Genomic DNA, 111,012 nt, shown 5'->3' on the forward strand with positions numbered 1-111,012 from the left:
TCGACTTTATCTCCACCAGCGGATTCAACTGAGTAGCACAGGAGCCAGACATGAACGATACGAATTCCGAAGCCAAATACGAATCCATCCTCCTGCGTGTGCTGTGGATGCTGGTGTTCGTGATGGTGTGGCAGGTGGCGCAGTTTCTCCTGGGCGCCCTGGTCCTGGTGCAGTTGATCTACCGCTTGATCTACGGTGCACCGAATGCCGGGCTGATGAACTTTGGCGACAGCCTGAGCCAGTTCCTGGCGCAGATCGGTCGGTTCGGCAGCTTCCACTCCGAGCAGAAACCCTGGCCGTTCGCCGATTGGCCAACGCCTCGGGCTCCTGAAGGGGAGGCCCCTCACAGCGTGCCGCCGGCGCCGCACCCGGTGCGTGATGAGGAGCCCAAGCTGTGAAGCTGTGGGTGTTGCGTCATGGCCAGGCCGAGTCCCATGCGGCCAGCGATGACCAGCGCAACCTTACGGCCCACGGTCGCCAGGAAGTGCTGGGCAGCGCCGCGCAGCTGATTGGCCAGCCCATCAGCGCGATCATCGCCAGCCCTTATGTACGGGCCCAGCAAACGGCGCAACTGGTGCGTCAGGCCCTGGGTTTTGAAGGCGAGATCCGCACCGTGCCCTGGTTGACGCCGGAGGCCAACCCGTTGCAGGTGCTGGAGCACCTGAACAGTGCGGACAACCTGCTGCTGGTCAGCCACCAACCTTTGGTCGGCAACCTGATCGGCCTGCTGCAGCACGGTCATCTGCGTGATCCCCAGCCCATGAATACCGCCAGCCTGGCGGAGCTGGAAGGCGACTGGCCGCTGGCGGGGCTGATGACCCTAAAGAGCCTCAAGCACCCCTAGAGCGCCTCGGCGGCCAGGCGGTTCCTGGCCGCCGCAGGTTCATCGGGGTGACCGACATCCGGTGGTGCGGCGCTACATTTCTTAACTTGCAGCCCTCCTTTGTGCGTGGAATAGTCGACCGAGCAAGTGCTTGGTTGGTGTCGCGAACAGAATAAAAACAAAGGAGCGAGTCATGGCTGCTGCTTTTCGTTTGCCGCTGCAAGTGTTCTACGAGCGTGAAGCTCGTCATCCCCAGCAACTTTTCCTGGTTCAGCCCAGCGCCGGAGGGCAGGTGCAGGAGCTGAGCTGGTTCGATGTCGGCCAGCAGGCCCGTCGCGCCGCCCAATGGCTGCGCGAGCGCCAGTTGCCTCCCGGCAGTCATATCGCAATCATCGGCAAGAATTCCGCGCACTGGATCATCAGCGACCTGGCGATCTGGATGGCCGGGCATGTGTCGGTGCCGCTGTATCCCAACCTCACAGCCGATTCGGTGGCCCAGGTACTGGAGCATTCCGAGTCGGCCCTGGTGTTCATCGGCAAGCTCGATGACTGGCCGGGCATGGCTCCGGGGATCAGGCCCGGCTTGCCCACCGTGCGCCTGCCGCTGGCCCCCGAAGGCACTTTCGACTGCACCTGGGACGATCTGCAAGGCTGTCAGCCGTTGGCTGATAGCCCGAGTCCGCCGGCCGATCAGTTGGCCACCATCATCTACACCTCCGGCACCACGGGCCTGCCCAAGGGGGTGATGCACAGCTTCGGCAATCTGGGTTTTGCCGCCACTCACGGGACACAACTCTTCGGCCTGGGCCCGGGGGATCGGCTGCTGTCCTATCTGCCGCTGTGTCATGTGGCCGAGCGCATGTTTGTCGAGATGGCGGCGATCTATACCGGGCAGACCGTGTTCTTCGCCGAGAGCCTGGATACCTTCCTGGCTGACCTGCGGCGGGCCCGGCCCACGGCGTTGTTTGGCGTGCCGCGAATCTGGACCAAGTTCCAGATGGGGGTCTACAGCAAGGTGCCGGCCAGGCGCCTGGACTTTCTCTTGAGCTTGCCGCTGATCGGCAAGCGCGTCGGTCACAAGGTGCTTGCCGGGCTTGGGCTGGACGCGTTGCGTGTGGCTTTGTCGGGGGCGGCGCCGGTGCCCCAGGCGCTGTTGCACTGGTATCGCCGGCTGGGCCTGGACGTACTGGAGGTCTACGGCATGACCGAGAGTTGCGGCTATTCCCATATCGGGCGCTCCGGGGAGCAGGTGCCGGGCTGGATCGGCCGGCCCTGTCCCGGGGTAGAAGTGCGTATCGATGAGACGGGGGAGGTCCAGGTGCGCAGCGGGGCGACCATGCAGGGCTACTACAAGGACCCGCAGAAAACCGCCGAGACCATCACCGAGGACGGTTTTCTGCGCACCGGCGACAAGGGCGAACAGGACGCGGCCGGCAACCTGCGCTTGACCGGCCGGCTCAAGGAAATCTTCAAGACCAGCAAGGGCAAGTACGTGGCCCCGGCACCCATCGAAAATCGCCTGGCGGTGCATGCCCATATCGAGCAGGTGTGTGTGGTGGGAGACGGCCTGAGCGCTCCTCTGGGGTTGTGCGTGCTGTCGGCGGCGGGCTGGCAGGCCGCCGCGGGCAGTGCCCGGGAAGGTTTGCACAGCAGCCTGGAAAGCCTGCTGGCTCAGGTCAATGGCAACCTGGACAAACACGAGCGCCTGCACCGGCTAGTGGTCGTCAAGGACAACTGGGCGGTGGAGAACGGCTTTCTGACCCCGACCCTGAAGATCAAGCGCAATGTGATCGAGGCCACCTATGGCGCCAGTTTTCAGAGCTGGAGCGAGCGCAGCGAAGCCGTGCTGTGGCAGGATTGATCGACAAAAAAACCACCCAGAAGGGAAGCAGCGATGAGCCTATGGCGTACCACTCCGAACATCGAGCAATTGAACGCGGCACAGAAGAACACCATCGGCGAAGTGCTGGATATTCGCTTCGAGTCATTTGATGAGCAGTCGCTGACCGCAAGCATGGTCATCGACCATCGCACTCACCAGCCCTACGGGTTGCTGCATGGCGGAGCCTCGGTGGTGCTGGCGGAAACCGTCGGCTCCATGGCCAGCTACCTGTGTATCGATGCCAGCAAGTTCTATTGCGTGGGCCTGGAGATCAACGCCAACCACCTGCGGGGCTTGCGCAGCGGCCGGGTGACGGCGGTGGCCAGGGCCATTCATATCGGGCGCACCACCCATGTCTGGGATATCCGCTTGAGCAGCGACGAAGGCAAGGCCAGCTGTATTTCGCGCCTGACCATGGCCGTGGTGCCTCTGGGGCAAACGCCGCCGGCACAATGAGTCAGCGCGCCATAGGCTGGGCCTGGGTGTCAGTATTCCTGTCCGTTACGGTCATTGCCCTGGTGCAAGGGCCTGCGGACAATCGGTGTTGGTTTGGTGGATGGATAGGTCGGTATGTCGCAACAGGTGTTTTTCGCTCACGCCAATGGGTTTCCCTCCGGCACCTACGGCAAGCTGTTTGCCGCCCTGGCGCCGGAGTTCGAGGTGGCTCATTTGCAGCAGCACGCCCATGACCCGCGCTTTCCGGTGGACGATAACTGGCGCAGCCTGGTGGACGAATTGATTCACCACCTGCAACAGCAGGCGCAGCCGGTGTGGGGCGTCGGGCATTCCCTGGGGGGCGTGCTGCACCTGCACGCCGCCCTGCGTTGTCCGCAGTTGTATCGGGGAGTGGTCATGCTCGATTCGCCGGTGCTGACCCGGGCCGACCAATGGGTGATCCGTGCGGCCAAGCGTTTTGGCTTCATCGATCGCCTGACTCCGGCCGGGCGGACCCTGGGCCGTCGCGAGGAGTTTACCGATCTCGAATCGGCGCGCAGCTACTTCGCCCGCAAGAGCCTGTTCCGCGCCTTCGACCCTGATTGCCTGGATGCCTACCTGCAGCACGGCCTGCAACCGGTGGGCGACAGGTTGCGCCTGCGCTTCGACCCGGCGACCGAAATCAGCATCTATCGCGGCGTACCGCACACCAGCCCCGGCAGTGCTCGCCAGCTCCAGGTGCCCCTGGCCGTGGTGCGCGGCCAGCAGAGCCGGGTGGTGATGCGGCATCACACCAGTGCCGTGGGGCGCATGCCTCTGGGCGAGTCCCTGACCATGCCCGGCGGCCACATGTTTCCCCTTGAGCGGCCTGAAGCCACCGCCACCCTGCTCAAGGAACTCTTCACCCGCTGGGAACAGCGCCGGAGCTGTGCATGAGCCAGGTTGTCGAGGAAGTTCGCCTGAACCTGCCCCACATCGAGCTGGCGGCCCATCTGTTCGGGCCCGAGGACGGCGTGCCGGTCATCGCCCTGCATGGCTGGCTGGACAACGCCAACAGCTTCGCCCGGCTGGCGCCCAAGCTCAAAGGCCTGCGCATCGTGGCCCTGGACATGGCCGGCCACGGGCATTCCGGGCACCGCCCGCCGGGCGCGGGTTATGCCCTGTGGGATTACGTCTACGACGTGCTGCAGGTGGCGGAACAGCTGGGCTGGAAGCGCTTTGCCCTGATGGGCCACTCGTTGGGGGCAATCGTGTCCCTGGTGCTGACGGCGGCGCTGCCGGAGCGTGTCAGCCATCTGGCCCTGATCGACGGCGTGATTCCGCCGACCGCCAGCGCCGCAGGTGCCGCCGAACGGCTGGGCATGGCCTTGCAGGCGCAGCTGGACTTGCAGGACAAGCGCAAGCCGGTCTACAGCACGCTGGAACGGGCCATCGAAGCTCGGATGAAGGGGCTGGTGGCGGTCAGTCGCGAGGCCGCCGAGCTGCTGGCTGTGCGTGGGCTGATGCCGGTGCCCGGTGGCTATACCTGGCGCAGCGACAGTCGCCTGACCCTGCCGTCGCCGCTGCGTCTGACCGAGGAGCAGGCCATGTCCTTCGTCGAGCGGGTCAGTTGCCCGACGCAGCTGGTGGTGGCTGCCGACGGCATGCTGGCCCGGCACGAGTCGCTGCTGCAGCGTCTACCCTTTAGCCGGGAACAGCTGCCGGGCGGCCACCATCTGCACCTCAACGACGAGGCCGGTGCAAGCTCTGTCGCAGACTGTTTCAATCGGTTTTTCGCCGTTCCTTGACTTGACGGGGTCAACTGTCGAGGCTGGGCGGGTTGAAATGGGAGACAACCATGATAGATCTGTACACCGCTGCGACCCCCAATGGCCACAAGGTTTCCATCCTGCTTGAAGAACTCGGATTGCCCTACACGGTGCATGCCTTGAGTTTCGACAAGCGCGAGCAAAAGGCGCCGGCGTTTCTGAAGATCAATCCCAATGGGCGTATTCCGGCCATCGTCGATCGAGACAATGGCGATTTTCCCGTATTCGAATCCGGCGCGATCCTGGTGTATCTGGCCGAGCGCAGTGGCCAACTGCTGCCCACCGATGCCAAGGGCCGCTCGATCGTCATGCAGTGGCTGATGTTCCAGATGGGCGGCATCGGGCCCATGCAGGGCCAGGCCAACGTGTTCTTCCGCTATTTTCCGGAAAAGCTCCAGGGCGCCATCGATCGCTATCAGCATGAAACTCGACGCCTGTATGAAGTCCTCGACACCCGCCTGCAACAGGTCGAGTACCTGGGCGGGGACTACAGCATTGCCGACATCGCCACCTTCCCCTGGGTGCGCGGTCATGAGTGGTCCGGTGTTTCGGTACAGGGCTTGCCGGCCCTGCAACGCTGGATGGCGGCCCTGGAGGCCCGGCCTGCGGTCCAGCGTGGCTTGCAGGTTCCGCAACGCAGTGACGACGCCAGCGTCGTCAAGGGTGCCCAGGCCATGCTTATCCGATGAGAGTTTCCATGCGTTCAATCAGTGTTCTGGGCTTGTCCTTGCTAAGCACCCTGGCCCTTGCCGCCGATCTGCCCGGCAGCCATGACCTGCCCCTGGTGCCCCGTCTGACCGATGCACAAATCGTCGACTACCGCCCGCAAGTGGAGCAGGAGCGTGTCTACCCGCTGGGCTCGATCCGCAGAATCAGCGGCCAACTGCGCTTTGACGGTCAGGTCAATGCCCGGGGCAAGCTCACGGCCATCACCTACCAATTGCCCGCCGAACGCACTTCCAACGAAGCCTTTACCCTGGCTCGCGAAGCCTTGCAGAAGCAGGGCGCAGAGCTGCTGTTCTGGTGCCAGGCCCGGGATTGTGGCGAGAGCAGCCTGTGGGCCAATGAAGTGTTCGGCAACGCCAAGCTGTTTGGCGCCGACGAGCAGCAGGCCTATCTGCTGTTGCGCCTGGCGGCGCCCCAGGACAACTCCCTGGTAGCCCTGTACAGCATTACCCGGGGTAACCGCCGGGCCTACCTGCACGTGGAACAGTTCGACGCCAGCGCTGCCCTGGGTGACTTGTTGCCCACTTCGGCGACCCTGCTGCGGCAATTGAAGGACACGGGCAAGCTGGATCTGCCCAAGCTGACCGATCCCCAGCCCGTCTGGCTCAACCTGCTCTCCCGCGGGCTGAACCTGGACACCACGCTGCGGGTCAGCCTGTCCGGTCAGCAGGCCGAAGCCTGGCGCCAGGCCCTGATTGGCCAGGGCGTGCTGGCGACGCGCATGGAAACCGGCGACACCCAAGTGGCCGGGCTGCACTTCGAACTGCTGCGTTAAGCTGTTTCAGGCGGCCTGCACTCGCGGGTTCGCCTACTCTTCTCCGTTTACCCTTGTGCGAGACATTTCATGCCCAATAACGATCGCCTGCTGGTGCAGATTCTGCTCCTGGTGTTGTTTGGTGCCAGCTTCTGGGTGATGGCGCCTTTCTGGTCGGCGCTGTTCTGGGGCGCGGTGCTGGCCTTTGCCAGCTGGCCGCTGATGCGTTTGCTGACCCGCTGGCTCAATGGCCGCGAGTCCCTGGCAGCGGCCCTGCTGACCCTGGGCTGGATGCTCCTGGTGGCGGCGCCGCTGGTCTGGCTCGGGCTCAACCTGGCCGACCACGTGCGCGATGCCACGGCCTTTATCAAGGACGTGCAAGTCGACGGCCTGCCGGAGGCGCCGGCCTGGCTGGGCAGCCTGCCATTGGTGGGGGAGCGCCTGGTCGGACTGTGGAACAGCATCGATCAACAGGGCGCGGCGCTGATGCTGGCCGTCAAGCCCTATCTGGGGCAGGTGGGCAACTGGCTGCTGGCCCGCAGCGCACAGATCGGCGGCGGTATTCTCGAACTGACCCTGAGCATTGTCTTCGTGTTTTTCTTCTACCGTGACGGTCCGCGCCTGGCGTTGTTCGTGCACAAATTGCTGGAGCGGCTGATCGGCGATCGGGCCGGCTACTACATCGATCTGGTCGCCGGCACCGTGCAGCGGGTGGTCAACGGGGTGATCGGCACCGCTGCGGCCCAGGGCCTGCTGGCGCTGATCGGCTTTCTGATTGCCGGTGTGCCAGGAGCGCTGGTGCTGGGGATCGTCACCTTCCTGCTCAGCCTGATTCCCATGGGGCCGCCCCTGGTGTGGATTCCGGCCACGGCCTGGCTGGCCTGGAAGGGCGAATACGGCATGGCGGTGTTTCTGGGGATCTGGGGCACCTTCATCATCAGCGGCGTCGACAACGTGCTCAAACCCTACCTGATCAGTCGCGGCGGCAACCTACCCCTGGTGATTGTGCTGCTCGGGGTGTTCGGCGGTCTGATCGCCTTTGGCTTTATCGGTCTGTTTATCGGGCCGACCCTGCTGGCGGTGGCCTACAGCCTGCTGCTGGACTGGAGCGCCAGTCAGGCCCGGACCCAGGAGCCGCGCTAAGGCGCGGCTTGCCGCTCTACCAAGGAGCGGCAAGCGTCCATCAGGCGGCGACGTTGACGCTGTTGCCGACGCTGCTGGCAGGGTTCAGCTGATACTGCTTGTTGAGGTTGGCGATCATCTTGCCCAGGGCTTGGGCCAGGTTGGCCTGCGGGTTCTGAGTCGCGCTGTCCTGGTTGCGTCCGGCTTGCAGCGCGGCCTTGAGTTCATCGCTGCTGATGCCGCCGCTGCTGTCGCTGTCGAGTATTTTCAGCAATGCCGAACTGGTGTCGTTGCTGGCTGAGTTCTGGTCGCCGGACTGCAGGGCGCTGCTCAGCTCGTCGGCACTGATGCTGGCGTTGCCGTCGCTGTCGAGCTGGCCGAACAGTTGCTCGCCGGAGAGCTGTTGCGGGGGCGGAGGCGGCGTCAGGCTGGCGGCCAGTTCGTCTGCACTGATGTTGCCATCCTGGTTCTTGTCCAGGGCCGAGAAGAGTTGCTTGCTGTCTGCACTGCTACCGGTACTGCTCAAGCCGCTGCTCAGTTCGTCGCTGTTGATGACGCCGTCGCCGTCGCTGTCCAGAGCGCTGAGCAGGGCGTCCGCCAGTTCGGTGCCGGGCGCCTGGCCGTGATGCGCCGGTGGTGCCATGGCGGCCATTTCATCGCTGCTCAGTCTGCCGCTGCCATCGCTGTCCAGTTCGCTGAAGTTCTTGCTCAGGCTGACCAGGACACCCTTGTCGCCTTTTTGCGACAGAGCGTTGTTCAACTCGTCCTGGTTCACCGCGCCGTCGCCATTGCTATCGAGCTTGGCGAACAGTTCCTTCTGCAACTGTTGGCCGCGGCTGGTGCTGGAGGCGCTGCTGCTGGAGCTGTAATAGCTCGAATAGTTGCTGCTGACACTACCAATCATGGGATTTGCTCCTTGGGGATGAATGGATCCGGCGGGGAACCGGCTCATGCAGCCTCAAGGCTGGAGTTGTCCTGGGTATCGGCGCTTTGTACCTGTGGCTACACAAGGGGCTCAGGGGCGAGGCAGGCGCAGCACTGCGGTCAGGCCGCCGCCAGGGGTTTCCTCCAGCAGCAGTTGGCCGCCCATGCGCTCCGCCGCTTCACGGGCGATGGTCATGCCCAGGCCGACGCCGCCGGAGTTGCGGTTGCGTGAGCCTTCGAGGCGGAAGAAGGGTTCGAACACCGCCTCGCGCTTGTCGGCGGCGATACCGGGACCCTGGTCGATGACCCGGATCAGCAACTGATCCCGCTGGTCCTCCAGGGCCAGGGTGGCGTGGCCGGCGTAGCGCAGGGCGTTGTCCAGCAGGTTGTTGATGCACGATTGCAGGGCCATGGGCTGGACCAGCAGTGGCGCGCAATGGCCCTGGGCCTGGACCTGGGCGCCCTGGTCCTGGGCGTTCTCGCACAGCGATTCCACCAGTGCCTGCACGTCCATCCATTGCTCGGCCTCGCTGGTGCGCTGTTCATGCAGATAGCTGAGGGTGGCGTCGAGCATCTTGATCATGTCGTCCAGGTCCTGGCGCATCTGCCCCTGCAGCTTGCTGTCCTCGATCTGCTCCAGGCGCAGTTTCAAGCGTGACAGCGGGGTACGCAGATCGTGGGACACGGCGCCGAGCATGCGCCCCCGCTGCTGGACCTGTTCCCGTATGCGTTTCTGCATCTGGTTGAAGGCGCTGGCGGCCTGCCGTGCTTCCCGAGGGCCGTCCTCGTCCAGGGGCGGGCTGTCGAGGTTTTCGCTCAGGCGTTCGGCGGCGTCGCTCAGGCGCTGGATCGGCCGCGAGAGCAGCTTGGCGCCGTACCAGGCGGCAATGACCAAGGAGATCAGCTGGAAGGTCAGGGGCACCAGCGGTCCGCCAAACCAGGGGCGTGGCGGACGTTGTGGGAAGTACGGCGGCGGCCCGGGGGGTTGGCCATTGCCGAGGACCACCGGCGGTGGCGGTGGTGGAGGGGGCGGTGGGTGTCCGTAATGGTGGAACCAGAAGAACGCCAGCAGGTGGGCGAGCACGATCGCGATCAGCAAGACGCCAAACAGGCGGCCGAACAGCGTATCGAAGCGCCCGCGCATCAGCCGATGTCTCGTGCGTCGAACAGGTAGCCTTCGCCACGCACGGTCTTGATCAGTTGCGGCGATTTCGGGTCGTCGCCAAGCTTCTGCCGCAGGCGCGACACCAGCAGGTCGATGCTGCGATCGAAGGCCTCGATCGAGCGACCCCGGGCGGCGTCCAGCAGCTGTTCGCGGCTCAGCACCCGGCGCGGGCGTTCGATGAAGACCCAGAGCAGGCGGAACTCGGCGTTGGACAGCGGCACCACCAGGCCATCGGCGGAGATCAACTGGCGCAGCACGCTGTTCAGGCGCCAGTTGTCGAAGCGGATATTGGCCCGCTGTTCGCTGCGATCGTCGCGCACCCGGCGCAGGATGGTCTGGATCCGCGCCACCAGTTCCCGCGGTTCGAAGGGCTTGGCCATGTAGTCGTCGGCCCCCAGTTCGAGGCCGATGATGCGGTCGGTGGGCTCGCAGCGGGCGGTGAGCATGAGAATCGGAATGTCCGATTCACTGCGCAACCAGCGGCACAGGGACAGGCCGTCTTCGCCGGGCAGCATCAGGTCGAGCACCACTACGTCGAAGTGCTCGGTCTGCAAGGCCTGGCGCATCGCCGCGCCGTCGGTGACGCCGCTGGCGTGGATGTTGAAGCGCGCCAGGTAGTCGATCAGCAGTTCGCGGATCGGCACGTCGTCATCGACGATCAGGGCCCGGGTGTTCCAGCGCTTGTCGTCGCCATTGGCCACGGCTTTGGAGTCGTCGTTCAGAGGGGCTGGAGTGTTATGCATGGGTGCGTTCATCTGCCAGGTAGGCTGCCGGTCATCAGGAGACGACGGCGAGGTTGTGGCTTCAGCATAGGCGTCCGGCTTGGGGGCTGGAAGTGCTGTTCGAAGGTGTTGCGGCTGGCGAGGGTAGCGCCGGGGATTGTTGTCGGCGTGTCGTCAGTGTATCGAGGTTGATACAAATGCCGTTGCACCGCAGGGGATTGTCCGGGGTATTCAGGTGGCTTGCACACCGTTGAGGAGGATTTACCGTTGATCGGGTCCCGGAGCGGCGCGGCTTGCGCTACAATCCGCGCCGATTTCGACTTGCCTGAGAGCCCCTTCATGTCCGCCTGCCAGACTCCTATCATCGTCGCCCTGGATTTCCCCACCCGTGACGCCGCACTGAAACTGGCCGATCAACTGGACCCGAAACTGTGCCGGGTCAAGGTCGGCAAGGAGCTGTTCACCAGCTGCGCCGCCGAGATTGTCGGGACCCTGCGCGACAAGGGCTTCGAAGTGTTCCTGGACCTGAAGTTCCACGACATTCCCAACACCACCGCCATGGCGGTCAAGGCCGCCGCGGAAATGGGCGTGTGGATGGTCAATGTGCACTGCTCCGGCGGCTTGCGCATGATGGCTGCCTGCCGCGACGTGCTGGACCAGCGCAGCGGTCCCAAGCCGCTGCTGATCGGCGTTACCGTGCTCACCAGCATGGAACGTGAAGACCTGGCCGGCATCGGCCTGGACATCGAGCCCCAGGAGCAGGTGCTGCGCCTGGCCGCTCTGGCGCAGAAAGCCGGAATGGACGGCCTGGTGTGCTCGGCCCTGGAAGCCCAGGCCCTGAAGAGCGCCCATCCGAGCCTGCAACTGGTGACGCCGGGGATTCGTCCTGCGGGCAGCGCCCAGGATGACCAGCGGCGGATCCTCACCCCGCGCCAGGCCCTGGATGCCGGTTCCGACTACCTGGTGATCGGTCGTCCCATCAGCCAGGCGGCCGACCCGGCCAAGGCCCTGGCCGACGTGGTGGCCGAACTGGCCCTGTAACACGCCTGCTCTTGTAGGAGCCGGCTTGCCGGCGATAGCGGTTTTGCGGTTGGCGGCCCTTTCCGGCCGCCGTCGCGGATCGCCGGCCAGCCGACTCCTGCGGATTCAGACTTTCAGCACCAGCTTGCCGAAGTTCTCGCCGCTGAACAGCTTGCCCAGCGTCTCGGGGAAAGTCTCCAGGCCTTCGACAATGTCCTCCTTGCTCTTGAGCTGCCCCTTGGCCATCCAGCCGGCCATCTCTTGCCCGGCCGCCGCAAACTGGCTGGCGTAGTCCATCACCACAAAACCTTCCATGCGTGCCCGGTTGACCAGCAGCGACAGGTAGTTGGCCGGGCCCTTGACCGCTTCCTTGTTGTTGTACTGGCTGATGGCGCCACAGATCACCACCCGCGCCTTGAGGTTCAGGCGGCTGAGCACCGCATCGAGGATGTCGCCCCCGACGTTGTCGAAATACACATCGACGCCTTTCGGGCATTCGCGCTTGAGCCCGGCGTGGATGTCTTCGCTCTTGTAGTCGATGGCGCCGTCAAAACCCAGTTCGTCGATGAGGAACTTGCACTTGTCCTGGCCGCCGGCAATCCCCACCACGTGGCAGCCTTTGATCTTGGCGATCTGCCCGGCAATGCTGCCCACAGCGCCGGCGGCGCCGGACAGCACCACGGTGTCGCCGGCCTTGGGCGCGCCGACGTCGAGCAGGGCGAAGTAGGCGGTCATGCCGGTCATGCCCAGGGCCGACAGGTAGCGCGGTAGCGGTGCCAGCTTGGGGTCGACCTTGTAGAAGCCACGGGGTTCGCCAAGAAAATAGTCCTGCACGCCCAGCGCGCCATTGACGTGGTCACCCACCGCGAAGCCGGGGTGGTTGGAGGCGATCACCTGGCCCACGCCCAGGGCGCGCATGACTTCACCGATGGCCACCGGCGCGATATAGGACTTGCCCTCGTTCATCCAGCCGCGCATGGCCGGGTCCAGGGACAGGTATTCGTTCTTCACCAGAATCTGCCCGGCGGCGGGCTCGCCCACGGCTACCTGCTGGTAGGTGAAAGTGTCGCGGGTAGCCGGGCCGACGGGGCGTTTGGCGAGCAGAAACTGGCGATTGGTCAGGCGGGTCATGGCAGGCACTCAAGGGGTGGATGAAGCCCTAGTTGATAGACCCTCATGTGGGTTGCCGCAAGGTTTGCCGATTCAGCGAATGGGTGTCGATCCAGTGCGGTGATGAACGCCCCGGTATTTTCATCACCGGGATGCATAAGGCCTCAACCGGCCTTCTGATAATGCTGACGCCGACCGGGACGGCTATGGCTAGATGGGCCCCACAGCTGACCCGTATCTGATCGAGGATCTTTGCAATGAGCATGACGTTTTCCGGCCAGGTGGCCCTGGTAACCGGCGCGGCCAATGGCATCGGCCGGGCGACGGCCCTGGCGTTTGCCGCAGAAGGCTTGCAGGTGGTGGTGGCGGATCTGGATGTGGCCGGGGGCGAAGGCACCGTGGCGCTTATCCGCGCGGCGGGAGGCGAGGCCGTGTTCGTGCCCTGCAACGTCACCCAGGAAGCGGATGTGCAGCAACTGATGGCCCGGACCCTGGAGGCCTATGGCCGCCTGGACTATGCCTTCAACAACGCCGGGATCGAGATCGAGAAGGGCCGCCTGGCCGAGGGGAGCCTGGACGAGTTCGACGCCATCATGGGGGTCAACGTCAAGGGCGTCTGGCTGTGCATGAAGCACCAGTTGCCGTTGCTGCTGGCCCAGGGCGGCGGAGCCATCGTCAATACCGCCTCGGTGGCGGGCTTGGGCGCGGCGCCGAAAATGAGCATCTATGCGGCGTCCAAGCATGCGGTGATCGGGCTGACCAAATCGGCGGCCATCGAGTACGCCAAGAAAAAGATCCGCGTCAACGCGGTCTGCCCGGCGGTCATCGACACCGACATGTTCCGTCGGGCCTATGAAGCGGATCCGAAGAAGGCCGAGTTCGCTGCGGCGATGCACCCGGTAGGGCGTATCGGCACGGTCGAGGAAATCGCCAGCGCCGTGCTTTACCTGTGCAGCGATGGCGCGGCCTTCACCACCGGTCATGCGCTGGCGGTGGATGGTGGTGCCACCGCGATCTGAGCCTTCGGCCGGCCCCTTGGCGGCAGTCGCCGCGGGGGCTGGATGGAATCGACCTCCAATGTCCTGAAAACGACCTCCGCCTAGCTTTTTGCCATTATTGGCGCCTCGAAGACTTGTGCGCCGGTGCGCGCCGTTGCGACCCTTCGCTCACACGGATGGCCCTATGGCCATTGGGGATTGGAAGGGGACTGCGCACCATGACTTCGGCCGCGAGTGGACGTTTTGCCAACCTGGGCATGGCAAAGAAACTGGGTATCGGGTTTGCCCTGGTGTTGCTCTTGACGGCCCTGGTGGCCGGTATCGGCGTCTGGTCGCTGCAGACCATCAGCCAGCGTTTCGATGGCCTCAAGCAAATGTCCCAGCTCAACAGTGGCGTGCTCAAGGTGCGGCTGCTGGAGCAGGATTATGCCCTGCATGGCAACAGCCAGACCGTGGACAGCCTGCACGAAAGCCTGGAGGGTTTGCTGGGGCTGGCCCAGCAGCTCAAGGGGCAGTCGGCGGCCAACCAGACGGCGATGGCTGATGTCGAGTTGGCGCTGGCGGACTACCGCAAGGCCTTCGACGAGTTCGTCGAGCTGACCCAGGCCAAGGACCTGGCCCTGGAAATGGCCAGTTGGTCGGTGTCCAGCGTGGCCAACAACCTTGACGTACTGCAGGCCGGGCTGGCGGATGACGGCGCCTACACCCTCAAGGATTCCCAGGGCAAGGAGGGCGCGGAGTTCATCGAGCAGGCCAACCAGATCAGCCAGGTTTCACGCCTGATGCTGCAGGCCATGAACGAAGCGCGAGTGCGTCTGGATCAGAATCGCAAGGGCGATGAGCAGGCGAGCGCCGAGCAGAGCAAGATCGAGCAGGCCGAGCAGGCGCTGGCCCAGGCCGAACAGCTGAAGACTGCAGTCAAGGATGCGGGTTACCAGACGGTGCTCAACGAGGTGTCGGGGCATATCGGCAACTTCAGCGAAAAACTCAACGAATACACCGGCCTGCTGACTCAGGAAAAACAGGTCTATCAAAAGCTGCATGAGCGTGCGGCCCAGGTAATGGCGCGGGTCGACCAGGCCTATGTCGCCCAGGACCTGGCGATGCAGGGCGAGCTGGACAAGAACTCCTTGCTGATCATCGGCTCCTCGGCCCTGGCCCTGCTGGTGGGGCTGTTGGCGGCCCTGAGCATCACGCGCCTGATCGTGCGGCCGCTGCGCAGCGTGATGCATGTGGCCCAGCAGATCGCCGCCGGCGACCTGACGGCCAGCGTTACCGTGACCCGGCGGGACGAGATCGGCCAGTTGATGCAGGCGATGCAGCAGATGGGCAGTGGCCTGAGCGGCATCGTCAGCGGCTTGCAGGCCGGGATCGAGCAACTGGCCAGTTCGGCCCAGTCGCTGTCCTCGGTCACCGAGCAGACCAACCTGGAAGTCAGCAGCCAGAAAGAAGAAACCGAGCAAGTGGCCACCGCCATGAACCAGATGACCGCCACGGTGCACGACGTGGCGCGTAATGCCGAGCAAGCCGCCCAGGCGGCTCAGGCCGCGGATGACAAGGTCGAGAGTGGACAGCAGGTGGTGCGCCAGAGCATGCAGCGCATCGAGCAACTGGCGGACTCCGCGACCCGGGCCAGCAGCGGCATCGAAAGCCTGAGCGCCGAGATCGACAACATCGGCAGTGTGCTGGATGTGATCAAGAGCGTGGCCGAGCAGACCAACCTGTTGGCCCTCAACGCCGCGATCGAGGCGGCCAGGGCGGGGGAGCAGGGCAGGGGCTTTGCCGTGGTGGCCGACGAAGTGCGGGCCCTGGCCAAGCGGACCCAGCAGTCCACCGAGGAGATCGCACGTCTGGTGACCGCGTTGCATGCCGCCGCCGATGCTTCGGTGCAGCAGATCAAGGGCAGTGGCGAGTTGGTGAAGCTGGCGGTCAGTGATGCCCTGCAGACGGAGAGCGCCCTGGGCAGCATCGCCGCGGCGGTTTCGTTGATCCAGCAGATGAACCAGCAGATCGCGGCTGCCGCCGAGCAGCAGAGTTCGGTGGCGGAAGAGATCAACCGCAGCGTCACCAGCATTCGTGCCAGTGCCGATCAGTCGTCACTGGCCATGCAGGGCAATGCCGCGTCGAGCATCGAGCTGGCGCAGTTGGGGGGGGAATTGAAAGGGATGGTGGGGCATTTCCGCTTGTAGCGGCGGGGACGGCGTGGCGGTATCGAACCCTTGTCCGGCGTGGGGTGCGCCGGACAAGGGTTTTTTATTTCAGTCGTAGATGGCTTTCTTTTTCCAGTCGGCGTCGGCTTCCACGGTCTTCAGGCCCTGGGTCAGCTCGTTGACTTCATCTTCCGCCGGCTCCAGGGTCGACAGCACCATGGAGTTGGCGCGAACCAGGAGTTTATCCAGGTACTCCAGCTGTTCCTTGTAGACCGCCGGATCCGGTTGCTTGCGCAGGTATTGCACGCCGCGTTCGAAGGCCAGGCGGGCCTGGCCCGGCTGGTTCTGCTGCAGGGCGTATTGCCCCAGGTTGTTGAAGAACTCGATGTGCAGCAGCACCAGGATATGGCGGATTTCCTTGATCCAGCGCTTGGCTTCATTGGGTTGCAGGAACCCGTCATGGGCGGCACGGGTGACCTGGCCGTGCATCGCCTCCAGCAGGAAGCGCACGTCCTTGGCCTTGGCTTCGGTCTGGATCGGCGCCGGCGGGTTGTTCACCGGAATCGATTCGCCCTGGCCAATCAGGGTATTGAGTTCGGCCTGGCGCGCCTTGAGCGCGTTGTCGGTCTTGTCGAGACTGAGCATGCGCTGCACCACGTTGAGCTCCAGGCGGGTCAGCAGCAGTTTGAGGGCCGGGGTCATGAACTGGCCGGGAAAGGTTTCGGTGATCTCGCCGCAGCGGCGCAGGCGGTCATTGAGTTCGACCTTGGTGCGGGCCTTCTCCAGTTTGTTGTTTTCCACCACATGGTTCATGTAGCCAATGGCGATCAATAGTGCGATCCCGGCTATTACCAGCAGGGTGATCATGAGTGGTGTCACCGTTAAAACCTCGTTATAGGATTCGCGTGCGAGTGTAGTGGCTTGGCATTTAGACGCATAGCGCCGCTCGACGAGCCGGGTATGGCGGGTGCTGCTTATATAGGTGGCAATGGTCCGGGCAGAACCTCGGGTGCAAATTGCCATTACCGGCTGCGGAGGACTATAACGCCTTGTCGAGTGACAGAATATAGGCGTCAAAGCCTGGACCACAGAAAACCCCGCAGCGGGCCTTAAACTGCCCCGAAGTCATTGATTTAAATAAAATTATATCTGGGGGTTGACGGCCTCCCAAAGCATCCATAGAATGCGCGCCACTTTCAACGGAAAGCAAAGCGCGAAACGTTGAAGGCAGTGAATGTTGTAGTGTGTCCCCTTCGTCTAGTGGCCTAGGACACCGCCCTTTCACGGCGGTAACAGGGGTTCGAGTCCCCTAGGGGACGCCAATGCGGGAATAGCTCAGTTGGTAGAGCACGACCTTGCCAAGGTCGGGGTCGCGAGTTCGAGTCTCGTTTCCCGCTCCAATTTTAAACGGCACTGCTTTCGGGCGGGGTCGAGTGAAACCAGAACCGAATCCTCGGATACGGATCTGGAACACCGAAACACACACCATGTGTTCCGGGTAGCGTGTCCCCTTCGTCTAGTGGCCTAGGACACCGCCCTTTCACGGCGGTAACAGGGGTTCGAGTCCCCTAGGGGACGCCATTTGCGGGAATAGCTCAGTTGGTAGAGCACGACCTTGCCAAGGTCGGGGTCGCGAGTTCGAGTCTCGTTTCCCGCTCCAATTTTAAACGGCGTTGCTTTCGGGCAGGGTCGAGTGAAACCAGAACCGAATCCTCGGATACGGATCTGGAACACCGAAACACACACCATGTGTTCCGGGTAGCGTGTCCCCTTCGTCTAGTGGCCTAGGACACCGCCCTTTCACGGCGGTAACAGGGGTTCGAGTCCCCTAGGGGACGCCATTTGCGGGAATAGCTCAGTTGGTAGAGCACGACCTTGCCAAGGTCGGGGTCGCGAGTTCGAGTCTCGTTTCCCGCTCCAAATTCACGAAAACGCCGCTCATTGAGCGGCGTTTTTGTTTGTCTGCGATTCGGCCTTTCGCCCGTTTATGCATCAATTGGCCCGCCAGTCAGACTGCGCGGGCCTTTGGTACATAGCACTTAAAGCGACAGCAACAGGCGTCCGGCGAACAGCAGCAGGATCAACCCCATGCAGCGCTCGAACCAGTGCCCCAGGCGCATGAACAGCAGGCGGACCCGGGCGCTGGAAAAGAACAGCGCGACCATCACGAACCACAACGCATTGACCAGGCACATCCAGGCTCCATACAGGGCCTGAATGCTCAGCGGCGTGGTGGCGCTGACCAGGGTGGTGAAGATCGCCAGGAAAAACAGGGTCGCCTTGGGGTTGCTGGCGTTGGTCAGGAAGCCGGTGGTGAAGGCCCGCAGCAAGGTCTGCTCTGGTTCATCCTCTGCTGTTTCGCCAGGGATGCCGGTCTTGGCCTTGCTGCGCAACAGGCTGACGCCCAGGTACAGAATGTAGGCCGCGCCCAGCAGTTTGGCGGCGCTCAGCAGCCAGGGCGTCGCGTGCATCAGTGCGCCGACCCCCAGCAGGGTGTAGAGCACGTGCACCGAAATGCCGGCGCCGATCCCCAGGGCGGTGCAGACCCCGGTCATCCGCCCGAAGCGCACGCTCTGGCGGATAGTGACGGCAAAATCCGGCCCCGGGGCGACCACGGCGAGAAAGTGAACCAGGGCCAGGGCGAGAAACTCGCCAAGATAATTGGACAGCATGCTGACTCCGCAAAAGCAGTTGGGGGGTAAGGGCGTGGGCGTTTTCAGTCGAGGCTGTAGCTGACCGAGAGAACGCCTTTTTTCTGCGCGATCGAGTCGATGCTCACCCGTCCCAGTTGTTGCAGGTGCTGGACGTGGGTGCCACCGCAACCATAGGCGGGCAGCGGGCCAAAACTGACCTCGCGGGTTCCGGCGGCCAGGGAGATGTGCCGCGGCCAATCCTCGCCAATCCAGTGTTCCAGGGCGTTCTGCACCCGGACACAGTCGATTTCCTCGGGTTGTTCGCCCGGCTTGAACGACACTCGGCCCTCTCCGGGCCAGTGATGGGCCTTGATCGGCGTCCAACCCTGGCTTTGCACAAAGTGGCCGATCAGGTGCCCGGCGGAATGCATGCGGCTGTTGAACAGGCGCTGCGGCTCATCCACGCGAGCCTCATGGCTGCCCGGCGTCAGCGGCTGGTTCAGGTAATGCACGATCTGCTCATCTTCCTGGGCGACCCGCAGCACCTGAGCCGCGCCGATCCAGCCGCTGTCGCTGGGCTGGCCGCCGCCCTGGGGGTGAAAGGGCGTGGCGTGCAAGATCGCGGCAAACAGTCCGTCCCGAGGGAGGCAGCTCAGCAGTTCGACCTGGGCGGTCAGCAGGTCATGTTCGTAGTACAGGCGAAGCGTCATTTCTCAAACCCTGGAACCAAGTGTTTTTTTATTATGAGGCTTGGGTAATTGCGTGATAATCCGTTCAAAACTCAATGGACTATTGCGTCATGAGCATAAATCTCCCCCTGCCTTTACTGGCAGAAATGGCCATCTTCGTCAGGGTCGTTGAAACCGGCAGCTTTTCCGAAGCAGCGCGTCAGCTGGGTTCCTCGCCGTCGGCGGTGAGCCGCAGCATCTCGCGTCTGGAGAAGGCCCTGGCGACTCGCCTGCTGCAACGTACTACCCGCAAGTTGCGCTTGAGCGACGGTGGCGAAGAGGTGTTCAAGCGCTGCAGCGAGATGGTCAGCGCTGCCCGATCGGTCATGGAAATCAGCGGTCAGTTCACCCACGAGGCCGAAGGCGTGGTGCGGGTCAGCGTGCCCAAGGCAGTGGGGCGCTTCGTGGTGCATCCCCATATGCCGGAGTTTCTTCGGCGTTACCCCAAGGTGGATGTCGAACTGCTGCATGAAGACCGGGATATCGACCTGATCGAAGACAATGTCGACCTGGCGATCCGCATCACCGACCGCCCACCGCCGGGGTTGATCGGGCGTCAGTTGTTGCGCATCGATCACCTGCTGTGCGCCACCCCGCAGTATCTGGCGGAACAGGGCACGCCGTTGCACCCCCAGGATCTGCGCCAGCACAGTTGCATCTATCTCGGGGAAACCCCCAGCGACGCCCGCTGGAAGTTCACCCAGGGCGGCAAGGCGGTGACCGTCGGCGTGCGCGGGCGTTATGCCGCCAACCACACCGGGGTGCGCCTGGACGCGGTGTTGCAGCATCTGGGCATTGGCAGCCTGCCGTATTTCACCGCGCGTCATGCCCTGGAGCAGGGACTGATCGTCCAGGTGCTGCCGGAGTGGACCTTTCTTGCCTCCTACCACGGCGGTGCCTGGCTCCTGCATTCACCGACCCGCTACCTGCCGCCCAAACTGCGGGTGTTCATCGACTATCTGGTGGAATGCCTGGCCAGGGAGCCGACCCTGAACCGCCCGGGCAAAGGTGAACGCAGCTTGTAGGAGCTGGCTTGCCAGCGAAAATATCTCTAAGGGCGATGCAAGACCCAAGGGCCTCTTCGCCGGCAAGCCGGCTCCTACGGAGACGATGGGGGCGGGCACAAAAAAGGCCCGCCGGGCAAACCGGGCGGGCCTTGGTGGCGCCAGGGCTGCAATCAGTGCTTGCTGTCCTGGGCGGAGAGCGCCAGCAGCTGTTTTTCCTGGTTCCAGTCGAAGGGCTCGTCGTTCTGCTCGGCTTCGAAGCGGCGTTCTTCCAGGGCCTGGTACAGGTCGATTTCTTCATCGGGCATGTAGTGCAGGCAGTCGCCGGCGAAGAACCACAGCAGGTCGCGAGGCACCAGGTGAGCGATCTGCGGATAGCGCTGCATGATCTGGCACAGCAGGTCCTGGCCCAGGTACTGGCTTTCGATCGGGTCGATCGGCAGCGAGGCGCGCAGTTCATCGAAGCGCTCGAGGAACAGCGCGTGGCTTTCTTCGGGAACCTGTTCGGCTTCTCCCACCGCCACCAGGATGCTGCGCAGGTGGTCCAGGAGGACGAGATGATCGGCGACGACGTTGGACATGACAGGGTCCTCAAGAGCAAAACGGGCGCGGGAGTATATAGCCCCCGCGCCCGGTTTCATAATCGACCTGCCCCGAGGAGCCTGCTTAGCGGATCTTGCCTTCGCTCAAGGTCAGTTCCTCCTTGGCGAAGTCGTCCACGTCGATGACTTTGCGTCGCGCCGCTTCGGCCTCCCGCAGGCTCTGGGCTTCGGCCGCTTGCAGCACGCCGGCCTCCAGGGCCGCGTCGATGGCCGATTCGCCGGCCGCCGGTTTGACCTGGCCGCTTTTCAGCGCTTCGTGGAGTTTCTTCTGCAGTGGATGGGCTGTGCTCAGCAGGTTGCAGGCGTGCTGCAGGGCGCCTACCGGATCGTCCGTGGATTGCGGGCGATAGCAGCCGGCGAGCACCGCTTCCAGGGCCGGGTCGCCCTGGGCGCGGCCAATGATTTCCGCCACTTCGGCATCCAGGCGGTCCGACGGTCCGGTATGGCGCCGGCCGAAGGGGAACACCAATACCCGTAGCAGGCAGCCGAACACCCGGCTGGGGAAGTTGCTGAGCAATTCGTCCAGGGCGCGTTCGGAGTGGCCGAGGCTTTCCTCCATGGCCCAGGCCAGCAGGGGGCGCAGGTACTCCGGTGAGTCCAGATCGTGATAGCGCTTGAGCGCCGCCGAGGCCAGGTACAGGTGGCTGAGCACATCGCCCAGGCGCGCCGACAGCCTTTCGCGACGCTTGAGCTCGCCTCCCAGGAGCATCATGGAAAAGTCGGCCAGCAGGGCGAAGGCCGCGGCCTGGCGGTTCAGGGCGCGGAAGTAGCGCTGGCTGAGCTTGTCGCCCGGGGTGTGTTCGAAGTGGCCCAGGCCCAGGTTCAGCACCAGGGTGCTGGCGGCGTTGCTCACGGCAAAGCCAATGTGCTGCAGCAGCAGGGCATCGAACTCCTTCAGCGCCTGGTCATGGTCTTCGCGTGCGGCCAGGGCCATTTCCTTGAGCACGAACGGGTGGCAGCGGATCGCCCCCTGGCCAAAGATCATCAGGTTGCGCGAGAGGATGTTGGCGCCTTCCACGGTGATGAAGATCGGCGCGCCCTGCCAGCTGCGGCCCAGGTAGTTGTTGGGCCCCATGATGATGCCCTTGCCGCCGTGCACGTCCATGGCATGGCTGATGCACTCGCGTCCGCGCTCGGTGAGGTGGTACTTGAGGATCGCCGACAGCACCGAGGGCTTTTCCCCCAGGTCCACGGCATTGGCGGTGAGCATGCGTGCGCTGTCCATCAGCCAGGCGTTGCCGCCGAGGCGGGCCAGGGCTTCCTGGATGCCCTCGAAGGCTGCCAGTGGCACGTTGAACTGCTCGCGCACCTGGGCGTACTGGCCAGTCACCAGGCTGGTGAACTTGGCGGCGCCTGTGCCCACCGCCGGCAGCGAGATCGAGCGTCCCACCGACAGGCAGTTCATCAGCATCATCCAGCCTTTGCCGAGCATTTCCCGGCCGCCGATCAGGTAGTCCAGGGGAATGAACACGTCCTTGCCGGAGTTCGGGCCGTTCATGAAGGCCGCGCCCAGGGGCAGGTGGCGGCGGCCGATATCGACCCCGGGGGTGTCGGTGGGAATCAGCGCCAGACTGATGCCCAGGTCTTCCTGGTCGCCCAGCAGATGGTCCGGGTCGTGGGCCTTGAACGCCAGGCCCAGCAGAGTGGCCACCGGGCCCAGGGTGATGTAGCGCTTTTCCCAGTTCAGGCGCAGGCCCAGGGTTTCCTCGCCTTGCCATTGGCCCTTGCAGATGATTCCGGTGTCGGGCATCGCCCCGGCGTCGGAGCCTGCCAGCGGGCCGGTGAGGGCGAAGCAGGGAATGTCATCGCCCCGTGCCAGCCGCGGCAGGTAGTGATTGCGCTGTTCGTCGGTGCCGTAGTGCAGCAGCAGTTCGGCCGGGCCCAGGGAGTTGGGGACCATGACGGTGGAGGCCAGATCGCCGCTGCGGGTTGCCAGTTTCATCGCCACCTGGGAGTGGGCGTAGGCGGAAAAGCCTTTGCCGCCGTACTCCTTGGGAATGATCAGGGCGAAGAAGCCGTGCTCCTTGATATGGGCCCAGGCCGCGGGCGGCAGGTCCATGTGCTGGCCGATCTGCCAGTCGCTGACCATGGCGCAGAGTTCTTCGGTGGGGCCGTCGATGAACGCCTGTTCTTCCTCGGTCAGTTGCGCCTTGGGATAGGCCAGCAAGGTGTTCCAGTCCGGGCGACCGCTGAACAGCTCGCCGTCCCACCACACGGTGCCGGCATCGATGGCGTCGCGCTCGGTTTGCGACATGGGCGGCAGGACTTTCTGCAACCAGGAGAACAGCGGGGCGCTGAAGTACTTGCGGCGCAGGTCGGGCAGCAACAGCGGCGCGGCAACGGCCGCCAGCACAATCCAGAAAATCAGCAGCAGCCAGCCGGGAGCCCGGCTGAAGGCGCCCATGGCCAGCAGGTAGACGGCAACGACGCCCAGGGCGGGCAGAGGGGCGGTGCGGCGGTGCGCCAGATAGGCGACCCCAACCAGCAAAACCAGTATCCACAACAACAGCATATTCAATCCTCCATGAAACCAGGGGTCAAATCACCCTCAGAGCTTAGTCGGCCTCCGACAAAGCGGGTGATCGTGGCGGTGCGGGTGCAACGGTTGACTTTGCCGGCCAGCGGGGGCGTTGAAGAACGGCGGGTGGTGCTCGGGCCGACCCTGATCTTTGGCCGAAACGTCGTTATCGCCAGGGCGGACGTCTCGATAGACTCCAGGCTTCGCTTGGAGGTTTTGCCCATGAACCAGTACTTGCGTCCCAGCCGCTTCATCGATAGTGACCACCCTGCGGTGGTGGAGTTCGCCGAATCTCATCGCGGTGCCGGCGGCGATCCGCGGCAGCAGGCGGTGAACCTTTATTACGCGGTGCGTGAGGCCGTGCGTTACAACTTCTATTCCTTCAGCCCCGATCCGCAAACCCTGCGGGGCAGTCATGCCCTGATCGCCGGCGAAAGCTACTGTGTGCCCAAGGCCACGCTGCTGGCTGGTTGTGCCCGGCATTGCGGGATTCCCGCGCGCATCGGTCTGGCGGACGTGCGCAATCACTTGTCGACCCCGCGCCTGCTGGAGCTGTTGCGCAGTGATGTGTTCGCCATGCACGGCTACACCGAGCTGTACCTGCAGGGGCGTTGGGTCAAGGCCACGCCGGCGTTCAACCAGAGTCTGTGCGAGCTGTTCGATGTGGCGCCGCTGGAGTTCGACGGGGTGCAGGACAGTGTCTTTCACGCCTTCAACCGTCAGGGCGACCAGTCGATGGAGTACCTGGTGGACCATGGGCGCTTCGCCGATGTGCCGCAGGAGCTGTTCTTCAGCCACCTGGAAAAATGCTATCCCCATCTGTTCGGCGAGCAGGGGGGCGCGCTGCTGGGGGACATCCGCAGTGATTTGAGTCGCGGCTGATCCGGCGTAGACTGCCCCGGCATTCATAACTGAGGGATGGTCATGCTGAAGATCTGGGGTCGCAAGAACTCGTCGAATGTCAGAAAGGTGCTGTGGTGTGCCCAAGAGCTGGGGCTGGCCTATGAGTCCCTGGATGCAGGTGGCGCCTTTGGCGTGGTGGACACCCCCGCCTACCGGGCGCTGAACCCCAACGGGCGCATCCCGCTGATTGAAGACGATGGCTTCGTGCTCTGGGAGTCCAACACCATCGTGCGTTACCTGGCCGCTCGGCATGCCGCCGACAGCCACTGGTACCCGGCCGACGTACAGGCCCGGGCCAGCGCCGAGAAGTGGATGGACTGGACCACCTCGACCTTCGCCGAACCTTTCCGCCTGCTGTTCTGGGGCATATTGCGCACTCCGGCGGCGCAGCAGGACTGGCAGCAGATCAATGCCGCCAAGGCGACCTGCGTCGAGCTGCTGGCCCGGGTGGATCAGGCCCTGGCCGGGCAGCCCTATCTCTCGGGAGCGCAGATCGGGGTCGGTGATATCCCCCTGGGCAGCTTTATCTATGCCTGGTTCGAGATGCCCATCGAGCGGCCGTCGATGCCCCATCTGCAAGCCTGGTATGAGCGTTTGAAGCAGCGCCCGGCCTATCGTCAGGCGGTGATGACCGCGTTGACTTAATACCCACTATCGATACGCGTGACTGTACTTGCGTGGCCTCGACCCGCAACATGGCGAGCGCCTGGCGTCGTTGCAATCCAGCCAGGCTGCCCTCACTTATAAAATTCCCTCTTCTTGGTGCATGAATCCGATATGAGTTCCGCTCTGTCCATCCGGCAGCTAACCAAAACCTACGGCAACGGTTTCCAGGCCCTGAGTGGTATCGATCTGGACGTCGCCGAAGGTGATTTTTTCGCCCTGCTCGGCCCTAACGGCGCCGGTAAATCCACCACCATCGGCATTCTTTCGACCCTAGTGAACAAGACCAGTGGCACTGTGAATGTCTTCGGCCACGACCTTGATCGTGAGCCGGCGGCGCTCAAGCGCTGCATCGGCGTGGTGCCGCAGGAATTCAATTTCAACCAGTTCGAGAAGACCTTCGACATCGTCGTGACCCAGGCCGGCTACTACGGCATTCCGGCGCGAATCGCCAAGGAACGGGCCGAGCAGTACCTGACCCAGCTCGGCCTGTGGGACAAGCGCGATGTGCCTTCACGCTCCCTGTCCGGTGGCATGAAGCGGCGCCTGATGATCGCTCGGGCCCTGGTCCACGAGCCGCGCCTGCTGATCCTCGACGAACCCACCGCCGGGGTCGACATCGAGCTGCGTCGTTCGATGTGGACCTTCCTCACCGAGCTCAACCAGAAAGGCATTACCATCATCCTCACCACCCATTACCTGGAAGAGGCTGAGCAGCTGTGCCGCAACATCGGCATCATCGACCACGGCACCATCGTCGAGAACACCAGCATGCGTCAGCTGCTGAGTCAGTTGCATGTGGAAACCTTCCTGCTTGATCTCAAGCACGACCTCAGCATGGCGCCACAGTTGGCCGGCTATCCGACCCGGCTGGTGGACAGCCACACCCTGGAAGTCCAGGTGGACAAGGCCGTGGGCATCACCGCGCTGTTCGGTCAACTGGCCCTGCAGAACATCGAGGTCTTGAGCCTGCGTAACAAAACCAACCGACTTGAGGAGCTGTTCGTGTCCCTGGTGGAGAAGAATCTGTCGAAGGTGGCGGTATGAGTTCGGAGTTGAAACCCAACCTGGTGGCACTCAACACCATCGTCTATCGCGAGATCCGCCGTTTCACCCGGATCTGGCCGCAGACCCTGCTGCCGCCGGCCATCACCATGGTTCTGTACTTCGTCATCTTCGGTAACCTGATCGGGCGACAGATCGGCGATATGGGTGGTTTCACCTACATGGAGTACATCGTGCCGGGGCTGATCATGATGTCGGTGATCACCAACTCCTACGGCAACGTGGTGTCGAGTTTCTTCGGCAGCAAGTTCCAGCGCTCCATCGAGGAGCTGATGGTATCGCCGGTGTCGCCGCACACCATCCTGATCGGCTACACCCTGGGCGGGGTTCTGCGCGGCCTGATGGTGGGGATCATCGTGACCCTGCTGTCGCTGTTTTTCACCACGTTGCAGGTGCATCACCTGGGCGTCACCGTGCTGGTGGTGGTGCTGACGGCGACCATCTTCTCGCTGCTGGGGTTCATCAACGCGGTGTTCGCGCGCAACTTCGATGACATCTCGATCATCCCGACGTTCGTGCTGACCCCCCTGACCTACCTGGGCGGGGTGTTCTACTCGATCAACCTGCTGCCGCCGTTCTGGCAGACCGTGTCCCTGGCCAACCCGGTGCTGCACATGGTCAACGCCTTCCGCTTCGGCATCCTCGGGGTGTCGGACATCAAGATCAGCGTGGCCATCACCTTCATGCTGGTGGCCACCGTGGTGCTGTACATCGGCTGCGCCCGGCTGCTGGTCAGCGGGCGCGGCATGCGTCAGTAAACCGCTTCAGCGCCTGATGAAAACGGCCTCCCTCGGGAGGCCGTTTTCGTTATTCACAGGCGCTGCTGCTTGCGCCTGCGCCACTGGCGAGCCACCCACCAGCGCCAATAGAGCATGGTCAGGCAATAGGCCGTGGCGCCCAGCGCCAGCCCGGCCACCACCGACCCCAGGAGAAAGGGTTGCCACAGGGTGCTGAGCTGACCGCTGATCCATTCCCAGGTCAACTCGTCGGGCAGGGTGCGGGCCGGTACGTTCATCAGCCAGGCCCCCAGTTGATAGGTGCAGAAGAACACCGGCGGCATGGTGATGGGATTGGTCAGCCAGACCAGGCTGACACTGATGGGCATGTTGGCCCGCAGCCAGACAGCCAGCACCGCCGCCAGCAGCATCTGCATCGGAATCGGGATGAAGGCGGCGAACAAACCCACGGCCATGGCGCGGGCTACGGAGTGTCGATTGAGGTGCCAGAGGTTGGCGTCATGCAACAGCGTGCCAAGAAAGCGTAAGGACTTGTGTTCCCGGATGCTGGCCGGATCTGGCATGTAACGTTTGAATAAGCGCCGGGGCATAAGGGTTCTCGGTTGGATCAGGTCGCGATTATGAACGGATTCTAGTCAGGGCAAATTCAGACATTGTGACAAATGATAAAACCGCGCCGCCGATCCTCGGCTAAGCCCAGAGTAGGGACTGCCAAGGAGGGGCTGACTGATGGGCACGGGTTTGCTGGCGTTGGCCGCGGGGCTGCTGGCGCTGGGTTTTCTACCAGTGTTGCCGCCGGTCTGGCTGTTGCTGGTGCTGGCGGTCGTGGGGTTGATGCTGCTGCCGTTTCGAACACATCCCGTGGCATTTTTTCTGTTCGGTTTCGCCTGGGCTTGTGTATCCGGGCATTGGGCCCTGGATGACCGCCTGGCGCCTGGCCTGGAGGGGCAAACCCGCTGGCTGGAGGGGCAGGTCAGTGGTTTGCCGGAGCAGGGCCAGGGCGTGGTGCGCTTCGAACTGCAGGCCGCCCAGGCGCGGCGCGAGCGTCTGCCGCAGCGGATGCGTCTGGCCTGGCATGACGGCCCACCGCTGCACAGTGGCGAGCGCTGGCGCTTGGCGGTCAAGCTGCGGCGTCCCGCCGGGCTGCTCAATGTCCAGGGATTCGATTACCAGGCCTGGCTGCTGGCGCGGCGCATCGGGGCCACCGGTACGGTCAAGGCCGGGCAGTTGCTCAGGCCCGCCCGGCTGGCCTGGCGCGAGGGGCTGCGCCAGCGCCTGCTGGGGGTCGAGGCACAAGGACGTGGCGCCGGGCTGGCGGCACTGGTGATGGGCGACGGCTCGGGCCTGACGCGCCAGGACTGGCAGGTGTTGCAGGACACCGGCACGGTGCACCTGATGGTGATTTCCGGTCAGCACATCAGTCTGCTGGCCGGGGTGATCTACCTCGGGGTGGCCGGGCTCGCCCGCTGGGGTATCTGGCCCGAGCGCCGGCCATGGCTGCCCTGGGCCTGTGCCCTGGCCTTTCTCGGGGCTCTGGGCTATGGCCTGCTGGCCGGGTTCGATGTGCCGGTGCAACGGGCTTGCGTGATGGTCGCCCTGGTCCTGCTCTGGCGTCTGCGCTTTCGCCATCTGGGCGTCTGGCGACCCTGGCTGCTGGCGTTGAATGCGGTGTTGCTGTTCGAGCCCCTGGCCAGTTTGCAGCCGGGATTCTGGCTGTCGTTTGCCGCGGTGGCGATCCTGATTCTCACCTTCGCCGGGCGCCTGGGGCGCTGGCGCTGGTGGCAGGCCTGGAGCCGGGCCCAGTGGCTGATCGCCATTGGCCTGCTGCCGCCGCTGCTGGCCCTGGGGTTGCCCATCAGTTTCAGCGGTCCCCTGGCCAATCTGCTGGCGGTGCCCTGGATCAGCCTGCTGGTGCTGCCGCCGGCCCTGCTGGGGTGTCTGCTGCTGCCGGTGACCCATCTGGGCGAGGGCTTGCTGTGGCTGGCCGGGGGGCTGCTGGATGGGCTGTTTCGTATCCTGGGGATGATCGCCGGTGCCTGGCCGGCCTGGGTGGCGCCGGTGCTGCCCTGGTGGCTTTGGGGGCTCAGTGCCCTGGGGGCCTTGCTGTTGCTTCTGCCCACTGGTGTGCCGCTGCGGGTGCTGGGGTGGCCGCTGCTGCTATTGGCTGTCTGGCCGCCCGAGCCCGTGCTGCCCGAGGGGGAGGTGGAGGTCTGGCAACTGGACGTGGGGCAGGGGCTGTCGATGCTCCTGCGCACCCGCGATCACGCCATGCTCTACGACGCCGGCGCCCGGGTGGGGGATTTCGATCTCGGCGAGCGGGTGGTGCTGCCAACCTTGCGCAAACTGGGGATCAGGCGGTTGGACCTGATGCTGCTCAGTCACGCTGACAACGATCATGCCGGTGGCGCCCTCGCGGTCTGGCGCGGAATCGAGGTGGCCCGGGTGCGCAGCGGCGAGCCCGGGGCATTGCCCGACGCCTTTCAAGCCCAGCCTTGCGAGTCCGGCCTGGGCTGGCAATGGAATGGGGTGCGCTTTCGGCTCTGGCAATGGCCGGCGGCGACCGATGGCAACCAGGCCTCCTGTGTGTTGCAGGTCGAGGCCCGTGGCGAGCGTCTGTTGCTCACCGGCGACATCGACGTGCAGGCCGAACGGGCCTTGCTCGCCAGTGCGCTGGCGGTTCACACCCACTGGTTGCAGGCGCCCCATCATGGCAGTCGCACGTCTTCGTCCATGGCCCTGCTGCAACGCCTGCGACCGACGGCGGTGCTGATTTCCCGCGGGCGAGGCAATGCCTTCGGTCATCCCCATGCCGAGGTGCTGGCGCGCTATCGACGGTTGGGGGCGGCTGTTCATGACAGCGCCGATCACGGTGCGCTGAAACTGCGCCTGGGGACTTTCGGGCCCGTGCAAAGCCTGCGCGCGCAGCGGCGTTTCTGGCGCGATTGAGCACTAATGCCTTAAATAACCGTGAGTTATTAAAGCCTGTGAGCATGCGACATCACGGTCTTCGGTGCGTCCGGCCCCTATGTTAGAGTGGCGCACTTTTTCGAGGGGACTGTCACTGTGTGGGAATTGGTCAAATCCGGCGGCTGGATGATGTTGCCGATCATTCTGAGTTCCATCGCGGCTGTGGGCATCATTGCCGAGCGTTTGTGGACCCTGCGGGCCAGCCGGGTTACCCCGCCCCATCTGTTGGGGCAGGTCTGGCGCTGGATCAAGGACAAGCAGCTGAACAAGGAAAAACTCAAGGAACTGCGCGCCGATTCGCCCCTGGGCGAGATCCTGGCCGCGGGGTTGGCCAACTCCAAGCATGGTCGCGAGATCATGAAGGAATGCATTGAAGAGGCGGCAGCCCGCGTGATTCACGAGCTGGAGCGCTACCTCAATGCCCTCGGCACCATCGCCGCCATGGCCCCGCTGCTGGGCCTCTTGGGCACGGTGCTGGGCATGATCGACATCTTCAGTTCGTTCATGGGCTCGGGCATGACCACCAACGCCCACGTGCTGGCCGGCGGTATTTCCAAGGCCTTGATCACCACTGCCGCGGGGCTGATGGTGGGCATTCCTTCAGTGTTCTTCCATCGCTTCCTGCAACGTCGGGTCGATGAGCTGGTGGTGGGCATGGAACAGGAAGCGATCAAGCTGGTAGAAGTGATCCAGGGTGACCGCGATGTCGACCTGGCCGAGGGCAAAGCGTGAAATTCCGTCGCAAACCCCGGGAAACCGTGGACATCAACCTCGCGTCATTGATCGACGTGGTGTTCATCCTGCTGCTGTTTTTCGTCGTCACCACCACCTTTACCCGGGAAACCCAGTTGCGGGTCGACCTGCCGGAAGCGGTCAGCGGCTCGCCCGCCGAAGACCAGGAGGTCAAGCAACTGGACATCGCCATCAGCGCCGACGGGGTGTTCTCGGTCAACAATCAGGTGCTGCCGAAAAATGACCTGGCCACCCTGATGGACGCCCTGCAGAAGGAGTCGGCAGGGGACACCCATCTGCCGCTGTCCATCAGTGCCGATGGCAAGACTCAACATCAAGCGGTGATCACTGCCATGGACGCGGCCGGCAAGCTCGGTTTCAGCCACTTGCGCATGACCACCGTCGAGGCGGCGCCGGCACCCTGATGGCACTCTCCGATCGCTTGCTCGCCGCCTGGTACAACGGCCACCCCGCGCTGAAACTGCTGCAGCCTCTGGAGTACTTGTACCGCCGGGTGGTGATGGGCAAGCGCCAGCGCTTTCTGGCGGGCGAGGGGGCGATCTATCAGCCGCCGGTGCCGTTGATCGTGGTGGGCAACATCACCGTCGGCGGCACTGGCAAGACGCCATTGATCCTGTGGCTGGTGGCGCACTGTCAGCGCCTCGGCCTGCGGGTCGGGGTGGTCAGTCGCGGCTATGGCGCCAAGCCGCCGCAACTGCCCTGGCGGGTGACGGCCGACGACAGTGCCGCGGTGGCCGGTGATGAACCGCTGCTGATCGTCCAGCGCTGTGGCGTGCCGCTGATGATCGACCCGGATCGCAGCCGCGCGGTACAGGCCTTGCTGGCCGCCGAACCGCTGGACCTGATTCTCTCCGACGACGGTCTGCAACATTACCGCCTGGCCCGTGACCTGGAACTGGTGCTGATCGACGCCGCCCGTGGCCTGGGTAACCGCCGTTGCCTGCCAGCCGGGCCCCTGCGCGAGCCGGTGGAACGCCTGCAGAGCGTCGATGCACTGCTCTACAACGGCGCTGCCGATGACCGCGCCGACGGCTTTGCCTTCCACCTCAAGCCGTCGGCGCTGGTCAATCTGCAGAGCGGCGAGCGCCGCCCGGTGGAGCACTTCGCGCCGGGGCAGGCGCTGCACGCGGTGGCCGGAATCGGCAACCCGCAGCGTTTCTTCAACACCCTTGAAACGCTACACTGGCGGCCTGTCCCCCATGCATTTGCCGATCACGCCCAATACAGTGCGCAGGCCCTGGCCTTCACCCCGTCGTTGCCGTTGGTCATGACCGAGAAAGATGCGGTCAAGTGCCGTGACTTCGCGGCTGCCGACTGGTGGTACCTGGCGGTGGATGCGGTGCCGTCCGCGGCCTTCATCGTCTGGTTCGATACCCAGCTGATGCGCCTGCTGCCTGATCGTCTGTTGCCTTAATCGCTTTTATCCAGGGAAACCTCATGGACACCAAACTGCTCGACATCCTGGCCTGCCCGATCTGCAAGGGCCCGCTCAAACTCAGCGCCGACAAGACCGAGCTGATCAGCAAGGGCGCCGGCCTGGCCTATCCGATCCGCGACGGCATCCCGGTGATGCTGGAAAGCGAAGCCCGTACCCTGACCACCGAAGAGCGCCTGGACAAATGAGCAGCGCCTTCACCGTGGTCATTCCGGCGCGCTTTGCCTCCACTCGCCTGCCGGGCAAGCCCCTGCAACTGATCGCCGGCAAGCCGATGATCCAGTGGGTCTGGGAGCAGGCCTGCAAGAGCAGCGCCGAGCGGGTGGTGGTGGCCACCGACGACCCGCGTATCGTCGAGGCGTGCCAGGGTTTTGGCGCGCAAGCGCTGCTGACCCGGGACGATCACAACTCGGGCACCGATCGCCTGGCGGAAGTCGCCAGCCAGCTTGGCCTGGCGGCGGATGCCATCGTGGTCAACGTTCAGGGCGACGAACCGCTGATCCCGCCTTCGGTGATCGACCAGGTGGCGGCCAACCTGGCAGCCCACACCGAAGCGCGCATGGCTACCCTGGCCGAGCCGATCGAGGATGTGCAGACGCTGTTCAATCCCAACGTGGTCAAGGTGGTCACGGACCTCAACGGCCTGGCCCTGACCTTCAGCCGTGCCACCTTGCCCTGGGCGCGGGATGCCTTCGCCAAGAGTCACGAGCACCTGCCGGAAGGCGTGCCTTACCGGCGCCACATCGGCATCTATGCCTATCGCGCCGGTTTCCTCCATGACTTCGTCAGCTGGGGCCCGTGCTGGCTGGAAAACACCGAATCCCTGGAGCAGTTGCGTGCCTTGTGGCACGGCGTGCGGATTCATGTCGCCGATGCCCTGGAGGCCCCACCCACCGGCGTCGATACCGCCGAAGACCTTGAGCGCGTCCGGCGCCTGCTGGAGGCCTGATGCGGGTTCTGTTCGTCTGCCTGGGCAATATCTGTCGCTCGCCGACCGCCGAAGGCGTGCTGCGCCACAAGTTGCGCGCGGCCGGCCTGGGCGATCAGGTGCAGGTCGCGTCCGCCGGCACCAGCGACTGGCATGTCGGCAAGGCCCCGGATAAGCGCAGCCAGCAGGCGGCCTTGCGCCGTGGCTACGACCTTTCGGCGCAACGGGCGCAGCAGGTCGGCAGCGCCGATTTCGCCGTGTATGACCTGATCCTGGCCATGGACCAGAGCAACCTGCGCCACCTCAAGGCCCTGCAACCGGCCCGGGGCAAGGCCGAGCTGGACCTGTTCCTGCGCCGCTACGAGTCGGTACTGGATGAAGTGCCCGATCCCTACTACGACGGCGAGCAGGGCTTCGAGCAGGTACTGGACCTGATCGAAGCGGCCTGCGACCGGCTGGTGATCGAATTGAAGGGGCGGTTATGACCCTGCACATTCAATCCGATGTCTCGCTCAAGCCGTTCAACAGTTTCGGGGTTGAGGTCAAGGCCCTGCGCTTTGCCCAGGCCCATAGCGATGACGACGTGCGCGAAGCCCTGGCTTATTGCGCCGCGCAGCAGTTGCCGTTGCTGGTGATCGGTGGCGGCAGCAACCTGCTACTGACCGCGGATATCCAGGCCCTGGTGCTGCGCATGGCCAGCCGCGGCATCCGTCTGCTCAGCGACGACGGGCAACGGGTGGTGGTGGAAGCCGAGGCCGGGGAAACCTGGCATCCCTTTGTGCAATGGACCCTGGAGCAGGGCTTGTCCGGGCTGGAGAACCTGAGCCTGATTCCCGGCACCGTCGGCGCTGCGCCGATGCAGAACATCGGCGCCTATGGCGTGGAGATCAAGGACGTGTTCGCCGGCCTGACCGCCCTGGACCGGCAAACCGGTGAATTGCGCGACTTTGAACTGGCCCAGTGCCAGTTCGCTTACCGCGACAGCCTGTTCAAGCATGAGGCCGGTCGCTGGTTGATCCTGCGGGTGCGTTTTGTCCTGAATCGCGTCGATCATCTGCACCTTGAGTACGGTCCGGTGCGTCAGCGCCTGAACGAGCAGGGCATCGAGCAGCCGACGGCCAGCGATGTCAGCCGGGCGATCTGCAGCATTCGCAGCGAGAAACTTCCGGACCCGGCGGTGCTTGGCAATGCCGGCAGTTTCTTCAAGAACCCGGTGGTCCCGGCGCTGCTGGCGGCGCAGATCAAGCAGGCCTACCCGGGGCTGGTGGGTTATCCCCAGGCCGACGGGCAGGTCAAACTGGCGGCCGGCTGGCTGATCGAGCAGGCCGGCTGGAAGGGCTTTCGTGAAGCCGATGCCGGGGTCCATCGCCTGCAATCCCTGGTGTTGGTGAACTACGGCGCGGCCACCGGCCTGCAACTGTTGGAGCTGGCCCGGCGGATCCAGCACGATATCGCCGAGCGCTTTGGCGTCGAGCTGGAGATGGAGCCGAATCTGTATTGAGGCGACTCTTGAACTAAGCTCAGCGCTTGAGCCAGAGGCCTTGCACGGTGCACACCCTGCAAGGCTTTTTTATCTCCGGCGGCTTAACTTAGCTTGCTAACAATGTAAGTATTTGTCGTCGCCAAAGGCCCGGTGAAGCCCTGTCTTCACAAGAGAGCCCGATTAGCCTGAGCCCATCTGCGCGCCCCGCAGCCGCACTGCCGCGTGGCAGATGGCTCGACCCCATCACCTCATAGAATGCGGGCGTGCCCATGATTACCCTGAAGCTCAACGGTCAAGATCACCCCCTGGACGTCACCGAGGACATGCCGCTGTTGTGGGCCATCCGCGATGTGGCGGGTTACAGCGGCACCAAATTTGGCTGCGGCATGGGCCTGTGCGGTGCCTGCACCGTGCATGTCGATGGCGACCCGGCGCGCAGTTGCATCACCCCGGTCGGTTCGGTGCTGGGCAAGAATGTCAGCACCATCGACTACCTGCACAACGATCCGGTGGGGCAGGTGGTGCAGCAAGCCTGGCTGGATACGGCGGTGGCCCAGTGCGGCTACTGCCAGGGTGGGCAGATCATGTCCGCCACGGCCCTGCTGAAGATCCATCCCAATCCCAGTGACGAACAGATCGAAGAGGCGATGCTCGGCAATATCTGCCGCTGCGGCACCTACAACCGGATCAAGACCGCGATTCGCCAGGCGGCCAACCATCTGCAGGAGGCCAAGGCATGAGCTCTTTACCCAGTGATTTTGCCCTGAGCAACCTCAGTCGCCGCGGTTTTCTCAAGGGCGTGGGCGCCACCGGAGCCCTGGTACTGGCGGCCAGTTGGGGCTGGCAGCAGGCGTTTGCCGAGGACAAGAAATTTGGTGCCGATGGCATGCCCCACGGCTGGGTCGACGATCCCAAGGTCTATGTGAGCATCGCCAGCGACGGCAGCGTGACGGTGATCTGCAACCGTTCGGAGATGGGCCAGGGGGTGCGTACCAGCCTGAGCATGGTGGTGGCCGATGAGTTGGAGGCTGATTGGGCGCAGGTCAAGGTCAAGCAGGCGCCCGGTGACGAGGCGCGGTTTGGCAACCAGGACACCGATGGCTCGCGCAGCATGCGCCATTGGTACGAACCCATGCGGCGTTGCGGCGCTGCGGCGCGGACCATGCTGGAGCAGGCGGCTGCCGAGCAGTGGCAGGTGCCTCTGAGCGAGTGCCGGGCGCAGCTGCACAAGGTGGTTCACGCCCCCAGCGGGCGCGAACTGGGCTATGGCGCGCTGGCCGCGGCGGCGGGGGCTCGGGCGGTGCCGGCCCGGGACAGCTTGCGTCTGAAGCAGCCGTCGGAGTTTCGCTATATCGGCAAGGAGGCGACCCGCGCCATCGACGGTCAGGACATCGTCAACGGGCGCGCGGTGTACGGCGCCGACGTGCACTTTGAAGGCATGCTGTTCGCCGCCGTGGCGCGGCCCCGGGTCTATGGCGGCAAGGTCAAATCGGTGGATGACAGCGCAGCGCTGAAGGTGCCTGGGGTGATCCGGGTGATGCCCATCGACAGTCGCCCCGTGCCTTCCGAGTTCCAGCCCCTGGGGGGCGTGGCGGTGGTGGCGAGCAATACCTGGGCAGCGATCAAGGGGCGCGATGCGTTGAAGATCGAGTGGGACGATGGGGTCAATGCCGGCTACAACTCCGTCGACTACCGCAAGGAACTGGAGGCCGCGGCCCAGAAGCCGGGCAAGGTGGTGCGCAGCACCGGCCAGCTGGATGAGGCCATGGCGGCGGCCGAGAGCAGCCTGGAAGCCACCTATTACCTGCCGCACCTGGCCCAGGCGCCGATGGAACCGATGGTGGCGGTGGCGCGCTTTCAGGACGGTCGCTGTGAAGCCTGGGCGCCGAGCCAGGCGCCTCAGGTGACCCGCGAGCGAATCGCCGAGCGCCTGGGCATCGGCTTTGACCAGGTCACCGTGAACGTCACCCTGCTGGGCGGTGGTTTCGGGCGCAAATCCAAGCCGGATTTCATTCTGGAGGCGGCCATCCTGGCCCAGGCCTTTCCCGGCAAGGCGCTGCGGGTGCAGTGGACCCGGGAAGACGATATCCACCACTCCTATTTCCATACGGTGTCGGCGGAGTACCTCAAGGCCGGGTTGAGCAAGGACGGCCTGCCCGCCGCATGGCTGCATCGCACCGTGGCCCCGAGCATCACCGCGCTGTTCGCCCCGGGGATGAACCACGAGGGCGCCTTTGAGCTGGGCATGGGCTTCACCAACATGGCCTATGCGATTCCCAATGTGCGCCTGGAAAACCCCGAAGCGGCGGCCCATACCCGGGTCGGTTGGTACCGCTCGGTGTCGAACATTCCCCACGGTTTCGCGATCCAGAGTTTTGTCGACGAACTGGCTCACAAGGCGGGCCAAGACCCCCTGAAGTACCAGCTCAAGCTGCTGGGACCTGACCGTCAGATCGATCCGCGAACCCTGAGCGAAGAGTGGAACTACGGTGAGTCCCCGGAGCGTTACCCGATCGATACCGGGCGCATGCGCGCAGTGCTGGAAACCGCGGCCAAGGCCGCTGGCTGGGGGCGCCCGCTGCCCAAGGGGCGCGGCCTGGGGCTGGCGGTGCATTACAGCTTCGTGACTTATGTGGCGGCGGTGCTCGAAGTGGAGGTCAAGGACGACGGCACCTTGATCGTGCACAAGGCCGACATCGCCGTGGATTGCGGTCCGCAGATCAATCCCGAGCGTATCCGCTCGCAGTTCGAGGGCGCTTGTGTCATGGGCCTGGGCAATGCGGTGCTGGGGGAAATCAGCTTCAAGGACGGTAAGGTCCAGCAGGACAACTTCCACATGTACGAGGTGGCGCGCATGTCCCTGGCGCCCAAGCAGGTGCAGGTGCACCTGGTGACGCCGCCGGGGGATGTGCCGTTGGGCGGTGTCGGTGAGCCTGGTGTGCCGCCGATTGCCCCGGCCCTGTGCAATGCGATCTTCGCTGCCACCGGCAAGCGCATCCGCAACCTACCGGTGCGTTATCAGTTGCAAGGCTGGCAGCAGGCGGGTGCCTGATGGACAGTGTTGACCTGAATGTCCTGCGCAGCGTGCTGGAGTGGCGCCGTGCCGGGCGCGGGGTGCTGCTCTACAGCGTGGTCCAGACCTGGGGCAGCGCGCCCCGGCCGCCTGGGGCCATGCTGGCCTTGCGCGATGACGGCGTGGTGATCGGCTCGGTGTCCGGCGGCTGTATCGAGGACGACCTGATCAGCCGCCAGGGGGACGGGCGTCTTGCACCGCAGGGGCCGCCGGTGCAACTGGTGACTTACGGTGTGACGGTGGAAGAGGCGGCGCGTTTCGGACTGCCCTGTGGCGGCACCCTGCGCTTGACCGAAGAGCGGGTCGGCGATCCGTCCTGGGTCGCCGAGTTGCTGCAACGTTGCCAGGCGCATCAGATCGTGGCCCGGGAGTTGAACCTGAGTACCGGCCAGGTGCTGCTCAAGGCGGCAGGCCAGCGGGATGAACTGACGTTTGACGGTGTCACCCTGCGAGCAATCTACGGACCGCGCTGGCGCCTGCTGCTGATCGGGGCCGGACAGCTGTCTCGCTATGTGGCGCAAATGGCTCGCATGCTGGATTTCGAGGTGCTGGTCTGTGATCCGCGCCAGGAGTTCGTGCAGGGCTGGGAGCAGCAGGATGGACGCTTTGTCGCCGGCATGCCGGACGATGCGGTGTTGAGCATCGAGCCTGATGAGCGCACGGCGGTGGTGGCCCTGACCCATGATCCGCGTCTGGACGATATGGCCCTGCTGACGGCCCTCGACTCCCCGGCGTTTTATGTCGGCGCCCTGGGTTCCCGGGTCAATAGCCAGAAGCGCCGGGACAATCTGGCCCTGCTGGGATTGTCGAGGGCGGCCATTGAGCGCTTGCACGGGCCGGTGGGCTTGCACATCGGCAGTCATACTCCGGCGGAGATTGCCCTTTCGCTGATGGCGCAGATCGTGGCGCTGAAAAATGGTGTCGAGCCCCTGTCCAAGCAGGCGCCGCCGCGCGTGATCGAGGCGGCCAGATGAGTCCCTGGCCTTGCGCGATCATCCTGGCGGCGGGGCAGGGCAGTCGTTATCGGCAGGTGCTCGCAGACGATCAGGACAAGCTGCTGGCGCCTTGCGTGGGGCGCGATGGTGTGCTGCGACCGGTATTGGAACAGGTGCTGGTCAACCTGCCTGCCGAAGTGGTTCGGCGGGTGCTGGTCACGACGCCGGGGCGGCCGCAGGTGGTGCAGCTGGGGCGGGCTTATGGTTGTCAGGTGGTGGTGTTGGACTCCCCGGGCATGGGGCACAGCCTGGCGGCTGCTGTAGTGGCCAGTGCCGACGCCAATGGCTGGGTGGTGCTGCTGGGGGATATGCCCTTCATCCTGCCTGCCAGCGTCAGGCGGGTGATCGCGGGGTTGACTGAGGAGAGCATCAGCGTGCCGCGGCTGGGCGACGATCTAGGGCATCCGGTGGGGTTTGGCCGGGCTTATGCTGCCGCCTTGCAGGGGTTGTCCGGTGATCGTGGGGCCAGGTGCCTGTTTGCTGCGGGCAAGGTGGTCGAAGTGCCTCTGAGCGACCCGGGCGTGGTGTGGGATGTGGATCTGCCAGAGGCGCTGGTGTTTCGGGACCGCTGAATGGCAGGCATGAAAAAGCCCCGCCCGGTTACCCGGACGGGGCTTTTTCATTGCCGGTGGAGTCAGACGAGAGGTTTAGGCTCGTGCTGCTTTTCCTCGGCGTGGGCTACGTGCTCAACGGCCTGTTCGGCGTTGTGCGCAGCCTCTTCCACCACCGGGGCAGGTTGCTCTGCCACAGGCTCGGTGACTGGCGCAGGTGCTGCTTCAGCCGCCTCGACAGGAGCAGGAGCGGCTTCGACCACCACTGGCGCTTCGACCGGAGCGGGCTCGGCAGCAGCTACCGTTGCAACCGGGGCGGCAGCGGCAGCCAGCTCGGCTTCCTTCTGCAGACGCTCGGCTTCACGCTTGCGACGACGCACTTCGCGTGGATCGTTCGGTGCGCGACCGTTGCTGGTCAGGGCGCTCACCGGAGCCGCTTCAACCACGGGAGCCGGGGCTTCAGTGACTGCTGGGGCAACAGCCGGTGCGGGCTCTTCAGCCTGTGCAGGCTGCTGGGCAATCACTGGCTGCTCGATGGCAACAGGTTCAGCGGCCGGGGCCGGAGCTTCCTGAGCAGGCTCGATGGCTTTTTCCTCAACCACTGGCGCCTGGACTGCAGGTTCTGCAACCGGCTGCTCGGCTACCACAGGTTGTGCTTCGACAGTCACGGCGGGTTCGGCGGCGACTTCAACCTGAGGCTGCTCTGCCACAACCGGGGCAACTTCGGCCACTGGAGCCTGTTCAGCCGGGGCCAGTTCAACAGCTGGAGCAGCCGGCGTTTCCACTTCAGTAGTGGCTTCGACCACAGGCGCTTGCGGAGCCTGCTCTGCAACAGCGGCGGTCGCGCGTTCGGCTTGCTGATGCGCTTGGGCTTCAGCGTTGGCGCTGATGGCGGTGCTGGCAACAGCGGCAGTGACCGCGAGGCCGGCGGCCAGATCGGCGCTGCCTGGCTCTTCGGCGTTCTCTTCCGAACCTTCGATCACGTTGCCGTTGGCATCACGCTGACGCTCGCGACGGTTGCTGCGACGACGCTGGCCGCGGGAACGACGGCGTGGACGTTCGCCGTCGGCGGTGTCCTGGCCTTCTTCCTGCAGTTGCTCTTCGTTCGGCAGTGCTTCTTCTTCGCTGGCGGCAGCGGCCTGAGCCTGTTCGGCGCGTGGCTGACGCTCTTCACGCGGCGGACGCGGCTGGCGCTCTTCCCGCGGTGGACGAGCTGGGCGTTCTTCGGCAACGGCAACGGCGGCAGTAGCAGCGGCTGCCGCCGGAGCGGCATCCAGAGGCTCGCGCAGTTCGCGAACACGCTCTTCACGCTCGCCACGTGGCTTGCGGTCTTCACGTGGGGCGCGCGGTTGACGCTCTTCACGTGGAGCGCGAGGTGCGCGTTCTTCGCGAGCTACGCCCTGGACTTCTTCGCGTGCTTCACGCACTTCCCGCGGTTGGCGCTCTTCCCGTGGTGCGCGCTCTTCGCGCGGCGCACGTTCTTCACGTGGCTTGCGCTCTTCGCGCGGCGCACGTTCTTCACGTGGCTTGCGCTCTTCGTCGCGGCGACCGTTACGGTTGCGGCTCTGCTGGCGGCCGTTGCGGCGCTGCTCTTCGTTGTTGCGGGCAGGACGCTCGGTTGCCGGCTTCTCGACCACAACCGCAGCGGCCGGCTCTTCCTTGGAGGCGAACAGGCTGACCAGGGACTTGACCAGGCCTTTGAACAGGCTTGGCTCGGCAGCAACCGGGGCCGGAGCGGCAACCGGGGCGACGGCTTCGGTCGGCACTGGGGCGTTGGCGCGGGCCGGCGCGGTCTTCACCGCAGCTTCCTGGCGAACCAGGGTGCGGGTGGCGGCGGCTGGCTGAACTTCTTCGGCTTCGGCCGCGGCCGCAGCGATTTCGTAGCTGGACTGGTTGGTGTTGGCTTCCGGGCTGTCATCGCGCAGACGCTGGACTTCGAAGTGCGGCGTTTCCAGGTGATCGTTCGGCAGGATGACAATGCGAGCGCGGGTGCGCAGTTCGATCTTGGTGATCGAGTTGCGTTTTTCGTTGAGCAGGAAGGCGGCTACCGGAATCGGCACTTGGGCGCGAACTTCGGCGGTGCGGTCTTTCAGGGCTTCTTCTTCGATCAGGCGCAGGATCGCCAGGGACAGCGACTCGACGTCACGGATGATGCCGGTGCCGTTGCAGCGTGGGCAGACGATGCCGCTGCTTTCGCCCAGGGATGGACGCAGGCGCTGACGGGACATTTCCAGCAGGCCGAAGCGCGAGATGCGGCCGATCTGCACGCGGGCGCGGTCGGCTTCCAGGCATTCGCGGACTTTTTCTTCCACGGCGCGCTGGTTCTTGGCTGGGGTCATGTCGATGAAGTCGATGACGATCAGGCCGCCGATATCACGCAGACGCAGTTGGCGCGCGATTTCTTCCGCGGCTTCCAGGTTGGTCTGCAGGGCGGTTTCTTCGATGTCGCTGCCTTTGGTGGCGCGGGCCGAGTTGATGTCGATGGACACCAGGGCTTCGGTTGGGTCGATGACGATGGAGCCGCCGGAAGGCAGTTCGACCACGCGCTGGAAGGCGGTCTCGATCTGGCTTTCGATCTGGAAGCGGTTGAACAGCGGCACGCTGTCTTCGTACAGCTTGATCTTGCTGGCGTACTGCGGCATCACCTGGCGGATGAAGGTCAGGGCTTCGTCCTGGGCTTCAACGCTGTCGATCAGCACTTCGCCGATGTCCTGGCGCAGGTAGTCGCGGATCGCGCGGATGATCACGTTGCTTTCCTGGTAGATCAGGAATGGCGCGGAGCGATCCAGGGAAGCTTCCTTGATGGCGGTCCAGAGTTGCAGCAGGTAGTCGAGGTCCCACTGCATCTCTTCACTGCTGCGGCCCAGGCCGGCCGTGCGCACGATCAGGCCCATGTCGGCAGGTGCCACCAGGCCGTTCAGCGCTTCGCGCAGTTCGTTGCGCTCCTCGCCTTCGATGCGGCGGGAAATACCGCCGGCACGCGGGTTGTTCGGCATCAGTACCAGGTAACGACCGGCGAGGCTGATGAAGGTGGTCAGGGCGGCGCCCTTGTTGCCACGCTCTTCTTTTTCGACCTGGACGATGACTTCCTGGCCTTCGCTCAGGACGTCCTTGATGTTGACGCGGCCTTCGGGGGCTTTCTTGAAGTATTCGCGGGAGATTTCTTTGAGGGGCAGGAAGCCGTGGCGCTCAGAGCCGAAATCGACAAAGGCAGCCTCGAGGCTTGGTTCGATACGAGTGATTCGGCCTTTATAGATGTTGGCCTTTTTCTGCTCGCGTGCACCGGACTCGATGTCCAGATCGTAGAGGCGCTGGCCGTCTACCAGGGCAACACGCAACTCTTCGGGTTGAGTTGCGTTAATCAGCATTCTTTTCATGTAGTACCGTCGGTTTCCGGGCTGCCGGAAACGGCGTTCGGCACACACGACTTCTCACGGTCGGTGTCAGGTGCGTCAGGAGTGGTTGACCACTCGAGTGTCTAGCGAGGTTCGTCCAAGTAACTAAGAACGAAGTCGCGACTCACGCGTCCTGCTTGCTGTGGTGACTAAGGCACCGCTTAAGCAAAAGTCTGTCAGGAGGAGGAATCAACCGGCGACTGTGGACGAGATGAAGCGTCTTGAATAAAGCCTAATGCTACACAGTCCGACGGTTGTGCATCTCCACCCTACACGTATCCCTGATAATTCGGGTGCTGCCGCGCGCAGAATCCGCAGCGGGTTGGCATTTACCGTGAACTCCGAAAGGGGAGGTCACGCATCATGGCTAAAGGCGTTGTTTCCGCAACCTTCGCTTGGGGTTGTCAGGCGCTGACTGCACTTTGTGAACTGGCCGTTAATCGCTGCATAGAAGGCGAGTGATAACTCTGCTTTCTACGGGTTTCAGGCCTCATGTCACCTGCGCTTGTTACAGCGTCAGACTCTTCCGGTATGTAGCGAGAGCTGCGTAGGACGGCCTTGCGTCCTGATGAATTGCGTTGGTCAGGGCCGGCTAGTTGCCGCTGTTCCGCTGTCCAGCCGCTTTTGGCGGCGTTCGCGACTATAGCAGCAATCATTAAGTGCTTCAAATCCATAAAAAATTGTTATCATTCGCGCCATGACGACTACTGCCCCCTCGACTCCAGGCGTTCAATTGCTTGAGGTCTCGCCGGAATATGCCGGCCAACGTATTGATAACTTCCTTCTCGCGCGACTCAAAGGCGTGCCCAAAACCTTGATTTATCGCATTTTGCGCAAAGGCGAAGTGCGAGTGAACAAGGGGCGGATCAAGCCCGAGTACAAGCTGCAGGCGGGTGATGTGGTGCGCGTGCCGCCGGTGCGCGTGCCCGAGCGTGACGAACCGGTGCCGCTGGCTCAAGGGTTGTTGCAGCGACTGGAAGCCTCGATTGTCTTTGAAGACAAGGCGCTGATTGTGATCAACAAGCCTGCCGGCATTGCCGTGCACGGCGGCAGCGGCCTGAACTTCGGGGTGATCGAAGCCTTTCGTCAGTTGCGTCCGGATGCCAAGGAGCTGGAGCTGGTGCATCGCCTCGACCGCGACACCTCCGGTCTGCTGATGATCGCCAAGAAGCGCAGCATGTTGCGCCACCTGCATGCCGCGCTGCGTGGCGACGGTGTGGATAAGCGCTACATGGCGCTGGTCCGTGGTCATTGGGCGACGGCCCTGAAACAGGTGCGCGCGCCTCTGCTCAAGAGCAACCTGCGTTCCGGTGAGCGCATGGTCGAGGTCAATGAAGAGGGGAAGGAGGCCTTGACGGTGTTCAAGGTGCTGCGCCGCTTCGGCGAGTTCGCCACCATGGTCGAGGCCAAGCCGGTGACTGGCCGCACTCACCAGATTCGCGTACACACCCTGCATGCCGGGCACTGCATTGCCGGTGACAGCAAGTACGGTGACGATGATTTCACTCGTGAGATCCGCGAGTTGGGCGGCAAGCGTCTGTTCCTTCACGCCTACATGTTGACCGTGCCGCTGCCTGATGGCGGCGAGCTGAAGCTGCAGGCGCCAGTGGATGAAATGTGGGCCAAGACCGTGGAGCGCTTGAGTGCACCCTGATTACCAGCTGTTGATCTTCGATTGGGATGGCACTCTGGCGGATTCCATTGGTCGGATTGTCGAGTCGATGCATGTGTCGGCCGATCGCTCCGGTTTTCCCCGGCGCGACGATTTTGCTGTCAAGGGCATCATCGGTCTTGGCTTGCCAGAAGCGATTCGCACCTTGTATCCGGAAATTGACGATGGTCAGTTGGTGGCCTTTCGTCAGCATTACGCGGATCACTACATCGCGCTGGAGGCTGAGCCTTCACCGTTGTTTGCTGGCGTGGTGCAGTCTCTCGAGGCATTCCGGGCTGAGGGGTATCGGTTGGCGGTTGCCACGGGCAAGGCTCGGCGCGGATTGGATCGGGTGCTGAAGGCGCACGGTTGGGAAGAGTATTTCGATATCACTCGGGCGGCCGACGAAACCGCCAGCAAGCCTCATCCGTTGATGCTGGAGGAAATTCTCGCGCATTGCGGAGTCGGGCCGAGGCAGGCGCTGATGGTGGGCGATTCCTCCTTTGATCTGTTGATGGCGCGCAATGCCGGGATGGATTCGGTGGCCGTGAGCTACGGTGCCCAGTCCATCGAGGCGTTGCAGGTATTCGAGCCGCGCTTGTCCATCGACCGTTTTCCTCAATTGCATGCCTGGCTGAGTCAGGCTGCCGAATAAGTTTTTGCTGGGGTAGCAGGCATGAGCGACGAATGGAAAGCGCCAAGCAAGGCGGGCGCTGAAGGGGCTGATGATAAGAGCTGGAAACTGCTGGAAAAGACACTCCTGGCCGGTGTCCAGGAGCAGCGTCGTTCGCGGCGCTGGGGGATCTTCTTCAAGCTGCTGACCTTTGTGTATCTGTTTGTGGCGTTGGCGTTGTTTACGCCGCTGATGACCATGGAAAAGAATGCGGCTCGCGGCGGCAGCTATACCGCGGTGATCGATGTCACTGGAGTGATCGCCGATAAGGAGTCGGCCAGTGCGGACAATATTGTCGGCAGTCTGCGTACCGCCTTCGATGATCCCAAGGTCAAGGGCATTGTCTTGCGCATTAACAGTCCTGGTGGCAGTCCGGTGCAGTCTGGCTATGTCTATGACGAGATCCGTCGTCTGCGGGCGTTGCACAAGGACACCAAGGTCTATGCGGTGATCTCTGATCTGGGGGCTTCCGGTGCTTACTACATCGCCAGCGCGGCCGATGAGATCTATGCCGACAAGGCGAGTCTGGTGGGTTCCATCGGCGTTACGGCGGCCGGGTACGGTTTTGTCGGCACCATGGAGAAGTTGGGGGTCGAGCGTCGTACCTACACCTCCGGCGAGCACAAGTCGTTCCTCGATCCGTTCCAGCCGCAGAAGCCTGATGAAACTCAGTTCTGGCAGGGCGTGCTGGACACCACTCACCGTCAGTTCATTGCCAGCGTCAAGCAGGGTCGTGGCGAGCGCCTCAAGGATAAAGAGCATCCTGAGCTGTTCTCGGGGTTGGTCTGGTCCGGTGAGCAGGCGTTGCAGCTGGGCTTGATCGACGGCCTGGGCAATACCAGTTCGGTGGCGCGGGACGTGATTGGTGAGAAAGAGCTGGTGGACTTCACCGTCCAGGAGTCGCCACTTGATCGCTTCTCGAAGAAGCTGGGTGCTAGCGTGGCCGAACGGATCGCCCTGTGGATGGGCTTTCAAGGGCCAACCTTGCGCTGATTGTGCGGTGCTGAACAAACCAAGCCGGCCAGAGTGTCGGCTTTTTAGTGTCAGGTCAGGGGATCGCCACGCCTTCGGCTAGCAGCATGTCCACCAGGCGGATCAATGGCAGGCCCACCAGGCTGGTGGCGTCACTGCCGGCGGTGCTCTGGAACAGGCTGACGCCCAGGCCTTCGGCCTTGAAGCTGCCGGCGCAGTCGAAGGGTTGCTCGGCGTGCAGGTAGCGCTCGATGCGCTGCTGGTCGAGGGTGCGCATATGTACGGTGAAAGGTACGCAGTCGACCTGGCAGCGGCCTGTCCGGCTGTTGAGCAGGGCCAGGCCGGTGAGGAAGGTCACGCTGGCGCCGCTGGCATCCAGCAGTTGCTGGCGTGCCTTGTCGAAGGTATGGGGTTTGCCGATGATGCGCTCCCCCAGCACGGCGACCTGGTCCGAGCCGATGATCAGGTGATCCGGGTGGGTGGCTGCAAGGGCGCGGGCTTTTTCTTCGGCCAGGCGTTTCACCAGTGCTAGGGCGGGCTCTCCTGGGCGGTGGCTTTCGTCGATATCAGGAGCGCTGCAGGTGAAGGGCAGTTGCAGGCGGGACAGCAATTCCCGGCGATAGGTCGAGCTTGAGGCAAGTAATAAAGGCAGCATGCGCATCTCCTGGGATGGGGCGCAAATTCTAGCGGGGCTGGCAAGTGACGGACAGGGCTGAATTTCCTTTGACATGGCTGGGGGCATCCCTATAATGCTGCGCCTATGTTGAATGACCCGATTCCACCTCACGTTGACCCGCGCAAATTGGCTGACCGTGGCACCACCCTTCAAGGTGAACTGCTGCTGGCCGATTTGGAGAGACTCTGCGACCCGCTTTCCGACAATGTCGGTACGGTGCAGGCTAAATTCGTTTTCGAGCGTGACGAGCGTAAAGCTGTAGTTATCCACAGCTCCATCGACGTCGAAGTCAAAATGGTTTGCCAGCGTTGTCTTGAGCTGGTCACCCTGCCGATCCACAGCGAGTGCAGTTACGCCGTGGTGAAGGAGGGTGCGAATACCCAGTCGTTGCCGAAAGGTTATGACGTGCTGGAACTGGGCGAAGATCCTTTGGATCTGCAGGCGTTGGTTGAGGAAGAGCTTTTGCTTGCCTTGCCCATCGTGCCTGCTCATCATCCGGAAGAATGCCAGCAGCCGGCGGGGCTCGATGAGCCCGAACCGAGCGAGGACGAGGTAACGCGGTCCAACCCGTTCAGTGTATTGGCGCAGTTAAAGCGTGACCCAAACGTTTAGGAGTTAATCAATTATGGCTGTTCAGCAGAACAAAAAATCCCGCTCTGCCCGTGACATGCGTCGCTCCCACGATGCTCTCGAGGCAAGCACTCTGTCCGTAGAAAAGACCACTGGTGAAGTTCACCTGCGTCACCACGTATCGCCAGAAGGCGTATACCGTGGTCGTAAAGTGATCGACAAGGGCGCTGACGAGTAATCCTTGTCCGCTCAAGTCATCGCGATTGACGCAATGGGCGGGGACTTCGGTCCCCGCAGCATTGTTCAGGCCAGTATTGCTTGCCTGTCTGCTACCCCCTCGCTGCATCTGACCCTGGTGGGTCAACCCTCCCTTCTTGAAGAACTGCTTTCCGGCCATTCGGCTGTGGATCGCGCGCGCCTGACAATCGCTCCTGCCAGCGAAGTGATCACCATGGACGAGAAGCCTGCCCAGGCTCTGCGCGGCAAGCCCGACTCTTCGATGCGGGTGGCGCTTGAGCTGTTGCGCGATGAAAAGGTCCAGGCCTGCGTCAGTGCCGGCAATACCGGAGCGCTGATGGCCCTGTCGCGTTACGTGCTCAAGACCCTTCCCGGCATTGATCGTCCGGCGATGGTGGCGGCCATTCCCACTCAGCGGGGCTATTGTCAGTTGCTGGACCTGGGGGCCAACGTCGATTGCAGTGCCGAGCACCTGTTGCAATTCGCAATCATGGGTTCGGTTGCGGCGGAAAGTCTGGGGGTTGTCCGGCCGCGGGTGGCTTTGCTGAACATTGGCACCGAAGACATCAAGGGCAACCAGCAGGTCAAGCTGGCGGCGAGTCTGCTTCAGCAGGCGCGGGGCCTGAACTACATAGGCTTCGTCGAAGGTGATGGGTTGTATCGCGGCGAGGCGGATGTGGTGGTGTGCGACGGTTTTGTCGGCAACATCCTGCTCAAGTCCAGCGAGGGTCTGGCCACCATGATCGCTGCCCGTATCGAGGCGTTGTTCAGGCGCAATCTGCTGTCCCGGGTTGTGGGGGCGCTGGCCTTGCCACTGATGCGGCGATTGCAGGCGGACCTGGCGCCGGCTCGGCACAACGGTGCGAGCTTTCTCGGGTTGCAGGGAATAGTGGTGAAAAGCCACGGTTCTGCGGGTGTTCAAGGGTTTCAGAGTGCGATTCAGCGTGCGCTGATCGAAATCCAGGAAGACCTGCCGCGACGCCTGCACGGGCGCCTTGAAGATCTGTTGCTTTAGGCGTTTATTCCGTGGAGTGCTTAAATGTGACCGCTCAGTTCAATTGGCCATCCAACTGTCAGTTTCTTGCGTCCACCGCGGTGTGACGTCAATTCTCCGACGACAAGATCATTAGGGGCTTGTTACATGTCTGCATCCCTCGCATTCGTCTTTCCAGGACAGGGCTCGCAGTCCCTCGGCATGTTGGCCGAGTTGGGCGCGCAGTACCCACTGATCCTCGACACTTTCAAAGAAGCCTCCGATGCTCTGGGCTACGACCTCTGGGCACTGACCCAGCAAGGTCCCGAAGAGCTGCTCAATCAAACCGACAAGACTCAGCCGGCCATCCTCACCGCCTCCATCGCCCTGTGGCGCGTCTGGTTGGCCGAGGGTGGCGCGCGTCCAGCCTTCGTTGCGGGTCACAGCCTGGGTGAATACAGCGCCCTGGTGGCCGCTGGCAGTCTGACTCTGGCCGAAGCGGTCAAGCTGGTCGAACGTCGTGGTCAGCTGATGCAGGAAGCCGTGCCGGCAGGTCAAGGCGGCATGGCGGCCATTCTTGGTCTGGACGACGCCGATGTCGTGGCGGCCTGTGCGGAAGCGGCGCAAGGTGAAGTGGTCAGTGCGGTGAACTACAACTCCCCGGGCCAGGTGGTCATCGCCGGTGCCAAGGCGGCAGTGGATCGCGCCATCGAGGGCTGCAAGGCGCGCGGTGCCAAGCGTGCCATGCCGCTGCCGGTCAGCGTACCGTCCCATTGCGAGCTGATGCGCCCTGCGGCTGAGCGTTTTGCCGAGTCGATCGCGGCAATCAACTGGCAGGCACCGCAGATTCCGCTGGTACAGAATGTCAGCGCCGCCGTGGCGGCCGACCTCGATACTCTCAGGCGCGACTTGCTGGAGCAGCTGTACAAGCCTGTGCGCTGGGTCGAGTCGGTGCAGACCCTGGCGGCCCAAGGCGCCACCCAATTGGTGGAATGCGGTCCGGGGAAGGTCCTGGCCGGTCTCAACAAGCGCTGCGCCGAAGGCGTGTCGACCTCTAACCTGAATACCCCAGATGCCTTCGCTGCCGCCCGTGCAGCGTTGGCCTGAACTAGGAGAAGCTTGCATGAGTCTGCAAGGTAAAGTTGCACTGGTGACCGGCGCCAGCCGTGGTATCGGCCAGGCCATCGCGCTTGAGCTGGGTCGTATGGGCGCCACAGTGGTGGGTACCGCCACTTCCGCCTCCGGCGCCGAGCGCATCGCCGCTACCCTCAAGGAAAACGGCATTCAGGGCACTGGCCTTGAGCTCAATGTCACCAGCGACGAATCCGTGGCTGCAGTGCTGGCCAGCATCACCGAGCAGTTCGGTGCGCCGGCGATTCTGGTGAACAACGCCGGCATCACCCGCGACAATCTGATGATGCGCATGAAAGATGACGAGTGGTACGACGTGGTCGATACCAACCTCAACAGCCTGTATCGCCTGTCCAAGGGCGTTCTGCGCGGCATGACCAAGGCGCGTTGGGGCCGAATTATCAGTATTGGCTCGGTTGTGGGTGCCATGGGCAACGCAGGCCAAGTAAACTACGCCGCCGCCAAAGCCGGTCTGGAAGGTTTCAGCCGTGCCCTGGCGCGTGAAGTGGGTTCGCGGTCGATCACTGTGAACTCGGTTGCTCCAGGTTTTATCGACACCGATATGACCCGCGAGCTGCCGGAAGCACAGCGTGAAGCCCTGCTGACGCAAATTCCGCTGGGTCGTCTGGGCCAGGCTCAAGAGATCGCGCAAGTGGTCGCTTTTCTGGCATCCGACGGTGCGGCATACGTTACTGGGGCTACAATCCCGGTCAATGGCGGGATGTATATGTGAGTCAAATGTGACGGATTGCTTCAAAAAAATGTCATACGAGCTGTCTAAAATCCGTTATAAAGCTGCAATCAATTTATAGGCAGATGGCCGAAGGGTTTGAGGGACGAAGCTTTCAGTTGAAAAGCTGAAAAGCCTTTCTATACACTTACCCACTGGCCAGCTGCCTGAATTTGTCCATTAGGAGTGAAAACAAGGTATGAGCACCATCGAAGAGCGCGTCAAGAAAATCGTTGCTGAGCAACTGGGCGTTAAAGAAGAAGAAGTTGTGAACACCGCTTCCTTCGTTGAAGACCTGGGTGCCGACTCCCTTGACACCGTTGAGCTGGTGATGGCTCTGGAAGAGGAATTCGAGACCGAAATCCCTGACGAAGAAGCTGAAAAGATCACTACCGTTCAAGCAGCTATCGACTACGTTACCAGCCACCAGGCTTAATCGTTTGTAGTCGTCTTTTGCTGTCATGGAAAAACCGCACTGCCGTTACGGCGTGCGGTTTTTTCTTTAGGCCTGATACAAAGTGTCGTCATTAGAAAAAGGAGAGTGCTGTGTCGCGTAGACGCGTCGTAGTCACCGGTATGGGTATGTTGTCGCCACTGGGTACGGATGTGCCGAGTAGCTGGCAGGGCATTCTGGCTGGCCAAAGTGGCATTGGTCTGATCGAACACACCGACCTTTCTGCCTATTCCACCCGTTTTGGCGGCTCGGTAAAGGGCTTCAATGTCGAGGAGTACCTGTCGGCCAAAGAGGCCCGCAAACTCGACCTGTTCATTCAGTACGGTCTGGCGGCCGGATTTCAGGCGGTGCGCAACGCCGGCCTGGAAGTCACCGATGCCAACCGTGAGCGCATCGGCGTGGCCATGGGCTCGGGTATTGGCGGTTTGACCAATATCGAAGAAACCAGCCGCACCCTGCACGATTCCGGTCCGCGACGGATCTCTCCGTTCTTCGTGCCGGGCTCGATCATCAATATGATTTCCGGTTTCCTGTCCATCCACCTGGGTGCCCAGGGGCCGAACTACGCCATTTCCACGGCGTGCACCACCGGCACCCACTGCATCGGCATGGCCGCGCGCAACATTGCCTACGGTGAAGCCGACGTGATGATTGCCGGCGGTGCCGAGATGGCCGCCTGCGGCCTGGGCATGGGCGGCTTCGGCGCGTCCCGTGCGCTGTCGACCCGTAACGACGAGCCGACCCGCGCCAGCCGTCCCTGGGACAAGGGGCGTGATGGCTTCGTGTTGTCCGACGGCGCCGGCGCCCTGGTGCTGGAAGAGCTGGAACACGCCAAGGCCCGTGGCGCCACTATCTACGCCGAGCTGATTGGTTTCGGCATGAGTGGCGATGCCTATCACATGACTTCGCCGCCCGCCGATGGCGCCGGCGCCGCTCGCTGCATCGCCAATGCCCTGCGCGACGCCAAGCTCAATGTCGATCAGGTGCAGTACATCAACGCCCATGGCACGTCGACCCCTGCCGGCGACCTGGCAGAAGCCGAAGCGATCAAGACGGTGTTTGGCGATCACGCCTACAAGCTGGCGGTCAGTTCCACCAAATCCATGACCGGTCACCTGCTAGGCGCCGCCGGGGCGATCGAGGCGATCTTCAGCGTGCTGGCCATCAACAGCCAGGCGGCGCCGCCGACCATCAACCTGGATGAGCCGGATGAGGGCTGCGACCTCGACTTCGTGCCGCACACCGCGCGCAGCATGGACATCGATGTGGTGCTCTCCAACTCCTTCGGCTTTGGTGGCACCAACGGCTCCCTGGTGTTCCGCCGGTTCTCCGAGTGATGCACTGCTGGGTCGACGGTCGGCCGGCTGACGCACTGTCGCTCAAGGACCGCGGCCTGGCCTATGGCGATGGTCTGTTCGAGACCATCGCCGTCAGATCCGGTCAGCCGCAACTGTTGGAGCGGCACTTGCAGCGCCTGGCCGAAGGCTGCCGACGTCTGGCGCTGAATGCGGATCAGGTGCTGATTCGCAACGAAGTGCTGGCCTATGCGGCGGCCCTGGGTGAGGGCGTGCTCAAGCTGATGCTGACCCGTGGCGACAGTCTGCGGGGCTATGCGGCAGACCCGGCAGCCACGGCGCGCCGCATTCTCCAGGGCGCTGCCTGGCCGGCCTATCCCCCGGCCAATGCCGAGCAGGGGGTCGTGCTGTTTCCCTGCGCCACGCGTTTATCCGAGCAGCCGTTACTGGCTGGCCTCAAGCATCTCAACCGTCTCGAACAAGTGCTGGCTCGCGCCGAATGGCGTGATTCCGAGCATGCCGAAGGCTTGATGCTCGATGGCGCCGGGCGGGTGATCGAAGCGGTGTTCAGCAATCTGTTCCTGGTCAGCCAGGGGCGCTTGCTGACAGCCGACCTGAGCCGTTGCGGGGTGGCCGGGGTGATGCGCGCGGAAATTCTGTTTCAGGCCGCGTCGCTGGGGATTTCCGTGGACGTCACGGACATCAGTCTCGATCAGCTGCAGCGGGCGGATGAAGTCTTCGTCTGCAACAGCGTCTATGGCATCTGGCCGGTGCGTGCCTGTGCCGGGATGCGCTGGTCGGCGGGACCGCTCACCCGTAAACTGCAGGGCATTACCCGCGCACTACTGGATGCTTGATTCGTGAGACGTAAATTACTGCTCCTGCTGGAAACCGGACTGGTCCTGGCAGGTCTGCTGCTGGGCGCGAGTGCCTGGAAACTGCACTCGGCCCTGGAACAACCGCTGAACCTCTCCCAGGAGCAGTTGCTTGATGTTCCCGCCGGTGCCACGCCCACCGGCACTTTCAATCGTCTGCAAGCCGATGGCGTGATCCGGGATGGCTTCTGGTTGCGCCTGTACTGGCGCTTCAATCTGCAGGGCCAGCCGCTGCACAGTGGCGAGTACCGCATGACGCCGGGCATGACGGCCGAAGGCCTGATCGGTCTCTGGCAGCGCGGCGAGGTGGTGCAGTACAGCCTGACCCTGGTGGAAGGCTGGAACTTCCGCCAGGTGCGCAATGCCTTGGCCAAGAGCGACAAGCTGCAGCAGACCCTGACAGGCCTCAGCGACAGTCAGGTGATGGAAAAACTCGGCCACGGCGGGGTGTTTCCCGAAGGGCGTTTCTTCCCCGATACCTATCGTTTTGTAAAAGGCATGACCGACGCCGAGCTTCTGGAAAAAGCCTACGACCGTCTGGACGATGTGCTGGCCAAAGAGTGGAGCAAGCGGGCTGATGACGCGCCCTACAGCGATCCTTATCAGGCGCTGATCATGGCGTCGCTGGTGGAAAAGGAAACCGGCGTGCCCCAGGAGCGTGGACAGATCGCCGGAGTCTTTGTGCGGCGCATGCAGATCGGCATGCTGCTGCAGACCGACCCGACGGTGATCTATGGCCTGGGCGAGCGCTACACCGGCAAACTGACCCGGGCTCACCTCAAGGAAGCCACGCCTTACAACACTTACGTGATTGCCGGGCTGCCGCCGACGCCGATTGCCATGGTCGGGCGCGAGGCGATTCACGCCGCGCTCAATCCGGTGCCGGGCAAGAGCCTGTATTTTGTTGCCCGGGGCGACGGCAGCCATGTGTTCTCCGATGACCTGGATGCCCATAACAGTGCCGTGCGCGAGTTCCAGCTCAAGCGTCGCGCCGACTACCGTTCCAGTCCGGCGCCGCAGGCCACGCCGGCCACACCCGAGGCCCAGAGCCCGGCACCAGCCGTTACTCCGGGTCCGGACAGCGCGTCGCCCGCGCCCGTCGAGGTTCCCGCTGCGGCGGAACCTGCGCCCGCGCCGAAAAGCCCGCAATGACTTTGATTAAGGACTGCCTGTGACTGGCTTGTTTATTACCCTGGAAGGCCCGGAAGGGGCCGGTAAAAGCACCAACCGCGAGTACCTCGCCGAGCGCCTGCGCGCCGCGGGCATCGAGGTGGTGTTGACCCGCGAGCCCGGCGGCACACCCTTGGCCGAGCGGATTCGCGAAGTGCTGCTGACCCCGGGCGAGGAAGTCATGAATGCCGACACCGAGCTGCTGCTGGTGTTTGCGGCCCGCGCCCAGCATCTGGCCACGGTGATTCGCCCGGCACTGGCCCGCGGCGCGGTGGTCCTGTGTGACCGTTTCACCGATTCGACCTATGCCTATCAGGGCGCCGGTCGTGGCCTGAGCCTTGAGCGCATCGAGGCCTTGGAGCGTTTCGTGCAGGGTGAGTTGCGCCCGGATCTGACCCTGGTGTTCGACTTGCCGGTGGATGTCGGTCTGGCTCGGGCCAGTGCTCGCGGTCGGCTGGATCGCTTCGAACAGGAAGGCCAGGCGTTTTTCCAGAAGGTGCGCCAGGCGTACCTGACCCGCGCCGCCGCTGCGCCCCAGCGTTATTGCCTGGTGGATGCGGCGCAGCCCCTGGCCCGGGTCCAGCAGTCCCTGGATGCCTTGTTGCCGCAACTGCTGGAGCGCGCCCGTGGCTGAAGTCTTTCCCTGGCAGGACGGCCTCTGGCAGCAGTTGGCCGGGCGCACGCAACATGCCCACGCCTATCTGCTGCACGGCCCGGCGGGCATCGGCAAGCGAGCCCTGGCAGAACGCCTGATGGCGCGTCTGCTGTGCCAGCGTCCGAACGGGCTGGATGCCTGTGGCCAGTGCAAGTCCTGCTTGCTGCTCCAGGCCGGTAGTCATCCGGACAACTACGTGCTGGAGCCCGAAGAGGCGGACAAGGCGATCAAGGTCGACCAGGTGCGTGAGTTGGTCAGCTTCGTGGTGCAGACCGCACAGTTGGGGGGGCGCAAGGTGGTGCTGATCGAGCCGGTGGAGTCGATGAACATCAATGCGTCCAACGCCTTGCTGAAAAGCCTTGAGGAGCCTTCCGGGGATACCGTGCTGCTGTTGGTGAGTCATCAGCCGAGCCGTTTGCTGCCGACCATCAAGAGTCGCTGTGTCCAGCAAGCCTGTCCCTTGCCCAGCGCGGCGATGAGCCAGCAATGGTTGGCCGCGGCGCTGCCCGAGTGTTCCGATGAAGAGCGCCTGGAGCTGCTTACCCTGGCCGCCGGATCGCCGCTGGCCGCCGTCGGCTTGCAGGCCCAGGGGGTTCGCGAGCAGCGGGCGCTGGTGGTGGACGGGGTGAAGAAGTTGCTCAAGCAGCAACAGTCGCCGACCCAGCTGGCCGAGGCCTGGAATGCCATCCCTCTGTTGCTGTTGTTCGACTGGTTCTGTGACTGGTCGAACCTGGTCTTGCGTTACCAGTTGACCCAGGACGAGGACGGCCTGGGTTTGCAGGACATGCGCAAGGTGTTGCAGTACCTGGCGCAGAAGTCCGGCCAGGACAAGGTGCTGGCGATCCAGGACTGGATCCTGGCCCAGCGACAAAAGGTCCTGAGCAAGGCCAACCTCAACCGAGTGTTGCTGTTGGAGGCGCTGTTGGTGCAATGGGCGGCGTTGCCGACCCGGCACTGAGCGGCCTGTCCCTGAATCAGGCCGGTATCCGGCCGGACGACAACGCCCGGCCCTTTCATTGATCGGATGTAGTTGTAGGCTCCCATGCTCGTAGATTCCCATTGCCACCTTGATCGTCTCGACCTTGCCGCCCATGACGGCTCCCTGGATGCGGCGCTGGCCGCGGCCCGCCAGCGCGGTGTCGGGCACTTCCTGTGCATTGGCGTCAGCGCCGACAACGCCGCGGACGTCAAGGCTCTGGCCGAGCGTTACGAGGATGTCGATTGCTCGGTGGGGGTGCACCCGCTGGACCTGCAGCCCGGCGCTGCCCCGGCCCTGGACTGGCTGTTGCAGGAGCTGAACCACCCGCGGGTGGTGGCCATTGGCGAAACCGGCCTGGACTATCACTACGAGCCGGAAGCGGCCGAGTTGCAGCAGGCGTCTTTCCGTCTGCATTTGCAGGCCGCGCAACAGACCGGCAAGCCGGTGGTGGTGCACACCCGCGGTGCCCGCGCCGACACCCTGGCGCTGCTGCGGGAAGCGGCATTGCCCAATGCCGGCGTGCTGCATTGCTTTACCGAGGACTGGGACATGGCCAAGGCGGCGCTGGACCTGGGGTTCTATATCTCTCTGTCGGGCATCGTCACCTTCCGCAATGCCGATGCTCTGCGCGATGTGGCTCGCCAGATGCCTGCCGATCGGCTGCTGGTGGAAACCGACTCGCCGTACCTGGCGCCCATCCCTTATCGCGGCAAGCCCAACCTGCCGCAGTACGTGCGCGAAGTGGCGGAGTTCCTGGCGATGCTGCGCGGCGAGGCCTACGAGGCCTTTGCCGAACAGACCACGGCCAACTTCAAGCGCCTGTTTCCCCAGGCTCGGGTCAAGAGCGGGGCCTGATCGGTTACTGGAAAGCTTGAATTTCAGGCAAAAAAAACCCGGGTTCTGGGGGGTGAATCCGGGTTAAGACCATTAGGAGTAAAACTAAGGCACGCGGTCCATCGGTACCTAAATCGGCGTTTCACTTGGGGGAGATGTCGCGCCGACAGTTGAAGTATTGATCACTATTGGATTCAGTCCAGTTGCCCCTGCCTGGTTTTTAAACAAATTTGGAATACAGGCGCTTCGCTTGAGTTCTCATTTTTCGAGGTTCGGCGCTTTTCTTGCTGGAATTTCCTGTGTTTTCGCTGTTTTTAGCGAAATTCAGCGTAAAACGGCGATTGTTGTCGCGCGTTTTGCACACAAGCTGTTGCAGTTTAGTCCGCCAATCAGCCTGATCCTGATCAATGGCATCGGCACTTTCAGAATGTTCGCCCGTTCTCGATGTCTTTTTCGCTGCTTTGCAGGGCTTTTTCTAATCTCTATAAAGCAACGATGCTGAAGCGCAATGACGTCATTGCGACTCATGAATGTATTTTCGTCGAGTAGGGGGCGCGGATGAGTGTCGGGAGCCGGTTATGGAAAAGACCCGGACTTTGCGGTCTGATCCGAGGCTCACGGGCGCTGGGCGTTTGCTATGTGAACCGTGCGCCGAGCCCGTATTCACGGGATTTCGCAGGTTTAGGCGGCCCATTCAGGGGCGGGCGTCAGGCAGGCTTTTGCGCCAGAAACAGCTGCAACGAAGGATGATCCGTGCATTTTGGCGCAAGTTAGGCATAATACGCGGCTTCGATTTTGACCCCGAACAGACCTTTTCTTATGCAGAAAGAACCTCGTAAGGTCCGTGAGTTTCGTCGCCGCGAGCAAGAAATTCTCGATACCGCGCTCAAGCTGTTCCTCGAACAAGGTGAAGACAGTGTCACCGTCGAGATGATTGCGGATGCCGTGGGTATCGGCAAAGGGACCATCTACAAGCATTTCAAGTCCAAGGCGGAGATCTACCTGCGCCTGATGCTCGACTATGAGCGTGACCTGAACGAGCTGCTGCACTCGGCCGATGTCGACAAGGACAAGGAAGCCCTGTCCCGGGCCTACTTCGAATTTCGCATGCGCGACCCGCAGCGCTACCGGCTGTTCGACCGCCTGGAAGAGAAGGTGGTCAAGGGCAATCAGGTGCCGGAAATGGTCGAGGAACTGCACAAGATCCGCGCCTCCAACTTCGAACGCCTGACCTTGTTGATCAAGGGCCGTATCAGCGAAGGCAAGCTCGAAGACGTCCCGCCTTACTTCCACTACTGCGCCTCCTGGGCGCTGGTGCATGGCGCGGTGGCGCTGTACCACTCGCCGTTCTGGAGCAATGTGCTGGAGGATCAGGAGGGCTTCTTCCAGTTCCTGATGGATATCGGCGTGCGCATGGGCAACAAGCGCAAGCGCGACCCCGACACCTCGAACAGCTGAAGCATTCAGCTGCTGTATTGCGCCATCGACTACCTGTATGGCGCGGTGTCCGAGGAATATACTCAGGCATGGGACTTGCCAGAACCTGATTTTTGAGTCAGGTTTTGGCCGGTTCTCCCTTCCTACGCCGGAGTCATCCATGATCGTTGATCGTCAAGGCAGGCGCTTTCGCAATTTGCGGATCAGTCTGACGTCCGCCTGCAACTACGCCTGTACCTACTGCGTGCCCAACGGCAAGCGGCTGGTGGCTGCCCAGGACGAGTTGTCGGCCGAGGCGATGGCCCGGGGCGTGGCGTATCTGATTGAAGCGGCCGGCATCGAACGGCTGCGCATCACCGGCGGAGAGCCTCTGGTCAGTCCCAAGCTGGAAGCCTTCATGGGGGCGGTCGGGCGCATGGGGCTGGAAGACATCAGCCTGACCACCAACGGCCAGTTGCTGGCGCGCAAGCTGCCCTTGCTGGTGGAGGCGGGGATCCGCCGGATCAATGTTTCTCTCGATACCCTGGATGCCGCGGCCTTTCGCAGCATCGCCCGGGGTGGCGATCTGGCCAGCGTGCTCGATGGCATGCAGCAAGCGCGCGCGGCCGGGCTGAAGATCAAGGTCAACATGGTGCCGTTGCGCGGGCAGAACCTGGATCAGGTCATGCCGCTGCTTGATTACTGCCTGGAGCGGGGCTACGAGCTGCGCTTCATCGAGCTGATGCGCATGGGGCACCTGGCCAGCGACGGCAATGCCTTCCTGCAGCAGTTTGTCAGTCTGCAACAGCTGCTTGCGATGATCGGCGAGCGCTACGAATACCTTCAGGCCGATGCGCCGCTGGATGCGACCGCCGTGCGTTACGAGATTCCCGGGCTGGGTCATTTCGGGGTGATTGCCAACGAAAGCGTGCCGTTCTGCCGCACCTGCTCGCGTCTGCGTCTGTCCTCCACCGGTTGGTTGCACGGCTGCCTGTCGTCAAGCAATCGCCACTATGTTGGCGATCTCTTGGACAAGCCGCGCCACCAAGCCCTGCCGGCGCTCCAGCGCCTGCTGGTCAAGGCCCTGGGCGACAAGCAGGACCTAGCCTTTTCCGGTGGCGCCACGGTGATGAAAATCATCGGCGGCTAGTTCGCCTGGCGCTGGAATGTCCTCCATTGACGTAGCTGGCGCGGAAGCTGCATCTCGTGGCCATTCGCCGGTTTTCCGTCACCGGTTTTTGGAGGGTAGGATGCGTAGCCTGGTTTTGCTGCTGGCCTTTTTGGCACTCGGCGGCTGCATGAATGTCAGCGATATGGGCGAAGGGGTGCGCTATCACCTGAGCGACGCGGGGGTGCTCGATCACAGCGATACCCGCCGGACCAGTTCATTCCGCATTCAGCCGGATTCGTTCATTTTCATCGCCCAGGGACACTTTGTACCGCCAGGCGGTGCTTATCCTCGACCCAACGTAGTGGCCGAAGAGGCCTTCAACGGCTTTGTCGAGTATTTCCCCATGGTGCGCCGGGCCAAAGCCCCCGAAGGCTTGAACGAGGCCATGGCCGAAGCCCGGGAAGTGGGCGCCCACTATCTGCTCTACGCTCGTTTCGCCAAGGCCGACGACCGCATCGGCAACTCCGATGAGTGGCTGGACCAAGAGGCGGTGGACCGTCTGGGTGTGGATACCAGCACCATCCAGATCATGCTGATCGAAACCAGTACCCAATACCTGATCGATACGACCCGTATTCGCAGTCGTGGCGGATTACTGACGTTTCACGACAACAAGCCCCAGGATCTGCTGGGCCCGCCGTTGCAGCAATATGCTCGCGGTTTGCTGGGCCTGAGCGACTGATTGAACGAGGAGAGCGGTATGAGTGGTCCAGGCAAGGCCAACGACCTGTTGGCGCAGATTCCCAAGGCCGAGAAGGGCCTGCCGCCGGTCCACCTGTGGAACCCCGATTTCTGTGGCGATATCGACATGCGTATCGCCCGCGACGGCACCTGGTACTACCTGGGGACCCCCATCGGTCGCAAGCCGATGGTCAAGCTGTTCTCCACCATCATCCGCCGCGATGGCGACGACTACTTTCTCGTCACTCCGGTGGAGAAGGTGGGCATCAAGGTCGACGACGCTCCCTTCGTCGCCGTGACCCTGGAGGTCGAAGGGCAGGGTGAGGCGCAGCTGCTGCGCTTTACCAGCAATGTCGACGAACAGGTGGTTGCCAACGTCGAGCATCCGCTGCGGGTGGTGATCGACCCGTTGACCCAGGAGCCGGCGCCTTATGTTCTGGTTCGAAACAACCTCGAGGCGCTGATCCATCGCAATGTGTTCTACCAGTTGGTGGAGCTGGCCCAGACTCGCGTTCTCGATGGCCAGCGCTGGCTGGGCGTGTGGAGTGATGGGGTGTTCTTCCCCATCGGTCTGGAGCCATAAAGACATTTCAATTTCGATTTCGAGATATTTCTTGATCTTGATCCCGCGTTTCATGTATCAAGCCGGACATGCCTAAACATGTTCGATTCGATAAGAAAACAAGAGTGGTCGACGAGCTGATCCGGCGCATTGAAAGCGGTCTGCTGGAAGACGGCTTTCAACTGCCGGGAGAGCATCAGTTGGCCGGGGAGTTCGGTGTCAGTCGTGGCACCCTGCGTGAAGCCCTGGCCGAGCTCAAGCGCCGCAACTACATCGCCACGCAGAGCGGTGTGGGTTCCATCGTCACCTTCGACGGCGTCGCCCTGGACCAGCATCATGGCTGGGCCCAGGCCCTGGCCGAGAGCGGCGCCCTGGTCAACACCGAGGTACTGCGCCTGGAGGCCGTGCGCCGCCCGGAGCTCAAGCACCGCCTGGGCACCGACCAGTTCATTGCCCTGGATCGCCGCCGGCGCAGCACCGACGGTCGGGTGCTGTCCCTCGAGCGCTCCCTGATCCCGGCCTCCGGCGAGTTGGAAGGCCTGCCCCGAGTCGGCCTGATCGATGATTCCCTGACCATTACCCTGGCCGCCTACGGCTACATCGGCGAGCGCGGCGATCAATGGATCGGCGCCGAGCCCTTGAACGCCGAAGACGCCGAGCTGCTCGGGCGGGCGCCGGGAGACGTGTTCCTCAAGGCCCTGCGCACCACCTATGATCGCCAGGGGCGTTTCATGGAACAGGTCGAGAGCCTGCTGGATCCGCAGCATTTCCGCATGCACCTGCAATTCGGAGAGTCGCGGTGAGTCCGCTCCAGCGGGCACTGGGCGCCTTCTACGGTCTGGCCCTGGGCGATGCCCTGGGCATGCCCACCCAGTCCTTGAGTCAGGAACAGATTCACCAGCGTTTCGGCGTGATCCGCACGCTGGAAGACGCGGGGCCCGAGCAGCCGATTGCTGCCAACATGCCCGCCGGTTCAATCACCGACGACACCGAACAGGCGATCCTGGTGGGGCGCCTGCTTGTTCAGGGCCAAGGCCGGATCGATCCGGCGGTCCTGGCCCGGAGCCTGATCCAGTGGGAGGCGGCGATGCAGGCCAAGGGCTCCCAGGATCTGCTCGGTCCCTCCACCAAGCGCGCCATTGAAATGATCCTCGCCGGTGAGTCGGTGGAGGAGGCCGGGCGCTATGGCACCACCAATGGCGCCGCGATGCGCATCACGCCGGTGGGTATCGCCACCGATGTCGCCAGCGCTCAAGGCTTTGTCCAGGCGGTGGTCGAAGCCTGCCAGGTCACGCACAACACCAGCCTGGGAATCGCCAGCGCGGCAGCGGTAGCGGCGGTGGTGTCCGCCGGTATCAATGGCGCCTCGCTGATCGACGCCTTGCCCCTTGGTGCGCAGATTGCCCGCCAGGCACAGGCCCATGGCCATTGGATGGCCGGCGCGACCATCGCAGCGCGCCTGGAGTGGGCCGGCACCTTGAGGGTTGCAGGCGACAAGCCGGCTTTTGCCCGGATGCTGTATGAATTGATCGGCACCTCGGTGGCCTCCCAAGAGTCGGTGGTGGTCAGTTTCGCCCTGGCCCGGCAAGTTGCCCTGGGGCACCTTGAGGCCTTCGAGGCGCTGTGCATGGCCGCCGGACTGGGCGGCGACACCGACACCATCGCGGCGATGCTCGGGGCCATGCTGGGCGCCTGCCTGGGCTTGCAGGCCTGGCCCGCGGAGTTGATCCACCAGGTGCAACAGGTCAATGAACTGGACCTGCAGCCGCTGGTAGAAGCGTTGCTGGCGCTGCGTTAAGTCGTCGCGCCCAGTGCCGAGCCCCAGGCTCGCTACACCTTTCGGCCGTACTGCCGATTGCTAGGGAAAGCTGGAACACGGCCAGGAATGCCGGACTGTTCTGTGACTTCCGAAATTGCCAAACACCCCAATAACGGCAACAGGAGTTTCATTCATGAGTTCATCGACGGTCGGCTCAGGCGCCGGGCAACTGGAAACCCGCGGCATCGAGCCGGTTCCCGAGGCGGAGTGCAACGGTCATCCGTTGCAACTGTTCTGGGTCTGGTTCGCGGCCAATATCAGCATCCTCGGCCTGCCCCTCGGGGCGACCCTGGTGGCATTTCGTGGCTTGTCGATCTGGCAGGTGCTGCTGGTGGCGATCCTCGGTTCAGTAGGCTCGTTCGCCGTGGTCGGCTTGATCTCGGTGGCCGGCCGGCGCGGTCGGGCCCCGAGTCTGACCTTGTCCCGGGCGATCTTCGGTGTGCGTGGCAACATCGGTCCGACCCTGGTGTCGATGCTTTCGCGGGTCGGCTGGGAAACGGTGAACACCACCACGGCAGCCTTTGTCCTGCTGTCGCTGAGTTCGATCCTGTTCCAGACCCCGGCTTCGGCCAAGGACGCGCCACTGCTGACCCTGCTGTTCATCGGGATCTTCGTGCTGATGACCTTGAGCGTCTCCGGCCTGGGCCACGCCACCTTGCTGGTGATCCAGAAGTGGGCCACTTATGGTTTTGGCGCGCTGAACGTACTGGTGGGCGGTTTCCTCTGCGCCACCATCGACTGGACGGCGGTGTTCAATGCCGCGCCGGCCCCCATGAGCGCCATGATCATCGGGGTCGGCACCATGGCGGCCGGCACCGGGATCGGCTGGGCCAGCTCCGGGGCCGACATGTCGCGCTACCAGCATCGCTCGGTGACGGCCGGGCGCCTGGTGGCCTCGGCGGCGTTCGGCGCCGGTATCCCGCTGGTGCTGCTGATCACCCTGGGCGGCCTGCTGTCGGTGGGCAACGATCACCTGGCCTCGGCCGTGGACCCGATCATCGCGATCCGCGACATGCTGCCGACCTGGATGGCCGTGCCTTACCTGATCGCCGCTTTTGGCGGCCTGCTGCTGTCGAACAACCTGTCGGTGTATTCCGCCGGTCTTACCGCGCTGACCCTGGGCCTCAAGGTCAAGCGGGTCTACGCGGTGCTGGTGGATATCGTCGCGATCTTCCTCGGTTCGATCTATTTCATGCTGATCGCCGACAGCTTCTACGGGCCCTTTATCAGCTTCATTTCCCTGCTGGCAGTGCCGATCACCGCCTGGGTGGGGATCTTCGTGGTGGACCTGATCCATCGTCATTACTACAGCGCCGATGATTTGCTGAATGTCGGGCCCGGCAGCGCCTACTGGTACCAGGGCGGGATCGAGTGGCGGGCGTTCGGCGCCTGGGTGCTGGCGATCATTCTGGGGTTCTGTTTCACCAGCATCGGCACCACCGCTGAAGACGTCTGGTTCACCGGGCCGCTGGCCGATTCCTGGTTGGGGCATAACGGCCTGGGCTGGGTCGTCACCTTCCTGGTGGCAGGCGGTGGGTACGCTTTGCTGGGCGGTGCCCGCGATCGGCGTGGGGCCTTTGTCGAGAATGCCAATGCCTAGGTTGCTGCACAGCGGCCAGGTGATCGTCGATCTGGTGATGGCCGTGGACCGGCTGCCGGCGGCCGGTGGTGATGTCCTGGCCCAGTCGGCGAGCTTCGAGGCCGGCGGCGGCTTCAATGTCATGGCCGCGGCGGCGCGCAATGGCTTGCCCGTGCTCTACCTGGGGCGCCACGGCCAGGGGCGCTTTGGCGATCTGGCCCGAGCGGCGATGCAGGCAGAGGGCATTGGCCTGAGTCTGCCGCCCAGCCCGGGTGCCGATACCGGTGTCTGTGTGGCCCTGACCGATGCCTCGGCCGAGCGTACCTTCATCTCTCATATCGGCGCCGAGGGTGAACTGTCGGCCGAGGATCTGGCAGAGGTCAGGGTCCAGGCGGATGACTATCTGTATGTCAGCGGCTACAGCCTGCTGCAGGCGAGCAAGGCTCAGGCGCTGGTCGATTGGCTGCTGGCATTGCCGCGCTCGGTGCCCTTGATGTTCGACCCTGGCCCGCTGGTGGACTCGCCCGACGCCCCCCTGATGCTGGCCTTGTTGCCGCGGATCGATATCTGGAGCAGTAACCGCGCCGAAGCCTTGGCCTTTACCGCCAGTTCGAGCATCGAGACAGCCTTGCAGCGCCTTGGCGAATGGCTGTCACCCACGGCCTTGCTGGTGCTGCGCGACGGTGCCCGGGGCTGTTGGATCGGACGCCAGGGGCAGCTGGCGCAGGTGGGCGGATTCAAGGTCCAGGCGCTGGACAGCAATGGTGCCGGCGACGCCCATGCCGGGGTCTTTGTCGCCGGGCTGGCGGCGGGGCTTGAGCCATTGGCGGCCGCCCGCCGAGCCAATGCAGCAGCGGCCATTGCAGTGACCCGCCGTGGTCCGGCCACGGCACCTGGCCGCGCTGAAGTGGACGCCTTGCTGCAGGCCCAGGAGCCCCGCTGAGTGCCTGGCGCAAGCCGGGCTCGGCTTGCGCAATGCCTCGATCGTGGCGAGGTAGAACCACCACTCAGCCCAGCCTTACTGGCTGCTGCCTTCAGAGCCGGAGCCACCGCTGGTGGTTTTCGCGCCGGTGCCGGTCTTGCCGTTGTCCGGGGTGGCCTGCAACGTGCCAGCGCCACCTTGGCGACCATTGTCGTTGCCCTGGGTACGCGGGTCGGTGCCGGTGGCCGGTGGCAGCGAACCTTCATCCATGGGCGCCGGGTTGATGTTGATCTTGGGGGTGCTCTTGGGCGCGGGGGAGGTCGGCCCTAGCGCGGGATCGTCCGGCCCGGTGGCGCCGGCCAGTGCGCCGGTGGACAGCAGTCCGGCCAGGGTCAGTACAGCCAGTTGAAGCTTGATCATGGTGTCGCCTCCATTCGTCCTGTGAGTCGTTACCTGATATTGGTCTGTGCTGCTGGGCGGTTGGTGCCTGAGCACCGACGAACGGCGTCAGTCCCCTTGGGCCACCTGGGGTGTTTGCAAGCGGCGCCACCCCAGGCGCGCGAGGCTGATCAGCCAGTTCAGCACGGCAATGGCCAGCACGCTGAGCAGCAGCGCCTGGATACCGGCCTCGACGATGATCCTGCCAGCCAGGGAAAACCGATCACCGCGACAAAGGTGCTGAGCATTGCCGCTGCAATCACGCGACCGGCGTCGTGCTCATCGCCGCCGCGGCTGCTGATCAGCAGGGACAGGAGAAAGGTCGCGCCGTAGGACAGCGACAACAGATAACTGCCCAGGCACAACAGCCCGAACAAGGGGCCCGACACCTCGGATTGCGGCTTGGCCTGGGTGGACATGAAAACGCCTCGTCATGCTGGAACTGGTGCCGGGCTTTCTAACATGGCGACGCCGCCGGTTGGTTGTGTTCCTGGTGGTTTCAGGGTTAGCCGCCAGCGGAGTCAGCCTTCCGGCTCACTCGCCGATTTCCTCCAGCAATTCCTGCCTGAAGCGTTGCAGGCGCGCATGGCGGATCTGCGCCAGACGGGCGCCGCAGGAGGTCTGAAAACCTTCGGCCAAATGCAGCAGCTTGGTCTGGAAGTGATCCAGGGTGAAGCGGGCATCATCGAGCTCGCGCTGCTGGGCCGTGGGGTCGGCGGGGTCGTAGAGGGACCGGCCCAGGCGGCCGGAGACGTAGAAAGTCCGTGCCACGCCCAGGGCACCGAGGGCATCGAGACGGTCGGCGTCCTGCAGGATCCTGGCTTCCAGGGTGGCCGGGGCCAGGGCGGCGGAAAAACTGTGGGCGGCGATGGCGTGAGCCACTGCTTCGATCTCGGCGTCGTTCCAGCCCAGCCCGGCGAGAATCCCCCGGGCCTTGTCCGCCGACAGGCGTGAGGCCTGGGCGCGCAAGGGCGAGTTTTTTTCCACGCTCACACAATCGTGGAGCAGGGTAGCGGCCAGCAGCACTCTGAGGTCGCCGCCTTCTTCGTCGACTATGCGTCGCACGTTGTGCCAGACCCGTTGCAGGTGGGACAGGTCATGGGAGCCGTCTTGTGTCGGTTCGAGAGCGTGGGGCAGCAAGGTTTCTGCCAGGGCGTGCAGGGGAGCAAAGTGCATTCGGCGGTCCAGGTTATCCAGTTCGGCGTCGCGCATGATCGGTGATTGGCCGATTCCTATAAATGCCCGTGCAAGTCTTTCGACTGTCGTTCTAATATGGCCGCCTGATTCCGCCATGAGAACCGTCGATGTCCGTCGAAATCCGTCCCGCGCTGCCTAGCGATGCCCCGCAGATTCTTGCCTTCATTACTGAACTCGCCGACTACGAGCGAGCGCGTCATGAGGTGATTGCCAGTGTCGCTGACATCGAGCGCAGCCTGTTCAGCGAGGGCGCCACGGCCCACGGTCTGATTTGCCTGCGGGACGGACAGCCGATCGGCTTCGCGGTGTTTTTCTTCAGTTATTCGACGTGGTTGGGCAGCAACTGCCTGTACCTGGAAGACCTTTACATCACCCCGGAACAACGGGGCGGCGGGGCGGGCAAGCAACTGCTGCGGCATCTGGCGCAGATTGCCTGTGACAACGATTGCGGACGCTTCGAATGGAGCGTGCTGGAGTGGAACGAGCCAGCGATCCAGTTCTACAAGTCCCTGGGCGCCCAGCCTCAGGAGGAGTGGGTCAAGTACCGCATGGACGGTGAAGTGCTGCGCGCCTTCGCCCGCGGCTGACGTCGGCGGATCTCTCTAGTAGGCGCCCTAGCAGGCGTCGGCTTGCCGGCGAAGGCGCGCGCCATCGAGCGCCGCCGACGACAAGCCGTACTGGCGTGGTGCCGAGATTCAGCCTTTCAAGCTCGCCATGTCGATCACGAAGCGGTATTTCACATCGCCCTTGATCATGCGCTCGTAAGCTTCATTGATCTGGCGGATGTCGAGCATTTCGATATCGCAGGTGATGCCGTGCTCGGCGCAGAAATCCAGCACTTCCTGGGTTTCGGCGATGCCGCCGATCAGCGAGCCGGCCAGCACCCTGCGGCTCATCACCAGCTTGGCGGCGTGCAGCGCCGGGTCCACCGGCTCGATCAGGCCCACCAGAATGTGCACGCCATCAAAGCGCAGGGTGTCGAGGTAGGGGTTCAGATCGTGGGGCACCGGAATGGTGTCCAGCAGGAAATCGAAATGCCCGGCCGCCGCCTGCATCTGCGCCGCGTCGGTGGACACGATCACGTGATCGGCGCCCTGGCGCCGCGCTTCTTCGGCCTTGCTCGCCGAGCGGGTGAACAGGGTCACTTCGGCGCCCAGGGCCTTGGCGAACTTGATGCCCATGTGGCCCAGGCCGCCCATGCCGAGAATCCCTACCTTGTCACCGGGCTTGACCCCGTAGTGCTTGAGCGGCGAGTAGGTGGTGATGCCGGCGCAGAGAATCGGTGCGGCGCTGGCCAGGTCGAGCTTCTCGGGGATGCGCACGACAAAGTGCTCGCTGACCACGATGCTGTCGGAGTAGCCGCCCATGGTGTTGCTGCCGTCGACCCGGTCCGGGGTGGCATAGGTCATGGTCGGACCTTCCAGGCAGTACTGTTCCAGGTCCGCGGCGCAGGCTTCGCAGTGGCGGCAGGAGTCGACCATGCAGCCGACGCCCACCAGGTCGCCGACCTTGTGCTTGCTGACGTTGGCTCCAACGGCCGTGACCTTGCCGACGATCTCGTGGCCCGGCATCAGCGGGTACACGGCGATGCCCCATTCGTTGCGGGCCTGGTGGATGTCGGAGTGGCAGACACCGCAGTAGAGGATCTCGATGGCGACGTCGTCCGGGCGCGGGCTGCGGCGCTGGAAACTCATGGGGGCGAGGGGCGTGGTGGGCGACTGGGCGGCATAACCGATGGCGGTGTACATGATGGACCTCGCGAAAACGCTGACGATTGAGGCGGGGCATTCTCGGCGTCGAGCGCCGCAGCAACCATGGCGATTCCTCGACATGTCATGCCTATTCCTCCGGCATTGGCGGTTTTCACGGGGCATTGGCGGACAGACCTGCGATGATGTTTTCATCCCTTTTTCCGTGAAGTTTTTCCCATGCTGCTGACCCGTCATCTGGACGCCAACGCCACCCTGGTTTCGCTGATCCAGCCCCTTGCCAGCCGAGACGGTTTCGCGGCCACCGCCTTGCCCGGAGTCCAGGTGCTGCGGGCCAGTTGCGATGTGGCGCGTGGCCCGCAGATTTATGAGCCGAGCCTGATGATCATTGTCCAGGGCAGCAAACTGGCCTACCTGGGCACGCGGACCCTGGAGTACGGCGCCGGGCATTACCTGATCCAGGCCCTGTCGGTGCCCTTCGAGTGTGAAACCTTCGCTTTGCCCGATGCGCCGCTGCTGGGCATTTCCATTGCCATCGACCGGGCGGTCCTCAGCGAGTTGGTACTGGCCATGGGCATCACCGAAGGCCGGGCCGCTTCGGCGCAGACCCTGGAGTCCATGACCTCGGCGGTGCTCGATGACACCATGCGCGATTGCGTGGAGCGGCTGCTGCGCTGTCTGCACGATCCTCTGGAGTGCAAGATCATGGGCGCTTCCAGGGTGCGCGAACTGCTGTTCGCTGCCTTGCGTGGGCCCCAGGCCGACGCGCTGCGGGCGCTGGTGGAGCAGCAGGGGCATTTCGCCCGGGTCGCGGCGTCGCTCAATCATCTGCATGAGCATTACACCGAGCCCTTGAACGTCGAGACGCTGGCTCGCTGCGCCAACATGAGCCCCTCGACCTTCCACGAGCATTTCAAGCGCAGCACCCTGCTGTCGCCGGTGCAGTACCTCAAGCGCCTGCGCCTGCTCAAGGCCCAGCAGTTGCTGTTGGGCGAAGGACTGGGCGTGGCCCAGGTGGCGCATCGGGTGGGGTATCAGAGCACCTCGCAGTTCAGTCGCGAGTACAAACGCTACTTCGAGCGTAATCCCGGTGATGAGCGCGCTGTTGCCCTGTAGAAACCGGCTGTGGGCGCTGGCTTGCCAGCGAGGACGCCTTTGGGCCGGTGGAGGGACTGTTCGCCGGCAAGCCGGCTCCTACGCAGCTAATTCCGGGCATGAAAAAGGCCCCCATATAGGGGGCCTCTTTGCTGCCGCGGCGACTTACATGTTCGGGTAAGTCGGGCCGCCGGCGCCTTCCGGAGTGACCCAGGTGATGTTCTGGGCCGGGTCCTTGATGTCGCAGGTCTTGCAGTGCACACAGTTCTGCGAGTTGATCTGGAAGCGCTTCTCGCCATCTTCCTGGGTGATCACTTCATACACGCCGGCCGGGCAGTAGCGCTGGGCCGGTTCGTCGTACAGCGGCAGGTTGCGGCTCAGCGGGATGCTCGGGTCGGCGAGCTTGAGGTGGCAAGGCTGTTCTTCTTCATGGTTGGTACCGGAGATGAACACCGAGCTCAGCTTGTCGAAGCTGAGTTTGCCGTCGGGTTTCGGGTAGTCGATCTTCGCGCAGTCCTTGGCCAGCTTCAGGCAGGCGTAGTCCGGCTTGGTGTCGTGCAGGGTGAAGGGCAGCTTGCCGCCAAAGAGGTTCTGGTCCATCCAGTTGAAGCCGGCACCGATGATCGGGCCGAACTTGTGCATGGCCGGACCGAAGTTGCGGCTGGCGAACAGCTCTTCATACAGCCAGCTGGATTTGAACGATTCGACGTAGCCCTTGAGCTCGTCAGCCCCTTCGGAGCCGGCGAACAGCGAGTCGGCCACGGCGTCGGCGGCGAGCATGCCGGACTTCATGGCGGTGTGGCTGCCCTTGATCTTGGCCACGTTCATGGTGCCCAGGTCGCAGCCGATCAGCGCGCCGCCCTTGAACACCATCTTCGGCAGCGAATTGATGCCGCCCTTGGCCAGTGCGCGTGCGCCATAGCTGATGCGCTTCCCGCCTTCCAGGTACTGCTTGAGCACCGGGTGATGCTTGAGGCGCTGGAACTCGTCGAACGGCGACAGGTAAGTGTTGGCGTAGGACAGGTCGACGATCAGGCCCACCACGACCTGGTTGTTCTCCAGGTGATAGAGGAAGGAGCCGCCGGTGTTCTCGTTGCTCATGATGTCCAGCGGCCAGCCGGCGGTGTGCACCACCAGGCCCGGTTGGTGCTTGGCCGGATCGATTTCCCAGATTTCCTTGAGGCCGATGCCGTAGTGCTGGGCGTCGGCGTCGCTGTCCAGGTTGAAGCGCTTGATCAGCTGCTTGCCGATATGGCCGCGGCAGCCTTCGGCGAACAGGGTGTATTTGCCGCGCAGTTCCATGCCGGGGGTGTACATGCCGTCTTTTGGATGACCTTCACGGTCGACGCCCATGTCGCCGGTAAGAATCCCGCGCACCACGCCGTTTTCGTCGATCAAGGCTTCCTGGGCGGCGAAGCCGGGGTAGATTTCCACGCCCAGGTTCTCGGCCTGCTGCGCCAGCCAGCGGCACAGGTTGCCCAGGGAGATGATGTAGTTGCCTTCGTTGTGCATGGTCTTGGGCACAAAGAAGTCTGGAACCTTGGTGGCGGTTTCGCCGCTGCGCAGGACATAGATGTCGTCGCGGGTCACTGGAGTGTTGAGCGGAGCGCCCAGTTCCTTCCAGTCCGGGAACAGTTCATTCAGGGCCCGTGGTTCGAACACGGCGCCGGAAAGGATGTGAGCACCGACTTCGGAGCCTTTCTCGACCACGCAGACGCTGATTTCCTTGCCGGCTTCAGCGGCCTTCTGCTTAAGGCGGCAAGCGGCGGACAAGCCTGCGGGGCCGGCACCGACGATGACCACGTCGAATTCCATGTATTCGCGTTCCACTAGGCTATCTCCTACTCAAGGCTCAACGGTTTTTTCTAATTGGAGGTTTGGCGTTGCATCCGCGCTTTCTCCCATCGCAAATGGGGGGAGGAGGGGTGGATGGCCGACCTTTCTCTCTGGGCGGCGCATTATATCTACACCACTCTCAGCGTCCAATACAAACGTTTGTTTGAAATTGCTGCAGCCCAGATAAATCAAAGAAGCGCGGCTTATAAACGGCTATTTTGCCGTATTGACCAGAAAAGGCGTTCCGGTCAAGATACGGTCGGTTTTGCGCTCGCCGTAGGCTGACTGTTGGTTTCAAGAGCACCTCTAAAGACAGGGCAAAGGCAGTAAAGGTGATGCGCCGCGCAGCTTGAAAGTGCGCAGTTTACACGCCGCGATAATGAATGACTCGCCGGTCACCACTGACCAACGGTCATCACTCCCGTGAGCAAGGTCATCCTTTATGTACGCCAGCGTTTTTGGAGGTGCCCTTGTGCCGATGAGCATCAACCGCCAGGTTCTCGCCTAGGCGACTTTCTTTTCACCGGAGAGTAACGAGGAATCCATGAAGGTTCTTGTAGCTGTCAAACGAGTGGTCGACTATAACGTCAAGGTTCGCGTCAAAGCGGACAACTCCGGCGTCGACCTCGCCAACGTCAAGATGTCGATGAACCCTTTCTGCGAAATCGCAGTGGAAGAAGCCGTACGCCTGAAAGAGAAAGGTGTAGCGACTGAAATCGTCGTCGTCTCCATCGGTCCTGCTACTGCTCAAGAGCAACTGCGTACCGCCCTGGCACTGGGTGCCGATCGCGCAATCCTCGTCGAGTCCGCTGAAGAGTTGAACTCCCTGGCCGTGGCCAAGCTGCTCAAGGCTGTGGTCGACAAGGAACAGCCACAGCTGGTGATCCTCGGCAAACAGGCCATCGATAGCGACAACAACCAGACCGGCCAGATGCTGGCGGCCCTGAGCGGTTACGCTCAAGGCACCTTCGCCTCCAAGGTCGAAGTGTCCGGCGACAAGGTCAATGTCACTCGCGAGATCGACGGCGGCCTGCAGACCGTTGCGCTGAACCTGCCAGCCATCGTCACCACCGACCTGCGTTTGAACGAGCCGCGCTATGCGTCTTTGCCAAACATCATGAAAGCCAAGAAGAAGCCGCTTGAAACGCTGACTCCTGATGCTTTGGGCGTTTCCACCGCCTCCACCAACAAGACCCTGAAAGTCGAAGCGCCGGCTGCACGCAGCGCGGGTATCAAGGTCAAGTCGGTGGCTGAACTGGTCGAGAAACTGAAAAACGAAGCGAAGGTAATCTGATCATGACTATCTTGGTAATCGCCGAACACGATAACAAGGCGCTGGCTCCGGCCACCCTGAACACCGTTGCCGCCGCCGCCAAAATCGGTGGTGACATTCACGTACTGGTCGCCGGTCAGGGCGTTGGCGCCGTGGCTGAAGCCGCCGCCAAAGTCGCTGGCGTGGCCAAAGTGCTGGTGGCCGACAACGCCGCCTACGCTCACCAACTGCCGGAAAACGTTGCGCCGCTGGTGGTCGAACTGGGCGCTGGCTACAGCCACATCCTGGCTGCCGCGACTTCCAACGGCAAAAACATCCTGCCGCGGGTTGCCGCTCAGCTGGACGTTGACCAGATCTCCGAGATCATTTCGGTCGAAAGCGCCGATACCTTCAAACGTCCGATCTATGCCGGTAACGCCATCGCTACCGTGCAGTCCTCGGCTGCTGTAAAAGTCATCACCGTGCGTGCCACCGGCTTCGACGCCGTTGCCGCTGAAGGTGGTTCGGCTGCAGTCGAAACCGTGGGCGCCGCTCACGATGCCGGCAAGTCGAGCTTCGTTGGCGAAGAGCTGGCCAAGTCCGATCGTCCTGAACTGACCGCTGCCAAGATCGTCGTTTCCGGCGGCCGCGGCATGCAGAACGGCGACAACTTCAAGCACCTGTACGCCCTGGCCGACAAGCTGGGGGCTGCTGTCGGCGCCTCCCGCGCCGCGGTGGACGCAGGCTTCGTACCGAACGACATGCAGGTCGGCCAGACCGGCAAGATCGTTGCGCCGCAGCTGTACATCGCGGTCGGTATCTCCGGTGCGATCCAGCACCTGGCCGGCATGAAAGACTCCAAAGTGATCGTTGCGATCAACAAGGACGAAGAAGCGCCGATCTTCCAGGTGGCCGATTACGGCCTGGTGGCGGACTTGTTCGAAGCCGTTCCTGAGTTGGAGAAGCTGGTCTAATCCGGCGTCTTCACTTATAAAGAGCCCGGCCTTTTGGCCGGGTTTTTTTATGGGTGTTTTTTTGTCGGGGGAGGGTATCGCCATGGATCTGCACCGCATGAGTGGCTGGGCAGCGCTGTTGAGCCTGGCATTGTTGCCATCGCTGTCACTGGCGGCAGGCAAGTGCGAGCGTCTGGTGGTGACCGGCAGCCCGGACGCGCCGCCGTACCTGTGGCAAGACCCGCAGAACCCCAAGCACCTGATGGGAGCCAGTGCCGACTTACTGCAGCAAGTGGCGGGGGAGCTGGGGCTCAAGGTCGAGTTGTTGTACGCCGGCAAACGTTCCGAAGCCCTGGATGAAGTTCGCAGCGGGCGCATGGACCTGCTGGCCGATGCGCCACTGACCTTCAATGAGCTGGAGTCGCTGGACTACATCCACCCGGCGCTGGTGCAGAACGACTATCTGGTGTGGACGCGCAAGGACTCGACCCTGAGCTACTCCCAGGTGTCGGACCTGGCCGGCCATCCGGGCGCGGTTTCGGAAAAGGCCCGGTTGACCCAGCCCTTTCAGGTCGTGGCCAAGGAGCACTTGCAACTCAAGCGCCTGCCGAACTTGACCCAGGTCTTCCAGGCCTTGCTGCTGGGGCAAGTGGACTATGTGCTGGCACCGCGCTATGCGGGCATGGCCATGGCCCAGTCCCTGGGGATGGCGGCGGATTTGCAGGCGTTTCCCCAGGCCATCGACAAACCGGGGCTGTTTCTCGCGCTGTCCCATAACTCGGCTTGCAATGACCCATGGTTGCGCGGACAGCTGGCAAAAAAGATGACAGAATTGCCCGCGTCCGGTCTGACGGAGGCCTTGCTGCAGCGCAATCTGGAGCGCTGGAAGGCCCAGTTGCAGCAACCCGTCAGCAGCCCAAAACCGTAGGAATCACGTGTGACTATTCGACCTCTTTTCCCTGCCTTGGCCCTGTTGGCCATGGCGGGTTGTGCAACCGATCCGGCGCCCACCGAGCAAATGCGCCTCACTGCCCAGGCACTGGAGCAAGCCAAGGCCGTGGGGGCCTCGGCCGAGGCGATGCCGGAGTTGAAACTGGCCGAAGACAAGTTCTCCCGGGCTCAGGGCAATATGCAGGATGAGTCCTACAAGAAGGCACGCATGCGTGCCGAACAGGCAGAACTGGATGCTCGATTGGCCGAGGCCAAGGTCCTGACCCAGAAGAGCCAGGAACAGGTGAATGAGCTCAACACCCGCATCACCCGCCTGCGCAAGCAACTGGGAGATGCCCAATGAGCCTGTCGACCCGTATCTTCGGTGGCGCGATGCTGTTGGCCTGCGCCGGTCTCTATGGTTGTGCCGGCCAGCACAGCGAGGAAGCCCTGCAGCAAGCCGGTGCCGACTTCCAGAAGGTCAAGGAGGACTCCAATGTGTTGCGGATCGCGCCCAAGGACGTGATCCGCGCCGGAGAATCCCTGGCCCGTGCCGATCGACTGTCGACCTACTGGGGCAGCGGTGCCGATGTGGAGCACTATGCCTACCTGAGCCGTCGCTACAGCGAAATTGCCCGGGAACACACGGATCAGGCGCTGAACCAGGAGCGCGCCGCCAAGCTCGAGCTGGAGCGGCAACGCCTGCAGCTGGCCCTGCGTGAGGCCAAGCTGTTGAGCGTGCAGCAGCAGGGCAAGTGGCTGGAGGAGCAGATCATCAGCCTGGCGACCACCCAGACCGATCGCGGCCTGGTGATGACGCTGGGCGACGTGCTGTTTGACACCGGCGAGGCCGAATTGAAGAACTCGGCCAATCGCACCGTGCTCAAGGTGGTGCAGTTCCTGCAACTGAACCCTAAGCGTGTCGTGCGCATTGAGGGCTACACCGACAACACCGGTGAGCGTCAGAGCAATCTGCAACTGTCGCGCGATCGGGCCCAGGCCGTGGCGGACGTGCTGGTGGATCTGGGGATCGACGAGAAGCGCATCCAGGTCGAAGGTTACGGTGACGACTACCCGGTGGAAGCCAATGCATCCGAACGGGGTCGGGCGCAGAACCGGCGAGTGGAAATCGTCTTCTCCGACGAAAAGGGCCAGCTTGGCGCCGCTCGCTGAAACGCCGCTTGTCCCCGAAAAACCCGACGTCCGCCAGGCGTCGGGTTTTTTTATGTCTGCCAAGGTGCGCACAAAAACCCTACAGTTCTACTTTTCACTGCCCGGTGTCCTCGACTATTGTAGGAACTGTCCCAGTACACTTCTAAACTGTGCCGGTATTGTTTCACACAAGAATAAAACGCCGTGAAATCGAGTGCTGTGCCATGACCAATCTCTTGCTCTATCAACGTATCGCTCAGCAGCTGGCTGAGGATATTCGCCGTGGTGTCTACCAGCCGGGGGAGCGCGTGCCGTCGGTACGCAAGATGAGCTCGCAGCTCAACGTCAGCCACGCCACGGTGCTCCAGGCTTACGCCAACCTCGAAGACCAGGGGCTGATTCGCGCGCGTCCCCAGTCGGGTTACTACGTGCACCAGACGCCGGCACTGACCGCGCCCACGCCGGACATCGCCCGGGTCGAGCGCCCGGGACTGGTGACCCGCAGCAGCATCATTCAGCAGGTGTTGGTGGAGTCCCGTCGCGAAGGGGTGTTTCCCCTGGGGGCCGCGGTGCCCAGCGTCGACTATCTGCCGGTGCGGGCATTGCATCAGCAATTGGCCAAGGTCACGCGGTTTCACAGCCCGCGGGCGTTCAGCTACATGTTCAGCCCGGGGTTCGAGCCGCTGCGACGCCAGGTGGCGATTCGCATGCGCGATGCCGGGGTGGTGGTCGATCCTTCCGAGGTGGTGATCACTCACGGTTGCGTCGATGCCCTGCAGATGTCGCTGCGGGTGCTGACCCGGCCGGGCGATCTGATCGCCGCGGAATCGCCGACCTATTACGGATTACTGCAACTGGCGGATTTGCTGGGGCTCAAGGTCATCGAGATTCCCAGCGATCCTTCCACCGGGATGAGCCTCGAAGCGCTGCAACTGGCGGCCAACCAGTGGTCGATCAAGGCCCTGGTCCTGACCACGCGTCTGAGCAACCCCCTGGGCGGCACCATGCCGGAGGAACGGCAGAAGCAGTTGCTGCGCCTGGCTTCGGACTTCGATATCCAGGTGGTCGAGGACGATATCTACGGCGAGTTGATGTTCGAGGTAGGGCGCACCAAGGCCCTCAAGGCCTATGACCGCCTGGACCGGGTGATCTACTGCTCGAGTTTCTCCAAGACCCTGTCACCGGGGGTGCGCATCGGCTGGATGATCGCCGGCAAGTACCAGCAGGAAATCCAGCGCCTGCAGACCTTCAGTACCCATTCGGCGTGCAGCGTGACCCAGATGGGCGTTGCGGCGTACCTGGAGAACGGCGGTTACGACCGGCATCTGCGCTACATCCGCCAGGAATACCGCAAGAACCTCAGCGCCTTTCAACTGGCGGTGCAGCAGTACTTTCCGGAGGGCACGCAGATTACCCGGCCCAATGGCGGCTTCATTCTCTGGGTCAGCCTGCCTGGGCGGGTCAACACCCAGGAACTGCATGTGCGGGCCTTGCAGCAGGGCATCAGCATTGCCCCGGGGTTGATCTTCAGTAACACCGAGCAGTTCAACCACTGCGTGCGGCTCAATTGCGGCACCCCCTGGAATCGTGAGGCCGAGCGGGCCTTGATGACCCTGGGCATGCTCGCCAGCCAGTTGTGCCAGGAGGCAGCCGGCGGTTTTTAAACAATGCGGCCCTGTGCTTGTCATGGGGCTTGCAACAAGCGAGCATAGGAAACCTTTTGTCGATCTACCTGCCTTTATGAATGCCTTTTTTCCTGCCATCTGGTTATCTGCCTGCCTGTTGGGAGTTGTCGCTGTCACGCCTGTCCAGGCAGCCTCGGCCACCGATAAACCGGCTGCCAGCAGCACCCACCCGAGCAAGCCAGCTACCGCCAAGCAGACCTCGGCGAGCAAGGCCAAAGCCCAGGCCAGCGCTGGCAAGAGCAAGCCGGCAAGCAAAAAGGCAGCAGCCAAGCCCAAATCCAAGTGGGCCTATCAAGACATCAAGACGCCGTTGAAGAGCCCCAAGCTGGACCTGAGCCTGCCGCCGGAAATGGTCAAGCATCTGCAACCCGTCGGCAGCGTGCCATTGCCCAAGCGTGAACCTTTGCTGCCGCAAATGTTTGGCGAAAAGCCCAAGGAAAGCAGTCCATTCCAACTCAACGGTCGCTTGCTGAGCAACGAAATGCAGTTGCAGTTGCGCAATGAGGAGCGTCGTGAAATCGAAGGCGCAGCCCTGGATTTCGAATTCAAGCAGTAAATTCTTCAACCGCTATGTGACGGGTCTTGGCGACACTTTGTCGGAGACTGATCAGTCACGCACGGTTGTGCGTCAAATCCGTTCTTTGAGTAATTTTAAACGGCTGTTTTAGCGGTTACTCTTGTCCGGCGTCATTCAACACTATGCTTGTCGCGAGGAGCTTTCGTCATGAAATGCCGTGAAGGTTGTGGCGCCTGCTGCATTGCCCCTTCCATCAGCTCACCGATCCCCGGAATGCCCAATGGCAAACTGGCGGGAGAACGTTGCCTGCACCTGTCTGTCGAACACCTGTGTGGCTTGTTCGGTAGGCCGGAGCGGCCAGAGGTGTGCGGCGCGTTTCAGGCAGATCCCGAGGTTTGCGGCGAAAGCCGGGAAGAAGCCATCCGCTTGCTCGGATGGTGGGAACAAGTGACAGCGGCTTAGAGTGTTCTTAATGAACGGAACTTCAACAATAAGGAATAAGACAATGGGTTCGCTGTATCGAATGGCTGTGCTCTGTGGCTTCACCGTGCTGTTGTCGGCAACGGCCCACGCCGAAGACTGGCAAACGGCGAAGGATGAAGACGGCATCAAGATCTCCTTGAGTGAAGTGGCCGGTTCCAAATACAAGGCCTACCGTGGTGTCACCACCATGAAGACCTCCATCGCCAAGCTGCGTGCTTTGCAGGAAGACGTGGCAGGCGCCTGCGCCTGGATCCACGAGTGCAAGACCCAGAAACTGCTCAAGCACGAAGGCGATCAAACCTGGACCTACACCCAGTTCAACACGCCTTGGCCGGTCACTGCCCGTGACTCGGTGCTGCACATCACCACCAGCGAAGCCGCGGACGGCAGTCTGACCCGCAAGCTGGAAGGTGTGCCGACCTACATCCCCGAAGAGAAAGGTTTCGTGCGCGTATCCCAGGTCGAGGGTTACTGGAAGTTCGTGCCCAAGGGTGCCGATCAGGTCGAAGTGACCTATCAGGTGCACACCGAGCCCGGTGGCAGCGTGCCGTCCTGGCTGGCCAACAAGTTCGTGGTGGATGCTCCTTTCAACACCCTGAAGGCGCTCAAGACCCGTGCCGAAAAGCCGTGATCGGCTGAAGGTCCAAGGGTTCGATCAAGGCCGCCTCCGGGCGGCCTTTTTTATGGCCTGGCCTGCCCGTGCCGTGGAACGTTTGCCTTCGGCTCAAGGTCGAGATGTTGTAGGCCCACTCACAGGGCTATCGAGGAGGCGCTGATGCAAAAGTGGCAAGTCACTTTCGTCGATGATCATGGTGTCCAGTCCGTCGAAGACTTCGATTGCGAGCAGGAGCCAACGCTGGAACGGGCCGCGCAGTTGGTGAGGGCCAAGTTGCTGCCGGTCAGCGCCGAGCTGGATCTGAATGATCTGGACGGACGTATCGAAGCCCCCACTCTCAAAAGCCTGAAAGAGCAGAACAGCATTCAGATTCTCAGCATCACGCCGATCTAGAGACGACAGAGATCGCTTGCGCAGCAATTTCTGGCGGCGCCCAGAGGTTGGCGCTAATCTGCAAACGAGATCAGCAAATGCTTCGCCTAGCTCTGATCTTGTCAGCTCCATGCTTGTTTCCTGACGACCCGTCCCGGGTCGTGATGCCGGTCACCGTTGCCGGCGAGTCGGGAAGCGCGGAAAGTCTATCCATCGGTTTGAGGAGGACGTTTCATGAGCACAGCCGTTCAAGAAGACCTCAGCAGCAGTGTGCTGCGCCGCATGAAAGAAGGCGGTTTTGATTTTTCACGATTCCATCCCATCGAGTTCTACGCCATTTTTCCGGATGAGGAGCGGGCGCGCAGGGCGGCAGGACAGTTTCGCGGTGAATCCTTGAACGCCCAGGTCAGCGTGCGTGATGACGGCGCCTGGTATCTGGAACTGAGCAAGGTGATGTACGCCACCCATGGCGGCATCGGGGATTTTGAACAGGACTTCGAGGCCGTGGTCGAGCCTCTGGGCGGCATCATTGAAGGATGGGGGGTGAAGCAGGAGATTCGCGGGCGCCTGGTATAACCCGGAGCCATCGGCAGCAAGACAGGCAATTGGCTGACCCTCGGGTCGGCCAATTGCGTTTTCAGGGGGCTCAAAGGTAAAAAAAAGCCACCCGAGAGGGTGGCTAAAAGGTAAGACCGGTCAGGAGAGGGAACCGGTCGGGAGAGCCCGGACCCGGTTGTCATCGGCGTCATCAAGGTTGCAGCAGCGACTTCATCAGGCTTGGCGAAGTGTTTGCTCGATGGGCGCGATTATCCGCCCGCCTGAGCGGACCAGGAAATCAACTCTGACTATCTGGGCGATAGACAACGCCCGGATCAGCTCAAGGCAGCTGCTTGCGCCCCGCCATGTGCCGCAGATAGCCCAGCAACAACTCCAGCTCTTGATCCGGCAACACAGTGCTGTCGAACCCGGGCATCTTGGCCTGGGGCCAGCGCCTCAGACTCTGCGGATCGCGGATGTAGCGCTTGAGAAAGTCGCCACTGAAATACTCGGTAGGGTTGTAGGGGATGTTCAAGTCCGGCCCGAACTGCGAGTCACCGGCGGCATTGAGGCGGTGGCAGGCCAGGCAGTTCTTCTGGAACAGGGCAAAGCCCTGGTTGACCGGATCGTTGCTGGCCAGCTTCGGGTCCGGAGCCAGGGCCGGGAAACGCTCCGCCACCGGCGCCAGGCGCTGGATGCGCGCCACCTGGAATGGCCATTGCTCGGGGCTGATATGTCCGGCTTGCGGGTTGGTCCACACCAGATAGAACGGCCCGGCGCCGGGCTTGTCCGCGGCCAGGGCAGGCCAGGGTTGGCTCGGGTCTTCAATGGCCAGCCAGGCCTGGGAACCCTGGGTATTGAGCAGAGGCGCGGCGTTCAGTTCGGCGGCGAAGCCGTCCAGGGCCACGGCCTGCAGATGGTCCTCGGCCTTGAGTCCCTTGAGCAGGGCCGCCATGGGTACGGCCCGGTATTGCATGTCGCGGTGGTAGGACACGTCGTCCTTGATCTTGATGTTCCGGGCTTCGGGGTGCTTGAGCAGTTCTTCGGTCTGCCAGGTGCGGCTGCCGGAGCCCAGGTCGATCAGCAGTTGGGCGGCGTATAGCGGGCTGCTGGTCAGGAGGGCAGCGCAAAGGAGGAGAGCTTTCAATGGATGGCCGTCGGATCGTCGTCAGTGGGGGCGTCACCGGGCTGCATGTCTGCCGCTTGCGACACGGGGTCGAACGGGGCATCCCGGGGTTCTTGGTGGTTAGCGTCGTTCACGATACCGAAATAGTCGCGCTTGGCTAGCGGGTCTTGGCCTTCCAGCGCGGGCGGCTCGGTATCGGCATCAATCCTTCTGCTTGCCGTTGCTCGGCAAGATCGGCATACGACAGCGCCCCCGGTGAGAACCGGGGGCAAGGTGCTGGTCGGTTGGTCGAGCAGCCACGTATCAGCCGATCACTCGGGTGAGGTTCGGCAAGATCAACAGCAATGTGGTTGCGAAGAGGATGAGCCCCGCCTGACGTACTTTCGAATGTTTGAACATGGCTGAATGCCTTTTGTTGTTATTCCTGAGCATCAATGCATACCGGTCCTTAAGGTGATTGTGGGCCGGTTATGTGTCCTTTTTTTGACCTGTCCCGATGCAGAATCCGTCCGGGACTTCCTACAGTTTCTACCTTAGGGGCCTTGAATCCTCTGGCTTAGATCCAATTCGTATGAAGTTATAGCTGCAATCCCTGAAAACGCTATAAATCCATTCGCACACCGGGTGGTCGCCCTTTGGCTAGACAGCTCGCGACCCTTCATCGGGCGATCGCTTAGCTGCCTACCGTTCGTCTGAGCGTCACCGTCAAGGCGGCTGAGCGCATCGGTCATTGAATCCGCGGCTGTCGCGCCTAAGGTGAGGGCTCGACATTTTCCCCTGCACAGCGGTTCGAGGACGTCATGACCCAAGCTTTGATATTCGATGCGTTACGCACGCCCCGTGGCAAAGGCAAGGCCGATGGCGCCTTGTACAGCGTGAAACCGGTGAACTTGGTGGCCGGCCTGTTGCGGGCACTGCAACAGCGTTGCGAGCTGGACACCAGCCAGGTGGACGACGTGGTCCTGGGCTGTGTGACGCCCATCGGCGATCAAGGGGCCGATATCGCCAAGACCGCCGTTCAGGCCGCGGACTGGGATGTGAGCGTGGCCGGCGTGCAGATCAATCGCTTCTGCGCCTCGGGGCTGGAGGCGGTCAATCTCGGCGCGATGAAGGTGCGCTCGGGGTTCGAGGATCTGGTGGTGGTCGGTGGCGTGGAGTCCATGTCCCGGGTGCCCATGGGCAGCGATGGCGGGGCCTGGGTGCTGGACCCGGAAACCAATATGCACAGCCATTTCACTCCTCAGGGCATTGGCGCGGACCTGATCGCGACCCTGGAGGGCTTCTCCCGCGAGGAGGTCGACCGCTTCGCCCTGCAATCCCAGCAGAAGGCGGCCCGGGCCCGGGCCAGCGGCGCCTTCGCCAAGTCCCTGGTGCCGGTGCAGGACCAGAACGGCATCGTGTTGCTGGAGCATGACGAGTTCATTCGCGCCGACTCGACCCTGGAAGGCCTGGGCAGCCTCAAGCCGAGTTTCGAAATGATCGGGCAGATGGGCTTCGACGCCACCGCGCTGCGGGTCTACAGCCATGTCGAGCGCATCCACCATGTGCACACACCGGGCAACAGTTCGGGCATCGTCGACGGTTCGGCGCTGATGCTCATCGGCTCCGAGGCCAAGGGTCGCGAATTGGGACTCAAGCCCCGGGCGCGGATCGTGGCCACGGCGGTCACCAGCACCGACCCGACCATCATGCTCACCGGCCCGGCGCCGGCCACCCGCAAGGCCCTGGCCAAGGCCGGGTTGCGGGTCGAGGACATCGACCTGTTCGAGGTCAACGAAGCCTTTGCCTCGGTGGTGCTCAAGTTCATCAAGGACATGGCCATCGATCCGGCCAGGGTCAACGTCAACGGTGGCGCCATCGCCCTGGGCCACCCGCTGGGGGCCACCGGCTGCGCGATCCTCGGCACCTTGCTCGACGAACTGGAAAGCCGGCGCCAGCGCTACGGCCTGGCGACCCTCTGTGTCGGCGGCGGCATGGGTATCGCCACCATCATCGAACGCCTCTGAGCCCCGACTTCAAGGAACCATCTTCATGACCGATGCCATCCGTTACGAAAAGGGCCAGGACCAGATCGTCGTCCTGACCATCGATATGCCGGGCCAGAGCGCCAACACCATGAACGCGGTGTACCGCGAGGCCATGGCCGGTGTCGTGGCGCGCCTGCAGGCCGAGCAGCAATCGATTGCCGGGGTGATCATCACCTCGGCGAAAAAGACCTTCTTTGCCGGCGGCGACCTCAATGAGCTGATCAAGGTCGGCAAGCCGCAAGCCAAGGCCTTCTATGACATGGTGCTGACCCTCAAGGGCCAGTTGCGCGCGCTGGAAACCCTGGGTAAACCGGTGGTCGCGGCTATCAATGGTGCTGCCCTGGGCGGCGGCTGGGAAATCTGCCTGGCCTGCCATCATCGGGTGGCCCTGGATGATCAATCGCTACAGATCGGCCTGCCGGAAGTCACCCTGGGCCTGTTGCCCGGTGGCGGCGGGGTGGTGCGCATGGTGCGCCTGCTGGGCCTGGAAAAGGCGTTGCCGTATCTGCTGGAAGGCAAGAAAGTGCGCCCGCAGCAGGCGCTGCAAGCTGGCCTGATCGATGCCCTGGCGACGGACCGTGACGACCTGCTGGCCCAGGCTCGGGCCTGGATCCTGGCCAATCCGGCGGCCCAGCAGCCCTGGGATGCGCGCGGTTATCAGATCCCCGGCGGCACGCCGGCCAACCCGAAAGTGGCGCAGATGCTGGCCATTGCCCCGTCGATTCTGCGGGCCAAGACCCAGGGCTGCTTCCCCGCGCCGGAAAAGATCCTGTGCGCCGCGGTCGAAGGCGCCCAGGTGGATTTCGCCACCGCGCAACTGATCGAGACGCGCTACTTCACCGAGCTGACCACCGGCCAGGTGGCGAAGAACATGATCGGCACCTTCTGGTTCCAGCTCAATGAAATCAATGCCGGTGGCTCGCGTCCTCAGGGCATCGCGCCGCAGACCACGAACAAACTCGGGGTGCTGGGGGCCGGGATGATGGGGGCGGGGATTGCCTACGTCAGCGCGGTGGCGGGCATCGAGGTGGTGCTCAAGGACATCAGTGTCGAGGCGGCCGAGAAGGGCAAGGCCCACTCGGCGGCGCTGCTGGAGAAAAAGCTGGCTCGCGGGCAACTGAGCCGCGAGCAGCGTGAGGCGATCCTGGCACGAATCCGTACCACCGCCGAGGACGCCGACCTGGCCGGTTGCGACCTGATCATCGAGGCGGTGTTCGAGGATCGCGAGCTCAAGGCCACGGTGTCCCGGGCCGCGCAGCAGGTGGTCGGCGGTGAAGCGGTGATTGCATCCAACACTTCGACCCTGCCCATCACCGGGCTGGCCACGGCGGTGCCGAATCCGGATAAGTTCATCGGCCTGCACTTCTTCAGCCCGGTGGACAAGATGCCCCTGGTGGAAATCATCAAGGGCGCGCAGACCAGCGATGCAACCCTGGCCCGTGGGTTCGACTTCGTGCTGCAGATCAACAAGACCCCGATCGTGGTCAACGACAGTCGCGGTTTCTTTACCTCCCGGGTGTTCGGCACCTTCACCAACGAAGGCATCGCCATGCTCGGCGAAGGCATTGCGGCGCCGTTGATCGAAACCGAGGCGCGCAAGGCCGGGATGCCGGTGGGGCCGCTGGCGATTTCCGATGAAGTCTCCCTGAGCCTGATGAGTCACATCCGTCAGCAGACCGCCAAGGACCTGCGGGCTGAAGGCAAGGCGCCTGTCGAGCATCCGGCGTTTGCCGTGATCGACCAGTTGCTCAATGACTGCAAGCGTGCGGGCAAGGCCGCCGGCGGTGGTTTCTACGAATACCCGGCCGGTGGCCAGAAGCACTTGTGGCCGCAGTTGCACTCGCGCTTCTATCGCGCCGATGGGCAGATCTCGCCCCAGGACGTGCGCGACCGCCTGCTGTTCATTCAGGCCATCGAAACCGTGCGTTGCCTGGAGGAGGGGGTATTGCAGTCCACGGCGGACGCCAATATCGGCTCGATCTTCGGCATCGGTTTCGCCGCCTGGAGCGGCGGTGCCCTGCAGTTCATCAACCAGTACGGGGTGAAGGATTTCGTCGCCCGGGCGCAGTATCTGGCGCAGCAATACGGTGAGCGATTCGCCCCGCCGACCCTGCTCCTGGAGAAGGCTCGCCAGGGGCAGTTGTTCTGAGGTTGACCGGCAGCCAATGAGTGGTCCCGGGGCTTGCCTTGCCGTGGTATTTCAAGGCAGGCTCTGGGCTGTTCATTATTGCCATCACCTTGTCAGGAATTTTTTATGTCGCTACGCATCTGCATTCTTGAAACCGATATCCTGCGTCCCGAACTGGTCGATCAATATCAGGGTTACGGGCAGATGTTCCAGCGCCTGTTTTCCCAGCAACCCATTGCTGCGCAGTTCAGCGTCTACAACGTGGTGCAGGGCGATTACCCCAGCGACGAGCTGGAGTTCGACGCTTACCTGGTGACCGGCAGCAAGGCCGACTCCTTCGGCACCGACCCCTGGATTCAAACCCTCAAGACCTATCTGCTGGGCCGCTACGAGCGTGGTGACAAGCTGCTGGGCATCTGCTTCGGCCATCAGTTGCTGGCGCTGTTGCTGGGGGGCAAGAGCGAGCGGGCGAGTCAGGGCTGGGGCGTGGGCACCCATAGCTACAAGCTGGCCGCCAAGGCGCCGTGGATGAGCCCGGTGGTGGAGGAGTTGACGCTGTTGATCAGCCACCAGGATCAGGTCACCGCGCTACCGGAAAACGCCACAGTGATCGCCTCCAGCGATTTCTGCCCCTATGCCGCCTATCACATCAATGACCAGGTGCTGTGTTTCCAGGGTCACCCTGAGTTCATCCACGACTACTCCCGGGCGCTGCTGGATCTGCGCCAGGAGTTTCTTGGCGAGAAGATCTACCAGAAGGGCCTGGCCAGTCTCGAACACGAGCACCACGGCACCACCGTTGCGGAATGGATGATGCGCTTCGTCGCCCACAAACCCGAAGCCGCATGACCTTGCCGGGGCCCTGGCGTTCGCGCCCAGGGCCCATTGCCCTAGAGCCAGCCGGAACGCTTGAAGCTGGCCCACAGGCTGATACAGCCCACGCTGATAAAACCCAGCACGCCGAAGTAGCCGTAGTGCCAGCTCAGCTCCGGCATGTTCTGGAAGTTCATCCCGTAAATCCCCGCCACCGCGGTGGGAAACGCCAGGATCGCCGCCCAGGCGGCGAACTTGCGCTGCACGATGCTTTGCCGTGACGCCTCCAGCAGCACGCCGATCTCGATGGTCTGGCTGGCGATGTCGCGCAGGGTCGACAAATCTTCCATCTGCCGGGTGACGTGAATCTGCACGTCACGGAAATACGGCCGCATGTTCTTGTCGATGAACGGAAAGCTGAGTTTCTGCAGCTCCTCGCTGATCTCCACCATGGGCGCGACATAGCGGCGCAGGCGCAGCACGTCGCGGCGCAGGCCGTGGAGGTTCTGGATATCCCGCTCGTTCAGCGAATTGCACAGGACGTTGCGTTCCAGTTCGTCGATCTCGCCGTGGATGGCTTCACTGACCGGCTGGTAGTTCTCGGTGACGAAATCCAGCAGCGCATACAGGACGAAGTCCTCGCCGTGCTCCAGCAGCAGGGGGCGCGCCTCGCAACGCTGGCGTACATAGCCATAGGAGGCCGAGTGGCCGTTGCGCGCGGTGATGATGTAGCCCTTGCCGGCAAAGATGTGGGTTTCGATGAACTCCAGCTTGCCCTCGGTGCGCACCGGTGAATAAGTGACGATGAACAAGGCGTCGCCAAAGGTTTCCAGCTTGGGGCGGCTGTGCTTCTCCAGCGCGTCTTCAATGGCCAGTTCATGCAGGTTGAACTGGCGTTGCAGATTGGCCAGTTCGTGAGCATTGGGCTCCTCCAGGCCGATCCACACGAAGTGGCCGGGTTTCGCGGCCCAGGCAGCCCCTTCGTCAAGGCTGATATCGGTGACTTTCTTTCCGCCGCTGTACACGGCGGCAGCAACAACTCTACCCATGGCTCTGCTTCACTTCTTCTTATCAATGGGGCGGTTACAAATCAGCAGCTTAGCCTGCAATGCAGCATCAGAGTCACTGCCGGAGCTGGAGTTCGCAGACAAATCAAAGCCCGCACGGGGCGGGCTTGCAGGCATCGGGGCGGGCTTGCGGTTCAGGCGGCTTGCAGTTGGCGATCCATGTGGGCGATGCATTCGCGCATCTGCTCGCGACACTGGGCGATCAGTCGCGGCATGTCGTCCATGGTCAGCCCGGCGGTGGGAATCGCCGGCAGCGAACGGATCAGGATCTGGCCGCTGTTCCAGCGGTTCAGGCGCATGTGCTTGATGTAGCTGCTGACACACACCGGCACGATCGGCACGCCAGCGGCGATGGCCATCTGGAACGCCCCCTTCTTGAACGGCAGCAGATCCTCGCCGAGGTTGCGGGTGCCTTCGGGGAACACCCAGATCGAGGTGTCCTTGTGCTGCAGCGTATGGGTGGTGGTGAGCATGGAGCGCCGCGCCTTGTGCGGGTTGCCGCGATCGATCAGGACATTGCCCGCCAGCCAGAACAGCTGGCCGAACAGCGGCACCCATTTCAGGCTCTTCTTGCCGATGCACACCGTGCGTCGTGGCACCACGTTGCCGAACACGAACAAATCGTAATTGGACTGGTGGTTGGCGATGATCACGCAGCTTTCAGGCTTGTCCATCAACGGCCCGACTTCGGCCTTGACCCGCAGGCGCAGGATGCACATGGCCGGCCAGGCGTAGAGGCGGGCGCACAGGCGACTGTTGTCCGGGTTGAACGGGCGGCACAGTCCAAGCAGCAGGCCCAGGCTTCCGGCAAGGATAAAGTGCAGGCCCATCAGCGACATACGAAACAGATACAGCATCAAAACGGCCCACCGGGGACAAAAGGTGGCGCAGTGTACGGATGTGCACTGTTTTCGGCAATTGCCGCTCTCAGCCGGGAGATGGGCGATGTTTAAGTACATGTTTCCGCAAACCGCTGTCAGCGGCGCTGCAGAGGCCTTTGGCTGTTCATTTCCGCCAGGCAAGAAAAAGCCCGACACACAGGTCGGGCCGATTCATTCGACACAGGCGATTCAGCCCATGTGTTCCTGGTCGAGGATGATGGCGTTGTCGAGGGTGTCCAGCAGAGCCTTGCGCACCTTCAGCTTGGTGTTCTTGTGGGCCAGCATGTTGATCTTCTTCAACTGGCGTGCCGCGGCCAGGGCTGCGCCTTGCAGTTCCTCGGCGCTCACCACCTTGTCGAGGAAGCCGGCATCCACCGCGCCTTGCGGGTCAAACATCTCGCCGTTGATCACCGAACGATGGAAGGCCGAACGCCGCAGACGGTCGCGGGCCAGCTCGATGCCGGCGTGATGCATGGTCATGCCGATCTGCACTTCGTTCAGGCCGATGCTGAAGGGGCCGTCCACACCGATACGGTAATCCGCCGACAACAACAGGAAGGCGCCCTTGGCCACCGCGTGACCCGGGCAGGCAACGATCACCGGGAACGGGTGGGACAGCAGGCGGCGGGCCAGGGTCGAGCCTTGGGTTACCAGCGCCACGGCTTCTTTGGGGCCGGCTGTCATCACCTTCAGGTCGTAACCGCCGGAGAGAATGCCCGGCTGACCGGTGATGATCACCACTGCGCGATCGGCGGTGGCCTGATCCAGCGCGGCGTTGAAAGCGGCAATCACGTCCGGGGAGATGGCATTGACCTTGCCATTGCTCAAGGTCAGGGTCGCGATACCGTCTTCGAGATGGTATGAAATCAACTCACTCATGACGCAATTCCTTGTATTGAAGTGCAGCAGAAGTTACCCACCACGACCGATCTGGTAAAGCGCCGTGACTGACTGATGAGTCAGGCACAAGGCCGGGTATCGGCCTGCACGGCGCTGCCGGCCATGCCTGCTTTCTTCTATATAACGCGAGGCAAGGCTGAAGAATGGCCGGTTTGCCGTGTTGCCGCTGGGGCCGAGCCCCCTGCCACGACGGATCGATCTTAAGCGCATGAAAATTCTGAAAAAAAAGTTTGCCATCTGAAAAGCTATCGACTACATTAGCGCGCCTCGACAGACTGAATCGGTTTGACGAGACACGGTGAAGTGTCCGAGTGGCTTAAGGAGCACGCCTGGAAAGTGTGTATACAGGAAACTGTATCGAGAGTTCGAATCTCTCCTTCACCGCCACATTCGCAAAGCCCCGGTAGTTAACAGCTCCGGGGCTTTTTGCTGTCTGGCTCCTTCAAAGCTCGCCCGAAATGCGTACACCGGACGAGTACACCGCATGGTTTTAGCTATGACCCGACCTACCCTGGATTCCCGTGGGGTTTATCAGTTCAGACGCAAGGTTCCCCCGCATTTGATTCCCATCATGGGGAAGCGTGAGTGGAAGCGCAGCTTGGGCACCAAGGACTGTGAGGTTGCGATGCGCCGCGTTTACAGCGTCAGTGAAGAGTGCGCCCAAGCGTTTGCCCTTGCTCAGGGGCTATACGACGGTAACGTACGGCTGGATGCGAACGACGTTCAGCAGCTAGCTGCCAGGTGGTTCCGGGAAGAGCTAGCGCGGCTGGAAGCGACAGGCGATTACGGGCACTGGCTGGTGGAGTCCTATGGTGGCGGTTTCAATGAGCGAGACGGGGAGCCAGTCGGTCGTTACTTTGTTACGTACCAGATGGTAGTTGACCCTGACTCTAACGCCGACATTGCTAGGCATACTGCTCCGTCTATTGATGCCGTGCTACAGCAGCACAAGCTGCCCCTCGTTGCGCAAGGTACGCCTTTACACAATCAATTGGCCGAAGCTTTCTGGTCGCACTTATGTGACTTGTCCACCCTTTGTTTGGCACGTGTTGATGCTGGGGGCAGGTATGTGGCTCCCCCCGTAATAGCGCCTGTTGCGCCTCTTTCCTTTGAGCGTGCTGAGGCGTTCAAGCATGAGGGGCGCACCATTTTGGTTGTTTGGGATGCCTACAAGACTGACCGTATTGCTAGCAGGGGAGCAGCAACGGACACCACGCTCAATGACTACAAGGGCATCGTTCAGCACTTTGTCGAATTGTTCGGTGATGTACCAATTTCCAGTTTCACTAATGAGCTGGCCCAAGAGTACAGGCTGAAGCTGGCCCGAACTCCGGTTAGCAAAGGTGTGGGTATACGCGGAATTGACGCCCTTCAGCAAATCGCGTTGGCAGATGCCCAGGACTTGCCACGCATTAGCCCTGCGACCGCAAAGAAGCGTCTTCGGGCTATGTCGTCGATACTGACGTTCGCTAAGGATATGGGCTGGATTCAGGTGAACCCCATTGTCGATTCTGGGGTATCAAAGCGTGTGGCGCGCGACATTATCAAATCTGGTGGTAGTCGCCGTCGCAAAGACTATAGTCGGGATGAAATAAAGACCATCCTGTCGAGCCCCGTGTTCGTTGCGAACTGGAGGCCGCCCTTTACGGATCTTGGTCAAGCGCTTTACTGGATGCCGCTGTTAGCTGCATATACAGGGGCCCGTCAGAACGAATTGGCCCAGCTCTATGTTCGTGACGTACGTCAGACTACTGATGGGGTTCACTACCTGAGTATTCTCAATGATGACGTTGATGATGGGCATGGCCGTCGGGTCAAGACCGCCAGTAGCCGGAGGGATGTTCCACTCCACGCTGACTTACTTGCACTGGGGTTCGGTGCTTACGTGGCGTCTTTACCTTCGTCAGGTCAACTATTTCCGAAGTTGGCACAGGATGCTCGGGGGAAGTTCGGCCAATCTTTTGGCAGACACTGGGGGCCTTACCTGTCTAAAGTCGTAGGTCTTGAGAGCCCAGCGGCTCCTATGCATGGGTTTCGACATGCATTCAAGACCTTGTGCCGGGGTGTGGGAATTCCAGATGACGTCCACGAAGCCATCACTGGGCACAGCGGGGGCACCGTTGGGCGGTCTTATGGACATATGCCTTTAGCTCGAATGGCAGAGGAGTTGTGCAAGTTTCCGCGCTTGGCGCAAGAAGCGGGCCTACTACAGTAGCCTTGCCGTGGCCTCTACAGCGACGGGAGCAGGCGAAAGTTAGGGGAGATGGTCAGTTGTAAACGCTGTCGCCATTCTGCATGAGCCTGTGTTACTGCTCGTTCTTGTCGCTGCTGTCTGGCTTGGTCGGTTCTGGTCCTGCGACGGAGCTGTCCTCGGGAAATATCTCGCTCGCATAAAACAGGTCTTCGACTTCTTTATCCATAGCGCTGAATACTTCGGCGTCAAAAGCGAACTGACCTTTCAAGAACCCGATGCGTGGTAGCTTCGGCTGGCATGGCACGAGCTTCACCAACGGCTCACCGTCACGGGTGATGACGATCTCCTCCCCGTTATATGCTCGCTCGACGTAATGCTCGAAGTTGGCCTCCAGCTCCGCATAATCGATGTAGTGCATGTGTAGCTCCACTCCGTGTTTACTACTTGATGATAGTCGGGGGAGGGTGGTGTCTGACGTTGGCGCCTACTTCCCAAGTAAAGGCTTGCATAACTGGATGCACTTGAGCGTGGCCAGCACCGACCAAGCAGTTTGCGGCAGAAGGTGCTAGCCCCCACGGTTTGCGCTAGGGCAGGCCTTCCCTGGCGCTTCCCTCCGCCACTAAAACTACAGGGGAGTGCACACGTCCCCTCCTGGTGCATCCTCACGTGCAACAAGCCAAGGGTCTTATGTTGCTAGTTGCGCCTCCTGGCGGTAGTCAATGCGCTCCCCCAAACACCCACGACTGGCTAGAACGTCCGCTCGCTCGTTGTCCGCATTGCCTGTATGACCTCTCACCCACACGAAGGTGACTTGGTGATACTGAACTAACGCGTCAATAGCCTCCCAGAGGTCCACGTTTTCGACAGGCTTATTCTTTTTCCTTTTCCACCCCTTAGCTTTCCAACCTGGAAGCCATTCATTAACACCTTTCACTACCATTTCATTGTCGCAGTACAGCGTTACTACTGAAGGGGCCTTGAGCCGCTGCAAAGCACGAATGACCGCTACCATTTCGGCACGCGGCGAGGTCGGGGTTATTCCGTCATTCAAAGGTCCGGCTATCTCCAGTACAGCACCATCACTGCGTCGGAGAACCGCTCCATATCCACCCTTGGCGAATTGGGTTCCGTTGCTCATACAAGAACCGTCTGTGTGAATTATGTAGCTGATAGAGGTCATGTCGCGTTCCCATGCTGGTAGTTTCGCGGGCATGGCTTCGCCGTAAGCCATAGGTATTCCCCGGCTTATGCCCGCTAGTTAAATTCTCGGAAGCCTTGTTTTACGGCGGCTGTAGGTGATTCAGGGCTCTGAGACCCCCTTACCTGGAGCTCTGGTTACAGTTCGGCAATGGGTTTTGTGCTGCCAGCCTGTGGCTCTGCATACCGCTGGGTATTCAAGGCGGCCACTGCGTCTTGCAACCGGGCGTACTCCAGGTCTTCCATACCGTCATCATCGTTGTCGTCGCCCAACACAGGCTGACTGATCTTGGGCTTGAATTTGTTGATTAGGTACTCAATGGCATTGGGGCGCTGGGCATGCTCACCCAACTCGACTAATGCTCGGAGAACGTCCGTAGGATCATATTCACCGTCAGTACCCAGGACCGTCTGAACTACTGCCATCTTGATCTTGTGGCGCATTGCAGCGGCGCTTGCTTGGCTAGAGGGCTTGCGGCGCGCCTGTTTGTGCGTCCGCCAACTGACCACTGCAAGGTGCTTTCTCGCAGCGCGCCCCCAGTAGGCCAGTAGTTGCATGTCGATCTTTTCCTTGCTGGCATTGGTGTCAATCTTGCCCGCATCAATTCCATCCTGACGGACAGCTGCCCGGAAGCGTTTGATAGTTGACTCAGACACTCCCAGGACTTCTGCCGCCTCCTTGACAGCTAACCGGCGGTAGGTGTCCCGCTCCTGGTTCATTGCTGACCAAGCGTTTTCAGTTCGTTCGTCAGGGCTCATGCCCTGGACAATGTCCTGGTTTGAAAGTCGGCACGCATCAAGAGCATCTAAAAAGCCAAGACCAGGAAGAACGGTAACTAGCGCTGTGGGAATGCCTACTCGTTGAAGTGCCTCCAGGCGGTGGTGGCCGTCGACTAGGAAGAACTTCGAGGGTACTGGGTGCGCCCTGTCAGCCCCCTCTGCTAGCGCCCACTGGCAGCCCTCGTCCGAAGCAACCACTAACAAAGGGGTTAGTTGGCCCTTTGTGCGCATGCTGCGGCTAAGGTCTGCGATGTGGCCTTTGTACCGTTTGCCGTCGCTGTACTCCTTGAACTTCTGCATTCCGACATTGCGGTTCTGAAGGCGCTTGTCGGTGACAATTGCGTCCAGCGCGATGGTTACAGACTGCTGCGTGGTAAGTGTTCCCATTGCAGCAGCCTCAGTGTGTTAGAGCTGACGGCAGTAATACCTGCCCGCCGCGTCTGTTTACAGGGCCAATCTTGAGCCAGTGGTCGGCGGCGCGGTCGGGTACGACCAAGCCCATTAAGTCGTTGTCGGTCCAGGCCAGGCTTGCGACCAAGGCGACCTCTAGTGCCTCCCCAAGACGCACATCGCGCCTCTTCATTGTGGTCATCTGGTTGGCGAGTTGGACTAGTCTGCCGACCTGGTCGCGGCGCATGTGTACGTTGAAGCGGACAAGAGTGTCCGGGAGCTTCGCTTTCATTGGGTAAAGTTCCTGAGTTGATAGAAGCGCAGGCGCCCCGTACAGCTTTGCTATACAGGGTTAGGCATCAATGTGGGGTCATTCTTGATAGGGGTTATACAAGGATTGGCAGTATCTTGGGTCGTATAGGGATTGTCCTGCCCCACCCAACCAACGAGCCCGCCTTTAGGCTTCATACTGTTTTTTACCTTTCCATTCTTCGCCATTTCGAAGTGCACTCCGGGTTCATCGAGTGCACTTTTTTAACAGCCAGGACCAGTTCGAAACAGTCTGTTTCTCAAGTGTGATATCGTTGATTCTATGACCTGTAGCCCCGCAACTACGGGCCCTAGCTACGCTCTCATAGACCCGGTTCCGGTTCTATTTGTGGCAAATGGCCATAAACGCCCATAGCCTCTTACTGGCTGGCAGCTATCTGGAGCTTCTTGGCGCGCTGTACTGTCGCCGTACTGGTGCCGGTAGCTGATGCGGTTTCCCGGATGCCCATACCTTTAGCCAGGCACGCCAGAATGCGCTTGTGCTTGTCTTGGTCAATGGACTTACCCACGTAGCGCTTTTCGTTCTTGGCCTTCTCAATGCCCTGCCGCTGACGCCGTAGACGATCTTCGTAGTCCTTCCTTGCTACAGCGGCGAGCATGTCCAACAACATGGCGTTGACGGCCTCTATGACGCGCCCTGTGAAGGCGTCAGCGGCATTGTTCGTATTCGTCGGCGCCATCGCCATGTGTGACGTCGGCAAGTCCAGTGACACGACCTTCACGCCCTTATCCTTGATTACCGCCAGGAGCTTCTGCCAGTCAGCCTCGGTCAGGCGTGATAGCCGGTCTACCTGTTCGACCAGGAGAACGTCCCCTGGGTAGGCGTCTTCCAGGAGACGGAAAAGCTCAGGCCGCTGTAGAGAGGCTCCGCTTACGTTCTCAGTATAGGTCGTGGCGATGGCGTGCCCGTGCTGCTTGGCAAAGTCCACCAACGACTGCTTGGCTCTGGTGGCGTCCTGTTCGGCGGTGGAGGCGCGGAGATAGGCACGGATGAACATGAAGTAAAGCCCCTGTGGTCGTAGAAGTGTGGTCACTATAGGTGTGGTCTCAATAGTGGTCAACAGGATCTAAACGAGCACAACGGGTCACGCCTCTCACCGTGGTTGACCAGGTATACCCTTGCGACTACGAGGTAAGCCAATGGTTGGGCCATGGATCGACCAAAGCGTAAGTGAGCGTGCTTGGTTGTTCTCGGAATGAGGAAGGGTATTCCTGTTAACTATACGATTAGGTTCAGGTGGCGATTGATGGGTAGAGGGGGGAAAGTAGTTGCGGCATTGAATACTAAAGTCAGACAGATTTTTTTGCCTAAAACTTGCTTGGCGTTGCGTTTGATGCCGCGTTTGAGGGCTATGTCTGACACAAGGGCTGTTTTTGCCAGGGCTGGCCATTTAATGCTATCTGTAGCGTAGGGTGTCCGAAATAAAGTAGAGTCATCTAGCTTGCGCATGGTCCGCAGCCAGGTTGACCCGACTATGTCACACGAAAAGGAGATCCAGTTGGCGTACATAGTGACTTACCGGCCCCGACTTCCCGTACCAAAGGATATTAATCCGTGAGCACCTCCTTCTCACAGGATCGTTGGTCCGCCATTCTAAACGACCCTGAAATAAATGAAATCGGCGGAGAAAATAATAACGAAGGGGTGGACTACGCTCGTTACTGGGCAATGGCGTTGCTAGTGGAAATGGAAACAAAAAACACACCTGATTACGTACTGCTATTTGAGTATCTTCAGGATGTTGCTGTTCTAGATAAAGCAGCGATGCCCACGACGGCAACCCTGTATCAAGTTAAGAAAAAAAGTAAAGGCAACTGGAGTAAATCCGCGCTTACAAAAAAAGAGTCTCTCAAAAAAGCAGATGAAATTCCTGTCGAAGATGCTGTCGCTCCAAAGCTCCAGACGAATAAAAAGCTAGCAGGTAGATCGCCATTGGGGAAGCTTCATCTTTGTGTTGAAAGGCTTTCTAGTATTGCAAGTGTCCATGGTGTATTTGTCTCCAACGCTGGTTATGATTTGAATGATGCTTTGGGTGTCCCGATACCTTCAAATTCTCGTTGCTCGTTATCGGCTCTGCACACGGATGACTTGGAATACGTGAAGTCGAGGTTGGTGAAAGAGTTGAAAGGTAGCTCAGTTGCGCATTTGACTGCTTTAAGTCTAGAGCAGTCAATAGTGTCGCCGTCTTCAATGCGAGAAACCGTGCGGGGTCTTATTGATGAATTGCTTAGTTCTAAATACCCCACTCTTCCAAGTGTTTCTGGAAGAATTCAAGAAAACCTTTTAGAGTTGTTTTCTGCTGGCTCGGGGCCGAAGACAGGACAGACGCTTTCAGAGCTTATAGATAAGAAAGGTTTTACGCGCGATGCTTTCTGTGAGCTGATTGAGAAATATGCGAAGACCAAGCCGTTCGCCACTGCTTTAGATACTGTGATTGGCTCTTTGAAAATTGAAGGTATGCAGCCGAGGGCAGCAGATAAATTACACGTTGAGGCTAATCGCTTACAGATCCAAATGGTAAATTCACCGCAGACTAAAGAAGTTGTATGTTGGGATGCAGCCTTGAGTTCTGCGGAGCACAATTCGAGTATTGCGGAGTATCGGGAACTTCTTGGTGTTGTTCAAGATTCTATAGGAGCTGAATTAAAAAACAGAGGGGATGCTCTTCCTTCTATTACAGTTTTAGCAACAGCTCTATTGGCGGTGATTTATGTCGACCAGCAATCTTAGGCGGCTTGTACGTAATTTACGGATGAAAAACGATGAAAAGCTTTCGATTCATAAATCTCTGGCTACTCTCAGAGCTAGATCAGAAGGCCCGATTGATCGAGTTTCGGGAAAGCGTGAACGCCCTCATAGGGACTAACCATACTGGTAAGTCTACAATTGTCAGAAATCTCTTTACAGCGTTCGGGTGCAAAACTCGCCCTTATGGAAAAGAGTGGCGGCAGGATACTATATCGGCGGTCGAGTTCTCTGTAGAAGAAAAACACTATTTAATTCTGTACCGAGAAGGTATTCATACGCTGTTTGATGCATCACTACAGGTGCTATGGTCTACCTCTGATGGGGGGGAGTTGCGAGATCATTTCAGTAGTCTCGTGGGTTTTACTCTTCCCTTAATGGCGCAGGATGGTGAAATTAAAACAGCTAGGCCGGCCTTTTTTTTTGTACCTTTCTTTGTAGATCAAGATGGTAGTTGGGACGCGCCATGGAGAACCTTTCAGGCTCTAGGTGAGTTCAAGCAGTGGGAGAAAGCAACCTTAGACATTGCATTAGGAGCTAGGGCTCCCGTTTACTGGGAGACGTGGGGAAAGGTCGCATTAACAAAAAAAACCATTGAAGACTTGTCTCATGAGTTGCGATTGCTTTCAAATACACGCTCGCGCCTGGCAGAGCAATTTCCGAAAACGCCGTGGTTTCGTGATGCGCTAGCTTTCCGTAAAGATCTCAAAGAGCTAGAAGAGCGCGCTGACAAATTAGCGAAAGATCAAAGTGAGTTGCGTCGCCAAGCAACCGATACCACAACATCCATAAATGTCATGTCTGCACAGGTTCGGCTAATTGAAGAGGCGCTTAGTGCGCACTCCGAAGATATGTTGTTTTTAGATGGGCTTCCCTCTAATCAAGATATAACTTGTCCGACTTGCGGGACGGCGCATGAGCATTCGTTTCATGAGCGGATGAAGTTGGAGGCTGAAGCGGATGAGTTGAGGGAGTTAAAGTCTAGTTTTAGAGCTCGCATGGTTGGTTATGAAAGCTCTCAAGTTTTGACGCAGGATAAGCTGTTGCTGGTAGATAAGCAGGCTAGTGAAATTGATGAGCTTTTAGATAAGACACGTGGCGACCTTCGCCTTCGCGAGGTGATAGATAGAGCCGGATTGGACAAGGCGTTTTCAGCTTTTGAAATTCAACTTGAAAGAATCTCGAAGTCTAAGGCAAAGGAAGAGGATGCGCTGAGTGATCTAGAAAGCCAACTGCGTTCCCTGGATGATAAGAAGCATACGAAAAAGGTAAGGGATACATTCAATTCATTCTATGCTAAGTTTGCAGAGGAGTTGGAGGTGCCGCCGTCCTTGCTTAGTAGAAAGGGAGATATTAGGGTTAAGCCTCAGCAGGGTGGGAGTGGTGGCCCTAGGGCGATATTGGCATATTATTTTTCTTTGGCACACACGGCAAATATGTATTCCTCCCAAATTATTCCACCCTTGGTTATCGATTCCCCGCATCAAAAAGCGCAGGATGATATTAATAGGCCGATTGTTACCGAGTTTATTATTAGGAATCGTGTGCCAGGTCAACAATTGATCGTGGGTTTGGAAGAGGATATTCCAGATTCGGTTGTGTTGGGCGAGGAAGATATGAGACTAATGCTTGCTGATAAGTTTTCAGTACTTATAAAAAGCGATTATAAAAAGACATTTGATTTTTTCTCATATTTGATTTTTCAGGAAAGAGAGTTCTTAGAACGCTCTTGATCGTTTGTGTTTTTGATTTTTAGTGGTCGATCAGTAGCTCATGGAAGAAAATGATGCTGAAAAAGCTCTTTGTCGCTTCGTTGTTAACTTTATCCACCCAGCAGGCTCATGCTTTCCTCTCCACAAAGGCCACTCTCAATTGGCTTGATAAGGGAGGTGAGCAAGCTGCGGCTGCTAGAATGTACTTGAATGGGATGGTCGAAGCTTTTTGGGTCGGGTCTTTGGCGTCACAGACCATGGGGCAGAAGGGTTCGATTTGCTTCCCTAAAAGTCAGAGTCTCCAAACAGAGGAGCTGCGTTTGATGGCCGTACTGTCGTTGAAGAAGGCTCTGAACAAGTTTGATGCCGACGGGGACCTAGCCGGGAAAGCTTCATTTCTGAAGGCCCCGGTTTCGCTAAGCTTGCAGATGACCTGGCAATTTGAGTTTCCGTGTGGTTAGACGCATAAGATGGTAAGCGCTGGGCTTTTCATGTGTACCCGTGATGCGTACACTTTGCTCTATTGGTTGAGGTAAAAATCCAGTAAACACTGGGCTTTGTGAGGTTCTGGTAGAATCGAGAGTTCGAATCTCTCCTTCACCGCCACATTCGATGTACAGAAAACCCCTGGTTTCCCCGAGAAACCAGGGGTTTTTTGCATTCTGGCCCTGTCCACGGCGCCTGTTGTGGCCCGTGCGTGCAGGCTTGATCAGGCCCTGTGGCCGTTGACGATTTCTGTGAGTCTCGTCGACAGGCTCTGCCGCCGCTCCGGTTGGGCGCGAAAGAGTGTCCTGGATCAGCTTTCCTCTTGGTGCATTGGCCGCTCGTCGGTGTCTGACGGTTTTGAACGGCAGGTCGACAAATGACTGTCTAGTCTGTTCTGCCGTGACGGTCAGTATTTTCCAGGCAATCAGGAGCTTGCCGGTACTGATCGGTTGTTGGAGGGAGCTGGAAGATGAGGAGTCTTGCCTATATCGAAGACAACGGGGATGAGTTCCCAATCAACAACTTGGTGCGTTGTGGTCAGGCCGCATTTGAAGCGGAAGATCAATCCCGGGTCAGCGTGAGTAACAGGAAGAAAACTGCACCGCTGCCGGTCGCCAGTAATACGATGTTTTTTCCCAAGGCATTGCCGAAGAGAAAGTAATAGTCAGTTATGAGAGCCCCGCCAGATGCGGGGCTTTTTATTGTCCGCGGATTATCGAGGGCAGGGTTTGGAATAACGGCCGTTGCAACGGGGGCGGGTGGACGCTCTGCTCAGGGCGCGACGTTGCCAAGAGGGTGGGGGCGCGGATGCTTTTTTCCTCGGGCCAGGCGGCTGCTCCTGAGCGGTCTGCTGCCAGTATTAAGTGGGGCCAATGGTGTTGCAGGTCAGGGGCATGTTCCTGTGGCGAGATAGTTTGCGTATTAAGTTTTTTATCGATTTTGAGTAGCCGTATTAATTGTTTCTCGCCAGTGCGAAGAGGTTGTTAAAGAAGGTTCTTTTGTATTTTGGGAATCTTCTTATCTCAATTAGCTATAACTGACGATATGTTCCTTATCCCGATTAAAGCGGGGCTGTGCATCCAGCGATGATGCCTCTATATGAAAAGCGATAAGGAAATAAACGTGAAAGCTATTTTCAAACTCCTCGCCCTCTCCACTCTTGTAGCCGCTGCCACTGGTTGCACCAGCTACAACATCAGCCAGCCATCTTCGCCCATCGACAGTCAGGTCAAGGCTGACTTGAAGGCCGACGTGGCAGTGGGCGAGGCGATCTCGGGTCAGTCCTCGGTGAACATCCTGTTTGGCTTCCTGCAGTTTGGTGGCGATAGCCAGTTTGCTGACGGTGTGGCTTATGGCGGTGATGGTGGTGGTGCGCTGGGCGGCCTGGGCTTTGACCCGGTCAGCTCGGTCAAGTCCGCAGCAGCCTACAAGGCTGTCAAATCGTCGGGCGCGGACCTGATCGTTGCTCCGCGTTATGAAGTGAACGAAGAAAACTACTTTGTCTTCAAGAAAGTCTCGGTCACGGTCAAAGGCAATAAAGGCAGCATCCGCAGCATTCGTTGATTTTTGCTGCACATGAGCGTCTCGGGTGGAGGCCGGATCGTTGCAGCAGCAGTTTTCCAAGGGTTGCTGGCTGCTGGTCTGGCCTGAACATCTTCAGTCTGGTGAGCTGAAGATGCCTCGGGATTTGGTGAGGCAAAGGATCTGTCAGTGTTGCTCCCATTGGCAGTGTCTTTTCACAGAATCTTCACATCTGCCTGAGTACGCTCAAGCCATCCGTTAAACGCAATACCCCTAGCCCGTTCCCCAGCGGGCTTTTTTTTGCGCGGTGATAAAACTCTTTTAAAATCAGCTGTCCAAGCCACCGGAGAGCAACCTGGTGTTGCCGTGACGCCGCTTCTGGAGCGGGGCGGCGCTGGTCTTACAAGTCGGTTCCACAGTCTTTTTTTGAGGTTCAAGTCATGCGTTCAACTTTACCTGCCCTGGTTGTGGGACTTCTGCTGGCTCAAGGCGCAATGGCCGGTGACGGCACCGCAGCCATCGGTGGTGGCCTGGGCGGCGCGCTGGGCAACGTGGTCGGGCAGCAGCTCGGTGGCAGCACCGGGGCAGCCATTGGTGCGGGCGTGGCCGGGGCGGCCGGCAGTGCGGCAGGTGCGCGCAAAGGCAGCCGGGCCAAAGCGGCGATTGGCGGCGGCCTGGGCTCGGCAGGCGGTTCGCTGATCGGCAATCGCCTGGGCGGCAGCACCGGCTCCACCGTGGGCGCCGGTATCGGCGGCGCGGCGGGCGGAGCCCTGGGCAGCAGCATGGGCCACAAGAAGCGTCATTGATCGTCGCGGTCTGCAAAGAAACCCGGCCATGCGCCGGGTTTTTTGTGCGCGCAGTTCCAGGCTTCACCATACTCAAGGGTGCCAGCCCCGATGTTCCAGGAGACGATCATGCCCCACGAGACTCCAGGCACTACCCCGCCACCCGCCGCAGAACCGCAGGTGATCAATGACCCGGGCAACGAAGATCCGGGCTCCTTGATGGACGATGCACAAGTGCCGTTGCAAGAGGCGCCCCAAGTGCAGGAGGACCAATCCACGGACGATGCCTGATGCATCCCCCTCGACCTTTGCCATGCCCCTTGGTTGCTCCTGACCCAGCCCCGCCGCTATGCTGCTGAACCCTTTAATTGACGCGTTGCCAAGAACACGGGCCGTATCTGAGCCGCTCTCTGGAATGTACTTTTGCTAACGGATCCGATGCGATGAATGCACAGTTGAACGATTTGGGGCCGATCAAGGCGGTGATTTTCGACATGGATGGCCTGCTTCTCGACACCGAGGGCATCTACACCGAGATCACCCAGTTGATCGCCGAGCGTTATGGCCGCACCTACGACTGGACCATCAAGCAGAACATCATCGGTCGCGGGGCCGCTGATCTGGCGCGCTACGTGGTGCAGGCTCTGGACCTGCCCATCAGCGCCGAGGAGTTCCTGGTCATGCGCGAGCCATTGATGCGTGAGCGCTTTCCCCGCGCCGAAGCCATGCCGGGCGCCCAGCAACTGGTGCGCCACCTGAAGGATCACCAGATCCCGATTGCGGTGGGCACCAGTTCGTCGCAGATGTCCTTTGGCGAGAAAACCACGCGTCATGGCGACTGGTTCGCACTGTTCGACACCATCGTCACCGCCGATGATCCGGAAGTGACCGCGGCCAAGCCGGCGCCGGACATCTTCCTCACCGCCGCCCGACGCCTCGGCGTGGCGCCGCAGGAGTGCCTGGTATTCGAGGATTCGCCGTTTGGCGTGACCGCTGCCAGGGCCGCGGGCATGAGCGTGATCGCAGTTCCCGATCCGGCCATGGCCGATGCCAAGTTTGCCCATGCCGACAGGATTCTGCGTTCGCTCAAGGGCTTTGAGCCTGCGACCTGCGGATTGCCCCATCTGATCTGGGACTGAGCGGGCGCGAGCGATGTTGGCTTGTTGGAAGGAGGGCATTGCCAGGCTTTTGCCAGCCGCAGGCAGTGATTCCAGGAGCCGGGCCACCTGATACGGGTGGCCCGGCTTTTTTCTGCCTGCGGTCTTCAGGCGCTGAAACCACCGTCGATGGTCAAGCTGGCACCGGTGATATAGGCCGCTTCAGGGCCGGCCAGGTAGGCCACGAAACCGGCGATCTCTTCGGCGCGGCCATAGCGGCGCACGGCCATCAGCTCCAGCAGGCTTTCGGCAAAGGCGCCGTCGGCCGGGTTCATGTCGGTGTCCACCGGGCCGGGCTGAACGTTGTTGATGGTGATGCCCCGTGGTCCCAGGTCCCGTGCCAGGCCTTTGGTCAGGCCCACCAGCGCGGCCTTGCTCATGGCGTAGGGGCCACCACCGGCGAAGGGCATGCGCTCGGCGTTGGTGCTGCCGATATTGATGATGCGTCCGCCTTCGCCCATGTGCCGGGCCGCTTCCTGGGTGGCGATGAACACACTGCGTATGTTGATGGCCAGGGTCTGGTCAAAGTCTTCCAGCTTGAACTCGTCCAGCGGCGCCATTGCCAGCACGCCGGCATTGTTGACCAGGATGTCGAGGCGGCCGAAGGTCTGGGCGGTACGCTGCACGGCTTCCCGAAGGGCGTCGGCATCGGCGCTGTCGGCCTGGATCGCCAGGGCCTTGCCGCCCTTGGCGATGATGCTGTCCTGCAGGGCCTGGGCCTTGCTCGCGGAGCTGACATAGGTGAAGGCGACGCTGGCGCCTTCGGCGGCCAGGCGCTCGACGATGGCGGCGCCGATGCCGCGGGAACCGCCTTGGATCAAGGCCACTTTGCCGCTGAGGTTGTGCTTGCTCATGTGCTTCTCCAGAGATTCAAGGCCGGGTTGCCTTGTGCTTGGCGTCGAGTATCGACGGCTGATTGGCCGCTGTGTAGCGGGTAATTCCTATACTCTGTGTAAACCAAAAGTATGGAATGGCCAGTGATGGAAGCTTTCGGCAGTATCGAATGTTTTGTCCGCAGCGCTGAAGTCGGCAGTTTTGCCGAGGCGGCGCGACGCCTGGGATTGACCCCGGCCGCGGTGGGCAAAAGCGTAGCCAAGCTGGAGGCGCGGGTGGGCGTGCGTTTGTTCCAGCGCAGTACCCGGCGTTTGACCCTGACCGAGGCCGGACGCTTGTTCCTGGCAGAAGTCAGCGACAGCCTGCAGACCATCCAGAACGCCGTGAGCAGCCTGTCCACCGTCCAGGGGCGCCCGGCAGGCACGCTCAAGGTCAGCATGGGAACTGTATTTGGCTGTTTTTACATCGTGCCGATGCTCGCCAGCTTCCTGCAGCGTTACCCGGATATCCAGCCGGACTGGCATTTCGACAATCGCCAGGTGGACCTGATCGGCCAGGGCTTCGATGCCGCCATCGGTGGCGGTTTCGAGTTACCGCAAGGGGTGGTCGCCCGGCGCCTGGCACCTGCTCATCGGGTGCTGGTGGCCAGCCCGGCCTATCTCGCGGGGCGGGCGCCGATCCATGATCCGCAGGACCTGCAGCACTGCCGGGGGATCCTGATCCGTTCTCCGCAGACCGGCCGCATCCGTCCCTGGCAACTCAGCGGGCGCGGCGGTGGCGTGCGCCCGCTGGAGCTCAAGGCCAGCATGACCATGAGCGATTCCGAGGCGGCCTGCGTGGCGGCCGCCCAGGACTTGGGGTTGGCCCTGGTGAGCATGCCGTTTGCCATCAACTACCTGCGTTCCGGCGCGCTGCAACGGGTCTTGCCGGATTGGTACGTCGACGACGGCTACACCTCGATCTACTACGCCGAGCACAAGATGCTCCCGGGCAAGACCCGGGCCTTTGTCGACTTCGTCATCGAGCAGTTCGCCGAACAGGGCCTGGCGCAAACCTTCAGCGCCCTGTAGGTGCCGGCTGGCCGGCGAACCCGGCAGTTGCCTGACTCAGCGCCCTGAACGCAGCGGCCAGCCAAGCACCTTTTTCGGCCGTGGCGTCGCGTAGGTGCGCACCTTCGAGGTGGACAGCCCCAGGCGTACCAGCGATTCGGCGATGGTCACCGCCGCCGTGACCCCATCCACCACCGGCACCCCGGTACGCTGGCGAATCTGTTCATCCAGCCCGGCCATGCCGCCACAGCCCAGGCAGATCACTTCGGCCTTGTCCTGGGTCACCGCCAGCTCGGCCTGGCGCACGATGGATTCCACCGCCCGCAGTGGGTCCTCTTCCAGCTCCAGCACCGCCAGGCCGCTGGCTCGCACCGAGGCGCAGCGCTCATAGAGGCCGGACAGCTTGAGCCGGTCCTCGATCAGCGGCACGGTGCGATCCAGGGTGGTCACCACCGAGTAGGCGTGGCCGAGGAACATCGCGGTGCTGGCGGCAGCGTCGGTGATGTCCACCACCGGCACATTCAGCAGCTCCTGCAGGCCCTCGCGGCCGTGCTCGCCATAACCGGCCTGGATCACCGCGTCATAGGGCTGGTCGTAGGCCAGCACCCGATCCATGACGGCGATCGCCGCCAGGTAGCTTTCGAAGTTGCCTTCCACCGATTCGGCGCCGAAGTAGGGGGTCAAACCGACGATTTCCGTACCCGGCGCCGCCACGCTTTGTGCCTGGCGGGCGATGGCCTGGGTGATGGAGTCGGTGGTGTTGACGTTGACCACGAGAATGCGCATGGGGGTTCCTTGCAGGTTGGGCAGTTCAAGGCCCGGCGCGCCGGGCCGTTCAGGTTCAATGACTGAGGTTGTCCACGGCGATGGATTCGCCGCTGACATCGGCGTAACCGGGCTGGCGCTTGGCGATGATCAGGTACAGCAGGCCGGCGATGCCGGCGCCGATCAGCCAGGAAAACGGCGAGACGCTGGCAAAGCCCGGCACCAGGGCCAGCACGATGGCGATCAGCGCCGCCGGCACGAAAGCCGCCACCGCCCGCAGATTGACCCCGCGGCTGTAGAAGTACGCGCCTTGCGGGTCTTCGCTGTACAGCTGCGGCACGTGGATCCGGGCTTTGCGCAGGATCCAGTAGTCCACCATGATCACCCCGTACAGGGGGCCGAGCAGGGCGCCGAGGCCGGAGAGGAAGTACACGATCACCAGCGGGCTGTTGTACAGGTTCCACGGCAGGATCAGCACCGCCAGCGCCGCGCTGATCAGCCCGGCGCGGCGGAAGGTCAGGTACTTGGGCGCCAGGTTGCTGAGAACGAAGGCCGGGGCGACGAAGTTGGCCATGATGTTCACCGCCACGGTGACGATCAGGAAGGCCAGGCAACCCAGCACCAGGAACAGGGTGTTGGGGATCGAGGCGATGATCTGGGTCGGGCTTTCGATGACCTGGCCGTTGATCTGGAACTGCGCGCCGCACAGCAGCACGGTGATGGTGGCGAACACCAGGATGTTCACCGGCAGGCCCCAGAAGTTGCCGACCTTGATGGTCTTGCGGCACGGCGAGGAGCGGGCGAAGTCGCAGAAATTGAGGATCAGCGTGCCGTAGATCGCCAGCCACAATGCGCCTCCGGCGAAGATCTGCCGCCACATTTCGCCGCCGGTCAAAGGTTCGCGGATCGACCAGGCAATCTGCCCGTCGGCCTGGGTGTACATCCACCCGGCGAGGCAAGCCACGGTCAGCAGAATGATCGGCCCGGCGAAGGCTTCGTAGCGGCGGATCATCTCCATGCCGTAGGCGAGGATCACCAGTTGCACCAGCCAGATCACCACGAAACAGGCCCAGCCCAGGCTCGACAGGCCGAGGATCGAGTCGTGGTCGTAATCGGCGAAACCCGGATGAATGGCCGTGAGCAGCACGCGAAATACCACCGAGGCCAGGTAGGTCTGGATGCCGAACCAGGCAATGGCAATCACCGCGCGGATCAGCGCCGGAATCTGCGCACCGTGGATGCCGAAGCTGATGCGGCTGATTACCGGGAACGGCACCCCGGTCTTCTGCCCCATGTAGCCGGACAGGTTCATGAAGAAGTACACCAGCGCCGCGCCTATTCCCAGGGACAGGAGGATCTGCCAGCCACCCAGGCCCAGGGCGTAGAGGCCGATGGCAAAGGAGTAGTTGGCGATGTTGTGCACATCGTTGGTCCACAGGGCGAAGATGCTGTAGCCGCCCCAGCGGCGGCCTTCGACCCTGGTCGGCGCCAGGTCGCGGTTGTGCAGGCGCGGGCTGAGGATGACGCTGTTCGGGTCGGTTGCGGCGATGGGCTGTTGCAGGTTGTGCGAGTGCGGCGAGGAGGGCAGATCCAGTGCGATGTTGTTGGAAGGGCTGGTGTGCATTCCGGCGGCTCCTGATTCCGGCCCCGGATGACTGTGCTTGAGCGCAAGGCTCGACAATCTTCGTCGCAGGGGAGGAATCACTGGGTTCGGGGCATCTGCAGCTTGAGTTATGGATTAGGCGTGCGGACGGTTAGTGTATGTATGTTTTGCTGTTTTTGTATACAAAACATAGATCGACTAAAGCCACTTCTGTGCCAATTCCGGAGCTATGAAATTGGCTGCTGATTTCGTTTTGTTATGAGTTGTCCCTAACTGTATGAAACTGCGGGATTAAAAATTGACCGTTTGAACAGGTATTTATTTTTCGGCACGCGCGATGGGCTGCCGCATGAATATTGACAGTAGAAAGGGCTGTCACCTTTTGGGGCGAAAGGCGCTGAAAGTGCACACAAAAATGGCACCGTTGGTGACATTCGTGTGTACACATTGTGCGGGCGGGTCGAGTGGCGTTGCGCTTGCCGGCGAAGGCGTCCTCAGGGAAGAGGACTCATTCGCTGGCACGCCGGCTTCTGCCGAAGAAGGGAGGGGGTCAGGCTTTGCTGATGAGGTTGCCGGCGTGCAGGCCGCATTCCTTCTGGGTGGCTTCTTCCCACCACCAGCGGCCTTCGCGCTCATGCTGGTTGGGCAGTACCGGGCGGGTGCAGGGCTCGCAGCCGATGCTGATGAAGCCGCGCTCATGCAGGCTGTTGTACGGCAGTTCGAGCATGCGGATGTAACCCCAGATCTCCTCGCTGCTCATCTGCGCCAGCGGGTTGAACTTGTACAGGGGGCGCTCCGGGGTGGAGAAGGCACTGTCGATTTCCAGCACCGCCACCTGGCTGCGGGTGCCCGGGCTCTGGTCGCGGCGCTGGCCGGTGGCCCAGGCGCTGACGGTGGACAGTTTGCGTCGCAGCGGCTCGATCTTGCGGATGCCGCAGCATTCGCCATGGCCGTCCTTGTAGAAGCTGAACAGGCCCTTTTCCTTGACGAAGGGTTCGAGCTTGCTGTGGTCCGGCGAGATCAGTTCGATGTCGATCTTGTAGTGTTCGCGCACCTGATCGATGAAGCGGTAGGTTTCCGGGTGCAGGCGCCCGGTGTCGAGGCTGAACACCTTGACGTTCTTGTTCAGCTTCCAGGCCATGTCCACCAGCACCACATCCTCGGCGCCGCTGAAGGAGATCCACAGGTCGTCACCGAACTGGGCGAAGGCCAGCTTGAGAATGTCCTGGGCGGATTTGTTGGCATAGGTCGCGGCGAGTTCAGCGACGTCGAACGATGGGTTCATCAGGGCGGTTTCCTACAGGTCGGTGGCGCTGTGCGCTCTATAGGGGGGCGATCTTAACAAAATCCACCCGGCCCTGGCGCGCTCCTCTGCGTTGCGCCTCTGGGGACGAGTCGCTAGAGTTCGGCAGTCCTTTTGCTCGCTCAACTTCAATAATCAGAACCAATGGGAGTGTCTTGTGGAAATTGCCTGTCTCGATCTGGAAGGTGTACTGGTCCCGGAAATCTGGATCGCCTTTGCCGAAAAAACCGGGATTGAATCCCTCAAGGCAACCACCCGGGATATTCCCGACTACGACGTATTGATGAAGCAGCGCCTGCGGATTCTCGACGAGCACGGCCTGAAGCTGTCCGACATCCAGGAAGTGATCGCCACCCTCAAGCCCCTGGACGGCGCGGTGGAGTTCGTCAACTGGCTGCGCGAGCGCTTCCAGGTGGTGATCCTGTCCGACACCTTCTATGAGTTTTCCCAGCCCTTGATGCGCCAGCTGGGTTTCCCGACCCTGCTGTGTCACCGCCTGATCACCGATGACAACGGCCGGGTGACCGGCTATCAACTGCGTCAGAAAGACCCCAAGCGCCAGTCGGTGCTGGCCTTCAAGAGCCTGTACTACCGGGTCATTGCTGCCGGGGATTCCTACAACGACACGACCATGCTCGGCGAGGCCGATGCCGGCATTCTGTTCCATGCCCCGGACAATGTGATCCGCGAGTTCCCGCAGTTCCCCGCGGTGCACAGTTTTGCCGAGCTGAAGCAGGAATTCATCAAGGCTTCCAACCGCACCTTGAGTCTGTAAAGCGGTTCGCCGGCGAAGGGGTCTTTGGATTTTGCGCAAATCCTGTCGACGCCTTCGCTGGCAAGCCAGCTCCTACGGGTGGGAGAGCGACGCGCGCTTGTAGGAGCCGGCTTGCCGGCGAAGAGGCCCTAAAGCCCCTGCAATGTCTCCAGCAACACCCGCACCTTGGTGATGGATTCCTGGTACTCCGCCTGCCAGTCCGAATCCGCGACGATTCCGCCGCCGCCCCAGCAACAGATCTGCCCGTCCTTGGCCAGCAGGCTGCGGATGGCGATCGAGCTGTCCATTTCCCCGCGCACGTCCAGGTACAGCAGCGAGCCGCAGTACAGGGCCCGTCGCGTGGGCTCCAGTTCGTCGATGATCTGCATCGAGCGGATCTTCGGCGCGCCGGTGATCGAACCGCCGGGGAAGCTGCCGGCGATCAGGTCCAGGGCGTCCTTGCCGGGTGCCAGTTCGCCGGTGACGCTGCTCACCAGGTGGTGCACGTTGGGGTAGCTTTCCAGGCTGAACAGCTCCGGCACGCGCACCGAGCCGGTGCGGCAGGTGCGCCCCAGGTCGTTGCGCAGCAGGTCGACGATCATCAGGTTTTCCGCGCGGTCCTTGGGGCTGGACAGCAGCTCGGCGGCATTGGCCGCGTCTTCGGCAGCGTCCCGGCCACGCGGGCGGGTGCCCTTGATCGGCCGGGTTTCCACCCGGCCCTGGCTGACGTGGACGAAGCGCTCCGGCGACAGGCTGAGCACCGCGCCGCCGTCCGGCAGGCGCTGAAAGCCGGAGAAGGGCGTCGGGCACGCCGCGCGCAACGCGCAGTAGGCGACCCAGGGATCGCCCTGGTACTGGCCGCGAAAACGCTGGGCGAAGTTCACCTGATAGCAGTCGCCGGCCTGGATGTAATGCTGGATGCGCTGGAACGCCTGGCGGTAATCCTCGGCGCTCAGGTCGGCCTGCATGGGTCGGCTGAGTTTGAACGAGCCGGCGGCCGTGGCGGGCGCTTGCCTGAACAGCTGGATCAGGCGCTGGCGTTCCGCCTCGTCCAGGCGGGGGTGGAACAGCAGTTGGCTGGTGCGCGCCTGGTGGTCATTGATCAGTGCCCAGGCATACAGGCCAAAGCGCGCGTCCGGCAGATGCAGGTCATCCCGGGCCAGGCTCGGCAGGCGCTCCAGATGACGGCCGAAGTCGTAGCTGAGGTAGCCGATCAGGCCGCCGGCGAAGGGCAGTTCATAGGGCGCCGGGACCTGGGCCGGGCCCAGTTGCTGCAGGTTGTGCCGCAGACGCTGGAGGAAGTCGCCGCCACTTTCGTCGGCGGCCACCGTCAGCTCGGCCAGCGGCCAGGCGCTGAGCAGGTCATAGCGACCGCGCTCGGCAGCGGGCCGGCCGCTGTCCAGCAGCACGGCGCCGGGAGCGTGTTCGATTGCCGCGAAATACTCGGCGGGGTTGGCGCGATAAGGAAGCGGGTGTACGGAGCAGGTCAACATGCGGGGCAGATCAGCCATCGGAGCGCGGTTGGCGATTGTATGCCTGTGCAGGAATTGCTCCTAGAGGGGATGTCGGCGATTGCCCGGTTCAGGGCGCATTCCCCGACCTGTAGCCGCTGCCGCGGGCTGCGAAAATTGCCTTCGCACCCCGCGGCAGCCGTTATCAGCCTGCCACCGGCGGAATGTGGCCGAACAGTTCCTGGGCGAAGCGCACCCGCTCTTCGACGCTTTCGACGATGCCGCGGGTCTTGAGTTGTTCAAGGTGGGCTTCGATGGCGTGGGTGCGCTGGGTCAGGCCGCAGTCGTTGGCGATCTGGATGTTCAGCCCGGGACGGGCATTGAGTTCGAGAATCAGCGGGCCCTTGTCCTGGTCCAGGACCATGTCCACGCCGATGTAGCCCAGGCCGCAGAGCTCGTAGCAGCCGGCCGCCAGTTTCATGAAGCCGTCCCAGTAGGGCAGTTGCACGCCGTCCACCGCGTTGGTGGTGTCCGGGTGCTTGGCGATGATGTTGTTCAGCCAGGTGCCGCGCAGGGTCAGGCCGGTGGCCAGGTCGACACCGACGCCGATGGCGCCCTGGTGCAGGTTGGCCTTGCCCCCGGACTGGCGGGTCGGCAGGCGCAGCATGGCCATCACCGGGTAGCCCATGAGCACGATGATGCGGATGTCCGGCACGCCTTCGTAGCTGATGCTCTTGAAGATCTGGTCCGGGGTCACCCGGTACTCGATCAGCGCCCGGTCGCGGTGCCCGCCCAGGGAATACAGGCCGGTGAGGATGCTGGAAATATGGTGCTCGATTTCTTCGTGGCTGATGATCTTGCCCGACACCGTGCGATAGCGGCCCTCGAAGCGGTCGGCGATGACAATGATGCCGTCGCCCCCGGCGCCTTGCGCCGGCTTGATCACGAAGTCGTTGCGTCCACCAATGATCTCGCCGAGCTTGTCGATTTCCTTCTCGGTGGAGATCACCCCGTACAGTTCCGGCACATGGATGCCGGCCTTGATCGCCCGCTCCTTGGTGATGATCTTGTCATCGACGATGGGGTACAGGCTGCGCTTGTTGTACTTGAGCACGTAGTCGGCGTTACGCCGGTTGATGCCCATGATTCCCCGCGCTTCCAGGGCTTTCCAGGTCTTCCACAGGCCGAACATCAGGAGTCGGCCTTGACGAAGGCTTTGAAACGTACCAGCTCCGTCAGGCGGTAGCCGCGGTAACGACCCATCGCCAGCATGAAGCCCACCAGGATCAGCAGCATCGCCGGGAAGGTGAAGACGAAGTAGGTCAGCTCCGGCACGCTCATGATCAGGTGCGCCAGGGAGGCGGCGAACAGGGTGCCGATGGCGACTTTCATCGCATGGCCGCCGCCACGCTCTTCCCAGGTGATGGACAGGCGTTCGATGGTCATGGTCAGGATCACCATCGGGAACAGCGCCACCGACAGGCCGCGCTCCAGGCCCAGCTTGTGGCTGAACAGGCTGATGGCGGCGATCAGCACCACGACGAAGGTCAGCACCACCGACAGCCGCGGCAGCATCTGCAGCTTCAGGTGTTCCAGGTAGGAGCGCAGGGACAGCCCCAGCGCGGTGATCACCGTGAACAGCACGATACCGAAGCCCAGCTGAGTCTCGCGGAAGGCCAGGGCGATCAGCACCGGGGTGAAGGTGCCCAGGGTCTGCAGGCCGATCAGGTTGCGCAGTATCAGGATCACCAGTACGCCGATGGGGATCATCACCATGATCATGAAGGTCTGCTGGGTCTGCAGCGGCAGGCCGTAGAGCGAGTATTCGAGGAAGTTGGCGTCGGTGTTCTCGTCGGTCAGCTTGGCCAGGCGAATGGCGTTCATTTCGCTGTTGTTGAGGCTGAAGGTGACGTTGGCTTTCTTGCCACCATCGACGGTGATCAGGTTGTCGTCGCCGGTCCACCACAGCAGACGGTCGCTGGGCATGCCCTGCTCGCCGGTTTCCGGGTTGAAGTACAGCCAGTCGGTGCCGTTGAAACTGCGCAGCCAGAGCTCCGGGGTCTGCGGCTGGTCAGCCACCAGGCGAATGGTGTGGACCTTCTCCATCGGCACGTGGGCGATGGACAGCAGCAACTCGACGATCT

At 61.9% G+C, this 111,012-nt stretch carries 112 protein-coding genes, 7 tRNA genes and 1 pseudogene (2 of these 120 running past the window's edge); 88 read left to right on the forward strand and 32 right to left on the reverse strand.

Annotation, left to right across the window (positions count from 1 at the left end):
- From GWQ44_RS03450 to GWQ44_RS03495, 10 genes are all read left to right on the forward strand, one after another.
- Nucleotides 1–32, forward strand: partial view of an NAD(P)H-dependent glycerol-3-phosphate dehydrogenase gene (locus GWQ44_RS03450; RefSeq protein WP_016965784.1) — the final stretch only. Its footprint begins 994 nt before the window's first position; only the last 32 of its 1,026 coding nucleotides appear in the window; its start codon lies beyond the left edge, outside the window; it ends in the stop codon at nt 30–32.
- Nucleotides 33–50: 18 nt separating this feature from the next.
- A complete protein-coding gene (locus GWQ44_RS03455) occupies nt 51–398 on the forward strand; it encodes a DUF4389 domain-containing protein (RefSeq protein ID WP_016965783.1) in 348 nt (115 codons plus the stop codon).
- A complete protein-coding gene (gene sixA / locus GWQ44_RS03460) occupies nt 395–844 on the forward strand; it encodes a phosphohistidine phosphatase SixA (RefSeq protein WP_275926638.1) in 450 nt (149 codons plus the stop codon). Before GWQ44_RS03455 ends, sixA begins: the two co-directional genes overlap by 4 nt.
- A 172-nt stretch (nt 845–1,016) precedes the next feature.
- The gene (locus tag GWQ44_RS03465) at nt 1,017–2,684 is read left to right on the forward strand and encodes an AMP-binding protein (RefSeq protein ID WP_275926639.1); all 1,668 of its coding nucleotides are present in this window, start codon (nt 1,017–1,019) and stop codon (nt 2,682–2,684) included.
- 33 nt (nt 2,685–2,717) lie between these two features.
- On the forward strand, nt 2,718–3,161 hold the full coding sequence (locus GWQ44_RS03470) for a hotdog fold thioesterase (RefSeq protein ID WP_047302765.1): 444 nt from the start codon (nt 2,718–2,720) through the stop codon (nt 3,159–3,161).
- Nucleotides 3,162–3,275: 114 nt separating this feature from the next.
- A complete protein-coding gene (locus GWQ44_RS03475; RefSeq protein WP_275926640.1) occupies nt 3,276–4,076 on the forward strand; it encodes an alpha/beta hydrolase in 801 nt (266 codons plus the stop codon).
- Complete coding sequence (locus GWQ44_RS03480) at nt 4,073–4,927, forward strand: alpha/beta hydrolase (RefSeq protein WP_047302767.1); 855 nt, start codon at nt 4,073–4,075, stop codon at nt 4,925–4,927. The genes GWQ44_RS03475 and GWQ44_RS03480 overlap by 4 nt, the downstream gene beginning before the upstream one ends.
- A 50-nt stretch (nt 4,928–4,977) precedes the next feature.
- Nucleotides 4,978–5,637, forward strand: a complete 660-nt coding sequence (locus tag GWQ44_RS03485) for a glutathione S-transferase N-terminal domain-containing protein (RefSeq protein ID WP_047302769.1) — start codon at nt 4,978–4,980, stop codon at nt 5,635–5,637.
- Between the two features lie 8 nt (nt 5,638–5,645).
- On the forward strand, nt 5,646–6,449 hold the full coding sequence (locus GWQ44_RS03490) for a DUF4892 domain-containing protein (protein ID WP_042941099.1): 804 nt from the start codon (nt 5,646–5,648) through the stop codon (nt 6,447–6,449).
- Between the two features lie 69 nt (nt 6,450–6,518).
- Nucleotides 6,519–7,571: an AI-2E family transporter gene (locus GWQ44_RS03495; protein ID WP_047302773.1), complete on the forward strand. Its 1,053-nt coding sequence runs from the start codon at nt 6,519–6,521 to the stop codon at nt 7,569–7,571.
- A 40-nt stretch (nt 7,572–7,611) separates the two neighbouring features.
- Here GWQ44_RS03495 and xopAW read toward each other — a convergent pair whose 3' ends face one another.
- The 3 genes from xopAW to GWQ44_RS03510 form a co-directional block, all read right to left on the reverse strand.
- Entirely contained in the window at nt 7,612–8,454 is an 843-nt protein-coding gene (gene xopAW, locus GWQ44_RS03500; protein WP_275926641.1) for a XopAW family type III secretion system calcium-binding effector, read from the reverse strand.
- A 111-nt stretch (nt 8,455–8,565) separates the two neighbouring features.
- On the reverse strand, nt 8,566–9,618 hold the full coding sequence (locus GWQ44_RS03505) for a HAMP domain-containing sensor histidine kinase (RefSeq protein ID WP_275926642.1): 1,053 nt from the start codon (nt 9,616–9,618) through the stop codon (nt 8,566–8,568).
- On the reverse strand, nt 9,618–10,382 hold the full coding sequence (locus GWQ44_RS03510) for a response regulator (protein ID WP_275926643.1): 765 nt from the start codon (nt 10,380–10,382) through the stop codon (nt 9,618–9,620). Before GWQ44_RS03510 ends, GWQ44_RS03505 begins: the two co-directional genes overlap by 1 nt.
- 318 nt (nt 10,383–10,700) lie before the next feature.
- Between GWQ44_RS03510 and pyrF the strand changes: the two genes are divergently transcribed.
- Nucleotides 10,701–11,402 carry an orotidine-5'-phosphate decarboxylase gene (gene pyrF / locus GWQ44_RS03515; protein ID WP_047302780.1) on the forward strand — a complete coding sequence of 234 codons (702 nt, stop codon included), beginning with the start codon at nt 10,701–10,703 and terminating at the stop codon, nt 11,400–11,402.
- Between the two features lie 105 nt (nt 11,403–11,507).
- On the opposite strand, the gene GWQ44_RS03520 is transcribed toward pyrF, so the two are convergent.
- Nucleotides 11,508–12,512, reverse strand: coding sequence for an NADP-dependent oxidoreductase (locus tag GWQ44_RS03520; protein ID WP_179597467.1), 1,005 nt, complete (start codon nt 12,510–12,512; stop codon nt 11,508–11,510).
- 236 nt (nt 12,513–12,748) lie between these two features.
- Here GWQ44_RS03520 and GWQ44_RS03525 point away from each other — a divergent pair, with 236 nt between their 5' ends.
- Together GWQ44_RS03525 and GWQ44_RS03530 are read left to right on the forward strand one after the other, a co-directional pair.
- Nucleotides 12,749–13,510 carry an SDR family oxidoreductase gene (locus tag GWQ44_RS03525; RefSeq protein ID WP_275926644.1) on the forward strand — a complete coding sequence of 254 codons (762 nt, stop codon included), beginning with the start codon at nt 12,749–12,751 and terminating at the stop codon, nt 13,508–13,510.
- Between the two features lie 197 nt (nt 13,511–13,707).
- Nucleotides 13,708–15,678 (forward strand): methyl-accepting chemotaxis protein, encoded by a 1,971-nt coding sequence (locus GWQ44_RS03530; protein ID WP_275926645.1) that lies wholly within the window; start codon nt 13,708–13,710, stop codon nt 15,676–15,678.
- Nucleotides 15,679–15,747: 69 nt separating this feature from the next.
- Here the strand turns inward: GWQ44_RS03530 and GWQ44_RS03535 are convergent, their stop codons facing one another.
- Nucleotides 15,748–16,518 (reverse strand): hypothetical protein, encoded by a 771-nt coding sequence (locus GWQ44_RS03535; protein WP_016968251.1) that lies wholly within the window; start codon nt 16,516–16,518, stop codon nt 15,748–15,750.
- A gap of 367 nt (nt 16,519–16,885) precedes the next feature.
- Between GWQ44_RS03535 and GWQ44_RS03540 the strand changes: the two genes are divergently transcribed.
- The 6 genes from GWQ44_RS03540 to GWQ44_RS03565 all read left to right on the forward strand — a co-directional run bounded on the left by GWQ44_RS03540 (nt 16,886) and on the right by GWQ44_RS03565 (nt 17,559).
- A tRNA-Glu gene (locus GWQ44_RS03540) sits at nt 16,886–16,961 on the forward strand.
- Between the two features lie 2 nt (nt 16,962–16,963).
- Nucleotides 16,964–17,039, forward strand: a tRNA-Gly gene (locus tag GWQ44_RS03545).
- A gap of 105 nt (nt 17,040–17,144) precedes the next feature.
- Nucleotides 17,145–17,220 (forward strand) — tRNA-Glu (locus GWQ44_RS03550).
- Nucleotides 17,221–17,223: 3 nt separating this feature from the next.
- Nucleotides 17,224–17,299: transfer RNA gene (locus tag GWQ44_RS03555), tRNA-Gly, on the forward strand.
- A 105-nt stretch (nt 17,300–17,404) separates the two neighbouring features.
- Nucleotides 17,405–17,480 (forward strand) — tRNA-Glu (locus GWQ44_RS03560).
- Between the two features lie 3 nt (nt 17,481–17,483).
- Nucleotides 17,484–17,559 (forward strand) — tRNA-Gly (locus GWQ44_RS03565).
- Between the two features lie 119 nt (nt 17,560–17,678).
- On the opposite strand, the gene GWQ44_RS03570 is transcribed toward GWQ44_RS03565, so the two are convergent.
- Both GWQ44_RS03570 and GWQ44_RS03575 read right to left on the reverse strand, forming a co-directional pair.
- Nucleotides 17,679–18,311: a LysE family transporter gene (locus tag GWQ44_RS03570; RefSeq protein WP_275926646.1), complete on the reverse strand. Its 633-nt coding sequence runs from the start codon at nt 18,309–18,311 to the stop codon at nt 17,679–17,681.
- 44 nt (nt 18,312–18,355) lie between these two features.
- The gene (locus tag GWQ44_RS03575; RefSeq protein ID WP_275926647.1) at nt 18,356–18,982 is read right to left on the reverse strand and encodes an alanyl-tRNA editing protein; all 627 of its coding nucleotides are present in this window, start codon (nt 18,980–18,982) and stop codon (nt 18,356–18,358) included.
- A gap of 89 nt (nt 18,983–19,071) precedes the next feature.
- Between GWQ44_RS03575 and GWQ44_RS03580 the strand changes: the two genes are divergently transcribed.
- Nucleotides 19,072–20,025: a LysR family transcriptional regulator gene (locus GWQ44_RS03580; protein ID WP_103741198.1), complete on the forward strand. Its 954-nt coding sequence runs from the start codon at nt 19,072–19,074 to the stop codon at nt 20,023–20,025.
- A 152-nt stretch (nt 20,026–20,177) separates the two neighbouring features.
- On the opposite strand, the gene GWQ44_RS03585 is transcribed toward GWQ44_RS03580, so the two are convergent.
- A complete protein-coding gene (locus GWQ44_RS03585; RefSeq protein ID WP_016968255.1) occupies nt 20,178–20,585 on the reverse strand; it encodes a PA2817 family protein in 408 nt (135 codons plus the stop codon).
- An 85-nt stretch (nt 20,586–20,670) separates the two neighbouring features.
- Complete coding sequence (locus tag GWQ44_RS03590; protein ID WP_275926648.1) at nt 20,671–23,118, reverse strand: acyl-CoA dehydrogenase; 2,448 nt, start codon at nt 23,116–23,118, stop codon at nt 20,671–20,673.
- Nucleotides 23,119–23,346: 228 nt separating this feature from the next.
- Between GWQ44_RS03590 and GWQ44_RS03595 the strand changes: the two genes are divergently transcribed.
- The 4 genes from GWQ44_RS03595 (at nt 23,347) to GWQ44_RS03610 (ending at nt 26,513) form a co-directional block, all read left to right on the forward strand.
- Nucleotides 23,347–24,006: a transglutaminase family protein gene (locus GWQ44_RS03595; RefSeq protein ID WP_179597459.1), complete on the forward strand. Its 660-nt coding sequence runs from the start codon at nt 23,347–23,349 to the stop codon at nt 24,004–24,006.
- A gap of 42 nt (nt 24,007–24,048) precedes the next feature.
- Nucleotides 24,049–24,672, forward strand: a complete 624-nt coding sequence (locus tag GWQ44_RS03600; protein WP_275926649.1) for a glutathione S-transferase — start codon at nt 24,049–24,051, stop codon at nt 24,670–24,672.
- 132 nt (nt 24,673–24,804) lie between these two features.
- A complete protein-coding gene (locus tag GWQ44_RS03605) occupies nt 24,805–25,737 on the forward strand; it encodes an ABC transporter ATP-binding protein (RefSeq protein ID WP_016968257.1) in 933 nt (310 codons plus the stop codon).
- On the forward strand, nt 25,734–26,513 hold the full coding sequence (locus GWQ44_RS03610; RefSeq protein ID WP_016968258.1) for an ABC transporter permease: 780 nt from the start codon (nt 25,734–25,736) through the stop codon (nt 26,511–26,513). Before GWQ44_RS03605 ends, GWQ44_RS03610 begins: the two co-directional genes overlap by 4 nt.
- Nucleotides 26,514–26,566: 53 nt before the next feature.
- Here GWQ44_RS03610 and GWQ44_RS03615 read toward each other — a convergent pair whose 3' ends face one another.
- Nucleotides 26,567–27,082: a DUF2062 domain-containing protein gene (locus GWQ44_RS03615; RefSeq protein WP_016968259.1), complete on the reverse strand. Its 516-nt coding sequence runs from the start codon at nt 27,080–27,082 to the stop codon at nt 26,567–26,569.
- A 139-nt stretch (nt 27,083–27,221) separates the two neighbouring features.
- Here GWQ44_RS03615 and GWQ44_RS03620 point away from each other — a divergent pair, with 139 nt between their 5' ends.
- The 12 genes from GWQ44_RS03620 to GWQ44_RS03675 all read left to right on the forward strand — a co-directional run bounded on the left by GWQ44_RS03620 (nt 27,222) and on the right by GWQ44_RS03675 (nt 38,698).
- Nucleotides 27,222–29,438, forward strand: a complete 2,217-nt coding sequence (locus GWQ44_RS03620; RefSeq protein ID WP_275926650.1) for a DNA internalization-related competence protein ComEC/Rec2 — start codon at nt 27,222–27,224, stop codon at nt 29,436–29,438.
- A gap of 117 nt (nt 29,439–29,555) precedes the next feature.
- Nucleotides 29,556–30,191, forward strand: coding sequence for a MotA/TolQ/ExbB proton channel family protein (locus tag GWQ44_RS03625; RefSeq protein WP_016968261.1), 636 nt, complete (start codon nt 29,556–29,558; stop codon nt 30,189–30,191).
- Complete coding sequence (locus tag GWQ44_RS03630; RefSeq protein WP_016968262.1) at nt 30,188–30,616, forward strand: biopolymer transporter ExbD; 429 nt, start codon at nt 30,188–30,190, stop codon at nt 30,614–30,616. Before GWQ44_RS03625 ends, GWQ44_RS03630 begins: the two co-directional genes overlap by 4 nt.
- Nucleotides 30,616–31,626 (forward strand): tetraacyldisaccharide 4'-kinase, encoded by a 1,011-nt coding sequence (lpxK, locus tag GWQ44_RS03635; protein WP_016968263.1) that lies wholly within the window; start codon nt 30,616–30,618, stop codon nt 31,624–31,626. The genes GWQ44_RS03630 and lpxK overlap by 1 nt, the downstream gene beginning before the upstream one ends.
- 23 nt (nt 31,627–31,649) lie before the next feature.
- Complete coding sequence (locus GWQ44_RS03640; protein ID WP_011060103.1) at nt 31,650–31,835, forward strand: Trm112 family protein; 186 nt, start codon at nt 31,650–31,652, stop codon at nt 31,833–31,835.
- Entirely contained in the window at nt 31,832–32,596 is a 765-nt protein-coding gene (gene kdsB, locus GWQ44_RS03645) for a 3-deoxy-manno-octulosonate cytidylyltransferase (protein ID WP_016968264.1), read from the forward strand. Before GWQ44_RS03640 ends, kdsB begins: the two co-directional genes overlap by 4 nt.
- A complete protein-coding gene (locus GWQ44_RS03650; protein WP_016968265.1) occupies nt 32,596–33,060 on the forward strand; it encodes a low molecular weight protein-tyrosine-phosphatase in 465 nt (154 codons plus the stop codon). Before kdsB ends, GWQ44_RS03650 begins: the two co-directional genes overlap by 1 nt.
- Nucleotides 33,057–34,076, forward strand: a complete 1,020-nt coding sequence (gene murB, locus GWQ44_RS03655) for a UDP-N-acetylmuramate dehydrogenase (protein ID WP_275926651.1) — start codon at nt 33,057–33,059, stop codon at nt 34,074–34,076. Before GWQ44_RS03650 ends, murB begins: the two co-directional genes overlap by 4 nt.
- 251 nt (nt 34,077–34,327) lie before the next feature.
- Complete coding sequence (locus GWQ44_RS03660) at nt 34,328–34,798, forward strand: (2Fe-2S)-binding protein (RefSeq protein WP_016968267.1); 471 nt, start codon at nt 34,328–34,330, stop codon at nt 34,796–34,798.
- Complete coding sequence (locus tag GWQ44_RS03665; RefSeq protein WP_275926652.1) at nt 34,795–37,110, forward strand: xanthine dehydrogenase family protein molybdopterin-binding subunit; 2,316 nt, start codon at nt 34,795–34,797, stop codon at nt 37,108–37,110. The genes GWQ44_RS03660 and GWQ44_RS03665 overlap by 4 nt, the downstream gene beginning before the upstream one ends.
- Entirely contained in the window at nt 37,110–38,105 is a 996-nt protein-coding gene (locus GWQ44_RS03670; protein WP_275926653.1) for an XdhC family protein, read from the forward strand. The genes GWQ44_RS03665 and GWQ44_RS03670 overlap by 1 nt, the downstream gene beginning before the upstream one ends.
- Complete coding sequence (locus tag GWQ44_RS03675; RefSeq protein ID WP_275926654.1) at nt 38,102–38,698, forward strand: nucleotidyltransferase family protein; 597 nt, start codon at nt 38,102–38,104, stop codon at nt 38,696–38,698. Before GWQ44_RS03670 ends, GWQ44_RS03675 begins: the two co-directional genes overlap by 4 nt.
- Nucleotides 38,699–38,760: 62 nt before the next feature.
- Here the strand turns inward: GWQ44_RS03675 and rne are convergent, their stop codons facing one another.
- Complete coding sequence (gene rne, locus GWQ44_RS03680) at nt 38,761–42,054, reverse strand: ribonuclease E (RefSeq protein ID WP_275926655.1); 3,294 nt, start codon at nt 42,052–42,054, stop codon at nt 38,761–38,763.
- A gap of 715 nt (nt 42,055–42,769) precedes the next feature.
- Between rne and rluC the strand changes: the two genes are divergently transcribed.
- The 3 genes from rluC to sppA are packed head-to-tail and all read left to right on the forward strand — an operon-like array spanning nt 42,770 to nt 45,389.
- Nucleotides 42,770–43,726 (forward strand): 23S rRNA pseudouridine(955/2504/2580) synthase RluC, encoded by a 957-nt coding sequence (gene rluC, locus GWQ44_RS03685; protein ID WP_016965316.1) that lies wholly within the window; start codon nt 42,770–42,772, stop codon nt 43,724–43,726.
- Nucleotides 43,716–44,378 (forward strand): HAD-IA family hydrolase, encoded by a 663-nt coding sequence (locus tag GWQ44_RS03690; protein WP_047302834.1) that lies wholly within the window; start codon nt 43,716–43,718, stop codon nt 44,376–44,378. Before rluC ends, GWQ44_RS03690 begins: the two co-directional genes overlap by 11 nt.
- A gap of 21 nt (nt 44,379–44,399) precedes the next feature.
- Complete coding sequence (sppA, locus tag GWQ44_RS03695; protein WP_275926656.1) at nt 44,400–45,389, forward strand: signal peptide peptidase SppA; 990 nt, start codon at nt 44,400–44,402, stop codon at nt 45,387–45,389.
- Between the two features lie 55 nt (nt 45,390–45,444).
- On the opposite strand, the gene GWQ44_RS03700 is transcribed toward sppA, so the two are convergent.
- Nucleotides 45,445–46,023 (reverse strand): nucleoside triphosphate pyrophosphatase, encoded by a 579-nt coding sequence (locus tag GWQ44_RS03700; RefSeq protein WP_047302836.1) that lies wholly within the window; start codon nt 46,021–46,023, stop codon nt 45,445–45,447.
- A 105-nt stretch (nt 46,024–46,128) separates the two neighbouring features.
- On the opposite strand from GWQ44_RS03700, the gene GWQ44_RS03705 reads away from it, so the two are divergent.
- The 20 genes from GWQ44_RS03705 (at nt 46,129) to GWQ44_RS03800 (ending at nt 64,118) form a co-directional block, all read left to right on the forward strand.
- Nucleotides 46,129–46,656, forward strand: a complete 528-nt coding sequence (locus GWQ44_RS03705) for a YceD family protein (protein WP_011060115.1) — start codon at nt 46,129–46,131, stop codon at nt 46,654–46,656.
- 13 nt (nt 46,657–46,669) lie between these two features.
- Complete coding sequence (rpmF, locus tag GWQ44_RS03710; RefSeq protein ID WP_003179396.1) at nt 46,670–46,852, forward strand: 50S ribosomal protein L32; 183 nt, start codon at nt 46,670–46,672, stop codon at nt 46,850–46,852.
- Nucleotides 46,853–46,855: 3 nt separating this feature from the next.
- Complete coding sequence (gene plsX / locus GWQ44_RS03715; protein WP_080963026.1) at nt 46,856–47,866, forward strand: phosphate acyltransferase PlsX; 1,011 nt, start codon at nt 46,856–46,858, stop codon at nt 47,864–47,866.
- Nucleotides 47,867–47,992: 126 nt separating this feature from the next.
- Nucleotides 47,993–48,931 carry an ACP S-malonyltransferase gene (gene fabD / locus GWQ44_RS03720; protein ID WP_275926657.1) on the forward strand — a complete coding sequence of 313 codons (939 nt, stop codon included), beginning with the start codon at nt 47,993–47,995 and terminating at the stop codon, nt 48,929–48,931.
- 16 nt (nt 48,932–48,947) lie between these two features.
- Complete coding sequence (gene fabG, locus GWQ44_RS03725) at nt 48,948–49,688, forward strand: 3-oxoacyl-ACP reductase FabG (protein ID WP_011060118.1); 741 nt, start codon at nt 48,948–48,950, stop codon at nt 49,686–49,688.
- Between the two features lie 196 nt (nt 49,689–49,884).
- A complete protein-coding gene (acpP, locus tag GWQ44_RS03730; protein ID WP_003175607.1) occupies nt 49,885–50,121 on the forward strand; it encodes an acyl carrier protein in 237 nt (78 codons plus the stop codon).
- A 110-nt stretch (nt 50,122–50,231) separates the two neighbouring features.
- A complete protein-coding gene (gene fabF / locus GWQ44_RS03735; protein WP_016968272.1) occupies nt 50,232–51,476 on the forward strand; it encodes a beta-ketoacyl-ACP synthase II in 1,245 nt (414 codons plus the stop codon).
- On the forward strand, nt 51,476–52,291 hold the full coding sequence (gene pabC, locus GWQ44_RS03740; protein WP_275926658.1) for an aminodeoxychorismate lyase: 816 nt from the start codon (nt 51,476–51,478) through the stop codon (nt 52,289–52,291). The genes fabF and pabC overlap by 1 nt, the downstream gene beginning before the upstream one ends.
- Nucleotides 52,292–52,294: 3 nt before the next feature.
- The gene (gene mltG, locus GWQ44_RS03745) at nt 52,295–53,461 is read left to right on the forward strand and encodes an endolytic transglycosylase MltG (RefSeq protein WP_275926659.1); all 1,167 of its coding nucleotides are present in this window, start codon (nt 52,295–52,297) and stop codon (nt 53,459–53,461) included.
- 19 nt (nt 53,462–53,480) lie between these two features.
- Nucleotides 53,481–54,113 (forward strand): dTMP kinase, encoded by a 633-nt coding sequence (gene tmk, locus GWQ44_RS03750; RefSeq protein ID WP_016968275.1) that lies wholly within the window; start codon nt 53,481–53,483, stop codon nt 54,111–54,113.
- On the forward strand, nt 54,106–55,092 hold the full coding sequence (locus GWQ44_RS03755) for a DNA polymerase III subunit delta' (protein WP_275926660.1): 987 nt from the start codon (nt 54,106–54,108) through the stop codon (nt 55,090–55,092). Before tmk ends, GWQ44_RS03755 begins: the two co-directional genes overlap by 8 nt.
- A gap of 84 nt (nt 55,093–55,176) precedes the next feature.
- A complete protein-coding gene (locus GWQ44_RS03760) occupies nt 55,177–55,968 on the forward strand; it encodes a TatD family hydrolase (protein WP_275926661.1) in 792 nt (263 codons plus the stop codon).
- Between the two features lie 798 nt (nt 55,969–56,766).
- Nucleotides 56,767–57,405, forward strand: a complete 639-nt coding sequence (locus tag GWQ44_RS03765; protein WP_011060125.1) for a TetR/AcrR family transcriptional regulator — start codon at nt 56,767–56,769, stop codon at nt 57,403–57,405.
- 139 nt (nt 57,406–57,544) lie between these two features.
- A complete protein-coding gene (locus GWQ44_RS03770; protein ID WP_047302844.1) occupies nt 57,545–58,513 on the forward strand; it encodes a radical SAM protein in 969 nt (322 codons plus the stop codon).
- A gap of 100 nt (nt 58,514–58,613) precedes the next feature.
- Nucleotides 58,614–59,216 (forward strand): DUF4823 domain-containing protein, encoded by a 603-nt coding sequence (locus GWQ44_RS03775; RefSeq protein ID WP_233321291.1) that lies wholly within the window; start codon nt 58,614–58,616, stop codon nt 59,214–59,216.
- Between the two features lie 18 nt (nt 59,217–59,234).
- Nucleotides 59,235–59,798 carry a DUF1285 domain-containing protein gene (locus GWQ44_RS03780; RefSeq protein ID WP_016968280.1) on the forward strand — a complete coding sequence of 188 codons (564 nt, stop codon included), beginning with the start codon at nt 59,235–59,237 and terminating at the stop codon, nt 59,796–59,798.
- A 68-nt stretch (nt 59,799–59,866) separates the two neighbouring features.
- Nucleotides 59,867–60,580, forward strand: coding sequence for a GntR family transcriptional regulator (locus tag GWQ44_RS03785; RefSeq protein WP_047302846.1), 714 nt, complete (start codon nt 59,867–59,869; stop codon nt 60,578–60,580).
- Nucleotides 60,577–61,575: an ADP-ribosylglycohydrolase family protein gene (locus GWQ44_RS03790; protein WP_275926662.1), complete on the forward strand. Its 999-nt coding sequence runs from the start codon at nt 60,577–60,579 to the stop codon at nt 61,573–61,575. The genes GWQ44_RS03785 and GWQ44_RS03790 overlap by 4 nt, the downstream gene beginning before the upstream one ends.
- Before the next feature lie 154 nt (nt 61,576–61,729).
- Complete coding sequence (locus GWQ44_RS03795) at nt 61,730–63,196, forward strand: cytosine permease (protein ID WP_016968283.1); 1,467 nt, start codon at nt 61,730–61,732, stop codon at nt 63,194–63,196.
- Nucleotides 63,189–64,118 carry a PfkB family carbohydrate kinase gene (locus tag GWQ44_RS03800; RefSeq protein WP_275926663.1) on the forward strand — a complete coding sequence of 310 codons (930 nt, stop codon included), beginning with the start codon at nt 63,189–63,191 and terminating at the stop codon, nt 64,116–64,118. Before GWQ44_RS03795 ends, GWQ44_RS03800 begins: the two co-directional genes overlap by 8 nt.
- Nucleotides 64,119–64,193: 75 nt before the next feature.
- On the opposite strand, the gene GWQ44_RS03805 is transcribed toward GWQ44_RS03800, so the two are convergent.
- From GWQ44_RS03805 to GWQ44_RS03815, 3 genes and pseudogenes are all read right to left on the reverse strand, one after another.
- Nucleotides 64,194–64,517, reverse strand: a complete 324-nt coding sequence (locus tag GWQ44_RS03805; RefSeq protein ID WP_275926664.1) for a hypothetical protein — start codon at nt 64,515–64,517, stop codon at nt 64,194–64,196.
- Between the two features lie 239 nt (nt 64,518–64,756).
- A pseudogene (locus GWQ44_RS03810) lies at nt 64,757–64,954 on the reverse strand (MFS transporter); the annotation flags it as partial.
- 115 nt (nt 64,955–65,069) lie between these two features.
- Nucleotides 65,070–65,711, reverse strand: coding sequence for an HD domain-containing protein (locus GWQ44_RS03815; protein WP_275926665.1), 642 nt, complete (start codon nt 65,709–65,711; stop codon nt 65,070–65,072).
- Between the two features lie 128 nt (nt 65,712–65,839).
- Here GWQ44_RS03815 and GWQ44_RS03820 point away from each other — a divergent pair, with 128 nt between their 5' ends.
- The gene (locus GWQ44_RS03820; protein WP_016964463.1) at nt 65,840–66,319 is read left to right on the forward strand and encodes a GNAT family N-acetyltransferase; all 480 of its coding nucleotides are present in this window, start codon (nt 65,840–65,842) and stop codon (nt 66,317–66,319) included.
- 108 nt (nt 66,320–66,427) lie between these two features.
- Here the strand turns inward: GWQ44_RS03820 and GWQ44_RS03825 are convergent, their stop codons facing one another.
- A complete protein-coding gene (locus GWQ44_RS03825) occupies nt 66,428–67,480 on the reverse strand; it encodes an NAD(P)-dependent alcohol dehydrogenase (RefSeq protein ID WP_275926666.1) in 1,053 nt (350 codons plus the stop codon).
- Between the two features lie 180 nt (nt 67,481–67,660).
- Here GWQ44_RS03825 and GWQ44_RS03830 point away from each other — a divergent pair, with 180 nt between their 5' ends.
- On the forward strand, nt 67,661–68,557 hold the full coding sequence (locus GWQ44_RS03830; RefSeq protein WP_016964461.1) for an AraC family transcriptional regulator: 897 nt from the start codon (nt 67,661–67,663) through the stop codon (nt 68,555–68,557).
- A gap of 144 nt (nt 68,558–68,701) precedes the next feature.
- On the opposite strand, the gene GWQ44_RS03835 is transcribed toward GWQ44_RS03830, so the two are convergent.
- The gene (locus GWQ44_RS03835) at nt 68,702–70,366 is read right to left on the reverse strand and encodes an electron transfer flavoprotein-ubiquinone oxidoreductase (protein WP_016964460.1); all 1,665 of its coding nucleotides are present in this window, start codon (nt 70,364–70,366) and stop codon (nt 68,702–68,704) included.
- 99 nt (nt 70,367–70,465) lie between these two features.
- Here GWQ44_RS03835 and GWQ44_RS03840 point away from each other — a divergent pair, with 99 nt between their 5' ends.
- From GWQ44_RS03840 to GWQ44_RS03895, 12 genes are all read left to right on the forward strand, one after another.
- Nucleotides 70,466–70,657: a hypothetical protein gene (locus GWQ44_RS03840; RefSeq protein WP_016964459.1), complete on the forward strand. Its 192-nt coding sequence runs from the start codon at nt 70,466–70,468 to the stop codon at nt 70,655–70,657.
- A gap of 259 nt (nt 70,658–70,916) precedes the next feature.
- The gene (locus GWQ44_RS03845) at nt 70,917–71,666 is read left to right on the forward strand and encodes an electron transfer flavoprotein subunit beta/FixA family protein (protein ID WP_015634720.1); all 750 of its coding nucleotides are present in this window, start codon (nt 70,917–70,919) and stop codon (nt 71,664–71,666) included.
- Nucleotides 71,667–71,668: 2 nt separating this feature from the next.
- On the forward strand, nt 71,669–72,598 hold the full coding sequence (locus tag GWQ44_RS03850) for an FAD-binding protein (RefSeq protein WP_275926667.1): 930 nt from the start codon (nt 71,669–71,671) through the stop codon (nt 72,596–72,598).
- A gap of 82 nt (nt 72,599–72,680) precedes the next feature.
- Complete coding sequence (locus GWQ44_RS03855; protein ID WP_275926668.1) at nt 72,681–73,505, forward strand: transporter substrate-binding domain-containing protein; 825 nt, start codon at nt 72,681–72,683, stop codon at nt 73,503–73,505.
- A gap of 9 nt (nt 73,506–73,514) precedes the next feature.
- On the forward strand, nt 73,515–73,871 hold the full coding sequence (locus tag GWQ44_RS03860) for a DUF4398 domain-containing protein (RefSeq protein ID WP_016964456.1): 357 nt from the start codon (nt 73,515–73,517) through the stop codon (nt 73,869–73,871).
- Entirely contained in the window at nt 73,868–74,680 is an 813-nt protein-coding gene (locus GWQ44_RS03865; RefSeq protein WP_016964455.1) for an OmpA family protein, read from the forward strand. The genes GWQ44_RS03860 and GWQ44_RS03865 overlap by 4 nt, the downstream gene beginning before the upstream one ends.
- A gap of 203 nt (nt 74,681–74,883) precedes the next feature.
- The gene (locus GWQ44_RS03870; RefSeq protein ID WP_011060145.1) at nt 74,884–76,323 is read left to right on the forward strand and encodes a PLP-dependent aminotransferase family protein; all 1,440 of its coding nucleotides are present in this window, start codon (nt 74,884–74,886) and stop codon (nt 76,321–76,323) included.
- Between the two features lie 76 nt (nt 76,324–76,399).
- The gene (locus GWQ44_RS03875; RefSeq protein ID WP_016964985.1) at nt 76,400–76,900 is read left to right on the forward strand and encodes a hypothetical protein; all 501 of its coding nucleotides are present in this window, start codon (nt 76,400–76,402) and stop codon (nt 76,898–76,900) included.
- A 168-nt stretch (nt 76,901–77,068) separates the two neighbouring features.
- Complete coding sequence (locus GWQ44_RS03880) at nt 77,069–77,323, forward strand: YkgJ family cysteine cluster protein (RefSeq protein WP_275926669.1); 255 nt, start codon at nt 77,069–77,071, stop codon at nt 77,321–77,323.
- Between the two features lie 43 nt (nt 77,324–77,366).
- Nucleotides 77,367–77,975: an START domain-containing protein gene (locus GWQ44_RS03885; protein ID WP_016964987.1), complete on the forward strand. Its 609-nt coding sequence runs from the start codon at nt 77,367–77,369 to the stop codon at nt 77,973–77,975.
- Nucleotides 77,976–78,119: 144 nt separating this feature from the next.
- The gene (locus GWQ44_RS03890) at nt 78,120–78,353 is read left to right on the forward strand and encodes a hypothetical protein (protein ID WP_016964988.1); all 234 of its coding nucleotides are present in this window, start codon (nt 78,120–78,122) and stop codon (nt 78,351–78,353) included.
- Between the two features lie 213 nt (nt 78,354–78,566).
- A complete protein-coding gene (locus GWQ44_RS03895; protein WP_016964989.1) occupies nt 78,567–78,908 on the forward strand; it encodes a ribonuclease E inhibitor RraB in 342 nt (113 codons plus the stop codon).
- A 301-nt stretch (nt 78,909–79,209) separates the two neighbouring features.
- On the opposite strand, the gene GWQ44_RS03900 is transcribed toward GWQ44_RS03895, so the two are convergent.
- Nucleotides 79,210–80,016: a cytochrome c gene (locus GWQ44_RS03900; RefSeq protein WP_047302865.1), complete on the reverse strand. Its 807-nt coding sequence runs from the start codon at nt 80,014–80,016 to the stop codon at nt 79,210–79,212.
- A 779-nt stretch (nt 80,017–80,795) separates the two neighbouring features.
- Here GWQ44_RS03900 and GWQ44_RS03905 point away from each other — a divergent pair.
- The 3 genes from GWQ44_RS03905 (at nt 80,796) to GWQ44_RS03915 (ending at nt 84,999) form a co-directional block, all read left to right on the forward strand.
- Nucleotides 80,796–82,001, forward strand: coding sequence for an acetyl-CoA C-acetyltransferase (locus tag GWQ44_RS03905; RefSeq protein WP_179597410.1), 1,206 nt, complete (start codon nt 80,796–80,798; stop codon nt 81,999–82,001).
- 25 nt (nt 82,002–82,026) lie between these two features.
- Nucleotides 82,027–84,171, forward strand: a complete 2,145-nt coding sequence (locus GWQ44_RS03910; RefSeq protein ID WP_275926670.1) for a 3-hydroxyacyl-CoA dehydrogenase NAD-binding domain-containing protein — start codon at nt 82,027–82,029, stop codon at nt 84,169–84,171.
- Between the two features lie 105 nt (nt 84,172–84,276).
- Nucleotides 84,277–84,999, forward strand: coding sequence for an amidotransferase (locus tag GWQ44_RS03915; RefSeq protein ID WP_016964995.1), 723 nt, complete (start codon nt 84,277–84,279; stop codon nt 84,997–84,999).
- A 41-nt stretch (nt 85,000–85,040) separates the two neighbouring features.
- Here the strand turns inward: GWQ44_RS03915 and GWQ44_RS03920 are convergent, their stop codons facing one another.
- The 3 genes from GWQ44_RS03920 to GWQ44_RS03930 form a co-directional block, all read right to left on the reverse strand.
- Nucleotides 85,041–86,012, reverse strand: a complete 972-nt coding sequence (locus GWQ44_RS03920; protein ID WP_016964996.1) for a magnesium and cobalt transport protein CorA — start codon at nt 86,010–86,012, stop codon at nt 85,041–85,043.
- Nucleotides 86,013–86,164: 152 nt separating this feature from the next.
- Nucleotides 86,165–86,887 carry a 1-acylglycerol-3-phosphate O-acyltransferase gene (locus GWQ44_RS03925; RefSeq protein WP_016964997.1) on the reverse strand — a complete coding sequence of 241 codons (723 nt, stop codon included), beginning with the start codon at nt 86,885–86,887 and terminating at the stop codon, nt 86,165–86,167.
- Between the two features lie 213 nt (nt 86,888–87,100).
- Complete coding sequence (locus tag GWQ44_RS03930) at nt 87,101–87,790, reverse strand: crotonase/enoyl-CoA hydratase family protein (protein WP_016964998.1); 690 nt, start codon at nt 87,788–87,790, stop codon at nt 87,101–87,103.
- 318 nt (nt 87,791–88,108) lie between these two features.
- Between GWQ44_RS03930 and GWQ44_RS03935 the strand changes: the two genes are divergently transcribed.
- Together GWQ44_RS03935 and GWQ44_RS03940 are read left to right on the forward strand one after the other, a co-directional pair.
- A tRNA-Ser gene (locus tag GWQ44_RS03935) sits at nt 88,109–88,198 on the forward strand.
- Nucleotides 88,199–88,307: 109 nt separating this feature from the next.
- On the forward strand, nt 88,308–90,026 hold the full coding sequence (locus tag GWQ44_RS03940; RefSeq protein WP_275926671.1) for a site-specific integrase: 1,719 nt from the start codon (nt 88,308–88,310) through the stop codon (nt 90,024–90,026).
- Nucleotides 90,027–90,117: 91 nt separating this feature from the next.
- Here the strand turns inward: GWQ44_RS03940 and GWQ44_RS03945 are convergent, their stop codons facing one another.
- The 4 genes from GWQ44_RS03945 to GWQ44_RS03960 all read right to left on the reverse strand — a co-directional run bounded on the left by GWQ44_RS03945 (nt 90,118) and on the right by GWQ44_RS03960 (nt 93,700).
- Entirely contained in the window at nt 90,118–90,423 is a 306-nt protein-coding gene (locus GWQ44_RS03945; RefSeq protein WP_275926672.1) for a type II toxin-antitoxin system prevent-host-death family antitoxin, read from the reverse strand.
- Nucleotides 90,424–90,690: 267 nt separating this feature from the next.
- Nucleotides 90,691–91,236 carry a ribonuclease H gene (locus GWQ44_RS03950; RefSeq protein ID WP_275926673.1) on the reverse strand — a complete coding sequence of 182 codons (546 nt, stop codon included), beginning with the start codon at nt 91,234–91,236 and terminating at the stop codon, nt 90,691–90,693.
- 104 nt (nt 91,237–91,340) lie between these two features.
- Nucleotides 91,341–92,369, reverse strand: a complete 1,029-nt coding sequence (locus GWQ44_RS03955; protein WP_275926674.1) for a ParB N-terminal domain-containing protein — start codon at nt 92,367–92,369, stop codon at nt 91,341–91,343.
- A 692-nt stretch (nt 92,370–93,061) separates the two neighbouring features.
- Entirely contained in the window at nt 93,062–93,700 is a 639-nt protein-coding gene (locus GWQ44_RS03960; RefSeq protein WP_275926675.1) for a recombinase family protein, read from the reverse strand.
- 557 nt (nt 93,701–94,257) lie between these two features.
- Between GWQ44_RS03960 and GWQ44_RS03965 the strand changes: the two genes are divergently transcribed.
- The 8 genes from GWQ44_RS03965 (at nt 94,258) to GWQ44_RS04000 (ending at nt 101,091) form a co-directional block, all read left to right on the forward strand.
- Nucleotides 94,258–95,433, forward strand: a complete 1,176-nt coding sequence (locus GWQ44_RS03965; protein WP_275926676.1) for a dsDNA nuclease domain-containing protein — start codon at nt 94,258–94,260, stop codon at nt 95,431–95,433.
- Between the two features lie 32 nt (nt 95,434–95,465).
- The gene (locus GWQ44_RS03970; protein ID WP_275926677.1) at nt 95,466–97,181 is read left to right on the forward strand and encodes a hypothetical protein; all 1,716 of its coding nucleotides are present in this window, start codon (nt 95,466–95,468) and stop codon (nt 97,179–97,181) included.
- Between the two features lie 53 nt (nt 97,182–97,234).
- A complete protein-coding gene (locus GWQ44_RS03975) occupies nt 97,235–97,621 on the forward strand; it encodes a hypothetical protein (protein WP_275926678.1) in 387 nt (128 codons plus the stop codon).
- 494 nt (nt 97,622–98,115) lie between these two features.
- Nucleotides 98,116–98,307: a hypothetical protein gene (locus GWQ44_RS03980; protein WP_275926679.1), complete on the forward strand. Its 192-nt coding sequence runs from the start codon at nt 98,116–98,118 to the stop codon at nt 98,305–98,307.
- Between the two features lie 461 nt (nt 98,308–98,768).
- Nucleotides 98,769–99,209, forward strand: coding sequence for a hypothetical protein (locus tag GWQ44_RS03985; RefSeq protein WP_016964336.1), 441 nt, complete (start codon nt 98,769–98,771; stop codon nt 99,207–99,209).
- Nucleotides 99,210–99,607: 398 nt separating this feature from the next.
- Nucleotides 99,608–99,973 (forward strand): glycine zipper domain-containing protein, encoded by a 366-nt coding sequence (locus GWQ44_RS03990; RefSeq protein ID WP_047302868.1) that lies wholly within the window; start codon nt 99,608–99,610, stop codon nt 99,971–99,973.
- Nucleotides 99,974–100,081: 108 nt separating this feature from the next.
- A complete protein-coding gene (locus GWQ44_RS03995; protein ID WP_020372529.1) occupies nt 100,082–100,243 on the forward strand; it encodes a hypothetical protein in 162 nt (53 codons plus the stop codon).
- Nucleotides 100,244–100,395: 152 nt separating this feature from the next.
- A complete protein-coding gene (locus tag GWQ44_RS04000) occupies nt 100,396–101,091 on the forward strand; it encodes an HAD-IA family hydrolase (protein WP_199009527.1) in 696 nt (231 codons plus the stop codon).
- Nucleotides 101,092–101,216: 125 nt separating this feature from the next.
- Here the strand turns inward: GWQ44_RS04000 and GWQ44_RS04005 are convergent, their stop codons facing one another.
- The gene (locus tag GWQ44_RS04005; RefSeq protein ID WP_103741224.1) at nt 101,217–101,963 is read right to left on the reverse strand and encodes a 3-oxoacyl-ACP reductase family protein; all 747 of its coding nucleotides are present in this window, start codon (nt 101,961–101,963) and stop codon (nt 101,217–101,219) included.
- A gap of 126 nt (nt 101,964–102,089) precedes the next feature.
- On the opposite strand from GWQ44_RS04005, the gene GWQ44_RS04010 reads away from it, so the two are divergent.
- Nucleotides 102,090–103,013, forward strand: a complete 924-nt coding sequence (locus tag GWQ44_RS04010) for a LysR family transcriptional regulator (protein WP_016964339.1) — start codon at nt 102,090–102,092, stop codon at nt 103,011–103,013.
- A gap of 36 nt (nt 103,014–103,049) precedes the next feature.
- On the opposite strand, the gene GWQ44_RS04015 is transcribed toward GWQ44_RS04010, so the two are convergent.
- From GWQ44_RS04015 to GWQ44_RS04025, 3 genes are all read right to left on the reverse strand, one after another.
- The gene (locus GWQ44_RS04015; RefSeq protein ID WP_016964340.1) at nt 103,050–103,778 is read right to left on the reverse strand and encodes an aspartate/glutamate racemase family protein; all 729 of its coding nucleotides are present in this window, start codon (nt 103,776–103,778) and stop codon (nt 103,050–103,052) included.
- Nucleotides 103,779–103,833: 55 nt separating this feature from the next.
- The gene (locus tag GWQ44_RS04020) at nt 103,834–105,381 is read right to left on the reverse strand and encodes an NCS1 family nucleobase:cation symporter-1 (RefSeq protein ID WP_275926680.1); all 1,548 of its coding nucleotides are present in this window, start codon (nt 105,379–105,381) and stop codon (nt 103,834–103,836) included.
- A 529-nt stretch (nt 105,382–105,910) separates the two neighbouring features.
- Nucleotides 105,911–106,645, reverse strand: a complete 735-nt coding sequence (locus tag GWQ44_RS04025; RefSeq protein WP_016964342.1) for a phosphoadenylyl-sulfate reductase — start codon at nt 106,643–106,645, stop codon at nt 105,911–105,913.
- A 175-nt stretch (nt 106,646–106,820) separates the two neighbouring features.
- Between GWQ44_RS04025 and thrH the strand changes: the two genes are divergently transcribed.
- Complete coding sequence (thrH, locus tag GWQ44_RS04030; RefSeq protein ID WP_016964343.1) at nt 106,821–107,438, forward strand: bifunctional phosphoserine phosphatase/homoserine phosphotransferase ThrH; 618 nt, start codon at nt 106,821–106,823, stop codon at nt 107,436–107,438.
- Nucleotides 107,439–107,566: 128 nt separating this feature from the next.
- Here the strand turns inward: thrH and pabB are convergent, their stop codons facing one another.
- From pabB to GWQ44_RS04045, 3 genes are all read right to left on the reverse strand, one after another.
- Nucleotides 107,567–108,910, reverse strand: a complete 1,344-nt coding sequence (pabB, locus tag GWQ44_RS04035) for an aminodeoxychorismate synthase component I (RefSeq protein ID WP_042940830.1) — start codon at nt 108,908–108,910, stop codon at nt 107,567–107,569.
- A gap of 163 nt (nt 108,911–109,073) precedes the next feature.
- Nucleotides 109,074–110,060, reverse strand: a complete 987-nt coding sequence (locus GWQ44_RS04040) for an alpha-L-glutamate ligase-like protein (RefSeq protein ID WP_016964345.1) — start codon at nt 110,058–110,060, stop codon at nt 109,074–109,076.
- Nucleotides 110,060–111,012, reverse strand: the 3' portion of a protein-coding gene (locus GWQ44_RS04045; protein WP_047302878.1) for an inactive transglutaminase family protein. Its footprint extends 580 nt past the window's final position; only the last 953 of its 1,533 coding nucleotides appear in the window; the start codon falls outside the window, past its right edge; it ends in the stop codon at nt 110,060–110,062. The genes GWQ44_RS04040 and GWQ44_RS04045 overlap by 1 nt, the downstream gene beginning before the upstream one ends.

The organism is Pseudomonas sp. 3MA1, assembly GCF_029237275.1.
GTDB classification, from domain to species: domain Bacteria; phylum Pseudomonadota; class Gammaproteobacteria; order Pseudomonadales; family Pseudomonadaceae; genus Aquipseudomonas; species Aquipseudomonas fluorescens_AP.

Coding starts and splice junctions, on each gene's coding strand:
- GWQ44_RS03455 (WP_016965783.1), top strand. CDS start 51: ATGAACGATACGAATTCCGAAGCCAAATACGAATCCATCCTCCTGCGT.
- GWQ44_RS03465 (WP_275926639.1), top strand. CDS start 1,017: ATGGCTGCTGCTTTTCGTTTGCCGCTGCAAGTGTTCTACGAGCGTGAA.
- GWQ44_RS03470 (WP_047302765.1), top strand. CDS start 2,718: ATGAGCCTATGGCGTACCACTCCGAACATCGAGCAATTGAACGCGGCA.
- GWQ44_RS03475 (WP_275926640.1), top strand. CDS start 3,276: ATGTCGCAACAGGTGTTTTTCGCTCACGCCAATGGGTTTCCCTCCGGC.
- GWQ44_RS03480 (WP_047302767.1), top strand. CDS start 4,073: ATGAGCCAGGTTGTCGAGGAAGTTCGCCTGAACCTGCCCCACATCGAG.
- GWQ44_RS03485 (WP_047302769.1), top strand. CDS start 4,978: ATGATAGATCTGTACACCGCTGCGACCCCCAATGGCCACAAGGTTTCC.
- GWQ44_RS03490 (WP_042941099.1), top strand. CDS start 5,646: ATGCGTTCAATCAGTGTTCTGGGCTTGTCCTTGCTAAGCACCCTGGCC.
- GWQ44_RS03495 (WP_047302773.1), top strand. CDS start 6,519: ATGCCCAATAACGATCGCCTGCTGGTGCAGATTCTGCTCCTGGTGTTG.
- xopAW (WP_275926641.1), bottom strand. CDS start 8,454: ATGATTGGTAGTGTCAGCAGCAACTATTCGAGCTATTACAGCTCCAGC.
- GWQ44_RS03505 (WP_275926642.1), bottom strand. CDS start 9,618: ATGCGCGGGCGCTTCGATACGCTGTTCGGCCGCCTGTTTGGCGTCTTG.
- GWQ44_RS03510 (WP_275926643.1), bottom strand. CDS start 10,382: ATGCATAACACTCCAGCCCCTCTGAACGACGACTCCAAAGCCGTGGCC.
- pyrF (WP_047302780.1), top strand. CDS start 10,701: ATGTCCGCCTGCCAGACTCCTATCATCGTCGCCCTGGATTTCCCCACC.
- GWQ44_RS03520 (WP_179597467.1), bottom strand. CDS start 12,512: ATGACCCGCCTGACCAATCGCCAGTTTCTGCTCGCCAAACGCCCCGTC.
- GWQ44_RS03525 (WP_275926644.1), top strand. CDS start 12,749: ATGAGCATGACGTTTTCCGGCCAGGTGGCCCTGGTAACCGGCGCGGCC.
- GWQ44_RS03530 (WP_275926645.1), top strand. CDS start 13,708: ATGACTTCGGCCGCGAGTGGACGTTTTGCCAACCTGGGCATGGCAAAG.
- GWQ44_RS03570 (WP_275926646.1), bottom strand. CDS start 18,311: ATGCTGTCCAATTATCTTGGCGAGTTTCTCGCCCTGGCCCTGGTTCAC.
- GWQ44_RS03575 (WP_275926647.1), bottom strand. CDS start 18,982: ATGACGCTTCGCCTGTACTACGAACATGACCTGCTGACCGCCCAGGTC.
- GWQ44_RS03580 (WP_103741198.1), top strand. CDS start 19,072: ATGAGCATAAATCTCCCCCTGCCTTTACTGGCAGAAATGGCCATCTTC.
- GWQ44_RS03585 (WP_016968255.1), bottom strand. CDS start 20,585: ATGTCCAACGTCGTCGCCGATCATCTCGTCCTCCTGGACCACCTGCGC.
- GWQ44_RS03590 (WP_275926648.1), bottom strand. CDS start 23,118: ATGCTGTTGTTGTGGATACTGGTTTTGCTGGTTGGGGTCGCCTATCTG.
- GWQ44_RS03595 (WP_179597459.1), top strand. CDS start 23,347: ATGAACCAGTACTTGCGTCCCAGCCGCTTCATCGATAGTGACCACCCT.
- GWQ44_RS03600 (WP_275926649.1), top strand. CDS start 24,049: ATGCTGAAGATCTGGGGTCGCAAGAACTCGTCGAATGTCAGAAAGGTG.
- GWQ44_RS03605 (WP_016968257.1), top strand. CDS start 24,805: ATGAGTTCCGCTCTGTCCATCCGGCAGCTAACCAAAACCTACGGCAAC.
- GWQ44_RS03610 (WP_016968258.1), top strand. CDS start 25,734: ATGAGTTCGGAGTTGAAACCCAACCTGGTGGCACTCAACACCATCGTC.
- GWQ44_RS03615 (WP_016968259.1), bottom strand. CDS start 27,082: ATGCCCCGGCGCTTATTCAAACGTTACATGCCAGATCCGGCCAGCATC.
- GWQ44_RS03620 (WP_275926650.1), top strand. CDS start 27,222: ATGGGCACGGGTTTGCTGGCGTTGGCCGCGGGGCTGCTGGCGCTGGGT.
- lpxK (WP_016968263.1), top strand. CDS start 30,616: ATGGCACTCTCCGATCGCTTGCTCGCCGCCTGGTACAACGGCCACCCC.
- GWQ44_RS03640 (WP_011060103.1), top strand. CDS start 31,650: ATGGACACCAAACTGCTCGACATCCTGGCCTGCCCGATCTGCAAGGGC.
- kdsB (WP_016968264.1), top strand. CDS start 31,832: ATGAGCAGCGCCTTCACCGTGGTCATTCCGGCGCGCTTTGCCTCCACT.
- GWQ44_RS03650 (WP_016968265.1), top strand. CDS start 32,596: ATGCGGGTTCTGTTCGTCTGCCTGGGCAATATCTGTCGCTCGCCGACC.
- murB (WP_275926651.1), top strand. CDS start 33,057: ATGACCCTGCACATTCAATCCGATGTCTCGCTCAAGCCGTTCAACAGT.
- GWQ44_RS03660 (WP_016968267.1), top strand. CDS start 34,328: ATGATTACCCTGAAGCTCAACGGTCAAGATCACCCCCTGGACGTCACC.
- GWQ44_RS03665 (WP_275926652.1), top strand. CDS start 34,795: ATGAGCTCTTTACCCAGTGATTTTGCCCTGAGCAACCTCAGTCGCCGC.
- GWQ44_RS03670 (WP_275926653.1), top strand. CDS start 37,110: ATGGACAGTGTTGACCTGAATGTCCTGCGCAGCGTGCTGGAGTGGCGC.
- GWQ44_RS03675 (WP_275926654.1), top strand. CDS start 38,102: ATGAGTCCCTGGCCTTGCGCGATCATCCTGGCGGCGGGGCAGGGCAGT.
- rne (WP_275926655.1), bottom strand. CDS start 42,054: ATGAAAAGAATGCTGATTAACGCAACTCAACCCGAAGAGTTGCGTGTT.
- rluC (WP_016965316.1), top strand. CDS start 42,770: ATGACGACTACTGCCCCCTCGACTCCAGGCGTTCAATTGCTTGAGGTC.
- sppA (WP_275926656.1), top strand. CDS start 44,400: ATGAGCGACGAATGGAAAGCGCCAAGCAAGGCGGGCGCTGAAGGGGCT.
- GWQ44_RS03700 (WP_047302836.1), bottom strand. CDS start 46,023: ATGCTGCCTTTATTACTTGCCTCAAGCTCGACCTATCGCCGGGAATTG.
- GWQ44_RS03705 (WP_011060115.1), top strand. CDS start 46,129: ATGTTGAATGACCCGATTCCACCTCACGTTGACCCGCGCAAATTGGCT.
- rpmF (WP_003179396.1), top strand. CDS start 46,670: ATGGCTGTTCAGCAGAACAAAAAATCCCGCTCTGCCCGTGACATGCGT.
- fabD (WP_275926657.1), top strand. CDS start 47,993: ATGTCTGCATCCCTCGCATTCGTCTTTCCAGGACAGGGCTCGCAGTCC.
- fabG (WP_011060118.1), top strand. CDS start 48,948: ATGAGTCTGCAAGGTAAAGTTGCACTGGTGACCGGCGCCAGCCGTGGT.
- acpP (WP_003175607.1), top strand. CDS start 49,885: ATGAGCACCATCGAAGAGCGCGTCAAGAAAATCGTTGCTGAGCAACTG.
- pabC (WP_275926658.1), top strand. CDS start 51,476: ATGCACTGCTGGGTCGACGGTCGGCCGGCTGACGCACTGTCGCTCAAG.
- GWQ44_RS03760 (WP_275926661.1), top strand. CDS start 55,177: ATGCTCGTAGATTCCCATTGCCACCTTGATCGTCTCGACCTTGCCGCC.
- GWQ44_RS03765 (WP_011060125.1), top strand. CDS start 56,767: ATGCAGAAAGAACCTCGTAAGGTCCGTGAGTTTCGTCGCCGCGAGCAA.
- GWQ44_RS03770 (WP_047302844.1), top strand. CDS start 57,545: ATGATCGTTGATCGTCAAGGCAGGCGCTTTCGCAATTTGCGGATCAGT.
- GWQ44_RS03775 (WP_233321291.1), top strand. CDS start 58,614: ATGCGTAGCCTGGTTTTGCTGCTGGCCTTTTTGGCACTCGGCGGCTGC.
- GWQ44_RS03780 (WP_016968280.1), top strand. CDS start 59,235: ATGAGTGGTCCAGGCAAGGCCAACGACCTGTTGGCGCAGATTCCCAAG.
- GWQ44_RS03785 (WP_047302846.1), top strand. CDS start 59,867: ATGCCTAAACATGTTCGATTCGATAAGAAAACAAGAGTGGTCGACGAG.
- GWQ44_RS03795 (WP_016968283.1), top strand. CDS start 61,730: ATGAGTTCATCGACGGTCGGCTCAGGCGCCGGGCAACTGGAAACCCGC.
- GWQ44_RS03800 (WP_275926663.1), top strand. CDS start 63,189: ATGCCTAGGTTGCTGCACAGCGGCCAGGTGATCGTCGATCTGGTGATG.
- GWQ44_RS03805 (WP_275926664.1), bottom strand. CDS start 64,517: ATGATCAAGCTTCAACTGGCTGTACTGACCCTGGCCGGACTGCTGTCC.
- GWQ44_RS03815 (WP_275926665.1), bottom strand. CDS start 65,711: ATGCACTTTGCTCCCCTGCACGCCCTGGCAGAAACCTTGCTGCCCCAC.
- GWQ44_RS03820 (WP_016964463.1), top strand. CDS start 65,840: ATGTCCGTCGAAATCCGTCCCGCGCTGCCTAGCGATGCCCCGCAGATT.
- GWQ44_RS03825 (WP_275926666.1), bottom strand. CDS start 67,480: ATGTACACCGCCATCGGTTATGCCGCCCAGTCGCCCACCACGCCCCTC.
- GWQ44_RS03830 (WP_016964461.1), top strand. CDS start 67,661: ATGCTGCTGACCCGTCATCTGGACGCCAACGCCACCCTGGTTTCGCTG.
- GWQ44_RS03840 (WP_016964459.1), top strand. CDS start 70,466: ATGGCCGACCTTTCTCTCTGGGCGGCGCATTATATCTACACCACTCTC.
- GWQ44_RS03845 (WP_015634720.1), top strand. CDS start 70,917: ATGAAGGTTCTTGTAGCTGTCAAACGAGTGGTCGACTATAACGTCAAG.
- GWQ44_RS03850 (WP_275926667.1), top strand. CDS start 71,669: ATGACTATCTTGGTAATCGCCGAACACGATAACAAGGCGCTGGCTCCG.
- GWQ44_RS03855 (WP_275926668.1), top strand. CDS start 72,681: ATGGATCTGCACCGCATGAGTGGCTGGGCAGCGCTGTTGAGCCTGGCA.
- GWQ44_RS03865 (WP_016964455.1), top strand. CDS start 73,868: ATGAGCCTGTCGACCCGTATCTTCGGTGGCGCGATGCTGTTGGCCTGC.
- GWQ44_RS03870 (WP_011060145.1), top strand. CDS start 74,884: ATGACCAATCTCTTGCTCTATCAACGTATCGCTCAGCAGCTGGCTGAG.
- GWQ44_RS03875 (WP_016964985.1), top strand. CDS start 76,400: ATGAATGCCTTTTTTCCTGCCATCTGGTTATCTGCCTGCCTGTTGGGA.
- GWQ44_RS03880 (WP_275926669.1), top strand. CDS start 77,069: ATGAAATGCCGTGAAGGTTGTGGCGCCTGCTGCATTGCCCCTTCCATC.
- GWQ44_RS03885 (WP_016964987.1), top strand. CDS start 77,367: ATGGGTTCGCTGTATCGAATGGCTGTGCTCTGTGGCTTCACCGTGCTG.
- GWQ44_RS03890 (WP_016964988.1), top strand. CDS start 78,120: ATGCAAAAGTGGCAAGTCACTTTCGTCGATGATCATGGTGTCCAGTCC.
- GWQ44_RS03895 (WP_016964989.1), top strand. CDS start 78,567: ATGAGCACAGCCGTTCAAGAAGACCTCAGCAGCAGTGTGCTGCGCCGC.
- GWQ44_RS03905 (WP_179597410.1), top strand. CDS start 80,796: ATGACCCAAGCTTTGATATTCGATGCGTTACGCACGCCCCGTGGCAAA.
- GWQ44_RS03910 (WP_275926670.1), top strand. CDS start 82,027: ATGACCGATGCCATCCGTTACGAAAAGGGCCAGGACCAGATCGTCGTC.
- GWQ44_RS03915 (WP_016964995.1), top strand. CDS start 84,277: ATGTCGCTACGCATCTGCATTCTTGAAACCGATATCCTGCGTCCCGAA.
- GWQ44_RS03920 (WP_016964996.1), bottom strand. CDS start 86,012: ATGGGTAGAGTTGTTGCTGCCGCCGTGTACAGCGGCGGAAAGAAAGTC.
- GWQ44_RS03925 (WP_016964997.1), bottom strand. CDS start 86,887: ATGCTGTATCTGTTTCGTATGTCGCTGATGGGCCTGCACTTTATCCTT.
- GWQ44_RS03930 (WP_016964998.1), bottom strand. CDS start 87,790: ATGAGTGAGTTGATTTCATACCATCTCGAAGACGGTATCGCGACCCTG.
- GWQ44_RS03940 (WP_275926671.1), top strand. CDS start 88,308: ATGACCCGACCTACCCTGGATTCCCGTGGGGTTTATCAGTTCAGACGC.
- GWQ44_RS03945 (WP_275926672.1), bottom strand. CDS start 90,423: ATGCACTACATCGATTATGCGGAGCTGGAGGCCAACTTCGAGCATTAC.
- GWQ44_RS03950 (WP_275926673.1), bottom strand. CDS start 91,236: ATGGCTTACGGCGAAGCCATGCCCGCGAAACTACCAGCATGGGAACGC.
- GWQ44_RS03955 (WP_275926674.1), bottom strand. CDS start 92,369: ATGGGAACACTTACCACGCAGCAGTCTGTAACCATCGCGCTGGACGCA.
- GWQ44_RS03960 (WP_275926675.1), bottom strand. CDS start 93,700: ATGTTCATCCGTGCCTATCTCCGCGCCTCCACCGCCGAACAGGACGCC.
- GWQ44_RS03970 (WP_275926677.1), top strand. CDS start 95,466: ATGAAAAGCTTTCGATTCATAAATCTCTGGCTACTCTCAGAGCTAGAT.
- GWQ44_RS03975 (WP_275926678.1), top strand. CDS start 97,235: ATGCTGAAAAAGCTCTTTGTCGCTTCGTTGTTAACTTTATCCACCCAG.
- GWQ44_RS03980 (WP_275926679.1), top strand. CDS start 98,116: ATGAGGAGTCTTGCCTATATCGAAGACAACGGGGATGAGTTCCCAATC.
- GWQ44_RS03990 (WP_047302868.1), top strand. CDS start 99,608: ATGCGTTCAACTTTACCTGCCCTGGTTGTGGGACTTCTGCTGGCTCAA.
- GWQ44_RS03995 (WP_020372529.1), top strand. CDS start 100,082: ATGCCCCACGAGACTCCAGGCACTACCCCGCCACCCGCCGCAGAACCG.
- GWQ44_RS04000 (WP_199009527.1), top strand. CDS start 100,396: ATGAATGCACAGTTGAACGATTTGGGGCCGATCAAGGCGGTGATTTTC.
- GWQ44_RS04005 (WP_103741224.1), bottom strand. CDS start 101,963: ATGAGCAAGCACAACCTCAGCGGCAAAGTGGCCTTGATCCAAGGCGGT.
- GWQ44_RS04010 (WP_016964339.1), top strand. CDS start 102,090: ATGGAAGCTTTCGGCAGTATCGAATGTTTTGTCCGCAGCGCTGAAGTC.
- GWQ44_RS04015 (WP_016964340.1), bottom strand. CDS start 103,778: ATGCGCATTCTCGTGGTCAACGTCAACACCACCGACTCCATCACCCAG.
- GWQ44_RS04020 (WP_275926680.1), bottom strand. CDS start 105,381: ATGCACACCAGCCCTTCCAACAACATCGCACTGGATCTGCCCTCCTCG.
- GWQ44_RS04025 (WP_016964342.1), bottom strand. CDS start 106,645: ATGAACCCATCGTTCGACGTCGCTGAACTCGCCGCGACCTATGCCAAC.
- pabB (WP_042940830.1), bottom strand. CDS start 108,910: ATGTTGACCTGCTCCGTACACCCGCTTCCTTATCGCGCCAACCCCGCC.
- GWQ44_RS04040 (WP_016964345.1), bottom strand. CDS start 110,060: ATGTTCGGCCTGTGGAAGACCTGGAAAGCCCTGGAAGCGCGGGGAATC.